Origin of the sequence: Methylomonas sp. MS20, from assembly GCF_050275925.1 — a bacterium.
Taxonomy (GTDB): Bacteria; Pseudomonadota; Gammaproteobacteria; order Methylococcales; family Methylomonadaceae; genus Methylomonas; species Methylomonas koyamae_A.
In genome coordinates this window covers 115,344-226,716 of record NZ_CP189963.1, presented here as the reverse complement: position 1 = coordinate 226,716, position 111,373 = coordinate 115,344, and the positions used below count along the sequence as shown (strand labels likewise).

Annotated in this window: 121 protein-coding genes and 5 pseudogenes (2 of these 126 only partly in view); 78 read left to right on the top strand and 48 right to left on the bottom strand. The window is 52.4% G+C overall.

All coding sequences use genetic code 11. The annotated features are described in order from the left end of the window. The 4 genes from ACQE3D_RS25670 to ACQE3D_RS25655 all read right to left on the bottom strand — a co-directional run. Positions 1-833 carry the start of a VWA domain-containing protein gene (locus ACQE3D_RS25670; protein WP_427551971.1) on the bottom strand. The gene continues 946 nt to the left of window position 1, outside the view, so the window shows 833 of its 1,779 coding nt (coding positions 1-833); the start codon lies at positions 831-833; its stop codon lies off the left edge, out of view. 83 nt (positions 834-916) lie between these two features. After that, the gene (locus tag ACQE3D_RS25665; RefSeq protein ID WP_427551970.1) at positions 917-2,122 is read right to left on the bottom strand and encodes a DUF3150 domain-containing protein; all 1,206 of its coding nucleotides are present in this window, start codon (positions 2,120-2,122) and stop codon (positions 917-919) included. A gap of 111 nt (positions 2,123-2,233) precedes the next feature. Then, complete coding sequence (locus tag ACQE3D_RS25660) at positions 2,234-2,689, bottom strand: hypothetical protein (RefSeq protein WP_427551969.1); 456 nt, start codon at positions 2,687-2,689, stop codon at positions 2,234-2,236. Position 2,690: 1 nt separating this feature from the next. Next, positions 2,691-3,632, bottom strand: coding sequence for an AAA family ATPase (locus ACQE3D_RS25655; RefSeq protein ID WP_427551968.1), 942 nt, complete (start codon positions 3,630-3,632; stop codon positions 2,691-2,693). 132 nt (positions 3,633-3,764) lie between these two features. Between ACQE3D_RS25655 and ACQE3D_RS25650 the strand changes: the two genes are divergently transcribed. Beyond that, on the top strand, positions 3,765-3,974 hold the full coding sequence (locus ACQE3D_RS25650) for a hypothetical protein (protein ID WP_427551967.1): 210 nt from the start codon (positions 3,765-3,767) through the stop codon (positions 3,972-3,974). Here the strand turns inward: ACQE3D_RS25650 and ACQE3D_RS25645 are convergent. Then, positions 3,945-4,235: a hypothetical protein gene (locus tag ACQE3D_RS25645; protein WP_427551966.1), complete on the bottom strand. Its 291-nt coding sequence runs from the start codon at positions 4,233-4,235 to the stop codon at positions 3,945-3,947. The genes ACQE3D_RS25650 and ACQE3D_RS25645 overlap by 30 nt on opposite strands. Before the next feature lie 114 nt (positions 4,236-4,349). On the opposite strand from ACQE3D_RS25645, the gene ACQE3D_RS25640 reads away from it, so the two are divergent. Next, positions 4,350-4,586 carry a hypothetical protein gene (locus ACQE3D_RS25640; RefSeq protein ID WP_281023465.1) on the top strand — a complete coding sequence of 79 codons (237 nt, stop codon included), beginning with the start codon at positions 4,350-4,352 and terminating at the stop codon, positions 4,584-4,586. Here ACQE3D_RS25640 and ACQE3D_RS25635 read toward each other — a convergent pair. From ACQE3D_RS25635 to bet, 4 genes are all read right to left on the bottom strand, one after another. After that, complete coding sequence (locus ACQE3D_RS25635; protein WP_281020282.1) at positions 4,583-4,798, bottom strand: hypothetical protein; 216 nt, start codon at positions 4,796-4,798, stop codon at positions 4,583-4,585. The genes ACQE3D_RS25640 and ACQE3D_RS25635 overlap by 4 nt on opposite strands. 305 nt (positions 4,799-5,103) lie before the next feature. Further along, positions 5,104-6,102 carry a YqaJ viral recombinase family protein gene (locus tag ACQE3D_RS25630; protein ID WP_427551965.1) on the bottom strand — a complete coding sequence of 333 codons (999 nt, stop codon included), beginning with the start codon at positions 6,100-6,102 and terminating at the stop codon, positions 5,104-5,106. After that, complete coding sequence (locus tag ACQE3D_RS25625) at positions 6,099-6,446, bottom strand: hypothetical protein (protein ID WP_427551964.1); 348 nt, start codon at positions 6,444-6,446, stop codon at positions 6,099-6,101. The genes ACQE3D_RS25630 and ACQE3D_RS25625 overlap by 4 nt, the downstream gene beginning before the upstream one ends. Positions 6,447-6,545: 99 nt before the next feature. Beyond that, positions 6,546-7,556 (bottom strand): phage recombination protein Bet, encoded by a 1,011-nt coding sequence (bet, locus tag ACQE3D_RS25620; RefSeq protein WP_427551963.1) that lies wholly within the window; start codon positions 7,554-7,556, stop codon positions 6,546-6,548. A gap of 630 nt (positions 7,557-8,186) precedes the next feature. Here bet and ACQE3D_RS25615 point away from each other — a divergent pair. The 10 genes from ACQE3D_RS25615 to ACQE3D_RS25570 all read left to right on the top strand — a co-directional run bounded on the left by ACQE3D_RS25615 (position 8,187) and on the right by ACQE3D_RS25570 (position 20,682). Beyond that, the gene (locus ACQE3D_RS25615; RefSeq protein WP_427551962.1) at positions 8,187-8,615 is read left to right on the top strand and encodes a MerR family transcriptional regulator; all 429 of its coding nucleotides are present in this window, start codon (positions 8,187-8,189) and stop codon (positions 8,613-8,615) included. A 68-nt stretch (positions 8,616-8,683) separates the two neighbouring features. Further along, positions 8,684-9,394, top strand: coding sequence for a MerT/CopZ fusion-like heavy metal transport selenoprotein (locus tag ACQE3D_RS25610; protein ID WP_427551961.1), 711 nt, complete (start codon positions 8,684-8,686; stop codon positions 9,392-9,394). Positions 9,395-9,411: 17 nt separating this feature from the next. Further along, entirely contained in the window at positions 9,412-9,846 is a 435-nt protein-coding gene (locus ACQE3D_RS25605) for a putative iron-sulfur cluster-binding metallochaperone (RefSeq protein WP_256603877.1), read from the top strand. Between the two features lie 313 nt (positions 9,847-10,159). After that, positions 10,160-10,576: a hypothetical protein gene (locus tag ACQE3D_RS25600; RefSeq protein WP_427551960.1), complete on the top strand. Its 417-nt coding sequence runs from the start codon at positions 10,160-10,162 to the stop codon at positions 10,574-10,576. Positions 10,577-10,666: 90 nt separating this feature from the next. Beyond that, positions 10,667-12,028, top strand: a complete 1,362-nt coding sequence (locus tag ACQE3D_RS25595; protein WP_427551959.1) for a TolC family protein — start codon at positions 10,667-10,669, stop codon at positions 12,026-12,028. Continuing rightward, positions 12,025-13,572: an efflux RND transporter periplasmic adaptor subunit gene (locus ACQE3D_RS25590; protein ID WP_427551958.1), complete on the top strand. Its 1,548-nt coding sequence runs from the start codon at positions 12,025-12,027 to the stop codon at positions 13,570-13,572. The genes ACQE3D_RS25595 and ACQE3D_RS25590 overlap by 4 nt, the downstream gene beginning before the upstream one ends. 18 nt (positions 13,573-13,590) lie before the next feature. After that, the gene (locus ACQE3D_RS25585; protein ID WP_427551957.1) at positions 13,591-16,773 is read left to right on the top strand and encodes a CusA/CzcA family heavy metal efflux RND transporter; all 3,183 of its coding nucleotides are present in this window, start codon (positions 13,591-13,593) and stop codon (positions 16,771-16,773) included. Between the two features lie 3 nt (positions 16,774-16,776). Then, the gene (locus ACQE3D_RS25580; RefSeq protein WP_427551956.1) at positions 16,777-19,098 is read left to right on the top strand and encodes a heavy metal translocating P-type ATPase; all 2,322 of its coding nucleotides are present in this window, start codon (positions 16,777-16,779) and stop codon (positions 19,096-19,098) included. A gap of 82 nt (positions 19,099-19,180) precedes the next feature. After that, positions 19,181-19,504 carry a hypothetical protein gene (locus ACQE3D_RS25575; RefSeq protein WP_427551955.1) on the top strand — a complete coding sequence of 108 codons (324 nt, stop codon included), beginning with the start codon at positions 19,181-19,183 and terminating at the stop codon, positions 19,502-19,504. A 266-nt stretch (positions 19,505-19,770) separates the two neighbouring features. After that, positions 19,771-20,682, top strand: a complete 912-nt coding sequence (locus tag ACQE3D_RS25570) for a DNA-binding protein (RefSeq protein ID WP_427551954.1) — start codon at positions 19,771-19,773, stop codon at positions 20,680-20,682. 148 nt (positions 20,683-20,830) lie between these two features. On the opposite strand, the gene ACQE3D_RS25565 is transcribed toward ACQE3D_RS25570, so the two are convergent. Beyond that, on the bottom strand, positions 20,831-21,418 hold the full coding sequence (locus ACQE3D_RS25565) for a cohesin domain-containing protein (protein WP_427551953.1): 588 nt from the start codon (positions 21,416-21,418) through the stop codon (positions 20,831-20,833). A 33-nt stretch (positions 21,419-21,451) separates the two neighbouring features. After that, positions 21,452-24,415, bottom strand: a complete 2,964-nt coding sequence (locus tag ACQE3D_RS25560) for a dockerin type I domain-containing protein (RefSeq protein ID WP_427551952.1) — start codon at positions 24,413-24,415, stop codon at positions 21,452-21,454. A 24-nt stretch (positions 24,416-24,439) separates the two neighbouring features. Between ACQE3D_RS25560 and ACQE3D_RS25555 the strand changes: the two genes are divergently transcribed. After that, positions 24,440-24,781, top strand: a complete 342-nt coding sequence (locus ACQE3D_RS25555) for a hypothetical protein (RefSeq protein WP_427551951.1) — start codon at positions 24,440-24,442, stop codon at positions 24,779-24,781. Positions 24,782-24,915: 134 nt separating this feature from the next. On the opposite strand, the gene ACQE3D_RS25550 is transcribed toward ACQE3D_RS25555, so the two are convergent. Next, entirely contained in the window at positions 24,916-25,833 is a 918-nt protein-coding gene (locus tag ACQE3D_RS25550; RefSeq protein WP_427551950.1) for a DNA-binding protein, read from the bottom strand. A gap of 169 nt (positions 25,834-26,002) precedes the next feature. Between ACQE3D_RS25550 and ACQE3D_RS25545 the strand changes: the two genes are divergently transcribed. From ACQE3D_RS25545 to ACQE3D_RS25440, 22 genes are all read left to right on the top strand, one after another. Then, on the top strand, positions 26,003-26,644 hold the full coding sequence (locus tag ACQE3D_RS25545; RefSeq protein WP_427551949.1) for a hypothetical protein: 642 nt from the start codon (positions 26,003-26,005) through the stop codon (positions 26,642-26,644). Between the two features lie 257 nt (positions 26,645-26,901). Then, positions 26,902-27,210 (top strand): hypothetical protein, encoded by a 309-nt coding sequence (locus ACQE3D_RS25540; RefSeq protein ID WP_281023446.1) that lies wholly within the window; start codon positions 26,902-26,904, stop codon positions 27,208-27,210. A 63-nt stretch (positions 27,211-27,273) separates the two neighbouring features. Continuing rightward, complete coding sequence (locus ACQE3D_RS25535; protein ID WP_427551948.1) at positions 27,274-27,474, top strand: hypothetical protein; 201 nt, start codon at positions 27,274-27,276, stop codon at positions 27,472-27,474. Continuing rightward, on the top strand, positions 27,471-28,655 hold the full coding sequence (locus tag ACQE3D_RS25530) for a DUF1173 family protein (protein ID WP_427551947.1): 1,185 nt from the start codon (positions 27,471-27,473) through the stop codon (positions 28,653-28,655). Before ACQE3D_RS25535 ends, ACQE3D_RS25530 begins: the two co-directional genes overlap by 4 nt. After that, positions 28,652-29,011 carry a hypothetical protein gene (locus ACQE3D_RS25525; protein ID WP_427551946.1) on the top strand — a complete coding sequence of 120 codons (360 nt, stop codon included), beginning with the start codon at positions 28,652-28,654 and terminating at the stop codon, positions 29,009-29,011. The genes ACQE3D_RS25530 and ACQE3D_RS25525 overlap by 4 nt, the downstream gene beginning before the upstream one ends. A 53-nt stretch (positions 29,012-29,064) precedes the next feature. Continuing rightward, positions 29,065-29,211 carry a hypothetical protein gene (locus ACQE3D_RS25520; protein WP_427551945.1) on the top strand — a complete coding sequence of 49 codons (147 nt, stop codon included), beginning with the start codon at positions 29,065-29,067 and terminating at the stop codon, positions 29,209-29,211. Between the two features lie 631 nt (positions 29,212-29,842). After that, positions 29,843-30,502, top strand: coding sequence for a hypothetical protein (locus ACQE3D_RS25515; RefSeq protein WP_427551944.1), 660 nt, complete (start codon positions 29,843-29,845; stop codon positions 30,500-30,502). Between the two features lie 2 nt (positions 30,503-30,504). After that, positions 30,505-30,882: a hypothetical protein gene (locus tag ACQE3D_RS25510; protein ID WP_427551943.1), complete on the top strand. Its 378-nt coding sequence runs from the start codon at positions 30,505-30,507 to the stop codon at positions 30,880-30,882. A gap of 17 nt (positions 30,883-30,899) precedes the next feature. Beyond that, a complete protein-coding gene (locus ACQE3D_RS25505) occupies positions 30,900-31,151 on the top strand; it encodes a hypothetical protein (protein ID WP_427551942.1) in 252 nt (83 codons plus the stop codon). A 43-nt stretch (positions 31,152-31,194) separates the two neighbouring features. Then, positions 31,195-31,908: a hypothetical protein gene (locus ACQE3D_RS25500; protein ID WP_427551941.1), complete on the top strand. Its 714-nt coding sequence runs from the start codon at positions 31,195-31,197 to the stop codon at positions 31,906-31,908. Between the two features lies 1 nt (position 31,909). Further along, on the top strand, positions 31,910-32,446 hold the full coding sequence (locus ACQE3D_RS25495; protein WP_427551940.1) for a hypothetical protein: 537 nt from the start codon (positions 31,910-31,912) through the stop codon (positions 32,444-32,446). Beyond that, the gene (locus ACQE3D_RS25490; RefSeq protein ID WP_427551939.1) at positions 32,443-32,661 is read left to right on the top strand and encodes a helix-turn-helix domain-containing protein; all 219 of its coding nucleotides are present in this window, start codon (positions 32,443-32,445) and stop codon (positions 32,659-32,661) included. The genes ACQE3D_RS25495 and ACQE3D_RS25490 overlap by 4 nt, the downstream gene beginning before the upstream one ends. Positions 32,662-33,085: 424 nt before the next feature. Next, positions 33,086-35,020, top strand: a complete 1,935-nt coding sequence (locus ACQE3D_RS25485; RefSeq protein WP_427551938.1) for a PRTRC system ParB family protein — start codon at positions 33,086-33,088, stop codon at positions 35,018-35,020. Between the two features lie 2 nt (positions 35,021-35,022). Beyond that, positions 35,023-35,454, top strand: coding sequence for a hypothetical protein (locus tag ACQE3D_RS25480; RefSeq protein WP_427551937.1), 432 nt, complete (start codon positions 35,023-35,025; stop codon positions 35,452-35,454). 11 nt (positions 35,455-35,465) lie between these two features. Next, positions 35,466-35,681, top strand: a complete 216-nt coding sequence (locus tag ACQE3D_RS25475; RefSeq protein WP_427551936.1) for a PRTRC system protein C — start codon at positions 35,466-35,468, stop codon at positions 35,679-35,681. Between the two features lie 174 nt (positions 35,682-35,855). Then, on the top strand, positions 35,856-36,974 hold the full coding sequence (locus ACQE3D_RS25470; RefSeq protein WP_427551935.1) for a hypothetical protein: 1,119 nt from the start codon (positions 35,856-35,858) through the stop codon (positions 36,972-36,974). Then, positions 36,967-37,737 (top strand): PRTRC system protein B, encoded by a 771-nt coding sequence (locus ACQE3D_RS25465; protein WP_427551934.1) that lies wholly within the window; start codon positions 36,967-36,969, stop codon positions 37,735-37,737. The genes ACQE3D_RS25470 and ACQE3D_RS25465 overlap by 8 nt, the downstream gene beginning before the upstream one ends. Positions 37,738-37,747: 10 nt before the next feature. Beyond that, positions 37,748-38,377 carry a PRTRC system protein A gene (locus tag ACQE3D_RS25460; protein ID WP_427551933.1) on the top strand — a complete coding sequence of 210 codons (630 nt, stop codon included), beginning with the start codon at positions 37,748-37,750 and terminating at the stop codon, positions 38,375-38,377. 48 nt (positions 38,378-38,425) lie between these two features. Further along, positions 38,426-39,163: a PRTRC system ThiF family protein gene (locus ACQE3D_RS25455; protein ID WP_427551932.1), complete on the top strand. Its 738-nt coding sequence runs from the start codon at positions 38,426-38,428 to the stop codon at positions 39,161-39,163. A 93-nt stretch (positions 39,164-39,256) separates the two neighbouring features. After that, the gene (locus tag ACQE3D_RS25450; RefSeq protein ID WP_427551931.1) at positions 39,257-39,484 is read left to right on the top strand and encodes a WGR domain-containing protein; all 228 of its coding nucleotides are present in this window, start codon (positions 39,257-39,259) and stop codon (positions 39,482-39,484) included. 74 nt (positions 39,485-39,558) lie between these two features. Continuing rightward, complete coding sequence (locus ACQE3D_RS25445) at positions 39,559-39,882, top strand: H-NS family nucleoid-associated regulatory protein (RefSeq protein ID WP_427551930.1); 324 nt, start codon at positions 39,559-39,561, stop codon at positions 39,880-39,882. A gap of 54 nt (positions 39,883-39,936) precedes the next feature. After that, a complete protein-coding gene (locus tag ACQE3D_RS25440; protein ID WP_427551929.1) occupies positions 39,937-40,575 on the top strand; it encodes a hypothetical protein in 639 nt (212 codons plus the stop codon). A 217-nt stretch (positions 40,576-40,792) separates the two neighbouring features. On the opposite strand, the gene ACQE3D_RS25435 is transcribed toward ACQE3D_RS25440, so the two are convergent. Both ACQE3D_RS25435 and ACQE3D_RS25430 read right to left on the bottom strand, forming a co-directional pair. Continuing rightward, positions 40,793-41,044, bottom strand: a complete 252-nt coding sequence (locus ACQE3D_RS25435; protein WP_427551928.1) for a hypothetical protein — start codon at positions 41,042-41,044, stop codon at positions 40,793-40,795. A 7-nt stretch (positions 41,045-41,051) separates the two neighbouring features. Then, positions 41,052-42,656 (bottom strand): helicase-related protein, encoded by a 1,605-nt coding sequence (locus tag ACQE3D_RS25430; RefSeq protein WP_427551927.1) that lies wholly within the window; start codon positions 42,654-42,656, stop codon positions 41,052-41,054. 357 nt (positions 42,657-43,013) lie between these two features. Here ACQE3D_RS25430 and ACQE3D_RS25425 point away from each other — a divergent pair, with 357 nt between their 5' ends. From ACQE3D_RS25425 to ACQE3D_RS25405, 5 genes are all read left to right on the top strand, one after another. Next, positions 43,014-43,997 (top strand): hypothetical protein, encoded by a 984-nt coding sequence (locus ACQE3D_RS25425; protein ID WP_427551926.1) that lies wholly within the window; start codon positions 43,014-43,016, stop codon positions 43,995-43,997. Positions 43,998-44,164: 167 nt separating this feature from the next. Further along, a complete protein-coding gene (locus ACQE3D_RS25420; RefSeq protein ID WP_427551925.1) occupies positions 44,165-44,743 on the top strand; it encodes a hypothetical protein in 579 nt (192 codons plus the stop codon). Between the two features lie 73 nt (positions 44,744-44,816). Then, positions 44,817-45,599 carry a hypothetical protein gene (locus ACQE3D_RS25415; RefSeq protein WP_427551924.1) on the top strand — a complete coding sequence of 261 codons (783 nt, stop codon included), beginning with the start codon at positions 44,817-44,819 and terminating at the stop codon, positions 45,597-45,599. 184 nt (positions 45,600-45,783) lie between these two features. Then, positions 45,784-46,281 (top strand): hypothetical protein, encoded by a 498-nt coding sequence (locus tag ACQE3D_RS25410; RefSeq protein ID WP_427551923.1) that lies wholly within the window; start codon positions 45,784-45,786, stop codon positions 46,279-46,281. Positions 46,282-46,518: 237 nt separating this feature from the next. Beyond that, positions 46,519-47,049: a hypothetical protein gene (locus ACQE3D_RS25405; protein WP_427551922.1), complete on the top strand. Its 531-nt coding sequence runs from the start codon at positions 46,519-46,521 to the stop codon at positions 47,047-47,049. 53 nt (positions 47,050-47,102) lie between these two features. Here ACQE3D_RS25405 and ACQE3D_RS25400 read toward each other — a convergent pair whose 3' ends face one another. Beyond that, the gene (locus tag ACQE3D_RS25400) at positions 47,103-47,300 is read right to left on the bottom strand and encodes a flagellar protein FlhE (protein ID WP_427551921.1); all 198 of its coding nucleotides are present in this window, start codon (positions 47,298-47,300) and stop codon (positions 47,103-47,105) included. Between the two features lie 133 nt (positions 47,301-47,433). Here ACQE3D_RS25400 and ACQE3D_RS25395 point away from each other — a divergent pair, with 133 nt between their 5' ends. Together ACQE3D_RS25395 and istB are read left to right on the top strand one after the other, a co-directional pair. Further along, positions 47,434-47,814, top strand: coding sequence for a hypothetical protein (locus ACQE3D_RS25395; RefSeq protein ID WP_427551920.1), 381 nt, complete (start codon positions 47,434-47,436; stop codon positions 47,812-47,814). Next, positions 47,811-48,557: an IS21-like element helper ATPase IstB gene (istB, locus tag ACQE3D_RS25390; protein WP_427551919.1), complete on the top strand. Its 747-nt coding sequence runs from the start codon at positions 47,811-47,813 to the stop codon at positions 48,555-48,557. The genes ACQE3D_RS25395 and istB overlap by 4 nt, the downstream gene beginning before the upstream one ends. Positions 48,558-48,586: 29 nt before the next feature. Here the strand turns inward: istB and ACQE3D_RS25385 are convergent, their stop codons facing one another. Beyond that, positions 48,587-49,090, bottom strand: a complete 504-nt coding sequence (locus ACQE3D_RS25385) for a hypothetical protein (RefSeq protein ID WP_427551918.1) — start codon at positions 49,088-49,090, stop codon at positions 48,587-48,589. A 131-nt stretch (positions 49,091-49,221) separates the two neighbouring features. On the opposite strand from ACQE3D_RS25385, the gene ACQE3D_RS25380 reads away from it, so the two are divergent. The 12 genes from ACQE3D_RS25380 to ACQE3D_RS25325 all read left to right on the top strand — a co-directional run bounded on the left by ACQE3D_RS25380 (position 49,222) and on the right by ACQE3D_RS25325 (position 58,276). Beyond that, complete coding sequence (locus ACQE3D_RS25380) at positions 49,222-49,524, top strand: hypothetical protein (protein WP_427551917.1); 303 nt, start codon at positions 49,222-49,224, stop codon at positions 49,522-49,524. A gap of 68 nt (positions 49,525-49,592) precedes the next feature. After that, positions 49,593-50,471, top strand: coding sequence for a hypothetical protein (locus ACQE3D_RS25375; protein WP_427551916.1), 879 nt, complete (start codon positions 49,593-49,595; stop codon positions 50,469-50,471). Further along, the gene (locus tag ACQE3D_RS25370) at positions 50,468-53,578 is read left to right on the top strand and encodes an SNF2-related protein (RefSeq protein ID WP_427551915.1); all 3,111 of its coding nucleotides are present in this window, start codon (positions 50,468-50,470) and stop codon (positions 53,576-53,578) included. The genes ACQE3D_RS25375 and ACQE3D_RS25370 overlap by 4 nt, the downstream gene beginning before the upstream one ends. Positions 53,579-53,667: 89 nt before the next feature. Beyond that, positions 53,668-54,003 carry a hypothetical protein gene (locus tag ACQE3D_RS25365; RefSeq protein WP_427551914.1) on the top strand — a complete coding sequence of 112 codons (336 nt, stop codon included), beginning with the start codon at positions 53,668-53,670 and terminating at the stop codon, positions 54,001-54,003. 8 nt (positions 54,004-54,011) lie between these two features. Beyond that, on the top strand, positions 54,012-54,320 hold the full coding sequence (locus ACQE3D_RS25360) for a hypothetical protein (RefSeq protein WP_427551913.1): 309 nt from the start codon (positions 54,012-54,014) through the stop codon (positions 54,318-54,320). A gap of 4 nt (positions 54,321-54,324) precedes the next feature. Continuing rightward, entirely contained in the window at positions 54,325-54,543 is a 219-nt protein-coding gene (locus ACQE3D_RS25355; protein ID WP_427551912.1) for a hypothetical protein, read from the top strand. A 41-nt stretch (positions 54,544-54,584) separates the two neighbouring features. Beyond that, positions 54,585-55,586, top strand: a complete 1,002-nt coding sequence (locus tag ACQE3D_RS25350; protein ID WP_427551911.1) for a hypothetical protein — start codon at positions 54,585-54,587, stop codon at positions 55,584-55,586. 108 nt (positions 55,587-55,694) lie between these two features. Then, positions 55,695-55,874: a hypothetical protein gene (locus ACQE3D_RS25345; protein WP_427501755.1), complete on the top strand. Its 180-nt coding sequence runs from the start codon at positions 55,695-55,697 to the stop codon at positions 55,872-55,874. 155 nt (positions 55,875-56,029) lie between these two features. Beyond that, a complete protein-coding gene (locus ACQE3D_RS25340; protein ID WP_427551910.1) occupies positions 56,030-56,239 on the top strand; it encodes a hypothetical protein in 210 nt (69 codons plus the stop codon). A gap of 13 nt (positions 56,240-56,252) precedes the next feature. Continuing rightward, positions 56,253-56,612 carry a hypothetical protein gene (locus ACQE3D_RS25335; RefSeq protein WP_427551909.1) on the top strand — a complete coding sequence of 120 codons (360 nt, stop codon included), beginning with the start codon at positions 56,253-56,255 and terminating at the stop codon, positions 56,610-56,612. Between the two features lie 43 nt (positions 56,613-56,655). Beyond that, a complete protein-coding gene (locus ACQE3D_RS25330; protein ID WP_427551908.1) occupies positions 56,656-57,300 on the top strand; it encodes a hypothetical protein in 645 nt (214 codons plus the stop codon). A 127-nt stretch (positions 57,301-57,427) separates the two neighbouring features. Next, positions 57,428-58,276, top strand: a complete 849-nt coding sequence (locus ACQE3D_RS25325; protein ID WP_427551907.1) for an AcrVA2 family anti-CRISPR protein — start codon at positions 57,428-57,430, stop codon at positions 58,274-58,276. Between the two features lie 107 nt (positions 58,277-58,383). Here the strand turns inward: ACQE3D_RS25325 and ACQE3D_RS25320 are convergent, their stop codons facing one another. The 5 genes from ACQE3D_RS25320 to ACQE3D_RS25300 form a co-directional block, all read right to left on the bottom strand. Next, complete coding sequence (locus tag ACQE3D_RS25320) at positions 58,384-59,310, bottom strand: DNA/RNA non-specific endonuclease (protein ID WP_427551906.1); 927 nt, start codon at positions 59,308-59,310, stop codon at positions 58,384-58,386. Between the two features lie 21 nt (positions 59,311-59,331). Beyond that, positions 59,332-60,372 carry a Y-family DNA polymerase gene (locus ACQE3D_RS25315; protein ID WP_427551978.1) on the bottom strand — a complete coding sequence of 347 codons (1,041 nt, stop codon included), beginning with the start codon at positions 60,370-60,372 and terminating at the stop codon, positions 59,332-59,334. A 362-nt stretch (positions 60,373-60,734) separates the two neighbouring features. Continuing rightward, entirely contained in the window at positions 60,735-61,628 is an 894-nt protein-coding gene (locus ACQE3D_RS25310; RefSeq protein ID WP_256612427.1) for an alpha/beta hydrolase family esterase, read from the bottom strand. 45 nt (positions 61,629-61,673) lie between these two features. Next, positions 61,674-62,276: a hypothetical protein gene (locus ACQE3D_RS25305; protein WP_427501746.1), complete on the bottom strand. Its 603-nt coding sequence runs from the start codon at positions 62,274-62,276 to the stop codon at positions 61,674-61,676. Positions 62,277-62,318: 42 nt separating this feature from the next. Further along, a complete protein-coding gene (locus tag ACQE3D_RS25300; protein ID WP_096876911.1) occupies positions 62,319-62,645 on the bottom strand; it encodes an EthD family reductase in 327 nt (108 codons plus the stop codon). Between the two features lie 119 nt (positions 62,646-62,764). On the opposite strand from ACQE3D_RS25300, the gene ACQE3D_RS25295 reads away from it, so the two are divergent. Then, entirely contained in the window at positions 62,765-63,640 is an 876-nt protein-coding gene (locus ACQE3D_RS25295; RefSeq protein WP_427501745.1) for a LysR family transcriptional regulator, read from the top strand. 279 nt (positions 63,641-63,919) lie between these two features. Here the strand turns inward: ACQE3D_RS25295 and ACQE3D_RS25290 are convergent, their stop codons facing one another. The 6 genes and pseudogenes from ACQE3D_RS25290 to ACQE3D_RS25265 all read right to left on the bottom strand — a co-directional run bounded on the left by ACQE3D_RS25290 (position 63,920) and on the right by ACQE3D_RS25265 (position 70,267). Then, positions 63,920-64,498 (bottom strand): TMEM175 family protein, encoded by a 579-nt coding sequence (locus ACQE3D_RS25290; protein ID WP_256612423.1) that lies wholly within the window; start codon positions 64,496-64,498, stop codon positions 63,920-63,922. A 438-nt stretch (positions 64,499-64,936) separates the two neighbouring features. After that, entirely contained in the window at positions 64,937-66,247 is a 1,311-nt protein-coding gene (locus ACQE3D_RS25285) for a Y-family DNA polymerase (protein WP_064029224.1), read from the bottom strand. A gap of 50 nt (positions 66,248-66,297) precedes the next feature. Continuing rightward, complete coding sequence (locus tag ACQE3D_RS25280; protein ID WP_064029222.1) at positions 66,298-68,481, bottom strand: tyrosine-type recombinase/integrase; 2,184 nt, start codon at positions 68,479-68,481, stop codon at positions 66,298-66,300. 6 nt (positions 68,482-68,487) lie between these two features. Continuing rightward, positions 68,488-69,516 carry a tyrosine-type recombinase/integrase gene (locus ACQE3D_RS25275; RefSeq protein WP_427501738.1) on the bottom strand — a complete coding sequence of 343 codons (1,029 nt, stop codon included), beginning with the start codon at positions 69,514-69,516 and terminating at the stop codon, positions 68,488-68,490. Positions 69,517-69,594: 78 nt separating this feature from the next. Next, positions 69,595-69,846 (bottom strand): annotated as a pseudogene (locus ACQE3D_RS25270) (DNA polymerase V subunit UmuC); the annotation flags it as partial. Position 69,847: 1 nt separating this feature from the next. Further along, entirely contained in the window at positions 69,848-70,267 is a 420-nt protein-coding gene (locus tag ACQE3D_RS25265) for a LexA family protein (protein ID WP_427551905.1), read from the bottom strand. Between the two features lie 407 nt (positions 70,268-70,674). On the opposite strand from ACQE3D_RS25265, the gene ACQE3D_RS25260 reads away from it, so the two are divergent. Next, positions 70,675-71,205, top strand: a complete 531-nt coding sequence (locus ACQE3D_RS25260) for a hypothetical protein (protein WP_427501739.1) — start codon at positions 70,675-70,677, stop codon at positions 71,203-71,205. Between the two features lie 53 nt (positions 71,206-71,258). Here the strand turns inward: ACQE3D_RS25260 and ACQE3D_RS25255 are convergent, their stop codons facing one another. The 3 genes from ACQE3D_RS25255 to ACQE3D_RS25245 all read right to left on the bottom strand — a co-directional run bounded on the left by ACQE3D_RS25255 (position 71,259) and on the right by ACQE3D_RS25245 (position 72,911). After that, positions 71,259-71,441, bottom strand: coding sequence for a flagellar protein FlhE (locus tag ACQE3D_RS25255; protein ID WP_427551904.1), 183 nt, complete (start codon positions 71,439-71,441; stop codon positions 71,259-71,261). Then, entirely contained in the window at positions 71,417-71,800 is a 384-nt protein-coding gene (locus ACQE3D_RS25250; protein ID WP_427551980.1) for a hypothetical protein, read from the bottom strand. The genes ACQE3D_RS25255 and ACQE3D_RS25250 overlap by 25 nt, the downstream gene beginning before the upstream one ends. A gap of 139 nt (positions 71,801-71,939) precedes the next feature. Next, the gene (locus ACQE3D_RS25245) at positions 71,940-72,911 is read right to left on the bottom strand and encodes a hypothetical protein (protein ID WP_427501741.1); all 972 of its coding nucleotides are present in this window, start codon (positions 72,909-72,911) and stop codon (positions 71,940-71,942) included. Between the two features lie 197 nt (positions 72,912-73,108). On the opposite strand from ACQE3D_RS25245, the gene ACQE3D_RS25240 reads away from it, so the two are divergent. From ACQE3D_RS25240 to ACQE3D_RS25230, 3 genes are all read left to right on the top strand, one after another. Further along, entirely contained in the window at positions 73,109-73,405 is a 297-nt protein-coding gene (locus ACQE3D_RS25240) for a hypothetical protein (RefSeq protein ID WP_064029161.1), read from the top strand. A 210-nt stretch (positions 73,406-73,615) separates the two neighbouring features. Beyond that, positions 73,616-75,160 carry an IS21 family transposase gene (istA, locus tag ACQE3D_RS25235; protein WP_427501742.1) on the top strand — a complete coding sequence of 515 codons (1,545 nt, stop codon included), beginning with the start codon at positions 73,616-73,618 and terminating at the stop codon, positions 75,158-75,160. After that, positions 75,160-75,564 carry an ATP-binding protein gene (locus tag ACQE3D_RS25230; RefSeq protein WP_427551903.1) on the top strand — a complete coding sequence of 135 codons (405 nt, stop codon included), beginning with the start codon at positions 75,160-75,162 and terminating at the stop codon, positions 75,562-75,564. The genes istA and ACQE3D_RS25230 overlap by 1 nt, the downstream gene beginning before the upstream one ends. Positions 75,565-76,024: 460 nt before the next feature. Here the strand turns inward: ACQE3D_RS25230 and ACQE3D_RS25225 are convergent, their stop codons facing one another. Next, on the bottom strand, positions 76,025-77,572 hold the full coding sequence (locus ACQE3D_RS25225; protein WP_427551977.1) for a DHA2 family efflux MFS transporter permease subunit: 1,548 nt from the start codon (positions 77,570-77,572) through the stop codon (positions 76,025-76,027). A gap of 58 nt (positions 77,573-77,630) precedes the next feature. Further along, on the bottom strand, positions 77,631-78,629 hold the full coding sequence (locus tag ACQE3D_RS25220; RefSeq protein ID WP_319960956.1) for an HlyD family secretion protein: 999 nt from the start codon (positions 78,627-78,629) through the stop codon (positions 77,631-77,633). A gap of 114 nt (positions 78,630-78,743) precedes the next feature. On the opposite strand from ACQE3D_RS25220, the gene ACQE3D_RS25215 reads away from it, so the two are divergent. The 7 genes from ACQE3D_RS25215 to ACQE3D_RS25185 all read left to right on the top strand — a co-directional run bounded on the left by ACQE3D_RS25215 (position 78,744) and on the right by ACQE3D_RS25185 (position 86,729). Then, positions 78,744-79,370 (top strand): TetR/AcrR family transcriptional regulator, encoded by a 627-nt coding sequence (locus tag ACQE3D_RS25215; protein ID WP_427551902.1) that lies wholly within the window; start codon positions 78,744-78,746, stop codon positions 79,368-79,370. Further along, on the top strand, positions 79,367-80,908 hold the full coding sequence (locus ACQE3D_RS25210) for an efflux transporter outer membrane subunit (protein WP_319960958.1): 1,542 nt from the start codon (positions 79,367-79,369) through the stop codon (positions 80,906-80,908). The genes ACQE3D_RS25215 and ACQE3D_RS25210 overlap by 4 nt, the downstream gene beginning before the upstream one ends. Positions 80,909-80,910: 2 nt before the next feature. Continuing rightward, positions 80,911-81,384 carry a PaaI family thioesterase gene (locus tag ACQE3D_RS25205; protein ID WP_319960959.1) on the top strand — a complete coding sequence of 158 codons (474 nt, stop codon included), beginning with the start codon at positions 80,911-80,913 and terminating at the stop codon, positions 81,382-81,384. An 82-nt stretch (positions 81,385-81,466) separates the two neighbouring features. Continuing rightward, positions 81,467-82,561: an HlyD family secretion protein gene (locus tag ACQE3D_RS25200; protein ID WP_427551901.1), complete on the top strand. Its 1,095-nt coding sequence runs from the start codon at positions 81,467-81,469 to the stop codon at positions 82,559-82,561. A gap of 1 nt (position 82,562) precedes the next feature. Next, a complete protein-coding gene (locus tag ACQE3D_RS25195) occupies positions 82,563-84,494 on the top strand; it encodes an ATP-binding cassette domain-containing protein (RefSeq protein WP_427551900.1) in 1,932 nt (643 codons plus the stop codon). Beyond that, a complete protein-coding gene (locus tag ACQE3D_RS25190) occupies positions 84,487-85,614 on the top strand; it encodes an ABC transporter permease (RefSeq protein ID WP_319960962.1) in 1,128 nt (375 codons plus the stop codon). Before ACQE3D_RS25195 ends, ACQE3D_RS25190 begins: the two co-directional genes overlap by 8 nt. 2 nt (positions 85,615-85,616) lie before the next feature. After that, entirely contained in the window at positions 85,617-86,729 is a 1,113-nt protein-coding gene (locus tag ACQE3D_RS25185) for an ABC transporter permease (RefSeq protein ID WP_427551899.1), read from the top strand. A 191-nt stretch (positions 86,730-86,920) separates the two neighbouring features. On the opposite strand, the gene ACQE3D_RS25180 is transcribed toward ACQE3D_RS25185, so the two are convergent. After that, complete coding sequence (locus tag ACQE3D_RS25180; protein ID WP_427551898.1) at positions 86,921-87,247, bottom strand: helix-turn-helix domain-containing protein; 327 nt, start codon at positions 87,245-87,247, stop codon at positions 86,921-86,923. Positions 87,248-87,606: 359 nt separating this feature from the next. On the opposite strand from ACQE3D_RS25180, the gene ACQE3D_RS25175 reads away from it, so the two are divergent. Both ACQE3D_RS25175 and ACQE3D_RS25170 read left to right on the top strand, forming a co-directional pair. Then, positions 87,607-88,437, top strand: a complete 831-nt coding sequence (locus ACQE3D_RS25175; protein ID WP_427551897.1) for a hypothetical protein — start codon at positions 87,607-87,609, stop codon at positions 88,435-88,437. Next, on the top strand, positions 88,434-88,556 hold the full coding sequence (locus ACQE3D_RS25170; protein WP_423682383.1) for a hypothetical protein: 123 nt from the start codon (positions 88,434-88,436) through the stop codon (positions 88,554-88,556). The genes ACQE3D_RS25175 and ACQE3D_RS25170 overlap by 4 nt, the downstream gene beginning before the upstream one ends. Here the strand turns inward: ACQE3D_RS25170 and ACQE3D_RS25165 are convergent. The 4 genes and pseudogenes from ACQE3D_RS25165 to ACQE3D_RS25150 form a co-directional block, all read right to left on the bottom strand. Next, positions 88,533-88,919, bottom strand: a pseudogene (locus ACQE3D_RS25165) (ABC transporter ATP-binding protein); the annotation flags it as partial. The gene ACQE3D_RS25170 and the pseudogene ACQE3D_RS25165 sit on opposite strands and share 24 nt — an antisense overlap. 78 nt (positions 88,920-88,997) lie before the next feature. Next, the gene (locus ACQE3D_RS25160) at positions 88,998-89,555 is read right to left on the bottom strand and encodes a recombinase family protein (protein WP_423680257.1); all 558 of its coding nucleotides are present in this window, start codon (positions 89,553-89,555) and stop codon (positions 88,998-89,000) included. Then, positions 89,549-89,941, bottom strand: a complete 393-nt coding sequence (locus tag ACQE3D_RS25155) for a DUF86 domain-containing protein (protein WP_423680256.1) — start codon at positions 89,939-89,941, stop codon at positions 89,549-89,551. The genes ACQE3D_RS25160 and ACQE3D_RS25155 overlap by 7 nt, the downstream gene beginning before the upstream one ends. Further along, positions 89,938-90,228 carry a nucleotidyltransferase family protein gene (locus tag ACQE3D_RS25150; RefSeq protein ID WP_423682362.1) on the bottom strand — a complete coding sequence of 97 codons (291 nt, stop codon included), beginning with the start codon at positions 90,226-90,228 and terminating at the stop codon, positions 89,938-89,940. Before ACQE3D_RS25150 ends, ACQE3D_RS25155 begins: the two co-directional genes overlap by 4 nt. 160 nt (positions 90,229-90,388) lie before the next feature. Here ACQE3D_RS25150 and ACQE3D_RS25145 point away from each other — a divergent pair, with 160 nt between their 5' ends. Further along, a complete protein-coding gene (locus ACQE3D_RS25145) occupies positions 90,389-93,355 on the top strand; it encodes a Tn3 family transposase (protein WP_427551896.1) in 2,967 nt (988 codons plus the stop codon). Here ACQE3D_RS25145 and ACQE3D_RS25140 read toward each other — a convergent pair. Genes ACQE3D_RS25140 through ACQE3D_RS25125 form a run of 4 tightly spaced genes read right to left on the bottom strand, consistent with a single transcriptional unit; the run spans position 93,324 to position 95,426 of the window. Further along, on the bottom strand, positions 93,324-93,749 hold the full coding sequence (locus ACQE3D_RS25140) for a hypothetical protein (protein ID WP_427551890.1): 426 nt from the start codon (positions 93,747-93,749) through the stop codon (positions 93,324-93,326). The two genes, ACQE3D_RS25145 and ACQE3D_RS25140, sit on opposite strands and share 32 nt — an antisense overlap. Beyond that, entirely contained in the window at positions 93,746-94,228 is a 483-nt protein-coding gene (locus ACQE3D_RS25135; RefSeq protein ID WP_427551889.1) for a hypothetical protein, read from the bottom strand. The genes ACQE3D_RS25140 and ACQE3D_RS25135 overlap by 4 nt, the downstream gene beginning before the upstream one ends. After that, positions 94,225-95,055 carry a hypothetical protein gene (locus ACQE3D_RS25130; protein ID WP_200158754.1) on the bottom strand — a complete coding sequence of 277 codons (831 nt, stop codon included), beginning with the start codon at positions 95,053-95,055 and terminating at the stop codon, positions 94,225-94,227. The genes ACQE3D_RS25135 and ACQE3D_RS25130 overlap by 4 nt, the downstream gene beginning before the upstream one ends. 35 nt (positions 95,056-95,090) lie before the next feature. After that, on the bottom strand, positions 95,091-95,426 hold the full coding sequence (locus ACQE3D_RS25125) for a type II toxin-antitoxin system RelE/ParE family toxin (protein ID WP_427551888.1): 336 nt from the start codon (positions 95,424-95,426) through the stop codon (positions 95,091-95,093). A gap of 286 nt (positions 95,427-95,712) precedes the next feature. Between ACQE3D_RS25125 and ACQE3D_RS25120 the strand changes: the two genes are divergently transcribed. The 6 genes from ACQE3D_RS25120 (at position 95,713) to ACQE3D_RS25095 (ending at position 100,763) form a co-directional block, all read left to right on the top strand. Further along, a complete protein-coding gene (locus ACQE3D_RS25120; RefSeq protein ID WP_319960966.1) occupies positions 95,713-96,342 on the top strand; it encodes a recombinase family protein in 630 nt (209 codons plus the stop codon). After that, entirely contained in the window at positions 96,332-98,002 is a 1,671-nt protein-coding gene (locus ACQE3D_RS25115; RefSeq protein ID WP_427551887.1) for an IS481 family transposase, read from the top strand. Before ACQE3D_RS25120 ends, ACQE3D_RS25115 begins: the two co-directional genes overlap by 11 nt. Next, a complete protein-coding gene (locus ACQE3D_RS25110; protein ID WP_427551886.1) occupies positions 98,002-98,970 on the top strand; it encodes an ExeA family protein in 969 nt (322 codons plus the stop codon). Before ACQE3D_RS25115 ends, ACQE3D_RS25110 begins: the two co-directional genes overlap by 1 nt. A 222-nt stretch (positions 98,971-99,192) precedes the next feature. Further along, positions 99,193-99,537, top strand: a complete 345-nt coding sequence (locus ACQE3D_RS25105) for an ATP-binding protein (RefSeq protein WP_427551885.1) — start codon at positions 99,193-99,195, stop codon at positions 99,535-99,537. A gap of 170 nt (positions 99,538-99,707) precedes the next feature. Further along, entirely contained in the window at positions 99,708-100,388 is a 681-nt protein-coding gene (locus tag ACQE3D_RS25100) for an SOS response-associated peptidase (protein ID WP_427551884.1), read from the top strand. 51 nt (positions 100,389-100,439) lie between these two features. Next, positions 100,440-100,763 (top strand): HU family DNA-binding protein, encoded by a 324-nt coding sequence (locus ACQE3D_RS25095; protein ID WP_427501822.1) that lies wholly within the window; start codon positions 100,440-100,442, stop codon positions 100,761-100,763. Positions 100,764-101,125: 362 nt separating this feature from the next. Here the strand turns inward: ACQE3D_RS25095 and ACQE3D_RS25090 are convergent, their stop codons facing one another. From ACQE3D_RS25090 to ACQE3D_RS25060, 7 genes and pseudogenes are all read right to left on the bottom strand, one after another. After that, on the bottom strand, positions 101,126-103,570 hold the full coding sequence (locus tag ACQE3D_RS25090; RefSeq protein ID WP_427551895.1) for an effector-associated domain EAD1-containing protein: 2,445 nt from the start codon (positions 103,568-103,570) through the stop codon (positions 101,126-101,128). After that, a complete protein-coding gene (locus tag ACQE3D_RS25085; protein WP_427551894.1) occupies positions 103,567-104,403 on the bottom strand; it encodes a hypothetical protein in 837 nt (278 codons plus the stop codon). The genes ACQE3D_RS25090 and ACQE3D_RS25085 overlap by 4 nt, the downstream gene beginning before the upstream one ends. Continuing rightward, a complete protein-coding gene (locus ACQE3D_RS25080; protein WP_427551893.1) occupies positions 104,390-105,355 on the bottom strand; it encodes a TRAFAC clade GTPase domain-containing protein in 966 nt (321 codons plus the stop codon). Before ACQE3D_RS25080 ends, ACQE3D_RS25085 begins: the two co-directional genes overlap by 14 nt. Then, positions 105,348-106,661 carry a GTPase-associated system all-helical protein GASH gene (locus tag ACQE3D_RS25075; protein WP_427551892.1) on the bottom strand — a complete coding sequence of 438 codons (1,314 nt, stop codon included), beginning with the start codon at positions 106,659-106,661 and terminating at the stop codon, positions 105,348-105,350. Before ACQE3D_RS25075 ends, ACQE3D_RS25080 begins: the two co-directional genes overlap by 8 nt. 21 nt (positions 106,662-106,682) lie before the next feature. Beyond that, entirely contained in the window at positions 106,683-108,029 is a 1,347-nt protein-coding gene (locus ACQE3D_RS25070; protein ID WP_427551891.1) for an effector-associated domain EAD1-containing protein, read from the bottom strand. 717 nt (positions 108,030-108,746) lie between these two features. After that, positions 108,747-109,244 (bottom strand): annotated as a pseudogene (locus ACQE3D_RS25065) (tyrosine-type recombinase/integrase); the annotation flags it as partial. 100 nt (positions 109,245-109,344) lie between these two features. Continuing rightward, positions 109,345-109,470 carry a KfrB domain-containing protein gene (locus tag ACQE3D_RS25060; protein WP_427551976.1) on the bottom strand — a complete coding sequence of 42 codons (126 nt, stop codon included), beginning with the start codon at positions 109,468-109,470 and terminating at the stop codon, positions 109,345-109,347. A gap of 66 nt (positions 109,471-109,536) precedes the next feature. Between ACQE3D_RS25060 and ACQE3D_RS25055 the strand changes: the two genes are divergently transcribed. The 3 genes and pseudogenes from ACQE3D_RS25055 to ACQE3D_RS25045 form a co-directional block, all read left to right on the top strand. After that, the gene (locus ACQE3D_RS25055; protein WP_427551883.1) at positions 109,537-110,115 is read left to right on the top strand and encodes an N-acetyltransferase family protein; all 579 of its coding nucleotides are present in this window, start codon (positions 109,537-109,539) and stop codon (positions 110,113-110,115) included. Between the two features lie 446 nt (positions 110,116-110,561). Further along, a pseudogene (locus ACQE3D_RS25050) lies at positions 110,562-110,672 on the top strand (hypothetical protein); the annotation flags it as partial. Between the two features lie 34 nt (positions 110,673-110,706). Next, a pseudogene (locus ACQE3D_RS25045) lies at positions 110,707-111,373 on the top strand (Tn3 family transposase) (its annotated part continues 474 nt past the right edge of the window); the annotation flags it as partial.

Below are 111,373 nucleotides of genomic sequence, written 5' to 3'. Positions count from 1 at the left end.
CCCGCCGAATCGTTTCCAGGCTCGTCGTCCTGATCGGACGGGGCCGGGTCTTCGGGATCAGTCAGGCTTTCGGCGCCGTCTGCGTCTGAACCGGACGATGACGAATCCTCGTGCTCGGTGTCCGTGTCGGATGGATCGTTATCATCCTCGGCGGCGGCGTTGTCAGCATCCTCCGAGTCCGAATCACCGCTAGCCGACGTGTCCGTCGGTTCGGTACATTCCTGTTCGATCATCGCCAAAATCCGATCGGTCAGGTCCAGACAGTCCCGTTCGCAGGTTAAGGCGTTAGGCACTTCGGATAACAGACCTTCCAAACGAATCAGCGCGCCGCGCGGAAAACAATCGCGTAACGCCTCTCGGGTGGCATCGACCAAGGGGGTGAGTACCGCTTGACCCAACACCGTTGCTCTGAGCCGTTTCAGAATGTAGCCGTACAACACGTTGCCGGGATGGTCGTGTGTCGTCATCGCGACGAACCGGCCTTCGAAGATCATTTTTTCGATCACTTTGGCCAAGGTTAGCCGGGTGCCGGGATAGGTCTTGGCCAGTTCATGCTCGATCCGCACGTCTTCGATCGCACCGCAGATGCGCCGGCGCAACACCGAATCGCCGTAGTCGATCTCAAAATCCGAAAACCGAAGATGGGCGGCTTCATGGGCCAAATAGCCCCAGGCGACCGTCTGATAATCCGGATCGGTGCCGTCATAGCCCGGCAGCTGGATCGAATGGCCGTCGGTATACGCGTTCGCGCCGCCGACCGAGACCGGAATGCCAAAGCGGTTGCCGATGGCGGCCGCCACGATGGGAAATGCACGTTCTAAAGTGGAATTCATGGCTTGCTCCTTAAAAAAACCGGGGCAAGCCACAGGCCCGAAGGGGCGTGTCGCATTGCCCCGATAGGGTGGATAAAAAACGCTTAAAACCAGAAATCGGCAACCACTTTCGCCGATGGCTCGGGGACAGCATTGCCTTGGGTTTGAGGTTCGTCTTCTGGATCCGCTTTGGGCGCTTGCGCGGCCAAGGCGGGTGATTCAAGCTTGCCGTCCGAAACGGAAACCAGATTGGCAAACGACGAATCGTTCGCTTCTTGATAGCCGTCACCGGTCAGCAAGTCGTCGAACAAGTCGCCAAACAGCGCTTCCGGATCGATCGCGGGTGTCTCCTCGGTCGGTTCGAGCAAGCTGAATTGAAGCGGATCGGTCGCGGGTGTCGACGCTGGCACTTCCTCGTCGCCCAAGGGCGCCAAGGCCTCCGTATCGTCGTCGTCCGTCACCGCCGGCTGCATCGTCAACAAGCCTTCGCCGTGGCGGCGAAGCTGGTCGGGATTGGCCAACAGCAGGGTCATCGCCAGGATTTCCTGCAGCAAGGCTCCCTCGATCGCACCGCGACTGGGGATGGTTTGCAACAAGGTATCGATCCAGCGGACGATGGGCGCTACGCGATGATCCAGAAAGCCCAAGCCATCCAGTTTGTCGCGAATCCGTTTGATCGGCCGCAAGGCATTGCGAGTGACTTGCTCTTTTCCGATCAATGACTGTTCCAGCAACAACTGGGCATCGACAGCCACTTCGTGAAACAACTGGCCGCCGATCGAATCGATTTGCTGTTCCAGCCGCGCGACATCGCCCGGACTGGCGGCTTCCGGTTGCCGGATAGCGACCACCATAAAGTCGAAACCCAACTTCGTGGCCACGTAGGGCATGGGATCGATCGCCTTTTCGATGATGCCGGCGAAGCTTGGGTGTTTAGCGATCCAGTCGCGCACCGCATCGTCGTAGCCCGCCAGGAAACTCGCTTTTTTCGTGGCGAATGCCAAAGCGATTTTTTCAAGTTCCGCCACGATATCGGCCGTGTGTTCGACCGGCACCACAAATCCGCCCATAAAGCGGGTACCGACCCGTAGACAGTGGCGTTCACCCGCCTTTTTCAGGCGATTGAAATCCGCCAATTCATCGGGGTCGAGCAAGCGCTTGGAGCCTAAACTGGCCAAGTCCTCGGGTGGTAATTCGCTGCCGTCGGCCAGCACCAGATCTTCTTTGCGCAATTTTTTCCGCGCGCCGTAGATGTTGGCGTCGATTTTGACCAGGACCACGCGGTCCAGGATTTGATTACACTGCGTCATAGTGCCTCCTTAAAAGAGGCCTACGACAGCCCCGAAAGGCAGTGTAAGCCCCTTCCGGGTTGATAAAGCCTGGTGAACAGGCTGGATTAAAAAAGTAAAGACCGTGACCGGTTAAAACCAGGCACTGTCGGTGTCGCCCAGCGCGTCGAGCAGATCCAAGGCCGGCAACAGCAAGCCCAAGGCTTGCGCCACAGGCCGGATTTGCGCCAGGTCGGTACCGAATAGCTGCAACACCTCGGATTCCTGGTGTAAGTTGGTCGAGGTTTCGCGAGACGCATCGGTCACGATGCCCACGTCGATATCGGCAAAGCCGGCTTTTTTCAACGCCGTCAGCCAGAGCCACGGGGTAATGCCGTGTTCTGGATGAATTTGGCCGCTGGTGTCGAAGCTGCATCCGGCTGCGCTCAGTTGCAACAACGACTCCCAATTCGGCCAAGGTGACCCGCTCAGTCCTAGGCCTTGCTGCCATTGGTCGATGCAAGATCGCCAGTGGTGCAAGGCGTGGTTCATGGCGAGCACGACCGGTTGGGGCGCTCGGCATTCGACCTGCCAATACAGCACCGTCATCTCACACCACCCAATCGCTACCGAACACGTCTTGCGCCATCCGGTGGATGGCTTCGCGTTCGGCCATATCGCCGCGCAGAACCAGCGCCCGATCCAAGGCATAGGCCAGGGCATTCGGGGCGCCTTTGTAGTTGGCGCTGAGTAGGGCCCAACGCAACAAACCGCGGGTCGACATGGTGATCGACAGCAGTCCGGATGAATCGCCGCCGCCGATAAAGACCTTGCGGATCTCGTTGGCGAGTTGAATCATCCGTTCCCGAATACTGACGGGCATGGTCGGTACCGCTTGTTCGAGCATCGTCATTTCGTCGGCCGGTTCCGGATAACCCACTTCCATTAAGCGAAAGCGGTCCATGAAGGCCAGGCTTTGACGATTCACGCCTTGGTACAAACCCGAATGATCGCCGGCGCCGGCACTATTACCGGTCGCGACCAGCCGAAACTTCGGATGGGGTTTAACCACTTCGTCGGTAGCGGCGATCAGCAACGGCTTGCCTTCGACGATATCGTTCAAGCCGAGCAGTTCGGCCGGGTCGGTGGCGTCGATCTCGTTGATCAACAGCACCTGGCCGTGCCGCACCGCGCTGGTCAAGGGTCCATCGATCCATTTCATGGTGCCGTTGCCGGTCAGGATGAATTGGCCGAGCAGATCGTTGAACTCGAGTCGACCGTGACCGGCGACTGCCTGCAAGCCCCAGTGTAAGCGGGCGGCGACTTGCTCGATCAGCGAGGTTTTACCGGATCCGGTGGGGCCGGTGATATACAAGCCGTCGCCGTTCGGATTGCCGAAAAACGCCAGCGCGTCGCGGAGCGGCTCGCGCCGGAACAGATACGGTTTTTCGACCGGGACAAACGGATTGCTGGAAGGCGTAAAGCCCTCGACTTTCATGGATGCCGGTGCGGGTATGCCGAAGGTCTCGGCGATAGGGTATTGTTGGTACATACTGCCTCCTGATTCAGGGTGAAACCCGAAAAAGAGGCGGACGCCCTCCCCGGTGGGGAAGCGAGCCTCCCTGTCGGGGTTGATGAATACGTCATCGCGGTTATGATGGTCTAAACCATTGAGGACACCGCGATGATTCGATTAGGACAAAAACTGCGTTTAAGCGACCGGGAACGCCACGCCTTTCGGGTGATGACCGATCGAGCCACACCGCCAAAGACGGTCGTGGCGTACAATACGGCCTTGAGCGTCGCGGCCGAGGACTTGCGGGATAAGGACACGAGTGCCGAATCCCGCTTGCTGCAAGCCGTGTTACTCGGCGAATGCCTCCAGGAGGAGTAATTCCGCCAATAACTCGGCTTTGGCTTCGCCGATTGCCTTACTGGCCAGCAGTTGGCGCAAGGTGTCGGTTTGACCGCGATCGATCAGCGACAGCACCAAGGTGGTGGCGATCGCCGGGTTGAGGTCCCGAAATTCACCGGGATGGTTCAATAAAGCGCCCGCGACCGAGGCCGGTTTTAACGCGGCCAGTTCGAGCAGCTTGTCCGCCGTGGACATGAACGCTTCGCGGCGTGGAAATTTAAAAAGGGATTTTAAGTTCATGGTCGTATCTCCTAAAAAATTAAAGGGAGACACGCCTCCAGCGGGAGAGGTCTCCCTGTTGGGGTGGGTATAGTCATCAAACGATGTCAAACATCAACACCGATCGAGGTTTGCATGATCGAACATGCGGGTAAAGTCCGATTGACCCAAGCGGAATTTCGCCGCTTACAACGTCACAACGCCCAGCGCGGGTACGCGGTCAATACGATTAAAACGACAGCGGAATACGATGTCGCCTTGGTTCAGGCCTGTGCACCCGCCTTTCTCGCCGATTTACTTCAGGCGTTGGAAACGGGAACCAGCCCCCTGGTACGCGGTGAAGTCACCTACGAGCAGTTGCTGAAGGATTAACGCTCCGCGATGCGGGTTAACGCCATCGCATGGAGGCGTTTGAGCAGATCGGTTTCGGAATCGTCTTGAAACTGCCAGCCATCAGGTAGCGCTTCGACAAACGCTACCACCGCTTCCGGATTCGACTTGGCCAGTTCTTCTAACCGTTTAGCGGTTTCCCGCCGATGTTTCAGATCGGTTAAAAACGTCCAAACCGCTTGTTGATGAGTCATGGTGCACCTCCAAAAAACGGGGGCACCGATGGCCCGATAGGGCGCGATGCCCCCTTCGGGTTTTGAGAAAATGCCGTTGATAGCAACGGCCGACATAAACCGGGTTTGACGCACCCGGTACCACCAAGGACATCCCTTGATCGCCGCCTGAAGACGGAACGCCTGCACTGCAGGATTTTCAGCGTATCGATGACGATAGCGCTAGAAAAGTCGGTTGAGGGCTTGACTTACACCTTAAAACAAGCCCTGAAGCGACTTAAAGAAACGAACACGACGGAAGTCGTGTTCGTTCGTTGCTAACGTATTTAAAACCAACTGCTTTCCGTCACGGCCAAGGACGCCGGATCAAACGCCACTTGCGCGTTTTTACCATTGTCGTCTCGGCACGTCACGCGCACCCGCGAGGCCGGAGCCTTTCGGTACGGCGCCAGCTCCGCCTCAGTCAGTTGCGGGAGCAGGGCCGTTAAAGCCGCCCTGTAATCGATACCTCCCTGGCTGACGCTTCGACAGACCCGCACGCCGGAATGTTCGGCGATCACGTAGTCGGCCATTTGCGCCACCCATTCAGCTTCGGTCTTGGCTTGCAGTTCGGCCAGTTGTATGGCTTCGGCTTTCAATGCCTCCAGTTTCTTCTGCCGAGCACGGTATTCGGCCGCCAGTTGACGCCACTGGGTTTCGGCGTCGCCTTGCGGCAAATACAAATCCCGCTGCAGATCCTTCGGCGGTTCTTTTTTGGTCATCACCCAACCGTAAAACGTGATCGTCGCGTTGATTAACGCTACCAAAAAGGCGTCATCGCGCGCGATATCGAACACCTTGACATGCTGGTCGTCGAGATAGAAGCACAGATAGCCTCTTTTGGCATCGGCGACCAACAACTGTTGCTGGACTTGCACCCAATACAATTGGTAGGCGGCCGATTGCTCGCGTTCCCGCACCACCGTTTGGTAGGTACTGGGGTGCGGGCATTTGATTTCGACGGGTTCGCCGTTTCCAGTCATGCCGTCGAACGAGGCACGGATCAGCGGGTACTGATCGCACTCGCCGCACAGGGGTAACAACAGTTCGTCAAGGGTGGTTTCGAACCACTGTGCCGCCTGCGATTCCAGTTCGCGGCCGCGACGGACCAAGGGATGGTGGTCGAGGTTGGCTTCCAGGACGATGCCGACCCGTTCGGCCCACAAGCGCCAAGGCGTCTTGTAAGGCGACCGGTTCAGAATGATTGCCGCTTCGCTGGCGGTCACGCCTTGCGATCGCCATCGTCGCCACGCATCGCTGCGTTGGGCGATATCGACGATCTTCATTCGAACTCTCCGTCGATCCGGATATCGCAGCCGTGCAGCACACCGTCCAGTCGGCGTTGTTTCAATACCGCATGGCAACGCTGTGCGCAGCGGGCATGGTCGAATAGCAATAACGTGTAACCGTCCGTCAGCGTGCACAGGCCGCCGAAGGTTTCGGCGAGGCTCTCCAAATCGGCGTAGGAATGCCGGCGTTGAAACAGTCGGGTTTCCGTGTCCGGATCGAGCGTTCTATCCAGATATCCAGGCCCATACCGGCGCAGGACAGTGGGTGAATCGTATCGGCTCCAGTCGATAAAGCTGGGGATCCGGTTGAGGGAGCGATCGAAGGGGGTGATTTCAGTCATGACGTTTCTCCAAGAGAAGAGCGTCACGAATAGCCCACCGGGCGAATCATGACGCCCTGGATGGGTAAAAAAATGAAAAACCGAACGGTGTGGGTCGGCTTAGTGGCTAAAGGTTTGACGGGCCTGCGCTAGCGCCCGGTCTTTCGCTGAAAGTGGCGGCAGGGTCATGCCTTCCGTGTGTTCCAACGCGGGTTTCGGTTTGGCTTTTTCCAATTCCGCACGGGCATAGATCAAGTCGAGTCCTTTGAAGCGCTCATTGACGAATGCGTCAGCCGCGGCCCAGGCGTTCGCCTTGGTTGTCCGCTTAATCAAGGTTTCAACCGCCTTGATCAAATTTGGATCGAGCTTTGAGACATCGATTTCCTCCGGCTTGACTTCAGCGTGAGGTGGTTGCTCGTTATCGGTGACCGTCGCAGCGTTCGCTGGATCGATATCGATCACGTTGGCACCATCAATATCGATGATTTTGCCGTCCATTTCCTCGGCGGCATAACCGCATTCTTCCGGAAAGGCCGCCCGCAAAGACGCCGCTTTACCGCATTTGGCCAACTGACCTTTCGGTCGTTTGATCCACATCGCGGTGGGCACTTGCGAGTTCTTACCGCCGGCGGTGCTGTAGGCTTCGAGCCAATAGACTTCCTCGGTAAACGCACAACGTTTGCCGCCGACGATCCGGTAGACCGTGACCGCCACCCATTCGGGAAACGTCAGGGTAGTGCTGGATTCTTGCCATTGATCGTTATCGTCCTTGTAACGGCCGGTAAAGGTACGGGTGATATCGGGGCCCCAGACAGGCCGATCGATACCCGCCCAAACACCGGTTCGGGAGGCAGTGGTCTGGATTTCCATGATGGACGGCCAGACGGTTTCGACATTGCGGCCTAGAGCGGCACTCCACATCGGCACGATATGCACCGGCTTTTTGAAGATGTCGAGTTTGCGGGTCTTGCAATAATCCAGGGCCATCAAGATGGCTTCGGGAGTTTTGGCCGTGGGAAAGGTGACTTCGGTCAGGACTTTCCAGGATTGCTCCGTCAGGCCGTATTGCTGCGCGGTCGCCGGCATGGGCAAGTCGCGGGTTTTATCGGGGTTGCGTTGGGGTTGAGCCATGATCGTTCTCCTAAAAAAAAGGGGAACGACATTGCCCCACGGGGAATGTGTTCCCCGGTGGGTGAATGGTTGCGCCTGAAAGACGCTGGATTTGAAGACTGAGCTTAACGCACTCAGTACGGAAACGTCAGTTCCCGCCGCCTAAAGACGGAACGCCTGCGATGCAGGATTTTCAGCGTGCAATTACGCTAAAAACTAGGACCAAGTTATAACAAAAAAAATCGATCGGTGGAAGTGGTATTGGGGCGCTGGAGAGTACCCGGTCGAAAAGCGCTTGTACATTACTTTCTTACTTACTTACTTTATTTCTTATTATATGCCAAACTAGGGCCGTCGCTAACGATGGGGGTACTGTCGAGTGACACAAAAAGTGAAATGCGTGCCAAATTAGTGAAAAACCAGTGACACAACTATTGAAAAAATCCGAGAGGATTTGGTTCTTAGAACCTAAAGGAGAGGCATGTTTGCAACTGTGCTGGCGTCATCGACTAGCCAGTTGCACATTACCTCATAGGCAGACATCTGAGAATTTAGTCGCCATTCAAAATAATATTCATAGTAATTTGTTAATAGCTGATAAGTGGAAAAACTGAGGGACAATAAAATCCCTTTCACATTTGGTTCAATGAAATGTCGCCTTTAACCATCGGCAAACTTGCCAAACAAACCGAAGTCACCATTGAAACCATTCGTCACTATCAACGTATTGGTCTTCTGACAGAGCCAGCGAAACCCGATGGCGGTTATCGAGTTTATTCAGATGATGCGATTGCCCGAATACGTTTTATCAAACGCGCTCAACAGGCTGGATTTACCTTGAAAGAAATTGCCACCTTGCTATCGCTTGATGGGGCACACTGTGCTGATGTTCGACAAGTCGCCGAGCAAAAATGCCAGCAGATCGATCAACAAATCAGGGATTTAACCGCTCTCCGTCAGGTATTGGAAAGCCTGGTCAACGACTGTCAGCAGACAGCTCCAACCGCTCATTGCGCTATTCTCGATGCATTTAGCGATGATGCATCTGATCCCAACCTTGATTCTATATCACGCACTTGACTCTGTTCTAAGCAACAGGGTTTAGACTCCTTGCCAACATTGACCATGGTTTGGCTTAGGAGATTGCTATGAATACAGACTCAGAACCCCCCACTAACACCCCGTCATGGTTGGGTATCGGCGCCCTTTTGGCCGCTGTAGGGGCTTCGGCCTGTTGTGTTGGGCCATTTTTGCTGCTGTCGTTGGGTATTGGTGGTGCATGGATCAGCACGTTGACGGCGCTGGAACCGGTCCGGCCATTTTTCATTGTCATGACCCTGATTTTTATAGTACTCGGCTATCGAAAGCTCTATCTAACGTCTGATCGCTGTGCGGTAGGTGAAATCTGCTCCACATCCGACAACCAACGCCGGCAGCGCCTACTGTTTTGGCTAGGTTCCGCATTCATTTTGATATTGCTGGCTTTTCCCTGGTTAGCGCCTTTTTTTATGGCTTGAGAGGATTCCGATATGACCATTAAATCCGGATTATTACTGATAAGCTTGGTGTTACCGGCCACTTTGTGGATGCCAGCGGCCTTTGCTGAAACCACAGAGGCACAGCAAAACCAACAACAATCGGTGACACTGAAGTTAGAGAATATGACCTGCGCCATGTGTACCGTCACCATCAAAAAAGCCTTACAGAAAATCGACGGCGTGCAAAAAGTGGCTGTCGATTACGATGCAAAAACGGCCATGGTTACTTTCTACAGTCACAAAACCAATAGCACAGCCTTGATCAAAGCTACGACGGACGCCGGTTATCCGGGCTCTCTGGTCACACCTATTAGCCAATAAGACCGAGGATAGCGTCTATGTCTGATTGTTGCTGCCCCACCAAGTCATCCGCAAAAACCCAACAGATTTGTCCTGAATGCGGTTCCGCGTGCAAAAGCGTCGGCATGCCTACGTTGTACCATCAGGTACGGTTTCCCGAAAATCAGTCAATCGTCATTGACAGCTATTATTTTTGTCCGGCAAAAACATGTTCGATTGCTTACTTTGCCAACGCCGGCAGCACCATTCCCAAACAGCATTTACGAAGCTATCAAGCGATTCAGAACGACGCGCTTTGTTACTGCTTTGACATAGACTCCGAGCAGTATTTATCGGCGTTAAAAGATCGACGGGCAGAACCGATCAAGGGTTTCGTCATGCAACGTACCAAAGCCGGCGAATGCGCCTGCGAAATCAGGAATCCGTCAGGCCAGTGCTGTTTGGCCAACTTCAAGCGTTTTGAAAATGAGTGACGTATGGTTGTCGAATTATTACTGGAAACCTTCCGTTCGAACTCTGGGTATTTTTTCCGGCTTTCGCAGCCGCGAAATATTTCACCATTAGTGGCAAAAAAGTCGGAAGATTTCACTATTTGTGTCAAACCTCCAACTAGCATGTGACATGAATAATGAAATAATCCGACAGAGCTGCCAGGCTAAAGCAATCAGGGAGCCTTCAGGGTCACGCTCGCTGGTGTTTGTACCTAAATGCTTGAATTATTTTGGATGGCGAGTATTCTTTTGAGGGATGGTTTCCTTACTCCGCTTTAAAACATGGCTCTCTATCGTGCTGATATTCGCTGTGCTCGGTCATTTTGGCCTGGGCCATCGAGATGTGTCGGCCTTTGTGCTATGTTTTGGTGCTGATGGCCATGTCGCTGTAGAGAAGAATGGAAAAGACCAATCCGTAAGTTTGACTGTTGTCACTCGTTTCAACGACGAGACAAATGCTCTTACGAGCGATCACAGCGATCCCTGCTCGTCGCCTTGCACTGACATTCCTATCGATGGTGATGATCACATCCCCCTACAATTGACGAATTTATTAAAAATAGCGATTGATATTGGGCTTTTGCCGGTATTTTTCCTGATCTCACTGCTAGTCCTTTATGCCAAAGTCGTTATTCGGCAGCCGGCATTTTTCGACCCGCCCTTTACCGATTCCCGCCTACTCGCCCTGCGCAGTACCGTTTTACTGATTTAGCCACTTCTCCTAGCTGCAACTCACAAGCCGAAGGCGCAGGTTCATCTGTGTCCGTGTTGACGTTCCCTCTATGCTACGGAGAAATTTTCCATGTTCTCGAATTATGTGCGGCCACTTGGCGTTGCACTGTGTTTATTGATTACTGCCGGCTCGGTCGATGCGAGTCCGGCAGACAACACGCTATTGCCGGCACAATCAGGCGATCTGGGTGCAAACGGTTCCAGTCGGCAAGCCATTGAGGAGCCGACCGGTTCCCTGGTTTTGTCTCAAGCGCTTGCCCTAGCGCTAACCCAGAACCCCGAGCTATCCGCTTTTTCCTGGGAGAGCCGAGCACAGGAAGCCGCCACCCTCCAAGCGGGTTTGTTTCCCAATCCCACTTTCAATGCCAATGCGGCGAATTTTGGGAATCAGGTGATCAAGGGCTTCGACGGCGATGTCGTCACCTTGGAGCTGAGTCAATTGATCGAATTGGGCGGTAAGCGCACCGCTCGCATGGAAGCGGCATCGCTAACCAAACAATTAGCCGATTGGGATTACGAAACCAAGCGAGCCGATGTACTCACTCAAGTTACGCAGGCATTTATTGACGTGTTGGCCGCCCAACAGCGCTTGACGCTAACACAGCAAATTCATGAATTGGCCAATCAGACAACGGTCACGACCTCTGCGCGAGTGCAGGCAGGCAAGGTATCGCCCGTTGAAGAAACCAAGGCTAAAGTTGCTCGCGCTTCGGTGCAAATTGAGCTGATGCGAGCCCAGAAAGAACTGGAAGCCGCCCGCAAGCGCTTAGCCGCCGGCTGGGGCAGCACGACACCGCGTTTTGAGACGGTAAACGGTCATTTGGAAAGTATACAAGCACCGGCTTCCCTGGACTCATTGGCGCAACGCCTCTCCAAAAATCCCGATTTAGCCCGTTGGGCCACCGAAATCACCCAACGTCAGGCGCTCATCACGATGGAAAAATCCAAGGCCATCCCGGATGTCACCGCGACTGTCGGTGCCAGTAAATTTCTGATGCCGGGTGATTACGCTTTAGTGGTCGGTTTTTCGGTGCCATTGCCGGTTTTCGACCGCAATCAAGGCCGTATTCAAGAAGCCGAGCATCGTTTGACCAAAGCGGAAGACGAATTGCGCAGCACCCAGATTCGTATTGCCACGGCATTGAACACCGCCTATCAAGCCCTGGATACCGCTCATTCCGAAATCATCACCTTGCAGCAAGATATTTTACCTGGCGCCCAAAGTGCTTATGACGCCGCCTGCGAAGGTTATCGTTTGGGTAAGTTTGGTTTTCTCGACGTACTGGATGCACAGCGCACGCTGTTTAGCGCCAAAAATCAGTATTTACTGGCCTTGGCCGAATATCACAAGTCCGTGGCCAACGTGGAACGTTTGGTCGGCAGCAATATGAACGAAACAGTGGCGGACAGCCAACCCGAGGTATCACCATGAACACCATTAACAAAAAACAATGGACCGCTATCGCCGCGATTATTGTGGTCGGCCTATTGTTCAGCCTATTTATTCTGAGCATCGACAAATCGATGCCGGAAGGTGAGGAACACGGCGAAGAAAGCCAGGCAGCGGCTAAAGTCGATAGCACCGAAGGCGATAATGGCCATGAACATGCCGATGAAGCCAAGCAGACTCAAGGCCCGCACGGCGGTGACGTTTACAGCGACGGTGACTTTAAGCTGGAAATCCTGCTCAGCGAGGAAGGCGGTGAGCCGCGCTTACGGGTTTATCCGTTCAATCAGGATAAACCGCTTCAGCCAGTTGCCGATCAACTCTCCGTGCAACTGAAGCGCCCGAGCGGCGAGCAACAGCGCATCGAGTTTAAGCCTGAAAAAGCGTATTGGCAGAGTAGTCAGGCTATCGACGAGCCCCATGTCTTTGAAGCGAACGTGACGGCCAAGCATGATGGTCAGACGTTTCAGTTTGCTTTCAGTAAAGAAGAAGGCAAAGTAGCCTTGAGCGATCAGCAAATCGCCGAAACTGGTATCTCGATTCAGAGCGCAGGTGCAGCGCACATCATAAGCTCTGTCACCCTACCGGGTGAAATTCGCTTCAATGAAGATAAGACTTCTCATGTGGTACCGCGTTTGGCCGGTGTGGTGGAGAACATTTCCGCGAACCTGGGCCAGCAAGTCAAAAAAGGCCAGGTCATCGCCGTGATTGCCAGTACGGCGTTGTCCGAGCAGCGTAGTGAATTGTTGTCGGCACAAAGGCGACTGGAGTTAGCCCGCTCTACCTTTGCGCGGGAAAAGCACTTATGGGAGGACAAAATCTCGGCGGAGCAGGACTACCTGCAAGCCCAGCAGGCGATGCGGGAAATGGAAATCGCCGTCCATAATGCCCAACAAAAATTGATAGCGTTAGGCGCAAGTCCCACAGTATCGGCCAGCAGCGGCGCACTCAACCGCTACGAAATTCGCGCACCGTTCGACGGCATGGTGGTCGAGAAACACATCGCCATGGGAGAAGCGGTCAAGGAAGATGCCAGTATCTTCACCATTACTGATTTATCCTCCGTCTGGGCCGAAATTATCGTATCGGCGAAGGATCTCAATGTCGTGCAGGTCGGTAAACAGGTCAACATCAAGGCCACGGCGTTCGATTCTTCGGCGACCGGTACGCTGTCTTATGTGGGCTCATTGATGGGTGAACTAACCCGCACCGCTACGGCACGCGTGACACTAGACAATCCGCAGATGGCCTGGCGACCTGGATTGTTTATCACGGTCGAACTGCCTACCAAGGAAAGTGAAGTGCCGGTCGCGGTTGCAGCCGATGCCATCCAGATGATCAAAAACAAGCCGACGATTTTTATTCGCGTACCCGGCGGCTTTATTGCTCAACCGGTCTCCACCGGACTATCGGATGGCAAAGTTACCGAGATCGTGGCAGGACTCATGCCCGGTACTGAATACGCTGTCAATGGCAGCTTCGTTATTAAATCCGAGCAAGGCAAAAGCAGTGCCGAGCACTCGCATTGATCCCCAGGAGTTCGCATCATGTTTGAACGACTCATTCGTTTAGCGATCGAGCATCGCTGGCTGGTTATTCTGGCCGTACTCGGTATGGCAGGACTCGGTATCTTCAATTACTCGATTCTGCCCATCGACGCCGTGCCGGACATCACTAACGTTCAGGTACAAATTAATACCACGGCACCGGGTTACTCGCCTTTAGAAACCGAACAGCGGATTACTTATCCCATCGAAACCGTCATGGCGGGTTTGCCGCATCTGGAACAAACCCGGTCGCTTTCGCGTTACGGCTTGTCGCAGGTCACGGTGATTTTCCAGGACGGCACCGATGTCTATTTCGCCCGGCAATTGGTGAATCAACGTATTCAGGAAGCCAAGGATAAACTGCCCGCCGGCATCACGCCGGCGATGGGTCCCATTTCCACCGGTCTTGGGGAAATCTATCTCTGGATAGTCGAAGCCCAAGAGGGGGCCAAAAAACCGGACGGTTCGCCTTACACCGCCACCGATCTGCGTGAAATCCAGGACTGGATTATCAAACCGCAGCTGCGCAACGTGCCGGGTGTCACCGAAATCAATTCCATTGGCGGCTACGCCAAACAATATCAGGTGGCACCGATTCCGGAAAAACTCGCGTCCTACGGCCTGACTTTGCAAGATATTGTCACCGCGCTGGATCGCAATAACAATAATGTCGGTGCCGGTTACATCGAAAAGCGGGGCGAACAATATCTGATTCGTGCGCCGGGCCAAGTGCATTCGATGGAGGATATTCGCAACATCATTCTCGGCAATGTCCAGGGCGTGCCCATTCGCATTCGCGATGTCGGCGAAGTCGAAATCGGTCGGGAACTGCGCACCGGCGCTGCGACCGAAAATGGCCGAGAGATGGTATTGGGCACGGTCTTTATGCTGATCGGTCAGAATAGCCGTGCCGTCTCGCAAGCGGTCGATAAAAAGATGACGGAAATCAACCGCACGCTGCCCGAAGGGGTGCAGGCCGTGACGGTCTATGACCGAACAGTATTGGTCGATAAAGCCATCAATACGGTCAAGAAGAACTTAACCGAAGGGGCGATTCTGGTCATCGTGATTCTGTTTCTGTTCCTCGGTAATATTCGTGCGGCCATCATTACTGCAATGGTCATACCGTTATCAATGTTGTTCACCTTCACCGGCATGGTGACGTATCAGGTCAGTGCCAACTTGATGAGTCTGGGGGCGCTCGACTTTGGTGTGATTATCGACGGTGCGGTGGTGATTGTCGAAAACTGTGTGCGAAGGCTGGCCCATGCCCAGGAACAGCAGGGACGTTCGCTATCACGTAGTGAACGTTTTCATGAAGTGTTTACGGCATCGAAAGAAGCGCGGCGAGCGCTGTTATTTGGCCAGTTGATTATCATGGTCGTGTATTTGCCCATCTTTGCGCTGACGGGGGTGGAAGGCAAAATGTTTCATCCGATGGCGTTCACGGTGGTCATTGCCTTGGTGGGAGCCATGATACTGTCGGTGACCTTTATTCCGGCGGCTGTGGCGCTGTTTATCGGCGATAAAGTCGCCGAAAAGGAAAATGTGGTGATGCTGAGTGCCAAGCGTATCTATGCGCCGGTACTGGATAGCGTCATGAGCAACAAGCCGGTGATACTTACTCTGGCGGTGGTCGCGGTGATTCTGTCGGGCCTGTTGGCGACGCGGATGGGCAGCGAGTTTGTGCCGAGCTTGAATGAAGGCGATTTCGCCATTCAGGCAATGCGTATTCCGGGTACCAGCTTGTCGCAATCGGTCGCCATGCAACAACAGATTGAACAAGCTCTCAAGCAGCAGTTTCCCGAAATCGAACGGATATTTGCACGAACCGGTACCGCCGAAATCGCATCCGACCCGATGCCGCCGAATATCTCGGATGGTTACATCATGCTCAAACCACGCGAGCAATGGCCTGAACCCGATAAATCACGAGACGACTTGCTGGCTGCGATACAAGCGGCGGCCAACAAACTGCCCGGCAACCTCTACGAGTTTTCCCAGCCTATCCAGTTGCGCTTCAATGAGCTGATTTCAGGGGTGCGTAGCGACGTTGCGGTTAAAGTGTTCGGCGATGATATGGATGTATTGAATGATACCGCGACTGAAATTTCAGCGGTCATGGCAGCGATTCCCGGTGCATCCGAAGTGAAAGTCGAGCAAACCACCGGCTTGCCGATGCTGACGCTTAATATCGACCGGGATAAAACCTCGCGCTACGGCTTAAACGTGGGCGATGTGCAGGATGCGGTGGCGACCGCGATTGGTGGCACCGAAGCCGGCACCTTGTTCGAGGGCGACCGGCGTTTCGACATTATCGTGCGTCTGCCGGAGAACCTGCGCAGCAATCTGGATGCCATCAACCGCTTGCCGATCTCATTGCCGCGCGGGCAAAACCGAGACGGACGAACCAGCTATATTCCACTGGCTGAAGTGGCCAGCCTGGAAATGGCACCTGGTCCCAATCAAATCAGCCGTGAGAACGGCAAGCGCCGAATCGTCATCAGTGCCAACGTGCGCGGCCGTGACATTGGCTCCTTTGTCGCCGAGGCCGAACAAAAGCTGCAACAAAAAGTCAAAATTCCATCCGGTTATTGGACAAGTTGGGGCGGACAGTTCGAGCAGTTGCAATCGGCTGCCCATCGCTTACAGATTGTAGTGCCTGTGGCGCTAATCCTGGTTTTCACACTCCTGTTCATGATGTTTGGCAACGCCAAAGACGGTTTGCTGGTATTCAGCGGCATCCCCTTTGCTTTGACGGGTGGCTTGGTCGCGCTCTGGTTGCGCGATATTCCGATGTCGATTTCAGCAGCGGTGGGTTTCATCGCGTTGTCGGGTGTGGCAGTACTGAACGGCCTGGTGATGATCGCTTTTATCCGCAGCCTCCGCGACGAAGGCATGTCGCTGGATAAGGCGATTGTAGAGGGTGCTCTGACACGCCTTAGGCCAGTGCTGATGACCGCATTGGTGGCCTCGTTCGGTTTCGTGCCGATGGCCATTGCGACGGGTACCGGTGCAGAAGTACAGCGCCCGCTGGCCACCGTGGTGATTGGCGGCATTCTGTCGTCAACGATGCTGACTTTGTTGGTATTACCGATTCTATACTGGCTCGCGCATCACAAAGACCAATCAGTAAATCCCATGATACCGGGAATTCCGCAGATTGATTCCAATGAGGATTAAACGATGAGTACCTGCAAGCAATCAGAAAAAACCTGTTGTTGTCCTGGCGAGAAACCGGATAACCACCCGCCAACGGCATCAAACTTGTCGAGTGGCATGACGTTCAAAATCGAGGGACTGGATTGCGCCGAAGAGGTCGCCACGTTGAAAAGCGCGATAGGCCCGCTAGTGGGGGGCAGTGACAAACTGGCCTTTGATGTTTTAAACGGGCGCATGACACTGTTGTCTGATGCCGAGCCCGTGACTGAAAAAACCATCATCAAAGCCGTTGCGGCAACGGGTATGACGGCCGCTCGCTGGCAAGCAGGTCAGGCCGATGCTGATGCCAAGCAACTGCACCGTTCGAAGACCGTTTATACCGTGCTTAGCGGGTTGTTTATCGTGGCCGGCATGCTGATTCATATCGCCATAGCCGGCGGCTTTGTGGATATTCAAACCGTTTTCAGCTCGGCAAAAAACGGAACGCTGCAATGGGAGGTGGTCACTCACTATCTGTATAGCTTACTGAATGCCCATGCTCAGCAGGCGATGCCCTTGCCTGAAAAAATAGCCTTTGGTTTAGCGGTGACTTGCGGTGCTCGGCATGTGATTGTTAAGGCGTTTTATGCCTTGAAACGCTTACGGGCGGATATGAATTTGCTGATGACGATTGCGGTTATCGGTGCGATGTTCATTGATGAATGGTTTGAAGCGGCAACGGTCAGTTTTCTATTTGCCCTGTCTCTGGCGATTGAGAGCTGGAGTATTGGCCGTGCCCGGCATGCCGTTGAAGCCTTGCTGGATTTAGCCCCCTCGACGGTGACGATCAAGGATGAAACCGGCCAGGAATGCGTGGTACCAGCGGCAGAAGTCAGTATAGGTACCCGTTTCATATTAGCACCTGGCGCTAAAATCCCCCTGGATGGCAACGTAATTGCCGGTTTCAGTTCAGTCAATCAGGCACCGATTACCGGTGAAAGCATGCCGGTTGCCAAGCAAGTGAGTGATGAGGTATTTGCCGGAAGCATTAATGTTGAAGGCACATTGGAAATCCGGTCCACCAAGCTGGTTTCGGATACCACCCTGGCACAGATTACCCGTCTGGTAGGCGAAGCCCACGGTAAACGAGCCGAGGTCGAGCAATGGGTGGAGAAATTTGCGCGTATTTATACCCCGGCTGTGATGCTGGTGGCGTTGGCCATGTGCATCATTCCACCGTTATTTTTCGAAGGGGGCTGGAACGAATGGTTTTACCACGCCTTGGTGTTGTTGGTCATTGCCTGCCCCTGTGCATTAGTCATTTCGACACCGGTCAGTATTGTCGCGGCCTTAGCGTGTGCAGCCCGACAAGGCATTCTGATCAAAGGTGGTATTTATATTGAAACACCCGCCCATCTTAATGCGATTGCCTTTGATAAAACCGGCACGCTGACCTCTGGTGAGCCCATCGTCACGGGTATTTATCCTTTTAATGGTCATAGTAAAGAAGAACTGTTAAGCCGCGCCGCCGCACTGGAAGCGCGAAGCAATCATCCGTTGGCAAAAGCCATTTTACGCCACACGGAAAAACTCGGTATCAACGTGGCCAGCGCAGACGATGTGAAGGTTCTACCGGGTAAAGGTGTAACCGGATTATTTAATGGCACGGATTTCTGGCTGGGATCGCGTCGTTATCTATTGGAACGTAGCCAAGAAATCCCGGAAATCAGTGAAAAAGCGATTGCCCTTGAACAAACAGGGCAAACTGTGATTGCGATTGGCAATGATCGGCATATTTGTGGCCTCATTGCCGTTGCCGATCAGCCTCGCGCTGAAATCAAATCGATTTTGCAAGCTCTGAGACAAAATGGAATCCGACATTTAGCCATGTTGACCGGTGACAATCAGGTGACGGCCAATAACATCGCGGCCCAAATTGGCATCGATGAGGTTCACGCCGAATTATTGCCCGCCGATAAAGTGGAGATCGTCAGTCAAATGGTCGAGAAATATGGACAGGTAGCGATGATCGGTGATGGTGTTAACGACGCCCCTGCGCTGGGAAGGGCCAACCTGGGGATTGCCATGGGTGTGTTAGGGTCGGATGCGGCCATCGAAATAGCCGATATTGCTCTGATGGGCGATGACCTTTCCAAACTGCCTTGGCTGATCGGGCATTCCAAAAGAACACTGGCGATTATTCGACAAAATATTGCTTTTGCGCTGACGATCAAAGCCGCGTTCGCCGTCTTGGCCTTTGCCGGTGTGGCGACCTTATGGGAAGCCATAGCTGCTGACATGGGCGCTTCCTTATTGGTCGTAGCCAACGGATTGAGATTACTTCATCCCAAAAATACGGCCTTTTAAGTGGCCTGAATTCTTTAAAGGGCGCTTTAACATCGTCAAAGCACCTAGACATTACCATTTCAAGATACCTTTGGAGATTACCATGACATTAAAATCACTGATTGTTTTAGTTTTAGCTGAATCCTTATTATCTGCTTGTAGCTTCATGGAGCCTCACGCCATGGATACTGACCTGGCTATACAGCATGAGGCGTTAGCCAAACACTTCGAAGACGAGGCCAACGAATTACAGACCAAGATTGAGGAACATAAAGAATATCTCAGCCAATTTGAGTCGCAGCGTTACGTTTATGGTAGACACGCAAATGATCTTAAAGCGCACAGCCAAGAAGTGATTGATCTTTACCAGCAGGCCGTCACTGCAAACCGGGACATGGCAGAAATGTTGCGGGAAGCGGATCATTAGTTGTAGCGCTTCGCGTTCCACTGTATCCGTTCTTGAACTGACAAACCAATAGTTTTCGGATAAATACTTGGAAACCGGTCGTCCGAAATCTAACCACTGTTTCCAGATTCTTATAGACGGGAAATTTTTCAATATTAGTGGCACAAAATCCGGAATATTTCATTTTTGGTGTCGCAAGTGGGTGTGATGTGTGACATAAATAATGAAAAATCACTTCAAAATCAATCGACCGTTTTTCACCTTTTGTGTCACCCGACAGGTACACCATGCAAGAAGAAATCTTAGAGTTAAACGCCAACTTGGGCCGCCCGGCCAATATCGACAACGATCAGATTCTCGACGCCGGTAGGATGCTCACCAAGGCCAATCGCAATGTGACAGGATTTGCTTTACGGAAAATAATAGGTGGTGGCGATCCCAAAAGGCTCAAGGAAGTCTGGGACAGGCACAATGCCGCTCAAGCGGTGACGAATGCAGAGCCGGTGGCCGAGTTACCGGTGGAAGTCGCTGAAACCTTGTCCGCGTTGACCAAAGCCCTGGTCGACAAAGTTAACGCATTAGCGCTGGAATTAAACGACAAAGCTGTCAAAACCCAAGAGCGACGAGTGGGAGAGGTGTTAAGGGCGGCTAACGAGCAGCAAGCCCAGGCGGAACGCGAACTGGCCGATGCCTCGCAAGCCGTGGATGAACTGGAAGCCATGCTGGCGGACGAACAGGCCAGGACGGAAGCGTTGACCAAACGGCTGGCCGATTCGCAGGCGGAGAACCAAGCCCAGGCGGTCGAGCTGGCCACTTTGCGCGAACGATTGGAGGCGGCCGAGAAAAACGCGAAGGCGGCGACCGAACAGCATGAAGCCGAGCAAGCCAAACTGCGGCAACAATTGACGGGTCAAAAACAAGCCGCCCAAGCCATCGCGGCCGAACGGGATCAATTGAAAACGGAATTGGTGAAAGTGCAGACCAAGGCGGATGCCGCCGAGGAGTCCCGTAAGGACGAAAGGAAACGAGCGGCGGCGGAACTTCAACGAACCGCCGATAAACTGATCAAGCTCGAAGCGGAGACGGACAACGCTAAACGAGAAGCGGGGAGTGCTCGAGAGCAGGTCGCCCAACTAACAGGCCAATTAACGGCCATGACAACACAGGTCGAACAGTTAATGAAAGCTATTGGAAATTAGTTAATTGCGCTGAACTGGAGGCCTGAAAAGCCGCCGTTGGCGACCTCAACCAACCGGCCAATTTCGGACGACCAGATCCTTGCTTGTAACGTCGGCAATATGGTGGGGAACTGCCCCTGAACTATCTATCCTGAATTCTTAGAAGAGATCAGACAATCGCATTTCTACGCATCGTTCCAAAATAAACAACACCAATCGCTGTGACGAAGAACCACACTGCGGAAGGTAGAGGAACTGCGGTAATTTCAGCTTCTCCCGATATGAATGTCGCGGTTAGCGGGATTCCGTCCGCATCAGACAAGGCATTGAGCTTCAAGTTGAGTGGAGTTAATCCGGATGATAAAGCCGTGAAGGTCAAACTCGCCAAATTAAAGGCGCTTTGTTGAAGGCTCGATAAATCAGCGACCGAATCCAGGGAGATTTCGTAAATGTGAACGGTGTTGGCGGTAGGCGTTTCCGTGCTTTGGATAGAGCCGAGGCCCAACACATCTAATTGCTTGCCGAAGCTGGCCGATTGGAAACTTAGCAATGTTGGATCGTAGGTCAGGGTTATATCCCATGACCCTAGAGCGCCGGTTGCCGCGTCATTCAATCCGGAAACGGCAAGATCGAACTGCGCCGAAGAGCCGACCACCACTATTTGCGATTCTGGAGTGACGGCGATAACGGCGGAGGCTTGCGTTTGTGGAGCCATAGCAAGTAACACCAACCAAATCAGAGCGATAAGATTTTTCATAAAGGTTAAAAGGTGGTAATTAAAAAGTATCGTTTATTTGGCACAACGCGGCTTCGTGCAAAGGTTAACTAGCAACCTCGCATCGACGGCGTCTATCCTGCTGTCTCCATTCAAATCATAGTGGGCGCTGTAACTGTCTGGAAATGTATTTAATTTAGCTCTCACTAAATTTAGATCGTCAATATCAATGCTACCATCAAGACTAATATCCCCTTGCGCGTATACGTTGATAGTAATTTCATCGGCAGACTTTCCACTTACCATAACTTTCGCTTCGATAATTTTTGCTCCAGCAGATTTACTCCTGGTTACCGTTATCGGAAACTCAGCAACTTCTCCTGCATCAAGCTCAATAGTATCTGGGATTTGACTAAAGTCCACGTAGGGCATGTTTGCAGAAGTTATTATTGAAAATTCATCAAGATTAAGGCCTTCATTTTCTATTGCGAAATAGACAGTCTTGTATCCACCAGTCGATAACGAGAAATCGCTATTTCTATTAATTACTATCTCATAATCTGATTTTATATTATCTAGAAGCGTGGTAGTCGCTTCATCAAAAGGCAATAAATATTGTTTATTTTGATTGCTATCGCCTACAGAGCCAGCTCCTATTTCACCGCTTCCATCGTAAATTAGCCTGTCCCAATCGTTATAACTTACTAGATTGGTCAAATGATCATTTCCTTCAAAAATATCTGCGCCTGGCCAAGGTCCGTTAATATCTTCAGAGACAGAGGTTTCATATTCGCATGGAGAGAGGCTTAAAATAGAACAACTACCATTCCAATCAATTGGTTCATTAGTTTTAACTATTTTAAAACAATCCTCTCCAGGTAAAGCCATTTGTTCACAAATAGTTGCGCGCCACCGAATATAATACCTGGTTTTTAAATTCATAGTCGCAGCCCCCCCATTAACTCCAATTTTCTCATTTAGAGATATTTCGCTTAAGGTAGGTATATTAGAAAACCTAGAATAATCCGGATAGCCTATTCCATCGCTCCGCAATATCCCACCTTTTTGAAAAGCATAATTCATAACGCTTAAATAATTGGGTTTGAAACTGATATGATCAACTCCTCCATGGTGCAGACCGAGATTGTGTCCAAGTTCATGCATGAATGTTCCAGCCTGTTGTGAAAAAGTACCGATTTTACTTTTAGTTGTTCCTAAGGTTACGATGAACGTAGACGATGCCCGCACTGGCAACAATGAATAACCGGTCGCACGCTCAATGGTGCCAGAAATAAATTCGTGAGCGAATAAAGAATAATGAAAAACATGTTTCCTATTCCTTGTCTTTTCATTATTAGCAAAATAATTATCCCTGATATTTTTAATATCAGCTTCTAGCTTTTCTTTCTCGGTAGATGAGCCTAAAACTTTGTATTTGTCTTCAAGAATGGCCTGGGAGGCTGAAGTTTCACCCCACAAATCTCCATTTTGGGGATTCATCACGCACTCTCTTCCACAGTCAACATGTAGTGTAATCCCAGTTTTTCCATCAGGGTTGCTAACGGGAGCTTTCGCAAAGGCTTCAACTATCAAATCGATTGCCCCTTTTTCCGGTTTGTGAGAATGGTCGTTAGCAACAAGGTAGTCAACCTCAACAAAAATATCTTTGTGCTTTGGATTAGCACCCATCGCTTTTAGATTTAGAACTACCCCGCTCTCAGTTCTGACGCCGTCAGTTTCCCAATCATCACAGAGTGCGTCACCATCCTCATCGTTACAAGGCGGATGTTGCGTCAACAGCAATGCGTGTTCGCAAGCAAACTCGCTATTGGTTTTCGCCTTCATCGGATTGTAGCCGTTTGCCGCAATTTGCCCTTTGTCGTTAATTCCGACCGCATCGGTGATGATCCAGCCGTTGGCAGGATCGATTAACTTGTTAAGATCGTCCAAGCGAGTAATTTTTTTGCTTTCGTCCTTTTCGTCAGGATTCCATGCGCCTAAAAAAGCGCGGCCGCCGTTCGACGTCGTATAGTGACCGACAAATTGATCCAGATTGTTGATATTGTTAGCACGGCTCGAATAACCGCCTAGAGTGCCTATATCGGTGAGCTTGGTGTCGCCGCTATTGGTGATAAACGCATGTTCGGGATCGCCGAAATTCGTATTGCCTATGCTGCCGTAACCGACAATTGTGCCTTTATCGTTGATGGCAAGCGCCTTGGTGCCTCGGTGAGCGGCGGGGATAGACGAGCCGAGCGACCCCAGGCATGTAACACCTTTCCCATCGTTTCCGGTGACGAACGCACCGCATTCGATCATCTCTTGATATGCGCTTGGGAGGCAAAGCGTATCGGGATTTTGATTTTTACATTGAGATGCCGATCCGCCGACAAGCTGTCCAGCATTGTTGATGCCGAAGGCTCGTCTTTCGTCTAAGTCCGGAAGCAAAGTGCCGCCGACGTTCCGATACAATGTCCCCAGATTTTTCAATGCTCCGTCATTGGGATCAGTAACGAAAAGATTCTCGAAATAGTCATTGTAGTTATTGGGCAGCGTTGCACCCAGATAACCGGCAATCTGGCCAGAATTGTTAAGTGCTCTCGCGTAAGGAATGAGGAATGCGCCTGAGTCGGTATTTTCTATATTCGGATAGGCTAGAACAGGATTTTGACCGTTTTGGCCCGTGATATAAGCGCCGACGCCATCAGACGATCCGAGCACTTGTCCAGAATCGTTAATCGCGATAGCGGAATTGAAGTGATTATCCCCAACAGCCCTAATATTCGCGCCATCCGCGTCTGTCATGAATGCCGTGGGAACGATGTTGATGCCGACATAGCTTCGCCCGACAACTTGACCAAGAATGTTCAATCCATAAGCCGTGCTGCCACACGATGTGTAGATGCCGTTAGCGTCTTTCTCGGCGAGCGTTTTGATATCGACGATATCGTATTCATAACCATAGGCCATGCGACCAACAGAAATTAATAAAAATAGCCACCAGCGGTATATCCCAGACGCTCTGTAATAGTTGAACATGGTTGTTACCCTATTAAATCAATTATGAGTTTAACGCCTACTCCAAGTGGGGATACTAATGCAACAGATTTGAATCGTAAACAAAATAAAATTTACAGAAATATGAAGTTTCGGCAAACTGATCCAATGACGGGGAGCGAACCAAATTCGCTGGGAATGACAGAACGTCAGCAATATCAGCGAAAGCTGACAAACTCTTATATTGTCCGGCTGGCCGGTTTGGGTCGAAAGCGCCGGCCAGATCTTCTTTTTCATCGCCCGAAAGCGGTCTTTCTCGATAAAACACCCGCCAAGCAATGCCCAATGAACGTAAATCGAGGTGGTGGCGGCGATGATTTTGTGACTGTGATTAACCGATCGGTTTGAGCTGCCGATCCCGCAAATGGGCATTGATTTCGCCTATCAGTCGCTGGGCGATCGGGACTTGGCGTTGCGCCTTGCCTTTTCCGACTACGTTTAAGCCTTGGATCCAGCCCGTACCAGCGCCAGTTCCGTTGGGTTCATCCGGCAGCCTTGTCCGGCGCTGACGAGACCGGACGGCGTTGCTTCTTGACCAGCTCTTGTAGCTTGCGGGTTTTGTCTTTTTCGGCTTGAAGTTCCGCCTCTCGCAAGGCCAATTGCTCGCGTAACTGGGCGAGATCGGCCTCCCATTTGAGTTGATGGGCGTGGCGTTCGCCGAGTTGTTGCATCAACTGGGTAATCCGGGCCTGAGCGGTGGCTCGTTCTAATCTGGACTCTTCCGCCGCGCGCTCGAGCGTCGCAATGGTCCTGGCGTGTTCCTGACGGGCGGCGTCTTTTTCCTGCTCGATGCGGTTCAAGTGCCAACCGTGCTGTTGTTCGAAGCGATCCGACCAGGAGGCTTCTTGCGCCTGAAGCGCCGCATTGGCTGCCGTTAAGCTGCCTTCCGCTCGGGACAAGGCCTCACGAGTCGTCGCCAGTTCGGCAGTTGTCTGGCTGATGGATAGCCGTGCATCGGCCAGCGAGGTCGATAATTCGGTATTGGCTTGCCGTAGTTCGGCGTTGTGTTGGTTCAGTTGCGCGCGCTCCGCCGCCCATTGAGCTTGCTGCGCGGCCAATTGTTGTTGCAGTTCGGCGACCAGTGCCCGATCGCTGGCAGCGTTTTGTTCGAATGCTTGGCGCTGTTCGTCGAAGGTTTTATCGGCTTCCTTCAAGGCCAGTTGCCACAGCGAGGTGGCGGCATCCACCAACACCGCAGGCATATCCGGCCGCTCGAAGGCTTGCCGGTGCTTGTCGACAAAATGCACGGTCCAGTCTTTGATCGCCCGGCTGATCACGGTCGGACTATTCACGCCGATTCGATCGCGAATCGCTTCAATGGTCGGAAAGCGGCCATCTTCCATCAAGACGATATCGCAGCATTCGTACGCCTGGGCATAGGTATCGGATTGTTTACGCATTGGCGGAGCCATGATTTAGGAAATAGGGGCCATCTTCGCATGATATTCAGGACATGCAACCCAACGACCCGCTGGGAAGATGCGTTTTAAACGCATCTAGCCAGCGGGTTGAAAAAATCAAATGCGTTAGCATGGCAGACTCTCAATTCCTGTTAGGTAGGTGAATGTCATGGCTGAAACGCAACCCGAAACCACGCTCTATAGTCGCCCCAGTTTTACCCAGACCTTGGTGCTCAATAGCGAATACACCAAGCGTGTTCATCAACGCTACTTCAGATCGGTGGTCACCGCGCTGTACATGCTCGACACGATTTTGTACGTCATCGGCGAGAAGGAGCATATCGATCAGGTGCAAGCGGCGGTGTCCCAGCTGATCGAAGCCTGCACCAGCGATTTGGGCAGGGAAATCGAGCGTTTGGAGAAACTGAGAGACGAAAACGGTATTTCCGGAACGCCCAAGTACAGCAATCCCGGCAGCTACGAGATCGAAATAGTCTCGCCGCAAGTGTCGCAATTCGTAGCGTTGATGCTGAAAATGGACGACGTCATGAAGTTGGTCGATACCTTGTGGCTGAGCAATATGATTGCGAACGAAAAACGCGCGGACACCGAACATCAATGGCAATTACGGATTCAGAAACTGGCCCGTCGCATCATCAGTTTGCGCACCGCAGCCTATCGGGAAGCCCGAACACGCGGCAAGACCGACGAAGTGGCCTCCGCCCGGCAGGTATTGATTGATAAAGGCATCGACTTGGATGACGACGAGAAGGACGATGCGGATGCGGAGCTCGAAGCGGCGGCGTCATAGCGAAATGCGCGCGATTTGGGGGGGGCATGCCCTGCGGTTTGGAAAAAACCCGCTGGGAAGATGCGTTTTAAAAGCATCTAGCCAGCGGGTTTGAAATGCGATTTTTGCTATAACGGTTCTCGCTAACGTTCAAGGAAGTCGCTGGCTTCTTAAAAAAATCAGCATATCTAACCGACGCCCGGCAACGGGCCGTCCATTTCAACCCTAAACGGGGGAATCCTCCGTTTAGGGGTTCCTCCGTGTTTTAGGAGGAGCTTATGCAAAAGCGTACAGCCACTGCCAGGCGGGTGTATCCCGGCGTGGAGCAGTTCGATATCTTCGTCATTGATTGGGACAAACTGCCCCAATTCACGGAACAGGAATTCAGCGAGTTGCGGTATCGCTTGCTGTTGATGATGTTAGGTTCGCTCAATGACGGACGGGTTTCGGCCAAAGAAAAGTCGGAATCTCGGGAATGGTTAATGAGCGAGGACCTGACGCCGTTTTCGTTTCGCGCTTGTTGCGAATCGGAAGGGGTCGATTACCTGGAAATGCGTGATCTGATTTTGGATCACTTGAAAATGTAACTTACCAACGCATCCCATGTTTCATGGGATGCACTTCTATCGACGGCCTCGAGGAACGGTTCGATGAGCCCAATGGAACATGCTAAACAGCCTGGCGCCGAGACCGAATCGGCCGGCGAGACCCCGCCCTTCAAGATCCGTCGAGTCAAACCCCCTTTTTGCGATCCCGGTTACCACCATCCGGATGTTGCTTGCCCGGTGTGCGGTACCGGCCACTACGCCGATGACGCTGCCGACCGTTCGATCATTGAGGAAGTACCATGAGTCATTATCGCGTCGGAACGATCGAATTCACCGAGGACCACGGCCGCCTCCAGACGATCTTGAAACAGGCCTACGCCAACCAACAACGGCCGTTGTGTTTATGTACCGCTCAGGGTGTCGAGCTGTATATTGCCTTTGCTTACGACCGCTATTGGCTGAAACGGATGCCCAATTCCGGCGAGCGGCATCATCCGGGTTGTGATTCTTACGAACCGCCGGCGGAATTATCCGGTCTGGGCCAGGTATACGGATCGGCCATTAAGGAAAATCTCGATACGGGCATCACCCAATTGAAATTCGATTTTCGTTTGGCGCCAGGTAAAAGCCGAACGCCGGTCGCGCCTGTCGAGGGCGAGGAAGTGACCAAGCCGACTAGCATCAAGGCGTCCGAGGCCAAGCTCGGCCTGCGCGGTTTGCTGCATTATCTGTGGGAACAAAGCGGTTGGCAGCGCTGGACGCCGGCGGCGGATTCCCGGCGCAATTGGTATGGGCTGCGCAAAGCTCTACTCGAGGCCTGTGCAGGCAAAGTCGCCAAAGCGACGGCCTTGGATCGGTTGGTGTTTATCCCGGAAACCTTCAGCCTGGACAAAAAGGACGAGATCAACGCCCGAATCGCCAAGGACTTGGCGTATCCGGACAACCTCAACCGCTTTCGTGTGCTGATCGGCGAACTCAAGGAGGTCAAGCCGGCCCGATTCGGGCAAAAGCTCATCATCAAACATCTGCCGGAGTACCCGTTCTATCTGAACGATCAGACCTACAAGCGCGTACTCAAGCAGTTCGATACGGAATGGTTGTTGTGGCGGGGTAATGAGGCCAGCCGTCTGATGGTCATTGCCACGTTCTCGATTCGTCTGGGTGGCTATCCGGAAATCGACCAGCTCAGTCTGATGAATGTTTCTTCGCAGTGGATTCCGTTCGAGACGGCCGAGGAACTGGCTTTGATTGACTATTTGGTGGCTCACGGCCGTTCATTTTCAAAATGTTTACGCTACAACCTGGCCAGATCAAAACCGCTGGCGGCGGCGGTGCTGGTGGATACCGACACGCCTAGCGCGGTCTACGTGGTCGACACCGCTGCCCATGACGAATCAACCGCCGCGCTGCGTGACATCATCGCCGAGAGCCGAACCCCGTCGCTGATCTGGGATCCACTGCAACCGGCCTTGTGCGAGGTATGAGGACCGACACGATCATCGGCGTGGTAACGCTGCATTCCGCGCCGGACGACGGCGGATGGTTTTGTGTCGGCAACTTCAAACCTGTGCGGGTCACCGCCGGCGTAAAAGCCTGGATCGAAACGACCGACTTAACCGGACTATTGGCGGCGGTGGTGTCTGATCTGTTACCCCTCTCCGCACAGTATCCCTGGCTTAGAATCGAGTTGGTTTACGGCGCCGGACTGGCGCAATGGTCGGTGACCGACGGTGAGGGTCGAGCGGTGATGGAGACCGCCGTGGCGTGCTCTACTCCGAACGTCGGGCGGCGATTGTTCTATTGGGCGGATCGGGTTTTCATGGTGGCCGACGAATATTGAGTCAGCAAATTGAGTCTGGGCTGTAACAGTGTGTAGGCGCGGGAGCACCAATCATGACACATCAAGAAGCAAAACAAATTCTAGAGCAATCGGATGCAAAGATCATTATTGATGAAGATGCAGGAACGGCAACAATCGACGGCGAACTTACTATTGAGGAACTGCACGCTGTTTTGCAACTGCTTGAGTACGGCGCATAAAGTAGAGTGGATATTATCTTTTGAGTGCTGATAACGAGCACTGCTCTCAACCAGATTTTGCACGGAACGTCTTGCTGTGCGCATTGATGATCCAACGATGTTTTTCTCAAAACGACATGGTTTAAAAAATAGGAACCGATCTGATTCCAAACCTTTGAATGCAAATAGCCGTTTATAGTTTTCCCGCGTGGTTTTCTTTATTCGTGAAATTCTATCGAAAACAGTAGTGGATTGTGAGTGGAATCACAGGCCTCGATCCAATTTTGAATTTGAAAATCACACTCGACCTCGTCTTGACAAATAGGAACTATAGTCCTATTCTGTTTCCAACTCTTCGGGACTGGCCCGGTAAGATAATCAGGAGAGCAGTCATGTGCGCAGTAAAAGCTAGAGTTGCATGGGTCCCAGAACCAAACCGCGACGGAGGATACTCAGCGATAGGCGTTGAGGCGGACGGTGGAAATTTTTCATCAGAATGGATTGATGAGGAAAGCGCGAAATCAATTTGCGCTAAGTTAGCGATGGAAACTAACGGCGCGGCCGGCGGGTACGTCGTCGTTTATCAATAGTGAGTCATTTTAACAAGCCACCACGGATGGGCGGCGCAACAACCAGCGAAAGCGAGGTAACCATGAACATCATAGAATTTTTGAAGCAAGCGGCCCCAAATAACGGGATCACTACCATTTCGGTTGAAATGATGAATTTCGATCTCGAAAATAGCTACCTAAAAAAAGAATTGGCAAAGATGTTCGGCGCAAGAATTGCCATGGAAATCGTAGAGGCGGCTCGGCCTGAATTCGAGCGTATCAGAGCAATTATCGCCAGAGTTCAGCCAGGAATTGATTACGGAATGAGCATGGACGCAGTGAACGCGTTCGAAGCCGATCATGCCATTGAAAAAAAATTGCCATACGGTACTACCGGAGAAATCGACGTGTTCGTTAAAAAAGGCCGCCAGGAATTCGCTGTAGACGGAAGCATTGCCTACGACATAACCGAATGTATCACGCATTTTGCGGATGACGACGCGGTGCTGTACCGCTGCCCGTTTAAATTGGGCGGGAAACTGCCGTATTATTTTCCGGACGAAGGCCGTGGAGGCCTGGCGATGGTGACCTGCATCAGTAAACCTGGCAAAAATGCAAGTTTTCATGTTGGGATTTCAAGCTGCGGCTGGATTCACACAGAAGAACTGAGGATGTCGCCAGCTCATATTTCTGAAAATATCGCCAACGAAATCGACGCAGGCCACAACGTTTTAACAACGGCGCCGGCGGGTTGGGCATAGTCATGAAAACATTCAACAAAACAAATTTTCACGGCACCGTATCACTATCAATTTCGGATAGTGATAACGCGGAAATATTCGAGACCCCGAATCACGCAATCCATTGGCTAAAAGCAACTGGATTGGTAGATATTTTTGAGCATCCAATTTTCGATGATGGATTATTTGTTAATGCGTTTAAATCTGCTGAATACGAAAATAAATATACTGACCGTAAAGAATTCACGGTCTATTATATTTTTAATTTCGGGGGAAAGGCCGCTATTTATGTTCGTGATTTTGAGTCTTATAAAAACGAAAATGGCGATTACCTTGCGGCTAATTGTAAGTCAAAAAGATTCTTGACAATACAAGAATCCGATAAATATCAACCCTGTTGATTGATTGGAGAGCAGACATGAATGAAGAATTAATGATTAACGCAATCAATGAGGACGCTGGCTACAAATACATCCCGGATGATCTTATCGATAAGATCACAGCTGAAATAGTGACCACACGCGACTCTATTGATAATTTTAAATCCCATCACAAACACGTCAAATCAAGAATAACTAGCCTTGGCGTTATCGAGGTTTTTGAACACCCAGGAAGCAGGGAGCTACTTGTAATGGATACCGGCGAACATCGTTTGGCATGGATCGATTAATGACAAGACAAATATCACCCTGTTGATTGATTGGAGAGCAGCCATGTTCGAAGAAAAACCGCTGACAGTCGAAGAACAACGCCGCCGCAGCGCCGAATGGTACGGCGATGCGCATCACTCAGACGCCGACTACCGGCCAGAACGTCGCCGCCGGCCCGCAAAGCCTAAAGCCATTGCCAAACCGAGCCGGTTTTCGGTTCCGGTAGCGCCGGTAGTCGCTGAGATCATGCGATTAAAGGCCCAGGATGGTCAAAACTGGCGCGACACCAACTGCCAGATTTGCGCATTGACCGGAAAGCTTCGCAAGATGCTTCGAACCCGTCTTTATGACGGATCGATCACGATGGAAGATTTCGAGGCGGCGGCGCCATTGCTGGCCGGCTGGAAATTTGCGCCACTGGCCGACTGGAAACTTGATGGGTTGATTGCCCATTCGTTTCACATGTATCTTTTCGGCAGGGACAAAGAGATTTGGGAATTTGCTTCTTTGCGCGATGCCGTGCTGTCGCTGATTGAGCGCAAGCACCCAAGTGAATACCCGGCATCGATCGCACATCGCAAAGTCGTGGAAGCGCTCGGCAACGTTCGAGAGCCGAATTGCGCATTTAAGAAAATACTGTGGCGCGAATACTATCCGCCGCTGACTGCGCACGAATATCGAGAATTGATGGACGATGGCTGTGGTGCAACTATTGCGATCGCCGGGACCACTCAATTTTTAATCGCATGCACCGAAACTGGATTGAAGGAATTTTGATATGACGGTTTTCTCACGCGGCCAAATCTACCCGCTCGACTACCCAAAGCAAGACGCCGCCGTGGCGGATTTTCTCCGATCGGGCGGAAACCGCTTGCTGATCGCACTGTCCGGCATGACCAGCGCCGAGGAGCAGTCCTTCCGTGGCGGGATGATCACTGCCGGGTTCAAGTACCTAGACGGCGCATTGTTGTGGCTGTTCCGGTTTTACGGCAAGGACGGCCAGCCATTATTCACATTCGATGCGCCATTCGACGCCCGGCTGATCCCCACCGAAGAGCTACAACTGCACAACATCGACAACGTTGAACAGCGGTTGCTTATCGATCTACACGCCGTCGACGACAATGGCATTCTAAGGGCAATCCGAGCCGTCACGATGTCGCAAGGAATGACGCTGGCGTTCCTGTCGGCGGTTCAAGAGCAGTTGGCGACCACTCCTGGAAAACGGGAAGGTGAATACCGAATGAAAAGATGGATGCAGCAGCAACCAGATGAATTGGCGAATTCAATCAAGATGGAGGCGCTGGGAAGATGACCCCAAATGCCGAAACCCATAACCCAGATCCAGTATACCTGCGCGAACTAATCGCTCGCGCCGGACTAACCCAGCGTAAAACTGCCGAGTTAATAGGCATCAGCGATCGCATGATACGAAAATACCTAGCTAATCGTGAGTCAGCGTCGGCGCTTGAGGCGCCCTATACCGTGCAGTTTTGCCTTGAGTGTTTGGCACAAAAACCATCGGATTAAACGACTAAGTTTAATTCTACTTTTTGTCGTCGCATAATTAGGAAAAAATAGTACGCTAAGATCTTTCAGTTGTACGAAGAGGCAAAAAAGGCCGCAAAATCGGCCTTTTCAACTTATTGCTTATTTATTCTTCGTAACACCCCAGGCACCGTGTCCACTATCTTTAGTGAGAGTCTCTATTTCCCCATGTTCATATGTATACGAACTACCATCGGTGAATGTTAAAACAACAGAAAATTAATATTTAAAGTTATCGTTACCCTGAAGGTGTATCGCTCTGATCTTTCCAACGCGTAGATTCGATGTAGTCCTCGTATCCATAAATTAATACCGGCATTTTGGCTATTGCATATTCAATTATCCGTGCGATGTTTTTTTCGTGAAATGCACTGACCGCCTTAATTCATGCAATAGGAGAAGACCAATGGCAAGCGCAAAATCCAAAGCGACCCAATTACCGAATTTAACCTATTTACCGCTGGATAGTATTTCAATCCAAGAGGGGTTCAATCCCAGAGTTTATTTTTGCGACAAGGAAATGCAGGAATTAATCGCATCGATTAAAGCCGAAGGCGTGTTGCAACCGATGATTGTCAGACCGAAACCGGGCGGGGACACATATTGGGTCGTGGCCGGCGAGCGGCGGTATCGGGCCGCCGTCGCGGCGGGACTGTCCGACATTCCGGCCGTGGTACGCCACCTGGATGACAAGCAGGCACGGCTGCTGGCCACCATTGAAAACACCCAGCGAGCCGATATGAGTCCAGGGGAGGAAGCGATCGCCGCCAGACAGGTGCTGAGCGATTGCGGGGGCGATAGAGCGGAAGCATTACGGTTGTTAGGGTGGTCCGCTCAAAAGTTCGAGGGGAGGTTGCTGCTGTTACACGCCTCCGCAGAGGTCTTGAATGCCCTGACGGCACGGACGATTAAACTGGGCCATGCCGAGCTACTCAGCCAATTGCCTACCGACTTTCAAAATGCCACCTTGGCGAAATTGCTCGAGCATCACTATTCGGTGGCCGAACTGAAAGTGCGACTTAGCCAATTTGCCAGACCGTTGGCCAGCGCGATTTTCGATACCGCCGACTGTGCGGCCTGTCATCACAATTCGCGTTTGCAAGCGACGTTGTTCGATGAGCATGTTGAAGAAGGCCGATGCGCCAACCCGGATTGCTTCAACCAAAAAATTCAGGACACGGTTGAAATGGGAAAGCGCGATCTGCAAGACCGGTTCGCGGCCGTGTTCGTCGACACCGAAAAGCCGGCCCACAGCTTCACGGTCGTCATGCAATTGGGCCAAACCGGGGTCGGCAAAACACAGTTGGAAACCGGTTGCCGCCAATGCCAACATTTCGGGGCGTTGCTGTCGACCAACCCCGATTCACCGGGGAAGGTCACCGAAGATTGTTGTTTTGAGCTGGATTGCCACGCTCAAAAAGTTCAGCACTATCAGAAAAGCCTGTTACCGCCGACTTCCTCCAAGGCCGTGGCAGGCGCTCAGGCGGCCAGAAACGTAGCGACCGGGGCGGGTCACCCGGACCCAAACGATCCGGCTAAAAAGCCAGCCACCGCAACCAGCGCCGCTCCGCCGGGTAAAGTGCTCGAATACATCGAAGGTTTCTTCCGCGATACCGGCGCCCAGCACATCGGCCAACATCGGCATGCAAAGTTGTTGGTCAACAGTTTTGCCTTGTACCGACTGATACAAAGCACCTTTCCCAAGGAGGCCTTGCCGGCCGTTCCCGCAACGACGCAAGCGAGTTGGCCAATGTTCGGCAACCTACGCGACTTCATCGACGCCTTCGGTGGTCTGAGCGTTGAAGAAGCGATGGCTTTCAACGAGCGAATGCTGATGCACTTGCTGGGACAGCATGAGCGGACGAATACCACAATGAGCAAAGGGTGGGCGATGGGTTCGGCCGGGGTATGCCGGTTTATGGGAATTGCGCTCCAGGAGGCCTTTATCGTGACCCGCGAGTTTCTCAGTGGCTTTACCAAAGCGGGGATGGAGGGCTTGCTACGGGAAGCGGTCAATGGCAACGGGGTGGGGTTTGTCCGATATTACGAAGGCCTCAACGAGAAAAACACCTTCGCCAATCTGATGAAACAGAAAAATGGCGAGATATTGGATGAGGTATTCAGTTGCGGCTATGACTTTGCCGGATTCGTCCCGGCTTGCGTTATCCAATTCCTGGGAGAGGATAAATCCGTCGCCGTTACCAACGCCACGCACGCGGTCACGACAACCATTGATGCTTTAGGGTTGCAGGCGACCAACGATACCACTGAGCTGGACTGGTTCGATGACGAGCGCATCGCCCATCCTGGCTACACATTCGACCCTGAATTAGAGGTTTAACCATGTTTGCACAGTTCGAAGCAATTTTGGGCGATGGGGAACGCGTCGACTTCTCTATCCGCCGGCAAGGCGATCGTTTGATGGTATTAATTCAACCCTGTTTCAAGGGACCGGAACCCGCGATCGACGACCCGCAATTGGAACAGGTCAGAGCCGCACTGTCGATGCCGCTATGCGTCACCGATACCGCCGCGAATCTGGACCGGGAGTTTCCGTCCTCTTTGTTGCAATACGTGGGCGGGGTATCGGACGGCAAAACAGCGTTGAGTCAGGCGCTATCCCGGATCAAAGAAGCCGGGAAAACGGCAACAACGTTGGCGGCGCCGAGCACGGCTGGGGAGGCCCAGTCCACCGAAGCCACCGCCGAGACGCGCGAAAACGGCACGGCGGCGGTCGGTGCCCATTCTTCAACCGCTAGCAAAAGCTTATTCTGAGGTAAACCGACATGACCGATGCCATCGTTATCAGGCCGACCCGCGTCTTTAAAATGGGCGCTATCCGACTGGCGGACCCCGACCCGACGTTAGCGCCCGCCGAGGCGGTCAAGCTTTATGAAAAAGCCTATCCGCATCTGGCCCATGCCGAGCTGGGCGACCCGCAACTGATCGGTGAGGAATTGCACTTTCCCATCAAGACCCATGACGTTAAGACCAAAGGCTAAGGCGGATCACCTCGCCACGTTGCGCCAGTGGGCCAGCGAAGCGGCAACGACCGACGACAACCCGACACCGGAGGCGATGCCATGCTTTTTATTCCAACTTCGGAAAAAGCACCGTGGGAAGCGCTCGGCGCTGACCCAGGTCGACGCGCGAACCTTGCCCCTGATTTGAACCCGATGTTCAGGGAAATCCGTTTGGACTTCGATTTACCCGCGCTGGCCGGCGAGATGGTCGAACAGCAATCGATCGCGTTATTCCGGCAAAACAGAGCGGTGTACAGCACGGCAATCCTATTGGCGCACGAAATGGGGGTGGTTTCGCTCGACGAGATTGACACCGGTTTTGCCGGCGGACCGTCGGCCATCACCGAGTTATACCGGGAAAGCTTGCAGCGGATCGATGGGCAGCTTAACGCGCTCGCTCAAGCCGTGGTCGGCGAGGATGACGAGGCGTTCGAAACGATCGGCTTCGAATTCCGGGATCGCTCCCTGAGTGACGGGCGTCACCATCAGCAGGTCGATCTGGTATTGGCGGTCAATCCGCGTTTCACACCGTTGAATTTGGTCGAGATAGCGCTGGATTGGGCGAAGGTGGTGATTGGCTGTCTTCGCTATATCCAACAAGCCGGCGGAATCGGCCTCTGTACCAGCGACATTCAGCGGACCGGCGTGGGATTCTATCTCGACGAGGAACTGACCGCACTGCAAAACGCGTTCAATGCCGGCGAGGCCGGCAGCGATCGGGAGCTGGCCGAGCGGTTTCTCGAAGAAGGTCGGCCGCCGTTCAACGAAATCACCGATGAAGTCGATTATTTGGAAGAGCGTATCGGCTTGCTACGGCAGATCATCGAACACAACCCCGAACAGGCCTTCGGCGACATACCCGATTTGAAAGGGATACGCCGGTTTTTTAAAGCCCATAAAACGCAAGCCGCCTATGTCGACCACCCCTGGTGGCCGTTCATTGCCGAAACCCTGGCTTTTAGTCGGTTTGTCGAAAACATTAAGCGGCGCCATCCGCCCGAGTTTTCGATCTTCGAGGCTGATTTCTTTTATAGCGATTGCGGGATTGGCATCAGTCATGCGGTGGGTTTTGGCTTCGACTGGGAGGAAGAACTCGTCGCTCAGCTGTACGAAGATATTGCCAATGCCGGCGAAACGCCGATGAGTCACATGGTGGTAGACCCGCTTGCATTAAACGCGACCGTTGAGAAACTCAGGATACTGGCTAAAGCGCGAGGTTTACTGCGGTTGGCCGAAATCATTGAACTCACACAGCAAGATTACGATGACTGAATTTTTTGCACACTGCGTCGAACCGTCCGCCTGGATTCAACCGTGGACCGCCATCGTCATTCACGAGTTGAAACACCAGGGGGCAGACCCCTATAGCAACGGCACAAGCCAACTGATCGCCTCTGCGCACGATTTTTTTAACGATGGCGACGGCCAGCCGACCGTGGGCGCCGGCCAGTTAATGGGCCGTAACGACCTGGAAAATTTGCTTCGGGAAATCCTGAATCGAACGGCCAGGAAGGCGGAATTATTGCCCGCGTCGGTGGTATCGGTCAGCCATACCCATATCGCCTGGACCACGCCGGCGGCGGTGCGGCCCATGTTGTTTAAGCCGGTAGGCTTGTCGCCGCAAACGCTGAGGGTGCCTTGGCCGCGCTTGCTGATGGTGGCGAACAGTCATGGACAGCTCTCGGTCGCTGCGCTCGCCAGTCGCCGGCCGGTCGCCGCCGGCTCGAAGCTTTACCATGCACCACTGATGAATGTCGACCAACAGGGTAGGGTGTGTACCGGTAATGCGCCGTTGCCGGGCTATTGCGATGGCGGTAGCTTACCGGCCTGGGAAGCGGTGATGTTCGAATCGGCCTTCACCCACGTTAATCATCCGCACAGTCTGAAAACAGGGCAGCCAAAGCGGGTGGTCGAAACCAAGGACGCCTTTGGATTCTGGTCGGACTTGGCCCGGCAACCGGCGGAGCGATTCCCGAACCGCGTCTTAAATCCGCTCAAGCTGTCCGTCACGGACTTCATCAGCCGACACGCCTAGATCGCCAACGATGACAACGGATACCTATTTAACCGATCCGCGCGACCGGATTTTATTTGGCGAAACGCCGACCTATCTGCAACCGCTGTTCGGTGACAAGCTGCCGGCGCCGGCGCTGGGCAAGCACCGCTTTGTGATGGGCCAGGAAGGCGTGGTGCTGGAAGCGGTGAACGAGGCGCTCGAAGTCAGGCTCCCGGTGGCCCGCTCGATCATCCCATTGCCCTACGGTGCGCTGGGTGAACGAGGGATTCGGCTTCGAAACGGGCCATTACCCAGACCGATATTGGAAACCATCGAGTACAAGGCCGCATCGGCGTGCCCCAACGAATGGGCGGGCTGGGTGATTTGGGATGTTGTTCAGCAGCGCTACGTGTTGTTCGAGCCGGCGATCCTCAGCGTGGGATCGGGGCATGTGTCGTATCGCAATCGGATACCCCGCCACGCCGTGCTCGTTATGGACGTGCATTCGCACGGACTCCATCCCGCGTACTTCTCCGAAACCGACGATCTATCCGACCAACAAGGCTTTTACGTGGCCGGCGTGATCGGCCACTGCCAGGGGCCAAAAAGCTACGCCTCCCGAATGAACGTGAACGGTCATTTCTTCGATGGCGTGGATTTCAGATCGCTGTTCCAATGACAAAGGCGATGGCTTTGACCATTCGCAGGACGATTTTATGGGGTCACTATGAGTCAAACGCATTTTAATTTTTATACGCCGACGGACTGGTTGGATAAGCGCGTGAAAATCGCGTTGATCGGTATCGGCGGCACCGGATCGGAAGTGCTGACCAGTTTAGCTCGCATCGATTATGCGATTCGCGAATTAGGCCATGAAGGTTTCCATGTCACCGCGTGGGACGGCGATCGGGTCGAGCGGCCCAATATCGGCCGGCAAGCGTTCTACCCGGCCGATTTGGGCCATAACAAGGCGGTATTAACCATCCAGCGGATTAATTTTTTGTACGGCCAGGATTGGGTCGGTATCCCGGACATGTTTGGTATCGGACACGATAAGCCGGAAGCCTTCGATCTAGTAATTACCTGCGTGGACGTGGCGCAATTTAGAGCCGATTTGAGCCAAGCGTGCCGTTCGAAATATTGTCGAACGCTTTGGTTGGATACCGGGAATGGGTCGCATACTGGGCAAGTGATATTAGGTCGTTTATCGCATCACACCGAGAATCCCATCACGTTGCCATCCGTATTCGATTTTCACCCGGAATTGGAGGGCATGGAGGATCACAATACGCCGTCTTGCAGTATGGAAGAAGCATTAGCCAGCCAAGAATTACCGATTAACCGGGCGATCGCCAATGTGGCGATGCAATTGATTTGGGGCTTGGTCAGACAAGGTGGATTAAACTGGCAAGGAGCTTATCTTGATATTACAAAAGGCTCGCAGATACCGATTAATATCGTGTAAATCCTTTCGAGACAAATGACTATTGGTTTGTTTTGTCGTATATTATGAATCCCATTTTTTGTATCATTGAGACTTCTAATGTGCGATATTTACATGGAACGCCACGATGAGGAATCAAACATTCATCGATTCTATGCCTTGACGGTTTCGCCCGGTATTTTTGACAATTGGTCGTTGGTGCGCGAGTGGGGCCGGGTGGGATCGCCTGGCACCGTGCGCTCTAACTGGTATCGTTCGGAAGAGGAAGCGGTCACGGCTAAAAATGAGTTACTCAGCGCAAAACAAAAAAGAGGCTATTTATTAGTGGGAATATTTTGCTAGGCTTTTTCCGCTTTGAAAGGATTGTGGCAACATGCAATCTGTTTTTTTAACTGTTATCGATCTAAGGAAATGTAATGTCTGTGTCTGAACTTGAAAGTAAATCGGAAGCTGAATTAACCCGTCTTATTCAAAACGCGAATCAAGAACTCCAGGCGAGAATCAGCGAGAAGCGCAAGGATGTGATTCGTCAAATCCGCGCGTTGGCCGATTCAATTAACGTCACCGTGGAATTGATCGAGATTTCCGGCAAGGGTTCGATCGCCAGCAACAGTAAGGTCGCGGCCAAATACCGTAACCCGGCCAATGCCGCTCAAACCTGGACCGGTCGCGGCGTGGCGCCAAAATGGATGCAGGCATTGCTGGAGGCCGGGCGGGACAAAGCAGAGTTTGCGATATGAGATATCCGGTCAATGCGCGGTGCAATGGGTCCCGATACGCGTAAAGACCGAGGTATGATCAGGCGCCGCACGTTCTTGGTGTCGATCGGCGTGATCGTCTGGCTGGGTCTAAACGGTTGCGCGTCGCATATTACGCTAAAACCCGATGCCGACGATAAGGCAAAGAATTACGCGGCCTGCCGGGAACGAGCCGATAGCCTGTATGCGGTGACCCCCCGATATCCGACCCATAGCCGCTATCCTTGGCGGACTTATTCGCCGTATACGCCGGGGTTTCGGTTCAATATGGGGGATTACCTGGACGACGGCGATCTGGATGTGGCCGCCGTTGGGAAATTGCCCTGTTTTCGGCAGTCGCCGCCCGCCGGTGTCGTACTCGACGAACGCATCTGGGGGCAGATTCTGAGAGAACGCGAGTTTTTGACGACCGGCGAATATTTTCAAATGCGCGCTCTGTGCGGCGATCGGTACCAGTTTCTCGATGAATGTCCGGAATATCAAATCCGGGCTGATTTGTGCCAAGAAAAAGGCCGCAATTGCAAGCTTGACATGACCGATCTAACCGACGAAAACCGGAAAATTGCGATGAATGCCTATTTGCGGAGCTTGCTCATTAGAACCTTGCGCCAGGAAGGGCGCATCGATGATAAAGGCCACATCATTCGTGGTAATAGGCCAAATTACCTTCAATGAATAGAGAGAAGGACTGATGAATCAGAATACAATTTCTAAACTGAAAAGAGTCGCGCCGATTTCTTTGATAGTTGCCATATTGTTCGCCATGCGCTATGGCTGGACGTTATTTCCCACCATAACCTTGATGCTATCGGTATTTGTATTGAGCCTAGGTAACTAGCAGGCTGGCGATTTTGATGCACGCCTTATGCTGTCCTCGATAATCCTTGCTGCCTCAGAAGCTATCTTTCCGTTTTAAAAATTCGGTACACGTCGGCTGTCCGTCACTGCCAATTTGCCATTGTGCAGGATAATCATCCTCCTCGATTTGATACAGGGCAGTCTTGCCTGGAATTGTGCAATGCGTTTCCAATTGACACCGCCAACAATATTCCGACATGAATAGATCCCCTTCCATCCCGTTGCTGGGACGGTATTTCTGGCCTGCATCTTCTTTTAGTATTTCAGCTTGATAGTCCGGAAACATCGATACCTCACGTTGACCAACGGTTTAACACCCAGTGAATTTCTTTGAAATTAATCTTGTGGCCAGGAATGAAGCTTTCAGTCTGCCCCGACTGCGCCAGGCCGGACGAACCAATGTCGCCAATGCCTTGTAATCGCATGTTTTCTCGAGCAACGTCGAAGCCATCGGTATAGCGCACCAGAATCTCCAGGCGCTTTAACGAGTCCGGCTCAAGGTCCTTGGGTAAATACAAATCGCAGCGGCCGAACCCGCCGGCCCTGGCCACCCGGCCGCGAATTTGATGCAAGGTATTGAGGCCAAGCCGTTCCGGATGCACGATGACCACGTGGCGTAGTCGTGGTAAATCGATACCGGTCTCGATCGCCGTGGTGCTGATAAGCAGGTCGGCGTCGTTGTCCCGCATCGCCTGCACGGCATTCAGTTTGTCTTGATCCGACAAACGGCCGTGGATATAGCGCACGCGGCCTGGAAAAACCGCATCCCATAGCGCAAAGGCCCCCTCGGCCGATTTACGGTCTTTGGCCAACTGCGCGGACGACTCCGCCAAGGGGTAGACGACCAGGGCTTGATGGCCAGTCTGGATAGTACGCTTAAGTGATTCGAACAGCGGTATGCGGTGCGCTTTGGTTAGTAATCGGGTTTTAACGGTTTTATCGACATGGGGTTTGGTTAAGCAGGAAACGGCCATGCCGGCAAAGGCCACTAACGCCGCCGTTCGCGGAATACAGGTCGCCGTGCAGTTAAGAAAATGGGTGTGCTCGCCGATTAGTGACCGAATTTGAGCGAGCCCGAACTTCTGCGATTCGTCGCAAACCAGAAAATTGATTTGCTTATTTGGCGGCAGACGGTGTAAGAGTGCCGTGGTACCCACCATAAAGCGCGCTGTGCAGGGCGTTTGCGCTTGGTTGCCGAGGATCAAGGCCGGTTCGAGATCCGGCCACCACCCAGCAATGGCTTGTTGCGTTTGCACGGCGAGCGGCTGATTCGGGCATAACCAGGCTACCGTGCCGCCGGATCGAAAAACCGCGGCCGCAGCGGCGGCAGCCACATAGGTTTTTCCGAAGCCCACGTCGGCGGACAACAAGCGGTTCATCGGGGTGTTCGAACGCAAGTCTCGGCAAATATCCTCGACCACTGCTTGCTGCTCCGGGGTGGGCGTTAGGGCGGCTTCCGAGAACAATTTAGCGGGCAACGCCGGGGCGATCGGTATGGCCGCATGCCCATTCACTGGCCGTTGTGCCTCACGTTTCGCACGACTCAATACATGGCCTGTCGCCACCAGCTTGAGCAATTGAATCGCTTTGCCGCCTAATTCCACCGTCTCCGGCTGATGGATGGCAGTTAACAAGGCGGAAAGCCTACTATCCCCATTGCCGTTGAGTACCAAGCCGATTTTTTCCGATTCTTCGGCCACGCTCCAATTAAGATCCTCCAACAGCTTTTGAGCACAGGCCGGTATCGCCTCCGGCAACAGGGTTTGCATCGTCTCGAATACCCTAGCGGAATGGATGACGCGAGGTTTTCCTGGATAAACCGGTATCACCCGGCCCAATTGGGTTTCATCCACCCATTCGGGATTTTTGAGTTGCGGTCGACCCGAAAAAAAACTCATCGTTCCGGTCATGGCCACGGTGCTATGTTGCTTGTTGCGAAAAAACCTTCCACTTGCACACCCTTGGCAGCATTAGTTGCACGATTACAATGCTATAAGTTGCACACCAACTGCGCCAACTTGCACACCCTGCTGACCCACTGCGTCAGGAAAATGCCAATACGCCTGTCAATAGTCTTATGTCGACGATACCCCGCAACAGCAAACTCAAGAACCGACTCCGTTACGGTCAATTATCATTATTAATTTGTGTACAGGCGATGCGTATTTTTTGCGTATCGCCTTTGTTGACGTATTTAAAAAAAGAACCTGTTGCCGCTAAACTATGTAGTTAGAGTTTTTCTCGAAATTGGAGAAATGTATATGACCAGCATTAATGTATCGAACACTGCAGCATCTCCTTCGGCCATTTCGCAGAAACGAAGTGCTTCGCAACCGACTGAAAAACAAGGCAACAACAGTTCGGCTTCATCCAAAAGCACCACTGACACGGCGACTTTTAGCGGGCATGCAATGCTTTTGTCGAGGTTATTCCACACTAGTGATCCGAACGCCACCCCCGAGGTCGCGACGGTGTTTACGACCAATAACCTGAGCGGTAATTCCGCCAGTTTCCTTACGCAGTCGGACAGAAAGCTGATGGAACGCGCCTACGAGTATGCGCAGTCCAGCGGCATGGATTTGGAACAAGTCGATAATTTTGCGTTTGATTTGGCAAACTACCGCTTCCTACAGGCGACGGGTAATAACACCGGGGAGATCGCCGGCCAATCAGGTATCTATGACGCGGAAGGTAATCCTTGGGTAGGCAAATACAATCCTCAAGACGCTGAGCAGGTCAAACGGATATTGACCAATCCCTCAATAGAATCCACCGACATCGACAAAGGTTTTTTGGCCTATTTGCTGAACCCGCAAATCAGTGGTTTGACGCACGCCGTTAGCTTTGAAGCATTGGAAAAATTCATTCCCGCGCTGACCTCGCAAAATAGCCAATCGACCGATAAAGCGAGGCAATCGTTTATCCCGTCCGACCCAGGCTTGGTTCAAGCCTTGTACCGTATCGATCATCCCTATCAAGGCGCCAAATGGGACGCCGGGGCCAACGTCCCAAACAATGCCTCCGATCAACCGTGGCAGCATCTGAGTAAAACCGAGCGCAAACAAATCATGGCAGCCTATCAACTGGCATTACTGCATTCGGCCGACGCTAGTCTTAACCTCATCGAGCAGATGTCGCGCTTATCCGGAATCGCTAAGATGCAGCAAAATCCGGCTATCGAACCTTCCGAGGTAGCAAAATTGCTTGCCGAAACGATGGCTATCGACACGCGGGTTTAGTTTAAGCTGCCGCCCAGATGTTTTAACGCGGCTTCCGGCAAATTCTTGCCGTTTTTTAGTTTCTCGGGCATTGGGAATCTCGCTGTGCGCCGGTAATCATGGCGAACACTAGATGGCATGGGCATTGCATCACGTTTGAGCAAGCCGATTTGTCACAGGAGACGCCCATGACATCTACCATTCAAGCCTTAGCCAACCATTTTTCGTTCAATTACACCTCATTCAACGCCCAGCGGACCGTGCAAACGCATAATGGCCCGCGAAGCCAAACCGCTACGCAAGACACTGTCAGCATCAGCGACGCCGGCCGGCGAGCGTTGACAGCCAACACCGACACTCAAGCAAACGCCACGTTCCAGCAACTCATGACAGAAAAAACCGCCGGACAAAACTTTCTGCGCAACGCCGCTTTGGCGAATCCCCATTCCAGCGACTTCGAACAATTTGCCTACGCTCTGGCACACGAACCGCTATTGGACGGGCAAGGCGGTGGTGGTTTGATTAGCTTGGGGGCCTCGCCGAACGATCCGCTGCATTACACCAGTGGTGAACTGGTCACCGAAGAAAGCAAAGCCTACTTCACAGAGCAGGCCAGCCAATACCGGCAAGCGGCGGTTAAGTTGTACGATTCAGCCAAGGCGACTGGCGTTAGCGCCGGTGAAATCGTCAATCGCTTGTACGACTTGCAAGCGCAACAGCCGGCCCGATTCCGGGCCATGATGATGTGGCCGGCAGCAGCCGGCTGACTTGCGCTTTCCCAGTTTATTCAAACGCCACCGCCCATTTTTATAGCAGTCTGCCATCTGCAAGGAATAAGCCATGAATATTCAAATCGTCAATAACACCATGCCAAACGCCATCCAACAGCGCCATTTGATTCAAAGTCCGGACGCGAATTTTTTCACCGACTTTAAAGCTGCCTATGCGCGATACCAATCCGCCCCGCCAACCGGCTCGTCGTCGGACGCCGCTACACAAAACGCAACCACCACCATGGCGGATGTCATGGGCTTGACTTACACCGAAATGGCTGCAGTGCGCGGCACCAGTGCCAACGATCAGACCGCTTACGCCGCCATTTTAAATCGCGCCTATAGCCAAGGCGGCATGGAAAATCCGGTCGCGTTTTTGCAAAGCCTGACGCCGCAAGAACAAGGCGTGGTACAGCGCGCGCATTGTCTGGCCGAGCCCTTCGACGCCTCAACGATGAGTAAGGAAGGCGCTTACAATCTGTTGCTGCCGGAAGGTTATCAGGTCGATTTCAATCACGATGGCATTCAGGAATTCGGCGCGGGTAAAACCATCACCTTTCCGCCGCTCGACGCGCCGGAACAAGTCAAGCAAGCGTGGTTAACGGCGACGCAAAACATGGATGAAGGCGACATGATGACATATCAGCTTCAGATGCATATCATGCTGTATGGGATCAACGTCAACGACCAAACCAGCAAAGCCTTGGCTCCTACTGATCAAATCGACAGCTACCGCGAGGGCGTTGATAAATTTCTGGCCTGGCTGGAATACGCCAAAGCCTCGACACCCTCCGATCAATATGCACGTGACAAGGCATTTTTTAGCGATATGAAAAGGTTGCTGGCGTAAGCACATTAAGGCAAAGCAACCCCACAACCGACAAGAATTTGCAGCCACGAGGCATCCAGGCCAGGCTAACGGATCAGCCAATTATTTTTACTCAAATATTCTTCACTCCGGCCGACAACTGTTCAGACGGCAGAAGGTTTCCTAAGCGTTGTGCTCAAACCTCAAACCGGTTTAAGGAGTGTAAATGCAGATTGGTCCAAATTCATCCCAACATCACTATCGTTTCTTGGAAAAAGTCGATCCCATGCCTTGGCAAAATCGATTCAAAACCGCTGATAGCACGCCAATCGGCCAGCGGTTTGACGTCATACAAATAGCCTTGAAACCGGATGAACTGAAACAAAAACTGGCGAACGTGGATTTGCACAATATTTCGCCGCATGACCTCGCCGTGTTGGGCGGTTATTTGAATTTCAACGGCGAGATTTCCGACAATGCCACCGGGGAATTTCTGGTATTGACGGTCAACGATGACCAATACGATTTGAATCCTGATAAGCCGATCGATGCCATCAAAGAATACGAAAGGCGCTATGCCCTCGTTAACCGCGCGATCGACAGTGGCGAACAAGGCTGGGACGACGCCAGGCGCTTTTTAGGCAATGTGCTTCACACACTCTACAATCTGGACAATGCCATAACGTCGTTAAGAGTTGGCTCACAGATCGACGCCAACGCGTGAAATTTGGCAATTGACGAAGCTCGGAATGTTAAAAATTTAGAGCCCGAAAGTCGGGCCGGCAATACGGCAAAACATTGCCGCTTAATATTGATGCTAGCCTTAACTGGCGGCAAGCCGATGCCGAAAACAGCCATCAGAACGCCATAAAACTGTCAAAATTCGCTGGCACAAATCATGCTGCTAATTTAAAAACTGATTTTGAATGTTTGAATTACAGGTTTAATAAGGAGATAGAGCATGTTTGTAAACACGACATCGAATACGCACCCGACTTACGGCACCTCATCCGTTGCCCGCAATTATCAATCTAACTCGGCCAACAATATCGTCGCTGGTAATACTGCGAGTAGCGGTGATAGCGTGCAAATAAGTGGCTCCGCATATAAGGCTTTAAACGACTCAAATGCCACAACATCAGATGGCGTTAAGCTTATCTTTGATCGAGTAAATAGTGACCCAGAATTTGCAAAGGAGATGGCTAGCGTATATACATACTCTAGAGATTTTGAGCTTGTAGATTTAAATGATTTGCCTAGCCTAAGTGACACATCGGCCATGTCCGCATATACTCAACACGTCAAGAGCTTTGAAAATGAAGCAGATAAAATTAGGGACCAGCGAATTCAGATTTATACTGAAATGAAAGGCAGTGGAGCTAGTGACGCAGATATATTTAACAAGATTATGCAGTTTAATAAAAATTTGCCGGAAGATTACCAATTAAAAACGGGCCTTGATAAATATAGCCAATATTTAAAATTTACATGATGATTCTAAAAACCGCCTTTATATTTAAAAATATAAAGGCGGTTATGTCATACTTAATATTCGTAGTTCACAATGACCTGATCGACTTGACCATAAGCAGGCGGAGATACCGAGCCAGAACCTGCGACTCCGAACGCATAAATCATTTTTTTGTTCGCAAGACGTCCATTGAAGCTTGAAGTAGAGCCACTTCCAGTACTGGTTACATTTATACAAGCACTTGTTGTATCGTGGCACAGGTAGACTATCAAGCCGGTCGGATAGCGGGATACCTACGCCCATCAACACGTCGATATTCGGGCCAACGACGAGTTTGTTCACGTCTACTACCAACGCCAGCTAGTAGCATCGCATATCCGCCAAATTGGCCCAGGCCGAACCACCTTGGACGAGCATATGCCGCCCAACCATCGTTTGTTTCGCGAAGGGACACTGGAAGGATTACAAACCTGGGCGCAATCCCTCGGCCCGTCTACCGTGACGTTTCTGCAACGTAGCTTGGAAGACAAGCGCCACTTTGCCAGCCGTCTGAAAGCCGCGCAATTACTAAGGCGAGAAGCCCAGAAAGACAACTGGCAGGGGCGCATTGAGTCAGCTTGTACCCATGCACTACGGTTGAATTGCCTGGGTTTTGACCGGCTAAGGGGGATTATTCGTACCAATGCCGATAGTCGCTTGTCCACGGTGACAACCGTAAAGGTGATTGAGCATGAGAACTTACGTGGCGCCGATTATTTCACCACCACACCGGAGGCACCGCTATGATCATCGCTGGAACCATACCTCATAAACTCGCTCAGCTTGGTCTGCACGGCATGGCTGCGGCCTTGGACAAGCAGCAGTCCGAACCAAAATATACAGCCATGCCTTTTGAGCAACGTCTGGGTCTATTGATCGAGCAGGAGCTATTCAGTAAAGACGCCCGCAAGATCGAACGACTATTGAAAAACGCCAAGCTCCGCTATCCCCAGGCGGTACTCGAAGACATCGATTACCGCAATCAACGTAGTCTGGACCCTTTGCAAATACAAACCTTGGCGACCGGTGAATGGATGCGGCAAAAGCAAAACCTGATTCTGACCGGTACGACCGGCACCGGCAAAAGCTGGATCGCGTGTGCCTTTGGTCAACAAGCCTGCCGGCGAGGGTTAAGTACGCTCTATATGACCGCAACCCGCTTATTTGAGAATTTAACCGTGGGAATGGCCGACGGCAGTTTGCCCAAACTGCGACGTCAATTAATCAGCGCATCGTTGTTAATCATCGACGATGTCGGCATTGGCGGCGTACCCGCTCAATTAGGGCCGATACTTTTAGAAATCCTGGATCAGCAATCGATGGTCGGCTCCTTGATTCTTACCAGTCAATATCCGACTAATAAATGGTACGAATTGTTCGAAGACGCCACTGTTGCCGACGCGATTCTGGATCGGATCGTCCATCGAGCCCATCCGATAGAACTCAAGGGCGAATCGATGCGGAAGCTGAGAGGTAAAAACACGGCGTAACGGCCTAAACCCCATTACTTGCGCACCCATCAGGCCGAGGGTGTGCAAGTGATGCACTTAGGTGTGCAGATGGCGTGCACTTGGGTGTGCAAGTTCGTGCAATTATGCAGCTTGTCAGCCAAAATGGGTAGTAGGTCTTTCGTCCGACCGAAAAAGGTGGCTTGTACCGTTAAGCCTGATGTGTCGACCAAGGTAACAATCATGCGATTCGGAACGCTGTCCCGCACGACGCGATACTCCGTTAATACGCCACGAACCACACAAAACCGCCCTTCTAACCAGACGCGAAATTGTTCGACAATGGCTGAATCGCGCAGATCGATATAGTGTTTAGGCAGTAATAATGGTAATTGCCAAAACTCCAAAATACCGAGCGTATTTAATTTACCGAGTGGTGTCGCGTTCATAGAGAATAATGCCCTGCTAAAACATAGCTCAATCTTCTCACGACTTAGCAAGATTGCAACGGCTAGTTTTTGATGTTCCCTTTTTACGTGACGGACAAAAACTTTGTAGTGAACGTTCAGAATCATTAACCATACCGATCCTTGTTTTTATTCTCTATTGCCTATTGCATATTCACAGAACGCTATTAATTTAATCGCAAAACTGGCGTAGTCGTAGTCAGTTGATTCAATCCCTTTATCTTTTTAGCGAGCGTGCCATGACTTCAAACAATCCGTTGGTCGAAGAAAAACACTTTCCATTTCATTCAGGGCCAGGCGTGGCTTTTATCACTCTGTCGACGAACGATCTGTGCTTTCAAATCCTGTATTGCCCCTACATGCTAACGAATCACCCCGTGACCACGGGCTACCATCCTTTGCAAATTCGATTAGTGAAATGTTTTATTGGCGAAGTGAACGCTAGCGAACCGATTGCTGAGTTTGTCTCATTATTGGATGGATTTGAAGGGGCGAAATCCATCGTGCATTCCTTGATAAACAGCCGGCGGATATCCCCATAATACGCGGTTGCATTATTGAGATGCCGTATTAGATTGACTTTATCATTTAGAAAACTAAGGATAATTAAATGACTTCGCCTTCAAGCCTTGAAAAAACGATGACCGATCGATTGAATGAAATGGTCGAATCGCGTTTCGAGTTGATTAAACACGCGCAATTTTTGTCTATTTTAGGCATTGATAATAAAACAACATCACCTTATTACATTGGTCATTGTATAGAGTCTGTCGCTGAACAAGCGATTAATGAGCTATGCCAGAAACTCACGCGGCAACACGCCAAAGGAACCCCCGCGAGAATTCATGTTGAGACTGGCCTCTACAAAGTGATTTCCGATCGATATAGCGATCATTCAATCCGTGAATATTACATTCGTCATTCGGAAGGCAGTTTGGATGACGACAAACAGTTAGTTTCGGTCTACTTGTCTCACGTCGATTTTGCCGGTATTACCCGATCCATCGAGGAGCAGGTTAAGCATTTGGAGAGCGCGGGATTGTCGATGTTGGCAACGAGCCTGGTCGATGAATTCGGCTTGCGTTATTTGGATCGACATCATTCCTTTTATGCCAAAAACGGCTTGTTCATTTGCCAAACCTATGCGCCGAATTGGAATCATAGCTTCGATAGTCAATGCCAAACCCGCTACAGCAACATTCTCAGTGCGTTTCGATGGATACGGGAAGATGCCGGCATTGATTTAGAGCCCAGTTTCTCGAATTACGTCGACGCGGTAAAGGGATTAACCTATTCCAATGCTCGAATCGAATCGCGAACCGTGTTCGGTAAAGGCTCCTCGCTACAAATCGTCTGTTTTAAAGATAAGATCGAGTATCGCTTCACCCGCAGCGCATTTGAAGCGTTAGTGGCTTTTTTAATGCTCAATGGGTTCGAGCCGCAAGCGATGGCTATTCTGAACAGAATGAATACCTTGCAGGCGGCATGATGGCGACGGTGCATTTACCCGCTGAGTTAGGGCGGCTGGTTTCCAGGGGTAGCCAGGCAGAGAAACCCGGCTCGCTGGCCGGTTTACATGCGACTCGCAAAGAAACGTTGTCTCAGTTTTTTACGCCGGCCTGGCTTGCTCGTTACCTGTGGGAGGCCATCCAGCCGGCGTTCGATGCCGAAGAACGTTACCGCTTGCTCGACAACAGTCTCGGCAACGCCGGACTATTTCGGTTTGCCGATCCCAAGCGCTTTCATTTATGTGGCCTGGATGTCGACGAGACGTTGTTAAACGAAGTCATTCGAATCGTCGACACCACCGACTTCGAAACCGATTTCATCGCTGCCGGCATGGAGGCTGTCGAACTGGACCGATTTAGCGCGGCGCTGATTAATCCGCCGTTCTCGATCACGCTATCCAGCCCGCATATGCACGCTTACGAAGGAATCACGCATTACGGGAAACACGGCCCCAACACCTCGGCTTTATCCCATGAATACGCACTCGCTCAAGCCCTAGCCCATTGCGATATCGTCGCGGCCGTGGTGCCGGCCTCAGTCATGGCCTTAGTCGAATCGATCCCGGCCTACCGTGCCCGGCTCCGAGCGGTATTCGTTCTGCCCAGCGATACGTTTCAGGCTGAAAATGTCGAATCGGTGAACACAGTATTACTGATTCTCGGCTCGGAAGACCATCGCAATCCGGCACATGGTCATCGCATTGTTCGGGAAACCATCACACCCGAATCGATACCGCCTCATTTGGAAAATTTGTCCTGCCGTACGCGTGAAGAGTTAGGGAAATCGACCTTCCCGATTCGTCTCGTGTTGGTGGAAAGCAGCAAAGCAGTCGTGATGACGCCGCTCAGTGACGACAAAACGGTGATCCTCGATCGTGCGGGACGCTGGATTAAGCTCAAATTTTGTGACGGCGCCACCGAAGGCCGGGTCATGAATGCCTTGTATCGTAGCCGTCTGTATTCGACAGAAATCCATCGATACCCACGGTCGACCCGCTATGCTGGTCAATTTCAACTCAATTTGGATGTGATTAGCCTACAGTCGGATCCTTTTCTGGCTTTGCGCCAGGTCGCGGAAACCATCCGCGCCGCCGGCGGGAAACCGGTTATTTCACAACAGCTCATCGGCGGCCTAAAAGCGATTCTGCGCGAAAACGCCAAAATGCAAATCCCGTTCGGCCGCACGGCATACCGGAAAGGTGCTCCCCAATTTAGGGCCGTGGCTGGCAAAATGGGTTTCATCAACCCCACTGAACCGGCGTCGGTGGTTCGTAAAGGCGATACAGTTCAGGCAACGAGAGAATCATCCGGGTTTGTGGTGACCACATCGCGCGGCGCCTTTACCTGCGACGAAGTGCGGTTTTTCGATTACTTTGTGCCGCAAAGCGAGGTAATCGACGCCGGTTACTGGGAAACGATTTATCCTCCGATCGCGCAGAGCTTTCCCCGCGATATCGACCGGTTAAAAGTCAAGGCCCAGGCATTAGGGATTGATCGCTGGTTAACCTGGGATTTTCAGCTAGAGGACTTATGCGAATTGGCGTTTAAGCCTCGCGGGGCGATCTGTGCTTGGCAAATGGCGCTTGGTAAATCTCGGCTGGCCATTTCATTGGCCTTATTACTGGAGGGAAGATCACTCATCGTGCTGAAATCGCGCTTAGTGGCCGAAATGGAAAATGAACTTCAAACACTGGGATTCAACGATTACACGATCATTCGGGAGCGTTCCGATCTTTCCGCACTTAACAAACTTAATGTCATCAGCTATGAACGCCTAAAGCGCCCTTTTGACCCACGCTATCCGAAATTAACCCTGGCTAAAGCCCTGCGAAAACGGATTAAGAACGTGATTTGCGACGAAGGCGGGCTGCTGGCCAATCAATTTTCGCAGCAAAGCCAAGCGGTGTGGTGCTTGGGCGCCAAACGTCGCTATCTATTCGATGGCACGCCGTTTCCTAACTATGTCAGAGAATCGCAAAGCCTGGCGGCCTTCACCGCCGGCCAGGAGCGAGCCTATCAGCCTTTTTCATTGAAGGGCGGCTTCCTGGAGCGGCGATTGTTCACCAGCGCGGAATTTCAACCCACCGGCCGGGATGAATTCGCCAAACGCTATGTGACGCTGGAATGGGCCACCAACGAATTTAAGGACACTCACGAGCGCGGCGCCAAGCGTGAAATACCGAAAATTAACCCGGCCTATCTGGACGATTATCGGGCGTGGGTCGCTCCCTTGGTCAAACGCCGCGTGCAACAAGAGCCGGACGTGGCCAAGCATGTGCGCTTTCCGGAGCCGATACTGCACCCGCCCATTAGGGTCGAGTGGGCAATCGATCATTTAGTGCTGTACATCAAAACCGCCGAGGAATTCGCTAGCTGGTACCGGCAATACGCCAAGGCGCAGCAGGATAGGCAAAAAGCCCTCAATTTGACGATGATCCTCGCGCGGCTGGAGGCCTGTTTCAAGGCGGCCAATACGCCGAGCATCGTCTCGGGCTACGGTCGCGGTTTCGCCGATCTGACCACCAAAGAACGGGCGTGTATTGAACTGGTGAAACAGCAAGTCGAACAAGACTTGAGGCCGATTGTATTCGCGCGCAATCCCTTGGTGCTGCGCAGACTGTCTAAAGCGTTAGACCAATCCGGGATCAGCCAATTGGTGTTTTCCGGGGAGGAAACCATCGACAAGCGAATTAGCCGGCTAAACGACCGCATCCGCAACGGCACCGATCAGGTCATGCTGGCCAGCTTGGGCGTCACACAAGACGGATTGAATTTGCCGATGCTCAACAGTGTCATCTTCTACAACCGCAGTTATAAGGCGAGAGAAGAAAGCCAAGCCATTTACCGATTAATTCGGCCCCAACAAAAACATCCAGTGAATTGTTATTTCCTGGAATTGGCCGGCAGCATCGACGAGTATATGAGTCAATTGGTCTCGTGGAAGAAAGTCGCCAGCGAAGCCGGCTTGGATTACGGCGATCAGGTCGACGGCGCCGATTTTGTGCATTTCGACGCCTTCATTTACCGCTTCATTAACTCGATTCCGGAACTAAGAGAAACCTTGGCTTGCATTAAACGGGCGGCGTGAGAGGATAACTAAAAAGCCGATCTATTTATCAGAATTATTAAAACCGCTGGTTATGCGGTTGTTAACTTGTACATACGGAGGTATGAATTATGGTTTCAGTTAGTTATTATTTCCAACCTGACACTCGTCTATCAGACTATGAGATGAATAGCGCACACCCTCATAGAATATTGAATGGCGGCGGTTCTGGTGGTGCGAACGATTATCCAGACGAGTTGTGGGCGTGCGCAAAACAGCGTCATGCGGAGATGTTGGCCTTTGCAGAACAGTGCGTAAATAAACCGACAGTCCGGTTTGAATGGAAAAAGGGCTGGCCGGCTGGATATGCTGTTTGTGAAGGTTCGTTTTGCTCCCTTGATGGTCACCCCGAGGAAATATCAATGGCGGTAATACCGGACAACGAAACACCAAGAGTCCGTATATAAATTGAATAATGAACGCACTCAAATCATACAAAACCATTAAAGAAATTCAGATAGTTCCTGATGAACATGGGCTCCCTGAAACCGTCTATATTCGGCTTTTTGGATTTTCTAAGGCGATCACGGCTAAATGCCTTGAGCTTAGAACGGATAAAAAAGATAATATTAACTACCTTTTGTTAGATAGGCTGATTCATAGCTGTTCTGATGTTGGATTTGAATTAATAAAACCGAATCATGAACGTGTTTTATATTCTGTGAGTGGATGCTACATTAGTGAGCTATCTAAAACTGATTATATTGACATAGTAAATCATTGATCTTATGAAAATCGCAAAAAACACTTTACTCGGTAAAAGCTATATTGCACACGTTGACGACGAGCGTGATATCGACAACGGAATTATAGTTACGCTAGCAAAAAACTGGTATTTCTGTGCCGATCCTGGGTGCGGCGTTAGAGGCTTTGATAATTGGCCAGACGCATTAAATGGTTGCAAAAAATCAGAAGTTTACAAGAAAGTTGCAAGCCCGGCCAAATAGCCGGGCGCTTATCATCCGGCCATTCGCCGGTAGGAGAAAAAATGAAGAGACACGTTCACAGTGGCCGCGAGCTGCGTAGCAAGTTCCGCATCAAAACCGAAAATTACCAAGGCCAACGAGTGACCTGGGTTAAATTTGACGATACGCTCCGTCTCGGCAGTATCGTCAACAATCAATACGTGCCGCGCACCACGCCGCAAACTATGGCATGGCTGGCAGAGGCAGGTAATGCCGCCGAACTTGACGATTGGCTGACGACGAAACTCGCAACGCCGCCTGACGTAGCGTGGCCGCCAATGGTGCCTATGCAGCCAGTGCCACGAATAGCCGTAGCCTATGCGCCGCCCGGAGCCGACCCTGTCGCCGGTTGGCACTACTGGAGCATCATACCCAACTGGGACACCGAACCTCTTTTGCCGCATCCACAAGCTGGATGGACGGTCTACCGCGCAGCAGATACGACAGAACTTGATTTGCCAACCGGTTGGACATGGGCTGATCCGCTGGACACATCGGCCGACGATATTGCCGCCGTCGAATCATTCCGCAAGACTAAGGCGGAAGAGAATCGCCGAAAAATCGACGCCGGTGAGATCTCAGATGACGACGCCGTAGATTTGGAGATCACTTATCGCTCTGGGTTGATCACGCCGGATACAGTGAGGGCCTGGCGTGGAGACCCGTATCTCGACGAGAATTTATTGCATGCTGCTTTGGCTTGCCATGCTGGCCAAGCCAGCATGGCCGCTGCGGAGCATTTCGACAGTCGTCACAGCAATATCGTTATTCGCGCGTACGGCGACAAGGATAAGCAGCGCTGGACTGCGCATACCGGAATTGGAGGTTTTATGACAATTTGCCCTGGAGCACCGTCTTACGCGACCAAATCGGAAGCGATAACAGCCGGTATCGCCTGGTGGCGTGCAGGCGTTGTCCACCGAATTTCTGAGATTGCCAAGATGCGCGGAGGCACTTGCGCATGGGGCTGGCGGTTGAATGTGCGGCAATCTCCAGAGATTAGTGTTTACGATTGGAATGGCTAGATCATCGAGGAAAGCGACTAAGACTAAATTAGTCGTTTAAATTTCTGTCGGTTCTTCAATGAGGCCTTGATGATCCCGAGGCCAACTATATAGCAAAGTGGTGACAAAATGGAATCTGATGAAATAAAAAAACTGGCCGAAGCGCTGTTCTCGGCATTAACTGACTCTCAGGACGCGCTTGACGTGCCTGAAACGGAAGTAAACCTGTTGCACGCGCTTGGGGATTATCTTAACAAGCCAGGCTATCGAGGTGCGGACGGATGCAGGCTGGTCGCCGTATGGGAATGATTACACCGGCAAAGGCCGCATACATTGGGCCGGACGAAGACGGTAACGGCGCAACATACTCAGCGTGGTGCGTCGATGCTGAACAAGTGTATGACCATAGCGCATACGTTATCGCCGAGGAAAACTACTCCTAAATCAATAATAGGATAGCGACAATGAACACAGCACAAAAAGCGATTAAAGCCTTCGAAGAAAGCGTGGACTTCGACAATGTTGCCGCCATATTCGAGGCCGAATCTTTCGGAACAAGTGGGCTATACAATTACGCCGTTTTCGCCGACGGATCAGCGATAAAAATCTGTTCCGACTACGACATTGAAGAATGCGGCAACGCCGAAGCCATTGACGCTATTGAACAACAATAACAGGAGAATAGCCATGACAGACCAAGTTGACAATTTACAACAAGCGGTTTTAAACCAAAAACAAATCATTCAAAATCAAATAACTGAAGCCGCTGGCGACTATCGCATAAAGGTTAAAGATCATGTTGGGGCTATCCAATTCAAAAAATACGCAAAATCAGTTGAATGGATTGGTCACGAGTTCAAAATTCAGTTTGAAGATTCGATGAATGTTTCGGTAAATCTGTCAGACTTTATCGAATATCAGTTGTACTACACCGATTATGCGCTGTCATTAGAATCTCAATTTTCTGACCAGATTAACGACCTTAGAGATCTACAGGGCGACATCAAAGATGAGTTTCTTGAAAAGCTCTTAGCCTCGGTAGATTAATAACCCAAGCAGCCTTTAAATCTCGATTAGATAGGAGATAGTCATGAAAAAAACCATAGGCCGCGCAGGCCACACCCAATTAGCACTTGAAAAGCCGTTGATTGACGGCGGCATCTGGCTTCCGGTAGCCGTTGAAAACGGCTATGTAGAAGAGGACGGTTTATCGTTTTCATTGCCCGTCGATGACGGCCCCTATTCATTTGTAACCTATGAGCGCGCGGTAGGTGTGCTGGCAGACGACACGTATTCGATGCTGTGCGATGCCGGGCGGCGGCCAAAAATGATTTCTCTATCAAATTACGTGTCATTCCGCACAATCGAAAACTGGAATGACGGTTTGCCGCCGCTGACCGAGGACGAGGTCGAAACCGGATTTTGGGGATGGCCGCAAGAATGGCGTGACCGCTATGAGCAAATACACGAAAGACATGGGGTCGAAGATCGTAACAAACCCATTTTTACGTTTAACGGTAGCGAACTGTATAGCGACGAAAGCGGTTTTTACGCCAGATTAATCGGCTGGCATTATGACCGGGTTGTGCCGGTCGATTTCGACGAAGGCATGGATTTTGAGATATTACAAGATGTTTTTGAAACAAAACGCATTGAAATAGCAGCATATAACCAGCGTAGCCAACTGATTAAAGAAAATCTGAAGGTGTTGGCGGCGATATTCAATGGCGAGTAAATTACGCCCATCTGAACACCTAGCCGCAGCAATGCGGCTATACCCATCGACTGGAAAACTGGTAGACGAGTTTAGGCGCGACCGTGGCCGCGATCTGCCAGACTGGCCAGCCTGGTGTTTTATGCCGATGGCCGGTTGGTATGCGGTGGTCAGTCAGGACAATTTTAACCAATTGCTGCCTGGCCGGCGCTTGCCTTTGCATTTGGCCGGCGACGTGGGACGACTGGCAGCGATAGGCACTTGGCGCTATAGCCAGGGCGTTTACCAGTTCGACGCCGAATTCATGTCAGCGCTGGCCGATACGCTGGTAGTCGGAGATATGCCGAGCGAGGTGTTGTATCGGCTGCCGGAATGGTGCATTTACATCGAAACACCGGGGCGACAATGGCTGGGCGGCGAATTGCACGGCTACTGGGTGCATTTGGAATACGATGTTAATACGCACCGTAGCGAGTTGCGGCTGCTGCTCGACACTGCCGACGCGTTGATCCCGGTGCCTGTTCACCTGGGACCGTGGACCGTGACCGAGGCCGTTGACCGTGCAACAGCTGAAGCGGCGCGGCAGACCGCCGCGGCAGGCATCGCCTTTGCGCCAGGCATGGATCACGTGCAACAGATCGCCGCGAGTATCAATCCGCTAATCTCATTGTTGCTGTACATTTGCAGCGATGCGCCGGAGATCGACGACGACCGCGAGCCAGGCACGTCGCCGAAGCGGCCGGCGCCGACTAAAACGAAGCGCGGCTGGCGGTTATTCCCGGCCGAAAAACCGCGCGTGTGGACAGTGGGCCGCCAGATCGGCGATCAGTTGCGGGCGGTTAATCATTCCGTCAACGACAGCGGCCGGTCTGTTAAAGCTCATTTACGCAAAGGCCACTGGCACGGGTTTTGGAGCGGGCCTCGCGACGGCGAGCGGCGATTTAGCTATAAATGGTTGATGCCGATGGTAGTTGGTGGTGGTGATGTAGGAGAGTAACACTCCTTGTAAATAGAAGCAGCACTGATTCGTAATGAGGGTGATAGCAACACGCACGGTGCCGATAAAGCTGCGCTTGGCGCCGTGCGAAGTTTTAGGAAATCCCTCTACCCTTTTCTGCACCCGTGCGGAATATGCCAAGATGAGGTCGGCTTGTCGTTTTTGGCGTAAGCGGCAACCGGGAGGGTTTCACCTATGAGCTGTTCTAAATTGCCGACCGAAATCAAGTATCGATCCAAGTTGCTCTTGGTAGCCGATGGGCTGTTCGGCACCACCCAAGCAATGGCTCGTTGATCCTGACCGGTGCCACGAATCACGACTTTCCAAAAGGCGTCCGGCGTTTTGACGCCGTGTGATCTCAAAAAATAGTCGTCGGCGGGGTTATTCCCCCAAATCACGCCGCCAATGACGTGCAGGTCTTCGAGGTCGCGGTAACACTCGATGATTTCCTCGGTTCGCTCCCAGGCTCCCCGGTTCATCTGCGCCACTTGGGGCAAGATATTGGTCATGTAGTTCGATTGCCGGAGGGCCTCTTCGGAACCGTCAAGATGGTTGGCCGGCACTTGGTGGCCCCGGTCGAAGCCGTGACCATACGCTGAGGTGCTGAACTGCTGGCATTCTTTGGGGACAGCCGGATCGAGCGTAAAGTCTTTCGCGCGCGGTAGATCACCGCTGTCTTTGCTCGCGATGTACTCGAAGCGAACCGGGCCGCGCTGCTGGCAGTCGAGCCAGACCGTAAAACCCTGATAGTCAAGCTTCAACAGGTCGCGGGCGATCGTGGGCGCTTCGGTCGGACTGACGGCGCTGGATTCGGCAGGACTGGATGCCGATGGCGACAAGATCGGTTCGCTGACCGCCGGTGCCGGTGCGGTGGCGGGCTTGGCCCGCTCAGGATGGCAATGATATTCGCCGGTCTTGCGCTCGGTGTGGCAGCCTTCGGCGTTGACTTTGCCGGGGTGGGCCTTGCCGGACATAGGGAGCGCCGCGAGTATTGCCAGCAGAAGTAAAGCGTGGGCGGTAGGTCGTTGGGTCATGGCGGCAGTTCCTGGTCTCAGTTATCGGCAATGAACAATCGGCAGTTCCCGCCAAGACGTGGTGTATCGTGGCGACAAGCAGTGTGCTCTAGGTTTCCAGTTCTGGTCGATCCAGGCGGCGGCCACCGCAATGCCTTTAGGGTAGCGCCGATTGATGGCGTCGACGGTTTGCATCACGCGTCCATCGGCCTTGCCCGCGCCGGCCCGATCGTCAAACAGGTCCAATTGATTTGGCGCTAACGCGGGTGAAATGTCGCCGAGTTGCACGCCGCACTTGTAGTAGCCAAAACCTGAATGGTAGACGCTGGACAGCAAGCTTTCAACCGTAGCCAGTATCACCCGAGTGTCGCTAGCGGGAAAGACCAGGCAGCGGCTGGCCTGACGTTGATACTGCGGTTCGTGCAGGGCAAAGCCGTTGGTGCGGATAAACACCGACACTTGACCAGCAACCGTTTGTTGTTGGCGCAGTTTCTCACAGGCTCGGCTAGTGAACTCGGCCATCGCAGCGTGCAACTCGGCATAAGAAGTCAACCGCCTGCCGAAGGTGCGTGAGCAAACAATTTGCTGCTTGGCGGGCGCCACAGTCTCCAGATCCAGACAACTGATACCATTCAATTCCATAATGGTTCTGGCCATGACGATGCTGAAACGTTGCTGCATTTTCTGCGGCGATTGCATGGCCAAATCCCAAACCGTCCGAATGCCTAGACCATTGAGTTGCTGGGCGAGCTGCCGACCGATGCCCCACACCTCATCGACCGGCACGATCTTCATCAGCTTTTCGCGTCGGTCCGGATCGGACAGATTCACGACGCCACCGGTTTTCGGCCATTTCTTCGCGGCGAAATTGGCCAACTTGGCCAGGGTCTTGGTCGGCCCCAGTCCGACACAGACTGGAATGCCGACCTGACGCTGTACCGAGCGCTTGATCAGGTGGGCGTAAGCGATCAGGTCATGACGGCCGGGATACAGGTCGGTGAAGTCCAGAAAGGCCTCATCAATCGAATACACTTCCAGTGTCGGCGAGTAGGTTTCCAGCACCGACATCACCCGCGCTGACAGATCGGCGTTTATGTGGAATTAAAAAGCAAGCTATTTTTGAAAACAAACAGTTATCATTTTGACGAACGGCAAAATTGGTTAAAATTTTAACAAAACCGACTTTTCAACAGAATCGGCCAAAACCCGCCGCTCGGAGTAGCTATCCCATTTTAATAATTAAGGCACCATGTAACCCAATCGGCTGTCCGGTATTCGGCTTCGTTTTGGGTCGTCGTTTGATGGCTCTAGGCTCAATACGTCCAGGTCGGTTGTCAACCAACTGTTCAGCCACTAAAAGGAGCAGGCAGACCCGAGAGGAATCTGGGTGACCGTTTGCTTTCGGGTTTACCTTTGCACCCATTACGATTCATATAGAGCCAATTTCACTTTGCCAGTGGGCTAACTTGAGTCGCTGACACAAAAAACTCGACAATATCCTGACTTCGCTCGGGCCAATGTGAATGGATTTGATCACCTTCACAGTACAACGTTTTTACGCCCCCGGCACACCCTGAATAAGAGGAGCAACCATTTGCGATTTTATCCGGAATAGGATCACATTTATTACAAGCTGCCCACCAACCCACCGCTTGCTGACCATAACCAGGAAACAGGCGATCCTTGCTGCTGTGCATGATCATAACCGGCAAGGGCTCGGGGCATTTGCGGTCGCGTAAATCATCATACGCAACCCCTGCTGCGCTCGGCGCAATTGCACGTGGGATGTGTCGTGTGCCAGTCATAAACGCTAATGCCATTGCCGAAGTCCCTCCATCGGAATGTCCCGTAACATAGACCTGTTTTTCATCAATACACCACTTTTTGGCCATTAAACTGGGAATGGTGCCTAATTCTACGGTAGTGCTGGGCGATAATTCCGGGTGATCCGCATAGGCCACGATGAAACCGGCTTGGGTAGCAGGAAAAGTGAACCCAGTTGTTTTTTCGGTTTTAGCCCGATTCGATCCGGCCGGAGAAAATACCAGTAATAGTGGGTGGGCAACGGATGCATCATAATTGGCTGGTGTGCGGACATTGTATTTGATGCCATTTTCGGTTTCTTCACCATAAGTCTCTCCAGCGTCTCCACTGAGTTGATCAGCTTTGCAAAGACGTTTCAGCATCTCAGGTCGATACACGGCCTGCCCCAATTCTACCGAGTCGCCGCTATGATCCATCAAAAGCATGACAACCATTACTAATATCGGTAACCCGAATAGCACTTTCTGCCAAGAATTGGTTCTTAAAAGATAAACCTTTAATTGAGTCATATTCATAGTCATATTCCCCCTAAGTACGTTTGACTCGCCTGTACCATTCGATCATGCCTCAGGTGAGTGATTGGGCGCTTCCTTATTCGCTAACTTCATTACAATATAAGCCAGCAACAACAAGCTTCCGATTATCACAATCTGCAGCATATAGCTTTTTCCCGGAACCGATTCCAGGCCAACAGAGAACGGAATATGAGTGTCAAGACGCTTATCCTTGTCGACAATAGCGATGTGAGCCAAATAATTACCAGCACCATATTGACTAAAATCGACCATACTATCGAAAGTGCCGTTTTTAACTTTTTTCGGCTGCTGATAAAAAACCCTTTGCCCTTCAGGTTCTTTGGTGATTTCGAATTCCACGCTGACATTGCGCAGACTTTTACCTTCGTAGTCGAACACCAAATTAGTTGGGCCGATTTCGGGAATGATGCTGCAATATTCCCGATCCCCTGACAGAGTCGGGGTATAGGCCGTGAAATGGACTCGTTCAAAACCAACTCTCGTAACGCAAGCATCGGCCTCGTCAGGCGCACCGCGATGCGCTTGGGCAATAGTTGGCATTAATCCAACCAAAAAGACAACAGGCAGCAGACCCAGCCACCTAATGCGCTTATAAGCCACCTTTTTTAGTTTGATAGAGTTAGACATTGATTTGCCTCCACTGTGATTATGTTAAATCCGATGGTCGGATTAGAAATCAAAGGTTTCCACCTCGGAGATCAGAAACAACGGATCACCACCGCTAGAAATCTCAACGGCATGCTGAGCTGTTTCTTGGCCGCCTGGTGAATTCAGACAAGCCTCTAATTCGGCGAGGGATGGAAAATAAACCTCGGCAATCCGATGAAACTGCGCTGCAGATTTGTCTGCATTGGAAAGAATCAATGAGGCGACAAATCGTGTTTTGCCGGCCAGCTTTTCGACCGCCATCGGCACATGCTCATCAGCATAACGACGTTCAAAAGTTTTTAAATCTGTTGGTGTAGGGTACATTACGATTAATTTTGCTGTTTTCATAGGAATATTGAATATTTAGGTGACTTGGTGTTTATATTAAATAATGAGTTATGTTAATTGTAAAATACCAATTTTCTATGAAATAATAGGTTTTTCCTATTCAAGAAAGGAGACAAGCTGTGGAAATGCAACAAATTCGCTATTTTCTGGCCGTCTGCGATAAAGGCTCATTCACTCGCGCTGCACAAGCAACCTATGTGGCCCAACCCTCCCTGACGCAAGCAATTAAGAAATTGGAAGATGAACTTGGCGGTGAGCTATTTAGCCGAGACCGCGGCGGATGTAGGTTGACGGCCTTAGGACGTTTGGTTGAACCTTCTATACGTGAAATAGTGCGCAAGACGCAAGCTGTCAAAGCTGAGGCTGTGCGTTTCAGCCGCTTAAATACTGTGCCACTTCGCATCGGCGTGATGACGACAATTGCCGCACACCATTTAAGTCCATTCTTCACTGACTTTCAGCAAGAACGACCCCATGTAGAACTGGAATTAGTCGTCGACAGTGAATGCAATCTATTGAATCAACTTGATGAAGATAGCCTGGATTTAGTTATCAGTGCACCAACATCCTTACCGGTAGGGCATTACCAGTCTTTAAAGCTTTACGAAGAACGCTATGTTGTTGTCTTCAACGACAAACACCGTTTCAATCAAATGCAACAAATTGATTTAGCGACCATACAAGCTGAACCTTACTTGGATCGCCTGAACTGTGAATTGCGTGAAACACTGAGGAATGTGTGCCAGGGGCGGCAGGTCAATCTTTATGCTGCCTATAGAAGTAATAGCGAAGAGTGGATACTGAGTATGGTACGCGCCGGAATCGGCGTTGCGCTAATGCCGGAATTCACCATCACCAAAAATGCAGATAAGATTCAAGTTCGTTATCTGTCAGATCCGGAAATTCGTCGCACCATCTGCGCTATATTCCCGCCCACATCGGCCGCAAAACCCGAAGTGGCAGAAGTATTGAAAAGTCTGCGGATAGGTTTTTAAAAAATCACAGGTTAGGCAAAACTAAATCAAAAGTCCGATTATGGCGTTTAAAGGGGTTAGGAAACCTCTGATTATTGCAGTTTTTCAAGAAAAATTGACGCGCAAGCCATTGCTTTAATTGGTGCTGAACCAATCTGCCAGAAAGCCGCCATACATGTTTCTCAATAGCTGACCTTCAAATAGGCTTGAGCAGACCTTCACCAACTCAGTTTATTGTTGAAGGTTACAATGAAAAGCCCAGTTTTATTTGGTCATTTGCTTGGCAAATCAAAAATCCTTTTAATATTCAGACATCACGTTCTCAATACGTCGATCTGGCACTAACCATAGCAATGCGACCAGCACATAAAGCCCTTGAGCTAACCATGGCGACCAAAACGTGCTTAGTGTCGCTATTAAGTAAATCAATGGTGAGGATTTACCCTTCCAGTCGCTACCGACAGATCTTTTTAATAGCGAATTTGTCCCTTGTGAAACGATGATGAGGTATTGTAATAATATATAAGCGATTGCTGCCATCAATAGAACCACTCCGTAAGCCATCGTTGGTATAGCCGCAAAGTGATTTTCCCCCATCCAGGCAGTTGTGAACGGAAATAACGATAACCAGAACAATAAATGCAGGTTTGCCCACAGTATCGAACCAGTGACTTTTTGGCATGTTTGCAGTAAATGGTGATGGTTATTCCAGTAAATGCCTACATAGACGAAGCTCAACACATAGCTTAAAAGCACAGGAATCAAAGGAATCAGCGCATTGATGTCCGCAGTATGGGGTACTTTCAATTCCAATACCATGATGGTGATAATGATGGCCAGTACCCCATCACTGAATGCCTCCAGCCGACCTTTACCCATGTCTTACCTCGTTAACGTACTGTAGTGATGGGTAGCTATTATTACAGCCTATGGTTACGCACAGTTTTTTAAAATACAAAATTCAATTGGGTTCTTACATAATCGCTATCATGTCCACCTTCAGTAATCACTTGTCCCGCAAAAAATGGCTGTAAGTAAAACCGAGTGAAAGGTGTTTATTGATTTCTCACTCTGTGTTTGCCGAAATGGCGAGGGCTCGATATTGGCAGGCACCCTCTATATGTGGATGTCGCAAAATTGGCCGTTGGATGCGGTCGCCAATGGCCGCTTTGTAGATCTCCAGTTCCCAGGCGCTGGATTTAGCTGACTGACTGGTTTGGAGAAGTGCGACCGTCAAGTTTGGGTCGTTGCTTGCCTTTCACTACCCATCCAGTAAGCACATCAGGTATCTTTTTGCCCACTCTGAGTAATGATTAGCTAGCTGCATTTTACAATCGCCAACTCATCCCACTGGGTTGTATAGCGTTTTGACATGCGTTCGGGCTGGAACTGCCAGCTTTTGTTTAATCCTGTGGCGGCTATAGATATGGACTTAGGAAACCGATGGTTGATTTTATCGAAGCAGGCCATTAACTCTCGCTCCTTTGAAGATTTTGGGTTGGCAAACAAATCCGTCTGACCAGGCATGGTATTGGGGTAAAGGCCACTTAATTGGATTCCGCATTTCTGGTAACGGTAACCCTCCTTGTAAATACCCTGCAACAACTGCTTGGCAACATTGATCAACCTGCGTGTATCTTGCGTGCCTATTGCCAATTTCAAAGTTGCTGAACGTTGATATTGAGGTTCTTGTGGATTAAACGGGTTAGTCCTGATAAACACGGTTAAACGATCTGCTGTCGAATCCTGTGCTCTGAGCTTTTCCGCTGCCCGGCTGCAGAACTCGGCTAAAGCTTCCGATAATTCCTTCAAATTTTCTAAAGGCCGCTTAAAACTTCGGGAACACATGATTTCTTGTTTGTCCTGCGCTATTTCTGCAAGCTCCAGGCAGGAAATGCCATTTAATTCCATGATCGTTCGAGCCAAAACAACACTAAACTGCGACTGCATTCGTTGAACGGGCTGCTGCGCCAAAGTCCAGACGGTGTGAATGCCGAGTTGCGAGAGCTGCTGGCTTAGGCTTGAACCGATACCCCAGACTTCATTGACCGGTAACAGGCGCATTAACCGCTCCCGCCGTTGAGGGCAGGACAAATCCACAACACCGTTGGTTTTAGGCCATTTTTTTGCGGCAAAATTTGCCAGTTTCGCCAACGTTTTAGTCGGCCCCATTCCGACGCAAACTGGGATGCCGGTATTTTTCTGGATCGATTGTTTAATAGTGAGACCATAACCGATAGGGTCTTGCTGACAAATCCCGGTCAAATCTAAGAATGCCTCGTCAATCGAATAAATTTCGGTGCTCGGTGAAAATGTCTCTAATAATGACATCACTCTGGATGACATGTCGCCATACAACGCGAAATTTGATGAAAATAGATGGACATCATGTTTTTTAACCAAGTCGGCCACTTGATAAAGCGGCACCCCCATTTTGACACCGAGGGATTTTAAAGCCTTGTTCCTAGCGATAAAGCAACCATCGTTATTGCTGAGTACGCCTACCGGCTTATCCCATAAATCCGGACGGAATACGCACTCGCAACTGACATAAAATGAGTTGCAGTCCACTAAGGCAATCAGGGGTCGCGGCGGCAGTGCAGAAAGGGAATTGCGTAGGTCGGACATATGAATAAGCTTTTTAAGTGGCGCCAAAGTATACTTTTTGTTCTAATTTATTAGGGAACTTCATTCCCATGAATTTGCTGCGGCGTTCTGCCATCCAGGGTTGGAACATTTTTTAGCTTGTCCAGCATGGCTTCCAGCTTCTGAAGGTCACCCTTGACGATCTGTTGTTCCTCGGGCGTTAATGGCACCTCCTCAAGATAACGGTGCAAAAACGCTTTGGCCGCCAGTGCTTCACCCTTGACCGAATCCTTGGGTATATTGAAGTCGCAGCCAGCGCAGGCCATACGGTGTGGGCAGGTACTCCAGAAGGGGTTCGAGCAATAAGAGGAGCCTAAATCATAATATCGGTAAGGCTCACCCTTGGCTGCGGCTCCACTGACCACGGCTGTATGGTCGATAAGTACTTCGATTAGGTGTGACATCTGATCAGCTTTCGCAAAAGCGCCGGCTAACTGCGTAGGTTTCGTGCGAATATAGTACAAAGTAGATTTTGGACTGCGATGGCCTGACCATCGCATCAAATCAAATAGGGACATCCCTTGAGGTACGCTAGCTAAGGCAGTGACAGCCGAGGCGCGTCCCCTGTGGCTGCTGATTTTGCCTCTGCTGTCCTCTACAGGCAATCCGGCTTTGGCGCATAACATCGGGATGATCGTATCATTGATTGCCGAGTGTCCAATCGTCTTGCCACGGTACTGAAACAAAAACCGTACGCGTTCACCTGTCTTGGGATCGATTAAGAAACCTTGTTCAGGCCGAATTGCTTCCCATTCAGTGATAAACTGCCGGACGATTGCACTCACCGGTTTTGCGAAGGCGGTGAAGGTTTTGCCGGCCGGCACATCTAAATAGCATAATGTACCGGCGGCAATTGTTGTGCCGGTCGTTTCATCAATAATGGGATCATTTTGGGCTCGCGCACAGCCGACGCGAAGGCGGATGATTTCGTTCTGGCGCAGTCCGGCATGAGTCCATACGACGCTGATCGCCCGCAACATTTCTAAGGGATACCAAATCTCACTCAGTTTATCGTTCGCCTCAAGATTGAGGCTGGCCCATACCAATTTGAGCCAAAAATTGTCGTCTATGGCTCGCGGATTGGGGCCGCATAATCTCAAGATTGAATTCGGTGTGGCCAAATGATAATACGGATTAAACTTCAGCCGGACCCAGCCCCAATGTTGAATGTCACGGAAGAAACGCCGCATGGCATACAGTACCGAGCGTTTGGAATTAGCGCCAAGCGGCGTTCCTAGATTAACTCGCCCAGTATAGTCGAACGAATGAAGCTGCCATTCGCCAACCTTGAGCCGATTTAGGGCTGCGAGAAAATCAGCACAGGTTTCGACCGTCCAATCCGCCGGACTGGTGATTTCTGGATGAATTTGGGCTAGCCACAGGCCTGCACGCAGAATATAGCTGTAGTTAGACTCCCGTGTTTTAGGTTGCAAGGTCGATGTTTCCCGCCATCGCCGGCAATAATCGACCCATTGCGGCGCAATACCACCACCGCTTTTTTCCTTCCATGAGACATAATTGCGCATCCGGAGTGGCTCGGGCAGGATTCCCAGTGCGGCCAACCCGTGGGAGAGCTTGCCGATACCGTGAGCTTGGGCGCTGTACTTTTCACGGGTGCGTTCCAAGAGTTCGGTATCGAAACTTTCTAGGTAGGGGTTGCGGTTTTCCAGCATTACCGCTGCCAGGATGGATGGAAAATTCTGTTGCAGATTAACTTTGCCATACCCAATTTTCTGTAAAGCCTGATGTAAACGCCCACATTCGCGTTCGAAAAGTTCTTCTCCGAAAATCAATCGCCCAAGACCGGATAAATAAAATATAGGGCCAATGCAATGGACGAGGCGGAAATCGCAAAGAAGATAAGCATTCGCGGTGATGAAAAGTCGTGCGCTTGAGTGGATTAATGGGTGGCGGACTAAATCAATCCAGGCCTGCTGACTCCAAGCCCAGTAGGGCTGCTGAGTTCGCTGAATCTCTTGCAGGATGGCGGTCTGAGCTTTGGCGTGCCTTTCTAGCAGGCTTTGCTTCGAACTCAAAGCCGCCACATCCCGTAGCGGCAAATAAAGCCTTGGCACAGCAGCTCTAACCCTCATGGTATTACTCCAACTGACCAATGCACATTCTTCAGTTTCCGATAGATATGGACTTCGATCATACTGAGCCAAATCAAGAGGCCATTGCCAATTCTTCGCACTTACAGAATCTAATTGAGCCATAGGGCATTACTCCATCTTCGCAAATAAAGCCGCGTCGATTTTGGCATCGGCATAACGGATGGCCTCAGTCATCCGGTTTAGTAGGTCTGCGCCGGAAAGATGAAGGTACATCAATGTCGTTTGCGGGTTGCGGTGTCCCGCATAGGCACTCAGCTCATGCAGTTTCCAGCCAGCTTGTGCGAGGTGAGTCAAACGCAGATGGCGCAAGCTATGCGTACTAAAGCCCTCGACACCGGCCTGTTTTGCCAAGCCTTCGACAATCTTGCTCCAGGTCCATTTCGAAATTGGCTGACCAGCGTTGCGGCGTGATTCGGAGAAAAATACTAATCCGGCTTGCTGATTGATCCGATGACGATAAACCAAATATTCGCTCAATGCATTTCCAGCAGTAGCGGCATAACAGACTGTTCGAGGTGTACTGCTCTTTGTGGTTTCGGGTCGAATACGAATGAGGCGATGAGCAAAATCGAAATCGGTGACACGCAAGTTCACCAATTCTTCACGCCGCAAAGCGCCATAATAAGCTAGCGCGAACATCAATCTATTTCGAAGAGATTCCTGAGTAACCGCTTCGATGAGTTTTTTCCAATCCTCTTCCGAGGGAATAGCAGGTAGTAGTTTAAGTCGCCGAATCAAGCCGTGCGCAAATCCAGGATGGTAGTCGCTATTTCGATTCAGATAAGTGCCACGAGGGACTGGATTAAAGTCCCGAATATCTTGGTAAACCAAATGGTCATACCACAGGCGAACTGCCGTAAGGTACTGCTGCATCGTAGCATTCGAGTGGCGGTATGACGTTTTTCCATCCTGAGCATCGCCACCCAGATACCGAACATAAAGGGAGACGTGCTCCAGCGTGGCTTTTTCGGCTTCCACTCCCAAGCCTTGGCAAAAACGAAAGTAATTGCTGAGTGCGCGCGCATAGGCGTCGAGCGTTGCGTCGGCACGTCCCAAGTTACCCAGCAGAACCAGCCATGATCTACCGTTCGGGTTTTCAGAAAGAAAGGGGTAACGTTCCCAAACGAGATTAGCCATGAACGTGTAACTCCACTCGGAACTAAATCTGTTCACCAGATTATGGCACCAATAATTTTGATTCCAAATAACTTACTACAGGCTGTAATTGGAAGAACACAGTTGAATCCGATGCCGATTAATCAGTTCGCGCACTTGAAACACCGGCACGCCCATCTTGATACCCAGGGCTTTGACTTCATGGCTGCGCGCGACAATGCAGCCGTCGTTATTGCTGAGCACCGCCACCGGCCGTCCGATCAAGTCGGGCCGAAATACCCGCTCACAGGAGACATAGAAATTATTGCAATCGACCAGGGCGATCAGTTTGGAGTGGTTCGCCGCCGTCATCTCAAACCGGATGAATGGCGCTGGTGACTACTCCCCAAATCACCAGCTCCAGTTCGTCCGACAGGATCAAATCGGGGTAATCCGGATTCTCGGCGCGCAATCGCCAGTGTTCTTGTTCGAAAACCAGACGTTTAACCGTCAGTTCGCCGTTCAACGCGCAGATCACAATCTTACCCGACACCGGTTCCACGGAGCGGTCCACCACCAGAATGTCATTGGGATGAATGCCGGCACCGAGCATCGAGTCGCCTTGAGCCCGCACAAAGAAGGTCGCCGCCGGTTTTTGGATCAGCAACTCGTTCAGATCGAGGGTTTTATCGACGTAATCGGCCGCCGGAGACGGGAAGCCCGCCGATACCTTGCCGGCGAACAGCGGCAAGCGTAGTGCCGACAACCATCGCTTGGGTCGAAAGAATCCCAACGGAGCCGCCGAGACTGGATCAGCGGCGATAGCGGGCTTGAATGGAACAGACGGATGGGACATCATGGCAAGTTGACGGAGACCAGGGGCGGATAGTCTACTGCGAAAAAACCTTCCACTTGCACACCCAAGGTCATGTGAGTTGCGCGGCTTGTGTGTTACGTGCTGCACACTAATTGAACCAACTTGCACATAAGAATCTGGAGAAATCAGCCACTTAAAGCTGTACGTAACGGCGGCAAAATATTGCCGCTTATTATTGGTGCTAGCTTCGAGTAGCGGCAAGCCGATACCGAAAAGGCCATCAGAACGCCATAAAACTGTCAAAATTCGCTGGCACAAATTATGCTTACAATTTAAAAACTGATTTTGAATGTTTGAATTACCGTTTAATAAGGAGATAGAGCATGTTTGTAAATACGACATCGAATACGCACCCGACTTACGGCACCTCATCCGTTGCCCGCAATTATCAATCTAACTCAGCCAACAATATCATCGCTGGTAATACTGCGAGTAGCGGTGATAGCGTACAAATAAGTGGCTCCGCATATAAGGCTTTAAACGACTCAAATGCCACAACATCAGATGGCGTTAAGCTCATCTTTGATCGAGTAAATAGTGACCCAGAATTTGCAAAGGAGATGGCTAACGTATATACATACTCTAGAGATTTTGAGCTTGTAGATTTAAATGATTTGCCTAGCCTAAGTGACACATCGGCCATGTCCGCATATGCTCAACACGTCAAGAGCTTTGAAAATGAAGCAGATAAAATTAGGGGCCAGCGAATTCAGATTTATACTGAAATGAAAGGCAGTGGAGCTAGTGACGCGGATATATTTAACAAGATTATGCAGTTTAATAAAAATTTGCCGGAAGATTACCAATTAAAAACGGGCCTTGATAAATATAGCCAATATTTAAAATTTACATGATGATTCTAAAAACCGCCTTTATATTTAAAAATATAAAGGCGGCTATATCATACTTAATATTCGTAGTTCACAATGACCTGATCGACTTGACCATAAGCAGGCGGAGATACCGAGCCAGAACCTGCGACTCCGAACGCATAAATCATTTTTTTGTTCGCAAGACGTCCATTGAAGCTTGAAGTAGAGCCACTTCCAGTACTGGTTACATTTATCAAGCACTTGTTGTATCGTGGCACAGGTAGACTATCAAGCCGGTCGGATAGCGGGATAGCCCCCAAGACCAAACCACGGATGTAATGGTAGCTGTAGCAGGAATACTACCAACTGGATTCAGTTGAAGATAGTAATAGATCCCTTTGCTATATAGCGTCGGACCTCCGGCGCTATTTGCCCAAGCGCCACCGGTGGCAAGTGGGACAATACCTAAACTTTCAACAGGGTCAGATGGTGCTCCCATTGGAGCTGACATAATTTCTGATGCCGGTATAAGCTGAACGGTGGCCGCCACAGACCCTGTCTGAGCCACTACAGGCTGCATCAGTGCCATTAAGCCTAAACTGAGAAGAATTTTCCTGCCAATTGATTTTGTAAGCATACCATTACACTCCTAAAAAATAACTCCAAAATGTACTTCAGTTTGCGGGCAACGAGCTTAGCCCGCGACGGAGTATAGTTTACGACCTAACATCTGAACTGCGTCATATCGTCACAGGCGCAGTCCAACCGTTAGTCGGTCATCGCCCACTCTGAATTTCCTTCTCCAACGCCTTCCAAAGCCAATCCTCACCATAGGAGCTTTTGGTTTCTTGGCACAGATGTATCCAACCCCATTGCCATTTCATGAAATCCGATTGCCAGGTTTTCCATTGTTGTTCGGTCGGTGGTCCGTATTGCCAATTGGGTGCGAGTACTACACCCAAGCCAAGCGGCACGTCAAACCCGTATTGGCCTTGCAACAATAGGTACATAGCTCGGCGACGATTGGCCCACGAGGCGAAAGGTTTTAATGCCGGCACTTGATAGAGGGCGGTATTCAGCAATTCGATAGCCCAAAGGTAATGAACGGAGTTGACCAAGAACCGCCTATCTCCCCAATCGGTTTGGCAAAAGATTTGCGCCACAAACACCACATACAATTCTTCTCCAATCCGGCGTGATAGGAAACTCCTCCCCATCATCAGTAACATTCGGTAAATGTCTTGGGCTAGCTGGCGGTTGTGGACATGATCGTCCTGTTGCTTGGACTCACGCCAATACAGCACTAAGGCCGACAACGTATCGAGGCTCGCCAATTTGAGCAACCGGCGACTTACTGACGACGAGTAAGGTTGGCGGCGCTTAGCGGCGCAAATACCGCCGTCTTTCGCGGATCGATACACAATCGCTTGCACCTGCGGCTCCAACTTTTCCAGCCAATGATCGATTTTCGGTAGCACCCGATTGCCCAGACGTAGCACTTCCCAGAGCGGATGATTGATGTCTCGGGCGGAGCCCGGTGCCTTGGCATCCACCAAGGCAATCAACGCGGCGCCGGGCTTGTGTTTACCGGCTTGGTATTTACTCCACTTGTTTTTTGCAGGTAACGGTATGCCATCCTTGGTCTTATCCTGGGGCTCGAAGTGCTTTTCCAGTTGGTAGGCGGTGGCTAATTGGGCTTTCTGCTGAAGACCGATATACCAATACTGCGTTCTCAGACGGTTGATCAAACGACGATTGTAGGGATTATCGGCAATTGGTTGAAGTATCGCTTTTTTCGCGTCGTCGAGGCGAAAATTGATACATGATTGTTTTAATTGACTTATTGTTGCCATTTTAGGGTAAAAGTTTGCTCAATCTCTCCTGTTTCGCGGATAGCGTACATCAGTTACCCTATGGCACATCAAAAATTGCTACCGAACGTGACATGACACAACCCGAGCCAATCGAGCCTTTAGTACAGGAATTGCAGGACACATTGACTCGTCTGTACGGCCCGCTGTTGGCGAGTCGAGACCTGTGGAAGCTGTTGGGATTTACCAACCCGGCGGCATACCGCCAAGCCAGGTTACGGCAGCGGATACCGGTGGTGGAGTTTGAAATTGAAGGCCGGCGCGGCCGTTTTGCGTTGACGCAGGATGTCGCCCGTTGGCTGGCCGAGCAGCGCTTATCGATCCCGCAAACAAATAAAGACCTGGAGACATCAAATGACGTAACTGACTAGTCGCATTAAATTCGCAGACTTAGAACGAAAAAAGCCCAAGGCGGCAACCTCGGGCTTTTCAAGAAACCGTCAAGAAATTCAACCACTCATGACGATTTCATTGTCGATCTAATCCAGGCCGGCGTCAAGTCGGCTGTCTGTTCCTATGCCTTTTTTTAAATACATCGCGACGGGCGAAGGATTTCGTGCGCCCCGTCGCTAGGAAAGACAATGAAAATATCCATAACCACTTTACGCCAAGTGATTCGGCTCTTGGCGGACCCAGACCTCTCGTTGCGAACCATTGGGCGCACCTGCCACATTGCTCCCAATACCGCTAAAGCGGTTCACGCCCAATTGGTCAACAAACAATTGAGTTGGGCGGATCTCCAGGCCCTGGATGATGGCAAACTTTACCAAACGCTGTTCGGCGATAAAAAGCCAGGCGATTCTCGAAAACCTGTACCGGACTGGATTCAGGTACATTCCGAATTATACAAACGGGATATGACCTTGCAATTGCTTTGGGAGGAATATCGTCAACGCAATACCGATGGATTGTCTTATGAGCAATATTGCCGCCGTTACCGAACCTGGAAACGCAGTTGCAAGATCAGTCTGCGGCAAATCTATTTTCCAGGCGAATATATTTTCGTCGACTTTTGCGGACGTACCATGCCGATTCGTGACGCCACAACCGGGGACATTTGGTTCGCCCAGGTATTTGTTGGGGCACTGGGCGCTTCCGGATATTTGTTCGCCACAGCCATCGCGTCTCAGAAAATCGCCGACTGGCTTAAGGCTCACGCCTTGATGTTGGAACACATCGGCGGTGTTCCGCGTTACATCGTACCGGACAATCTAAAATCTGCCGTGCTGAAGAACAATAAGCAGGGATTATTGCTGAATTCGGCGTACCAGGAATTTGCCGAACATTACGATTTCATCATAAGACCGGCTAGACCGCGCAAACCTAAGGATAAATCACTGGGCGAAATCGGCGTGCAAATCGTGCAGCGTTGGGTGTTGGCCCGGTTGCGCGATCAAGTGTTCTTCAGTCTGGACGACTTGAATACTACGATTCGTTACTGGATGGAAAAGCTCAACGAACGTACCACCCGGACGTATCCGAATAGCCGTTTTCAGCGCTTTTTCGATTTGGATGCGCCGGTCTTACAAGGGCTACGCCATGATCCTTATCCTTACAGTCAATGGCGCTATCAGGTCAGAGTGGACGAAAGCTATCACGTTGAATACGAGCAACACCACTATTCGGTGTTGTATACCTATGCTCACCAACAGGTTGATATTCGAGCCAACGACGAGTTTCTCCATGTCTACTACCAACGCCGATTAATTGCATCGCACACACGAAAACTCGGTCCCGGTCGAACCACCTTGGATGAGCATATGCCGCCCAACCACCGATTGTTTCGCGAAGGGACGCTGGAAGGATTGCAGACCTGGGCGCAATCGGTCGGCCCGTCCACCGTGACGTTTTTACAACGCAGTCTTGAAGACAAACGCCACTTTGCCAGCCGTCTGAAAGCCGCCCAATTACTACGCCGAGACGCCCAGAAAGAAAACTGGCAGGGGCGCATTGAGTCGGCATGTACGCATGCGCTATTGCTGAACTGCGTGGGTTTTGATCGGTTAAGAGGCATTATTCGCACCCATGCCGACAATCGCTTGTCCACAGTGGCGACCGTAAAGGTGATTGAACACGAGAACTTACGTGGTGCCGATTATTTCACCACCACACCGGAGGCACCATAATGATCATCGCAGGAACCATACCCCATAAACTCGCTCAACTCGGTCTGCACGGCATGGCGGCGGCCTTGGAACAACAGCAGTCCGAACCGAAATACATCGCCATGCCGTTTGAGCAACGTCTGGGGTTGTTGATCGAGCGGGAGCTGTTGAGTAAAGATGCCCGTAAGATCGAACGACTACTAAAAAGCGCCAAACTCCGTTATCCGCAGGCGGTACTTGAAGACATCGATTACCGGAATCAACGTAGCCTGGACCCCTTGCAAATCCAGACATTGGCGACGGGTGAATGGATGCGGCAAAAGCAAAACCTGATTCTGACCGGTACGACCGGCACCGGCAAAAGTTGGATCGCCTGTGCCTTTGGTCAACAAGCTTGCCGACGAGGGTTAGGTGTAGTTTCTTGATTTCATAACCGGCTTTTCTTGCACTTATCCGGCATTTTCATCTCAAATTAACTGACTCTATAAAATCACTTTTTCTCACATTAATTGCACAGGGCGGTTTTCTTTCTCGCATTAAATGATTTTATCGAGTTGGATTTCTCGCTTTATTTGACTCTATCCTACGCCCATAAACGATAAATTGAAGGCGCGAGCTTTATAAAATCCCCAGCTTATGGATTTCCTTGTTAAAATCCTCAGCCCGTGCTGCTGGCAATTGTCCGTTGAAATACGCCTTGATTTCGCCCCGCCTGGCATTCAGATGTTCGCACAAAGCCGTAGTGTTATACCCATGCCGGGCCAGTTTGGGTTCCAGCGTGTTTAAGTCGGGCGATAATACGGTTTCGACAATCTCCTCATTGATGTATTACCACCACCATACTACCGGCTCAACCCTTCTTACAGACCTCGTTGCTTCCTGGGTTTAATGTCCAGCATCCGCTCCGGCGGAAGCGGCCGAGACTTTTTTGACCAAAGGCATAAACAGCAGGGCCAAAAAAAACGTCAGGCTCAAGGTATGAAACAGGGTATTGAGGGTCAGCACCTCGGCCTCGCGCATCACCAGGCCGTAGAGTTCCTTGAGCGCGGCCAGCTCGCCATCCGGCAAAGCGGAGCGCGCGAGGCGTTCCTGCAAGCCGGCCAGCAAGGATTGCGCCTCGGGAGAACCGGGCGTGACCGCCTCGCGCAACACGGCGTAATGCTGCTTGTTCAGCTGGATCATCAGCGTGTTGCTGACCGCCAGGCCGATGGCACCGCCCAGATTGCGCATCAGGTTGTAAAGGCCGCTGGCGTTTTTCACTTCGTCCGGAGGCAGGGTGCCCAAGGCCAGCGAATTGATTGGGAGAAAAGCGAACATTAGCGCGAAGCCCCGAAGCGCCTGCGGCCAGAAGAACTCCCAATAGCCGGCCTCATGGGTGAGATTGCCGTTCATCCACGCCCCCAGGCCATAGAGAAACAGCCCCAGGGCCAGCATCAGGCGCGAGTCCAGGACTTTGGCGAGGGGGCCGGCCACGAAGGCCGAGAGAAACTGAAACATCCCGGTTACCATGACGTACTGGCCGATCTGCAGGCTGTTCAGGCCCTTGACGCTGGCGAGGTAGACGGGCATCAGGTAGATGATGGTATAAAGCCCGATGCCAAGCACGAAACTGAACAGACAACCGACCGCGAAATTACGGTTACGGAAGGCCCACAGGTCGACGATCGGGTGCTCGATGGTCAGTTCTCGGTAGAACATGGCGATGCCGGCCACGGCGGCGAGAAGGCTGAAGAACACGATCTCACGGCTTTCGAACCATTCCTCCCGCACCCCTTCCTCCAGCACGAACTGCAGACTGCCGAGAAAGACGACGATGTAGAGGATGCCACGGAAATCGATCTGCTTGAGCAAACCCCAGTCGGGTTCGTCCACCCGCACGAACAGCCAGGTCGAGAGACAAACCAGCAGTCCCGGCACGACATTGATGAGAAACAAGAGCTTCCATGAGACCGCTTCGGTCAGATAGCCGCCAAGCACGGGGCCTGCCGTGGGGGCGACGGTCACCACCAGGCCGACGACGATGACCATGGCCGGCTGCAGGCGCGGCGGAAACAGGGTGTAGATAACCGCGAACACGGTAGGGATCATGGCGCCGCCGAACACGCCCTGGAGCGCGCGGAACACCACCATGGACGGCAGATTCCAGGACAGCGCGACCAAGAGGCTCATCAGCGTAAAGCCGCCGCAGGACAGCACGAACAGGTATCGCGTCGAAAGCGCGCGGGACAGCCAGCCGGATAACGGAATGATGACTACTTCCGCCACGAGGTAAGCCGTCTGCACCCAGGTAATTTCGTCGCGGGTGGCCGACAAGCCGGCCTGAATCTGTTCCAGCGAGCTAGCCACAATCTGGATGTCCAAAATCGCCATGAAAATGCCGAATACCATGCCGATGAAGCCCAGCCATTGTTCTGGGCTGAGCGGCTTGTTCATCGTTACCGGCTTACCGTCGGCCGTGGTTACCGATGTGGAAATCTGATTGGTCGGCATCTCAACGCACCCTTACCTTGGCCAAAGCCGACATGCCAGGCTTCAAGCCGTTCAGGTTCGCGTCGGAGTGGAACGCGATTTTCACCGGTATGCGCCGCACGATCTTGGTGAAATTGCCGGTGGCGTTTTCCGGCGGCAGCAGGCTGAATTCGGCGCCTGACGCCGGCGCAAAGCTATCGACTTTTCCCTCGAATACCTGGTCTGGGTAAGCGTCGACACGGATGTCCACCGTCTGGCCGTGCTTCATGCGTTCGATTTGCGTCTCCTTGAAATTCGCTTCCACGAACAAGCCATCGTCCGGGATCAAATGCGCCAACGCGCTACCCGGCTTGACCAACTGTCCGACTTGCACGCTAAGATGGCCGATCGTGCCGGCGATCGGCGCCGTAATCCGGGTATTGGCCAAATCGATACGGGCCAGATCCAACGCCGCTTCGGCGACTTGCAAGCGGGCGCGAGCTTCGTTGATCTGCGCTTCGATGGACGCCAACTGGCTGACAGCTTCCTGACGCGCGGAACGGTATTTTTCCCGTTGCGCCGTCGCTTGCTTGTGGCCGGCCTCGGCCGCATCGCGGGTTTGCGCCGAAATGGCGCCGTCTTCCGCCAAGTGTTCAAAGCGTTTCAAATCCTTTGCCGCCCGTTCCAGGTCGGCTTCCGTTGCGGCGATATTAGCCTCTTCCTGACGGATTTTGGCACTCTGCGTGGTTTTGTCGGTTTCCAGGGTCTGGATGCGCGCCTTTTCCACGTTTACTTGCGCCTCGGCCTGATCGACGCGGGCCTTGAAATCGTGATCGTCGATGACGACCAGCAGATCGCCCGGCCTGACCTTCTGATTGTCGGTGAACAGCACTTCCTTGACATAGCCGGTTTCCTTCGGGCTGATCAAGGTGATGTGCGCCTTGAGATAAGTATTGTCGGTGCTTTCGTAAGGATGGATGGCTTGATGCCAATACATAAAGCCAGCGGCCGCCACGCTTGCCAGCACAATAAGAATCAACACGGATTTCGGAAGTTTGGAATGGATCATAGTCTTGGTTGAAATACTGAACAGTGTAGTTTAGTATAATGCCATCATCGATTCCGTTTCAAGGCCGTTCACTGTTTCCGTAAACTTATGAATACACCTCCCAATCCAAAACGCCAGGCCATTCTGGCCGCAGCCAAGCGGCTTTTCGTGGCTCAAGGCTACAGCGCAGTCAGTATGGACGCCATTGCCGAGGCGGCGCCGGTGTCCAAGCCGACGCTCTACAATCATTTCCAAGGTAAACAGGAGTTGTTCGCCGCGGTGATCGAGTGCCAGTGTCAGGCGTTTTTCGATACGCTGAGCAGTGCTCGGATGATACCGGGCGCCACTGAAGCGGCGCTACGGCAGATCGCGATGTCGTTCGCGGACCTGATTTATTCGACGGAGTCACTGGGCTTGTTGCGTTTGATCATTGCCGAACACCCAAGCTTTCCGGAATTGAGTCAACAGGTGCATCGCAGAGGCATACAACCGGTGTTCGACCGTCTGACGCGCTTTCTCGTCGGGCTTCACGAAGATGACGAATCCATTCAGATTCCGGATCAAGAGCGCGCCGCCAAACTGCTGCTGGGCATGATACAAGGCAATGACCACATGCGTTGCCTGATGGGACTGCGTTCGCCGCCTGATGCAAATGAAAAAAAAATTATCGTCGACAGCGCCGTCAACCTGTTTCTGCGCGGACATCGGCGTAGCGGACCAAAGGTGGAACTATGACGAGACGTTATTTACCCGGTTTGCTGATGGTCGGTTTGACCGCCTGTACGGTTGGCCCGGATTACCGGCCGGTTGCCCCTCCCGCGCCGGCGCGTTGGCAGGCCGCCCCGGTTGACACGGCCGGCTTGACGCCCATGGACGCCGAAGCCTTGAAAAGCTGGTGGAAACACTTCGGCGACGCCGAACTCGACCGGCTGATGGAAAAGGCGCTGTCAGGCAATCTGGACGTCAAAATAGCCTTGACCCGCATCGATCAGGCCCGCGCCGAGCGGCGTATCGTGCGCTCGGCGCTATTGCCATCCGTGAATGCCTCAGCCGGCGCGCGGCGCGAAGAAAATCCCTTCCCCGGCTTCGCCCCCGGCATTCGCTTCAATCTGTTCGAGCTGGGTTTCGATGCATTATGGGAAATCGATCTATTCGGCGGCCAACGGCGCAAGCTGGAAGCAGCCAGTGCCGATCTGGAAGCCGCCAGCGAACAGCATGCTGAAGCGCTGGTCACGTTGACGGCCGATTTGGCGCGCGACTACGCCGAATACCGGGGGCTGCAAAATCAACTCAAAATCACCCGGGCCAATCTGGACGCCCAGCGGCGCACGCTGCAACTGACGGAAAAACTGTTTGCCGAAGGCGTCGGCACCCGCCACGACGTGGTGCGGGCGCGGGCGCAAACCGAGGCCACCGAGGCGCGGATTCCGGCCTTGGAAAGCGAACTGAACGCGGCATTGCATCGATTGGAAGTCCTGACTGCTCAGCAGCCCGGCGCCCTGGCTGTCGAGCTGGGCGAGACCGCCGCGATTCCTGTGGCGCCTGGCCGGGAACTTTTAATCTCCCCGGCGGAAACGCTCGCTCGCCGTCCGGACCTGCGCGCCGCCGAGCGCCGGCTCGCCGCCGCCACTGCCATGCAGGGCGCGGCCACCGCCGAGTTGTTTCCGAAAATCTCGATCGCCGCCTTCCTGGGGCTGCGCAACACCGACATCGAAAAATTGTTCCGCTCGGCGGCCTTCTCCTGGAGTACCGGTGCCACGCTGTTGCAACCCTTGCTCAATTTCGGCCGCATTCAAGCCGGTATCGACCTGACCGAGGCGCAACAACGGGAAGCCTACCTGGCTTATGAAAAAGCGGTGTTGGAAGCCTTGCGTGAAACCGAAACCGCCTTGACTCGGTATCTGAAGGAAGAAGTGCGCCGGCAGAGCCTGGACCGCTCGGCGGCCGACTTGCGCGAGTCGGTGCGTCTGGCGCAATTGCGCTACCAGGAAGGCGTATCGTCATTTCTGGATGTACTCGACGCTCAGCGCGCCTTGTTCGCCGCCGAAACCGAGCTGACTCAATCCGAGACCACGGTGTCCACCAACCTGATTGCCGTGTATAAATCCCTGGGTGGAGGCGGCGCGGACCAAACATTGGCCCTGGCTGGCAAAACCGATGCCGAAACAACCCATCGGCCCGAACCCTACCGCCACGACACGGATTGGATCGAGCGCATGTTGAACGCGGTCGGCATCGACCCCGGGCGCAATCATGATGTGGCTGCGGAATGACGATGAATCTGCGTCAATTTATTTGGGAGACCGCCTTATTACCGGATGCCAAAAAACTCGAATACCTGCCTTTTTTCTGGCTGATGCGGATCAAAGTACTCGCGTTATCACCGGACTGGCGTTTTATGAGAATACGTTTGCCGCAGAGTTGGATTGCAACCAATCCGGGCGGTGGTTTGTTTGGCGGTTTTCAGGCCTGTCTGGCCGATCCTGTTGCGGCCATGGCGTGTCAGAAACGATTTCCCGACTACCGAAGCTTGACAAGCTCGTTGCAACTTGACTTCATACGCCCTGGATTGACGGATTTGGAACTGGTTTTTGACTTTCCACCGGAAACGGAACAACAAATTCGCGGCGATCTGGCCAGAAAAGGCCGAAGTACACCGGTATTCGAGTACGGATTTTACCAAACGGATGGTCGTATATGTACGCGAGTCAAGGCGGAAATCGCGATTCGCCCCAACGGTAAACAGTAAACCATGGGGATGCCGCACGAGGTTTTAAGCATTCGGCGCAAGCCTAGGCGTTTCCATCAACAGAGCATTGGGAACACACACTATGTCGAATAAAAAGCTATGGCCATGGCTCGCTGCCGCGACATTGATACTGGCCCTTGGATGGGCCATCCGTTCAGGGTGGTTTGCCGGTCGGGACAATGGCCTCCTGACCGCCAATGGCCGCATCGAGGGGCGCATTACCACGGTGACGCCGGAAGCTTTTGGCCGGGTGGACAAACTCGACAAGGACGAAGGTCAGACGGCGGCGCTGGGCGAAGTACTGCTGGTACTGGACGACCCGGCGCTACGCGAGCGCATTCGGAGTCATGCGGCCCGCCGCGACGCCCTCGCCGAACAACTGCGTGCGGTGGAGGTGCAACTGGAACTGCTGCGCCGGCAAGTACCGCTGGAAATCGCCCAAGCGCTGGCCGCCGTGACCGAAGCCCGCGCCCAGGTGGAGCGGACGGTGGCTCGCGCCGAACAAGCCCGGCGCGACGCCGAACGTTACGCCAATCTGGCGGCGGCCGACGCCGCCTCGCGACTGCAGGCGGAAAACATGCGGCTTTCCGTGGTGGTGGAAGACAAGGCCCTGGTGGCGGCGCGTGAGACTCAGGCGCGGGCGGAAAAACAACTGGCCCTGGCCAAACTGGGCGAGCAACGCATCGCCGTTCAGTCCGCCGAGCGCGACGCCATGGCCGCCCAGTTGAAACAGGCCGTAGCGCAGCTGGCCGAACAGCAAGGCATCTTCGAGCGGTTTTCGCTCAGGAGTCCGCTGGCTGGCACGATACTGACCCGCACCGTCGAACTGGGTGAATGGGTCAATGTCGGCATGCCGCTGTTCACTCTGGTGGACCTGAATCAACTTTACCTCAAGGTCTATATCCCGGAACCCCAGATCGGTAAGGTGGCCTTGGGCCAGGAGGCGCAAATCTATGTAGACGCCTACCCCGACCGGGCGTTTTCGGCCCGGGTCAGCAAAGTGGCGCAACAGGCGGAGTTCACCCCCAAGAACGTCGAGACCAAGGAGGAACGGGTCAAACTGGTGTTCGCAGTCGAGCTGAGGCTGAAAGAAAATCCTGGCGGCATACTCAAACCCGGTATGCCCGCCGATGGCGTGATCCGTTGGCGGGAAGGCGCGCCTTGGGTGAGGCCGTGACGTGAACGCATCGGCTATCATCGATGTCGACAGCCTGAGCAAGCGTTACGGCCGCAAGGGGCCACTGGCGGTGGATGGCGTGTCTTTCTCGGTGCGCCGAGGCCAGGTGTTTGGTCTGATCGGCCCGGACGGGGCCGGCAAAACCAGCGTGATCCAGGTGTTGGCGGGGGTGCTTTCCGCCGATGGCGGCGATGCCAGGGTGGAAGGCATATCCGCCATCGGCGATCCCGAAGCGGTCAAATCCCGTCTCGGTTACATGCCCCAGGGCCTAGGCCAGAATCTCTACGATACCTTGACGGTGGCGGAAAATATCGAATTCTTCCGCGACCTCCGACTGATTCCGGAAGGACAGTTCTGGGAAAATCGCGACCGCCTGCTGGCCATGACTCGTCTCGCGCCTTTTCTGGATCGTCCCGCCGGCAAGCTTTCCGGCGGCATGCGCCAGAAACTGGCCCTGATCTGTACCCTACTGCACCTGCCCGACGTGCTGCTGCTGGATGAGCCGACCACCGGCGTCGATCCCTTGTCGCGGCGGGACTTTTGGACCATCATCCACGAACTGGTCGCCGAACGCGGCGTCACGGTGCTGTTGACCACCTCCTATATGGACGAGGCGGAGCGCTGCCACGATGTGGCGATGATGCACCGGGGGCGCATCATCGCCGCCGGCACGCCGGATGAACTGGCGCGCAGCCTGCCCGGTACGTTGGTTGCCGTTTCCGGCGCACCGGTGAAGGCAATCCGCGCCGCCTTGGCGGACTGGAATGGCTCGGCCTCGGTCGCTTTGTTCGGCGCGGAAGTGCATGTACTGCTGACGGTCGAAACAGCCGATTTGCATGCGCAACTCGCCCGCCAGGGTTTGCAGGGCGTGTCGGTTCGCCTCATCACCGGTAACTTGGAGGATGTATTCGTTCATCGTGTCACCCAACGGGAGTCGGCGCAAAGCGAAGCCCTTGAACTGGCCGTGGCCCCGCTTCGTCCCGCCGACGGAGCGAGCAAGCACGCGATCGAGACCCGCAGTTTGACTTGCCGCTTCGGCGATTTCACCGCAGTCAACCGGGTGAATCTCGCCATCAGTACCGGCGAAATCTTCGGTCTCCTGGGACCCAATGGCGCGGGCAAGACCACCTTGATCAAGATGCTGTGCGGCCTGCAAAAGCCCGGCGCGGGCCAGGGCCGCGTGGCCGGTCTCGACGTGGATAAACAGCGCTTCGCATTGCGCGAGCACATCGGCTACATGTCGCAGCGCTTTTCCCTGTACCGGGATTTGACCGTGGCCGCCAACCTGGTGCTGTATGCCGGCCTCTACGGCCTGACAACGGCGCAACGGCGACCGCGCATCGATAGCCTGTTGGCTAGCCTGGGACTCGGCGAATACGCCAGTCGTCTGACTGACTCGTTGCCCATGGGCTTGCGCCAACGCCTTGGTTTGGCCTGCGCGCTGTTGCACGAACCGCCGGTGGTATTCCTCGACGAACCCACCTCCGGCGTCGATCCGGTCGCCCGCCGCCAGTTCTGGGACATCGTGCATCTTTTGGCCGAGCAAAGCGGTGTCACGGTGCTAGTGTCCACCCATTATATGGACGAGGCCGAGCATTGCCATCGGCTGGGCCTGATGCAAGCTGGCCAGTTGATCGCCTTGGGTACGCCGTCCGAATTGAAGCAAACGGCGAAAACCCGCGCCGGCACCTTACTGGCGGTGCAAACCGGCGAGTTCGCCCCGGCCTTTAAGTTGCTGCACGCCATTTTTCCCAAGGCCATGCTGTACGGCCGACGCATTCAATGGCAAAGCCTTACCCCCGAGGCGGATCGAGATCAGGCATCCACAGCCCTCAATCGTGCCGGAATATCGGCGGAAATCGCGGTTCAAGGCTTGTCGATGGAGGAAACCTTCGCCAGCTTTCTGGAGAGTACTGGAGTGAGAGATGTTTGAACGCACCCGCGCCATTTTACTGAAGGAAACCCGGGAACTGCTGCGCGATCCGGTGTATCTCGGTCTGGCCTTCATCGTCCCGATTGCCTTGATGTTGCTGTTCGGCTATGGGATGTCCGCCGACGTCACGCATATGCCCATTCTGTTCGTGGATCACGACCGCTCCTTTTTCAGCCGCGACTACATGGACGGCTACACCCATTCCGACTACTTCGACCTGGTGGGCGTGACCAACGATACCGGCGAAGTGGAACATTGGCTGCGTTCCGGCAAGGCGCGTGTCATCGTCGACATCCCGCCGGATTTTTCCCGCAAGATCACCGGGGGAGAACCGGTTTCCCTGGGCGTCACCGTGGACGGCTCCTTCGCCGAAAGAGCGGAGGTGATGGTGGGCTATGTCTCCGCGATCAACGGCCTTTACAACCAGCGCCTCTTCGAGCGGGCCATGAGCCGGAGTGGCCTGCCTCCGCCGCAGCCGGTGCAGATGGCGGTCTCGGTCTGGTATAACCCGGCGCTGGAAAGCAAGAACTTCATCGTGCCCGGCATGATGGTCATCATCCTGATGCTCTATCCGGCCATTTTGGGCGCGCTGCTGGTGGTGCGGGAGAAGGAGGCCGGGACCATCTTCAACTACTACGCCTCGCCCGCCCGGCGCTGGGAAATCATCGCCGGCAAGGCGCTGCCTTATGTTGGGGTGATCTTTCTCGATTACCTGATTCTGTTCGCCATGAGCATAGTGCTGTTCGGGGTGCGCTTCATCGGCAGTTTCTGGCTGCTTTCCGCCGGCGCCCTATTGTACTCGGCCTGCACCATCGGTATCGGTCTCTTGGTTTCGGTGCTGACGCGCACTCAGATCGCCGCCATGCTGGTCACTTTCCTCGCCACCGTGACGCCCTCCTTCAACTATTCCGGTTTCATGGCACCGGTGGCCAGCCAGGACCGGATCGGCCAGTTCGTGGCCTATCTGCTCCCCGCCACCCATTTCATGGACATGGTGCGCGGCGCCTATCTCAAAGGACTGGGTTTCGCCTTCTATTGGCCCAACCTCTTGGCGCTGACGGTCTACAGTGTGCTGTTGTACGGCCTCGCCTGGATGTTCCTGAACAAGCGGATCGGCTGACGATGGGACGATTCATCGCCATGCTGCGCAAGGAGTTCGCCCAGTTGCTGGGGGATATACCCATCTTGTTCATTCTGTTCTGGGCCTTCAGCGGCAATATTTACGTCATGGGCCATGCCATCACCTCGGAGCTTAGGAATTATCCCGTGGCGGTGCTCGATCTGGCGCGAAGCCCGGCCAGCCGGGAACTGGTTTCTCGGCTGCGTGCGCCCCATTTCAAGCTCGTCGGCTCTGTGAGCAGTGACGCGGAACTGGTCCATGCGCTGGATGCCGGCAAGGCCGGCGTGGGACTGGTCATCCCGCCCGATTTCGATCGCGCCATCGCCGAGGGAAAGGCCAGCTTCCAGGTGATTTCGGACGGCACCCTGTCGCGCACGGCGACGATCGCCGGCAGCCATCTCGCCCGCATCGCCCAGGACTTCAATCGGGACATCCTGCAAACCCGGGGTCTCATCGTTGCGGGAATTCCCCAGGTGGATGCGCGCCTGCGCGTGGCCTACAACCCCAATATTTCCAACCCATGGTTTTCCAGTCTGTTGGAAATGATGAACGTGATTACCATGGTGTCCATGCTGCTCACCGCCGCGGCCATGGTGCGGGAGAAAACCTACGGCACCCTGGAGCAGCTGTTGGTGAGCCCTTTGCGCCCGGCCGAGCTGTTCGCTGCGAAAATCATCCCCACCGTCGTCCTGGTGCTCGTGTTCTCCCTCATGGCCTTGTTCGGTGTAGTGCAAGGCGTGTTCGGCACGCCCATCCGCGGCAGTCTCCTCCTCTTCTACAGCGTCACCGTCTTGTATACGGCCTGCGTCGCCAGCTTGGGGCTCGTCATCGCCATGCTGGCCCGTAACATTGCCCAGGTCATGATGCTGCTCCTGCTCATCATGTACCCCATGCTGATGCTGTCGGGCGCCATCACCCCGCCGGAAAGCATGGCGCCCTGGGTGCAGTACCTAAGCCTTCTCTCGCCCCTGCGCTATTACTTCGATTTCAGCTACCAGGTCTTGTTCAAGGGCAACGGCCTGGCCTACGTCTGGCACGACATCTTCGGCATCGTCGTTCTCGGCGCACTCATGTTCGGCTTCGCGGTGCGGCGATTTAAGCGCCTCTTCGCCTAAAGCGGTCAGTGGAACCGATGCTGGATATCGGCTTCTGGTCAGTTGCTGATATTGGAGTGATGCATTACCCAATGATATGTGGCAGCAGTAGGCTGCAATCCTAACAAAGAAAATTCAAAACAGTTGAGTCCCGCCTTTTGGAACCATTTGATGCCGTTCCATGCCTGGCACGAAGGCGCTTTTGATGGCTGTTATACAAGGCGAGGATCGATCCCACTTGCGTGGTGCGGGCGGACAGTCACCCTCACGTCAACATCCTGATCGAGACGTTTAAGGATTGTCATCAGGCGGTCAATAGTGAAGCGGTTGAGCTTTACCTTGCGGATGCGCGAAAAGTCGGCGGCGGCAATGCCGGTTTGGTCTTCAGCGTTACGCACCGTCAGCGCACGGTCATCCAGGACACCGATTATTTCGGCGGCCAGCAATGCTTTCAGTTGTTCAACTTCCGCATTAGGGTGGCCGAAATCGGCAAAGACGTTTCCGCTACCCCGGACAATATCAAACGGTTCGTCATTCATCGCAGCACCTCCTTCAATCGTTTTAGGCGTTCATGCACAAGGTCAATTTCATATTTTGGCGTTTTAATGCCTTCCTTCGATTTTTTCTGGAAAGCATGGATCACCCATAAATCTTCGTCAATTTGGGGTCGTCTCAGAAAACGGAAAAAATCGTACGCTAAGCATGCGCGGAGGCTGGTATCCAGCGTTATAAGATCGGAATGGACACGCCGAGGTTTTTGGCCACGTCCTTGGGCAGAACTCCGCTGGGCAGCAGGGAGTTTCGATGCACTGAATTGACGCCTAAAAATCCGTCGTCATTTATGGCGTTATGATATTATCGGTCTGGATTGCTAGATCCTAGGCTCACGGAGGCAGTTATGATCGGCTCAATTAGTTCGTATTCCACAGCCCAGATAGGCAACGCGGCAGCATTCAAGGCGGCTTCGGCAACCGACCCGATTTCCGACGCTACGGAAAGTTCGGGCACATCGGGCACCCAAGGTGGCTCACAGACGATTTCCACACTGGCCCGACAACTGGCAGCGAGCGCCAGCCGTGCCGAAGAGCGGGATAAGACACTCACCCGTTCGGAATTGGCGGACAAGGCAAAAACCGCTTTGAGCCAGATACAGGGTGATGCTTACTTCGCCAACAAGGCCAAACACGACAGTGAAGTGCCTAAGACGAGCGACCCAGAATTATTGGCCAGAGCCAAGCAGGCGACGGAGTACGTTAATAGTGCGGCTAGAGGCGGAACCTCTGAGAAAAATCCATTTGCCGGTTTATCACGAGAGCAATTGGCGAACATCATTTATGACGATAGCGGGACTTATACAGTCAATGAACGAAGAGCGGCCTCCTATGAAGCCGATCGTCAAGAAGAAGAATGGCGTGTAAAGGTCACAACCCAAGCCATGGCCGAATACAACAGCACGGGAAAACTGACCAATTTCTTCAAATCCGTACTTGACCACTTCAAGGAACTGCCTGCCATCGAGCAGGCGCAATATCCCAAAGATTATGCCAGCGACCTACAGTCCAAGATCGATCTGGACTTTAACTACCGCACCCACCAGGCAGAAGGTAGAGGCAAAGACCCCATGAGCTTGATCGAGATGCTATTCGAGCAAAGCCCGCAACAAGCCAATGAACTCCACCAAAAATCAGAAAACACTACTAACTCACCAACCGTAAGGAGTAATCCATGAAATTGTTGCCGAAACTGCTCGCCGCCACCTCCATCTTCGCCGCCACAGCAGCAATTGCTGGGCCGCCCGGGCCGGTGCGCAGCATGGCCTGCCAGACCTACTCGCCGCATTTGGTCTAGTGCATACGCATGTGCCTCGTGACGCAACATTCCACGATATGTTAACGGCAAGGCCACATTGTCCAATGCGGTAAGGTGCGGCAACAAATTGAATGACTGGAAAACAAACCCGATCTCGCGATTGCGAATCGTAGCCAGTTCATCCACGCTTGCAGTAAGCATGTCCTGGCCGGCGAACTGGAATCGACCGGATAGCGGTCGATCAAGCAGCCCCAGAATATTAAGCAGCGTGCTCTTGCCCGACCCTGACGCACCGAGTAGGGCGCATGTTTTACCCCGCCAGAGAGTTAAGGAGATATTTCTTAAAATGGGAATTATTCGATCCCCAATACGGTAAGTCTGGCTGACGCCTTCCAGCGTCATCAGGGCTTGCGCTTGACATTCTGGTGAACTGTTCATTGGGGAATTCCAGGTCGTCTCGAAAAACAGATCACAACTGCATTACGCACGCATCGAGGCCGGAATCCAGCGGTACAGGGTCGGCACCGACACCCCCAGGTTTTTGGCTACATCCCGAGGCGGGATGCCGCTGGCCAGCAATTTCTTGGCCGACTCGATCTTGCTGTCGGTCATTTGGCGTTTGCGACCACCCTTGCGGCCAAGCTGGCGGGCAAGCTCCAGCCCGGCGCGGGTGCGCTCTACCGTCAATTCCCGTTCCATTTCAGCCAGGCTGGCCATGACATGGAAGAAAAACCGGCCGGATGGCGTGCCGGTGTCGATGGCATCGGTGAGACTTTTGAACTGGACACCTTGCCGGTGCAGTTCGCTAATCAGATCGACTAGGTTTTTGACGCTGCGGCCCAAGCGATCCAGCTTCCAGACAACGAGGGTGTCGCCCTCGCGCAGCATTTCCAGCGCTTTGGTGAGTCCGGGTCGCTCGGCTCGGCTACCGCTGATCTTGTCGTCGAAGACCTTCTTGCAGCCCGCTTTGGTCAAGGCTTCGAGTTGAAGATCAAGGTTCTGATCCTGAGTCGAGACCCGTGCATAGCCGATCAGCATGGCGCGCCCGGTGCAGGATCGCTTGGGGCGTCGTCGGCTGCGTCCCCGCGCACTGCGGGCAGTTGCTTCAGTAGCGCCGGCAATGCCGTTTGCACCGTCTCCCACACCACGTCGAGGTTGATGTCGAAATAGCCGTGGGCGATGCGGTTGCGCATGCCGCGCATGCTGCGCCATGGCACATCGGGGTGTGCCTGCGCGAACTCGGCGTAGCCGTCCATCACCTTCGTGGCCGCCTCGCCGATAATGATGAGACTCATGATGACGGCCTGCTGGGTGCGCCTGTCCTCAAGGAAATCGTTTTTATCCAGGCCCTCCACGAAATTGCACGCATCGGTGGTGGCCTGCTGCATGTGGTCGAGGTAGTCGGGCAGTCGGTTCTCGCTCATACCGGCTGTGCCTCCGCGAGCACCTTGGCCCGGAACTTCGGCGGCAGATCGGCAGGCGTTAATAAATCGACGTGGACGCCAAGCAGCGCTTCCAGCTCGTCTTGCAGGCCACCGAGATCAAACAGGGTCGCGCCGGGTAGCGCATCGACCAACAGATCAAGGTCGCTACCGTCCAGGTCGGTGCCGCGAAGCACCGATCCGAAGACGCGTGGGTTCGCCACCCGAAAGCGGCTTGCCGCTTCGCGCACTGCGCTTCGTTTCATCTCAAGCACAACGGACGGTCGCATGGAGCACCTTTTCTTATCGAAACTCGTTGAAATGATATGCGGATAAGAATAGAGTTTCAAGAACTATTTTCGAGAATTGCAACACCTTGATTTCCCGTGCCGCGCCGGTTGCCTTGGTGGGCTTGTCACAAACGAACGTTTTCAAGAAGAAGGAAACCGCATGCCCCGCCGTTCAATCCTCTCCGCTGCCGAGCGCGACAGCCTCTTGGGGTTGCCCGATACCCAAGACGAACTCATCCGGCAATACACGTTCAGCGAGCCAGACCTATCACTGATCCGCCAGCGGCGCGGTGATGCCAACCGCCTGGGTGTCGCAGTGCAGTTGTGCTTACTGCGCTTCCCCGGTCAGGGGCTACTGCCCGACGCTGCCGTGCCGATGCCCCTGCTGCAATGGATCGGACGGCAACTGCGGCTCGACCCGGCATGTTGGCCGCAGTATGCCGAGCGGGAGGAAACCCGGCGCGAACACCTGCTCGAACTGCGGGCGTACCTGAGCATGGAGCCGTTCGGCCTGACGCACTATCGGCAGGCTGTCCATTCCGCAACCGAGTTGGCCTTGCAAACCGACAAGGGCATCGTGCTGGCCAGCAGCATCCTCGACTCCCTGCGGCACCGACACATCATCTTGCCGACGCTGGACGTTGTCGAGCGCGTCTGCGCCGAGGCGATCACCCGCGCCAACCGGCATATCTACAACGCCTTGGCTGAGCCGCTGTCGGACGTGCATCGTCGCCGCCTCGACGATCTGCTCAAGCGCCGTGACAACGGCAAGACGACCTGGTTGGCTTGGCTGCGCCAGTCACCGGCCAAGCCGAATTCGCGGCACATGCTCGAACACATCGAACGCCTCAAAGCCTGGCAGGCGCTCGCCCTGCCTTCCGGCATCGAGCGGCTGATTCACCAGAACCGGCTGCTCAAGATCGCCCGCGAGGGCGGCCAGATGACACCGGCTGACCTGGCCAAGTTCGAAGCGCAGCGTCGATACGCCACCCTGGTGGCGCTCGCCATCGAGGGCACGGCCACCGTCACCGACGAAATCATTGACCTGCATGATCGTATCCTGGGCAAACTGTTCAACGCCGCCAAGAACAAGCATCAGCAGCAGTTCCAGGCGTCCGGCAAGGCGATCAACGCCAAGGTGCGGCTGTTCGGGCGTATCGGGCAGGCACTGATTGAGGCCAAGCAATTGGGCCGCGATCCGTTCGCCGCCATCGAGGCCGTCATGTCCTGGGACGCCTTCGCCGAAAGCGTCACCGAAGCGCAACGGCTCGCGCAACCCGAGGACTTCGATTTCCTGCACCGTATCGGCGAGAGCTACGCCACGCTGCGCCGCTACGCGCCTGAATTCCTCGCCGTGCTCAAGCTGCGTGCCGCGCCCGCAGCCAAGGACGTGCTCGACGCCATCGAAGTGCTGCGCGGCATGAACAGCGACAACGCCCGCAAGGTGCCCGCCGACGCGCCGACCGATTTCATCAAGCCGCGCTGGCAGAAGCTGGTCATGACCGACACGGGCATCGACCGGCGTTACTACGAACTGTGTGCGTTGTCGGAGATGAAGAACGCGCTGCGTTCCGGCGACATCTGGGTGCAGGGTTCGCGCCAGTTCAAGGACTTCGAGGACTATCTGGTGACACCCGCGAAATTCGCCAGCCTCAAGCAGGCCAGCGAATTGCCGCTGGCCGTGGCCACCGACTGCGACCAGTACCTGCATGAGCGGCTGACGCTGCTGGAAACGCAGCTCGCCACCATCAACCGCATGGCGCTGGCCAATGAGCTGCCGGACGCCATCATCACGGAGTCGGGCCTGAAGATCACGCCGCTCGATGCGGCAGTGCCCGATACCGCTCAAGCGTTGATTAACCAGACGGCCATAATCCTGCCGCACGTCAAGATCACCGAACTGCTGCTGGAGGTGGACGAATGGACGGGCTTCACCCGGCACTTCGCACACCTGAAATCGGGCGACCTGGCCAAGGACAAGAACCTGCTGCTGACCACGATCCTGGCCGACGCCATCAACTTGGGCCTGACCAAGATGGCGGAGTCCTGCCCCGGAACGACCTATGCCAAGCTGGCGTGGCTGCAAGCCTGGCATATCCGCGACGAAACCTACTCGACGGCGCTGGCCGAGCTGGTCAATGCGCAGTTCCGGCATCCCTTCGCCGAGCACTGGGGCGACGGCACCACGTCATCGTCGGATGGCCAGAACTTCCGCACCGGCAGCAAGGCCGAGAGCACCGGCCACATCAACCCCAAATACGGTAGCAGCCCAGGGCGGACGTTCTACACCCACATCTCCGACCAGTACGCGCCGTTCCACACCAAGGTCGTGAACGTCGGCGTGCGCGATTCGACCTACGTGCTCGACGGCCTGCTGTACCACGAATCCGACCTGCGCATCGAAGAGCATTACACCGACACGGCGGGTTTCACTGATCACGTCTTCGCCTTGATGCACCTCTTGGGCTTCCGCTTCGCGCCGCGCATCCGCGACCTGGGCGACACCAAGCTCTACATCCCGAAGGGCGATGCCGCCCACGACGGGCTGAAGCCGATGATCGGCGGCACGCTCAACATCAAGCACGTGCGCGCCCATTGGGACGAAATCCTGCGGCTGGCCACCTCGATCAAGCAGGGCACCGTCACGGCCTCCCTGATGCTGCGCAAACTCGGCAGTTACCCACGCCAGAACGGCCTGGCCGTCGCGCTGCGCGAGCTGGGCCGCATCGAGCGCACACTGTTCATTCTAGATTGGCTGCAAAGCGTCGAGCTGCGCCGCCGCGTCCATGCCGGGCTGAACAAGGGCGAGGCGCGCAACGCGCTGGCCCGCGCCGTGTTCTTCAACCGCCTGGGCGAAATCCGTGACCGCAGTTTTGAGCAGCAGCGCTACCGGGCCAGCGGCCTCAACCTGGTGACGGCCGCCATCGTGCTGTGGAACACGGTCTATCTGGAGCGTGCCGCGAATGCCCTGCGTGGTAACGGCCACGCTGTCGATGATGCGCTGTTGCAGTACTTGTCACCGCTGGGTTGGGAGCATATCAACCTGACCGGCGATTACCTTTGGCGCAGCAGCGCCAAGATCGGTGCGGGCAAGTTCAGGCCGCTACGACCGCTGCAACCGGCTTAGCGTACGATTTTTTCCGTTTTCTGAGACGGCCCCTATTCACAAACTCTGTGGCTTGCTTGGCTCTAGCTAACAAAACAGGGTCGCTAGTATTGGGAACTTCGTCGTCGTGCTTTTTCTTGTTAACTTGGTAAGAATCTCCCGATATTTGACTCAAGGCGGTCTTTGCCTTGTCAGCCAATTCCGAACGAGAGAGGGTATTGTCCCGTTCTTCGGCACGGCTGGCACTCGCGGCCAATTGTCGGGCCAGTGTGGAAATCGTCTGTGTGCCGCCTTGCATACCTGACGCCCCCTGATTTTCCAAGGCGTCAGAAACCCGCTCGGTCGCCGAAGCCGCTTTGAAAGCCGCCGCGCCGCCTGCCTGGGTTGTGGAATACGAGCCAATCGAGCCGATCATGATAATCCTTCCTCGTACTTGGAACCTGCATATCGAGCCCGGTTATGTGCGAAAAACGAGCTCGTCATAATTGGCAAGTTGGTCGAGGTAATGGTGGCAGTGCAGATCGCTCCGCCGCTACCCGTTGCGGTCTTGGTCCATTTCGGGATCTTGTAGCCACCGGGTTGCAGCGCGTTGACGAAGGTTGTGCCGAACACGCATTCCTTGGAGCCGATTTTATAGCGGACGTTTGCATAGTTGACGTCCGGGCTGATCAGGCTCGTCACGGCATAAGAGTTGGAACCCAACTTCGAAACAGTTGTAGCCGGTTTTGGGGAAGCGTTGGCATATGTACTGGATTCGTTGGTTGTAACGATCCTGTAGGTCGCATCTGTTGTTGTGTTGTTGTTTTTTAAGGTGACAGTTACTGGCGGGCCTGCAATCGCGGCTGTGGCGGCGAAAATGGAGGTGGCGGCGAGCAGTTTTTGCAACAATTTCATGGATTACTCCTTACAGTTGGTGAGTCAGTGGTGTTTTTCGGCTCTTGGGGCAATTCATTGGTTTGTTGTGGGCTTTGCTCGAATAGCATCTCGATCAAGCTCATGGGGTCTTTGTCTTTACCCTCTGCCTTGTGTGTACGGTAGTTAAAATCCAGATCAATCTTGGACTGTAGATCGCTGGCATAATCTTTTGGATATTGCGCTTGCTCGATTGCAGGCAGTTCCTTGAAATGGTCCAGCACGGAACTGAAGAAATTCGTCAGTTTCCCCGTGCTGTTGTATTCGGCCATGGCTTGGGCTGCCACTTTCTCTCGCCACGCTTCTTCCTGATCGTAAGACTCTCGCCAAGCAGCATGACGCTCATTCACCGTATACGTACCGCTCTCGTCGTAAATAATGTTTGACAACTGTTCTCGCGATAGGCCGGAAAATGGGTTTTTTATCGAGTGGCCGCCTCTAGATGCATCATTAACGAATGCCGTTGCCTGTTTGGCTCTAGACAGTAATTCCGGGTCACTGGTATTGGGAATCTCGCTGTCGTGCAGTGTTTTATTTGCATAGTATGAATCACCAACTACGTGATTCATAATGCTTTTCGCCTTGTCAGCTAATTCCGAGCGTGTGAGGGTCTTGTCTCGTTCTTCGGCACGGCTGGCGCTTGCGGCCAGCTGTCGGGCCAGCGTGGAAATCGTCTGTGTGCCGCCTTGCGTACCTGACGCGCCCTGATTTTCTGAAGCGTCAGAAACCCGCTCGGTCGCCGAAGCCGCTTTGAAAGCCGCCGCGCCGCCTGCCTGGGTTGTGGAATACGAACCAATCGAGCCGATCATGGCTACCCCCTTTTGTGAGCTTGGAGCCTGCACGCTCAAGCCAGTTTTAGCAAAATACCATAAATGACGAAGTGTTTCACAATCGCATCTCTGGTAGCCAGCCGCTCACTTAGCGTACGATTTTTTCCGAATTCTGAGACGACCCCAATTTGCACGGCATAAACAACGCGGAAAGCATCCCCACGGTGGCGCAGAACAATTTCCATAATACCGCTGTCGAAGCCCTTCAACGGTTTCACATTGTCGGCCTTACGCCCTTCCGCCGCGACAGTCAGTGCGCGGTTGGCTTCTAGCTGCACCGGCATGGGAAAATCTTCAAAATCCTTCCGGGCCGCCTTGATCCATGAAATCGGCCTTGTCTTTTCTGTCATACGCGCTCCTTGCTCCGATTATTGTAGTCAGATATGACAACATAATGCAAATTATCCATCAGGAAACTGAAAGCCGATAGCTGGTTTATTGGGTTGGTGTTTGCCAACTGCATTTGAATTTTTTGGGGGTTATGATGGCAATAAACATCATTAAAAACGAACGTTTTTGCTATCCGCTTTAGTTAAAGAAAAGCACTGTGTTTTCAATCCATTTTTGGTTATTATAAAACCTGTTTTTAGGGTTTTCATTACCTTTGATGATTTTATAGGCATTTTAGGCAAATTGATGGCACAAACGATCGGTTATTTACGGGTATCGACCGCAGACCAGGACTTGGAGAAAAACAAGGCAGATATTTTGGTGCTGGCCAATCACCACAATCTGGGTCAGGTCAAATTCACTGAAGAAAAAGCCTCCGGCAAAATCTCCTGGCGCAAACGCAAGATTGCCCAAGTCATCGAAGACCTTCAAACGGGAGATAATTTAGTGGTCAGCGAAATGTCCCGCTTGGGGCGAAGTATGTTGGAGTGCATGGAAATTTTGTCGATTGCGATGGAACGCGGTGTCCATGTCTATTCGGTGAAAGGCAATTGGCGGCTTGACCAAAGCATCCAAAGCAAGATCGTCGCAATGGCGTTTTCCATGGCTGCCGAAATTGAACGCGATTTGATCTCGCAGCGCACAACAGAAGCCTTGCGTGCCAAAAAAGCCGCCGGTATGACGTTAGGCCGCCCCAAAGGGCCGGGCAAGAGCAAGCTCGACCCGTTCCGCCCTGAAATTGAAGCTTTGCTTGCAAATGGCGCAACCCTATTTTTTATTGCCGGTCGATATGGCACCACTTCCGCCAATTTGCGCAACTGGATGAGCAAGCACGGCATCAGTCGGCCTAAACGGGACAGGGTTCGTGCCGCGTAAACGCCTCCCTTTTGAGGTACTGATAGCACTTCAAAACCAACTGGATGCGCTGTCCCCAAGGGATACCCAACGCAAAGACCTTGTTGAGGCAACCTGCGAAGCATTTGGGATTTCGGCATCCACTGTCCGGCGACAATTACGCACGCATCAACTGCCATATTTGACCCACCGCAGCGATTACAATACATCAAGAAGCCTGCCCGCGGTAGACATGCGCCGTTACTGCGAATTGATTGCGGCGCTGAAACTTCGGACGACCAGCAAAAAAGGACGGCGCTTATCGACCAAGGCTTGTATTGGAATCCTCGAAAAGTCGGGCATTGAAACGGCGGAGGGATTGGTTAAAGTCGAATCCGGCCTGCTCAAGCTCAGCACGGTCAGCCGTTATCTGAAACAATGGGGATACGACAACCGCACCCTGACCATAGAGCCACCCTGGACGCCCTTCCAGGCAACCTTTAGCAATGAGTGCTGGCAATTTGATTTCTCGCCGTCAGACTTGAAAAAGCCGGAATTTTTCGGCAAAACGCTAAAAGAGGGTTCGGAATATCTGGCTTTGGCCGGTGTTACCGATGACCGGAGCGGGGTTTGTTACCAGGAATACCATTTGGTAAAAGGCGAAGACGTGATAACCGCGCTATTGTTCCTGTTTAATGCGATGTCCGCCAAGAAGGACAAGAACAACCCATTCCAGGGCATCCCTTCGGTCATTTATATGGATGCCGGCCCGGTGTCTAAAAGCCGGGTGTTCTTGTGGGTTATGAAGCAACTGGGCATCGAAGTGCGGGTACATATGCCAAGGGGCAGCGATGGAAGGCGCACCACCTCACGATCCAAGGGCAAAGTGGAACGTTCTTTCCTGACCATCAAATCTTCCTTGGAAACCCTTTACCATCTCCAGCAGCCGGAAACGCTGGAAGAAGCTAATGCCTGGTTACACAGGTATTTAGAGGAATATAACGCGATGGATCACCGCTATGAAGACCATTCCCGTATGGCGGATTGGCTACAAAATCTGCCGTCGCAAGGGTTTAGGGAAATGTGTTCGTGGGATCGCTTCCGCACTTTCGCCCGTGAACCGGAACAGCGCAAGGCGGACAGCAACGCCTGCGTCGGTATTGACGGCATCCGCTATCAATTAAGCCATGACATGGCGGGGCAAGACATCACCTTGCTTTGGGGGATTTTTGATAACGAACTCTATGTTGAGTTCAATGACGAGAAACAAGGGCCTTTCTATCCTGAAGAGGGGCCGATCCCGTTCGGCAAGTTCCGGAAACACAAAAAGAGCTGCGTTGAGCTAAAAGCGGATCGGATCGGGGAATTGGCAAAAACGCTCAGCTTGCCACGTTCCGCATTGTCCGGCATTAACGGCAGCGACCAAGCCCTGTTGGCCCAAGCCAATATCGTCCAGATGGAAAAACCCAAATCGATGCCATTCGATGACAGCCCATTCCTGCAACCTACCATATTCAAAAACAAGTTGGATGCCAAGACTGCCATTGCAGATTATCTCGGCAAACCCTTGTCCCGGTTGACCGACCTGCAAATAGCCGCCATCAATACGATCCTCGATGAGACATTGGACAAGAAGACGGTGCTGGACAAAATTCGCGCGTATTTTACTTTAAGCTCGGCCGGGCATTCGGGAGGTGACTGATGTACGGTGAAATGATGCAATACTATGGCTTGGCCAAGGATTTGGATAAAGCCGACTACTTTGAGACTGAAGCCTTTAAAAGTGTTTTGCATAGCCTTGAAGCCGCCGTCATGTCAGGCGGCATCATTACCTTGACCGGCATCGTCGGCGTTGGCAAGACTCGGGTTATCCGGCATTTTCAGGATGGCTTAAAGAAAAACAACCAGGTGGTTGTCGCCAAGTCGTTGGCGACCGACAAGCGCCGCGTCAACATTAACACCTTATATGCCGCGCTATTCGCCGATTTGCCCACCCCAAAGGATTTTAAGGTGCCTACCCAAGCCGAGATCAGGGAAAGGAAACTCCAAGAACTGATCCGTAAAATCAACAAGCCTATCGCGTTCTTCATCGATGGCGCCCATGATCTCCATTGGCGCACCTTGATTGCGCTAAAACAATTGATTGAAACCATTGAGGATGCCAAAGGCATCTTGACCATTATCATGGTCGGCCACCCAAAACTGGGCAATGACCTCAACAAGCCGACCATGGAAGAAATCGGTGCGCGGGCTAAATTGTTTAGCTTGGACAGTTGGGGGCAACAGAAACAGAAGTATATCGAATGGGTGTTGACGCATTGCAGCAAACCGAAAACAGCCGTCCATGACATCGTGACCCCCGACGCGATCAATCTCTTGGCGGAACGGCTGATCACGCCGTTGCAAATCTGCCATTACCTGACGCTCGCCTTGATCAAGGGTGCCACCACAGGCACAAAACCGGTCGATGTGGAGATTGTCGAAACCGTATTATCGCCCGACTTAAACACGCTGGAACCCAAACTGGCCCGGCATGGGTATAACACTACGGCTTTGTGCGAACATCTGAATGCCAGGCGGGGCGAAATCAAGGCGTATTTCAACGGACAATTGCCAGCAGCACGGGCTGAGGATTTTAACAAGGAAATCCATAAGCTGGGGATTTTATAAAGCTCGCGCCTTCAATTTATCGTTTATGGGCGTAGGATAGAATCAAATAAAGCGAGAAATCCAACTCGATAAAATCATTTAATGCGAGAAAGAAAACCGCCCTGTGCAATTAATGTGAGAAAAAGTGATTTTATAGAGTCAGTTAATTTGAGATGAAAATGCCGGATAAGTGCAAGAAAAGCCGGTTATGAAATCAAGAAACTACAGTTAGGTACGCTTTATATGACCGCAACGCGTTTGTTTGAAAACTTGACCGTGGGGCTGGCCGACGGCAGCTTGCCGAAACTACGTCGTCAACTGGTTAGTGCATCGTTATTGATCATTGACGATGTTGGTATTGGCGGCGTACCCGCTCAATTAGGGCCAATACTTTTAGAAATCCTGGATCAGCAGTCGATGGTTGGTTCCTTAATCCTCACCAGTCAATATCCAACCAATAAATGGTATGAATTGTTCGAAGACGCCACGGTCGCCGACGCAATTTTGGACCGGATCGTCCATCGGGCGCATCCGATAGAACTCAAAGGAGAATCAATGCGGAAGTTGAAAGGTAAAAACACAGCCTAGAGGCCTAAACCCATTGCTTGCGCATCCTTCAGGCCAAGGGTGTGCAAGTGATGCACCTAGGTGTGCAGATGCTCTGCACTTGGGTGTGCAAGTAAATGCAATTACGCAGTCTACCGTCGAAACCGGAATTGTTCTATATTTGTTCTAATCATGTTGCGGAGCCTATACCCATGTGTGGCCGTTACAGCTTGACCGCAACCAGCGAAGCACTGGCCGAGCATTTCCAGGTGCTGAAGTCGATTCGCATGCAACCCCGTTACAACATTCCGCCCGGCCAGAAAATTCTGAATATCGTCGAGCGCGCCGACGGGACGCGCAAAGCCGTGAATTTGTGGTGGGGCTTGGTACCGCCTTGGGCCAAGGATCGCAAGATCGGCTGGAAATTGAGCAACGCCCGCCGGGAGACCCTTACCGAAAAGCCGGCCTTTCGGGAAGCCGTAAAACACCAACGGTGTTTGATTCCCACCGACGGCTATTTTGAATGGCAAAAGCGCGCGGACGGCAAACAGGCTTTTCACATACACCGCGCCGATCGAGGCTTGTTCGCCTTTGCCGGTCTGTGGGAGCAGTGGAAATCAGGTCAGGAGGCTTTGTATTCCTGCACCATCATTACCACCGCCGCCAACGTCCGGATGCAAACCGTTCACGAACGCATGCCGGTGATTATTCCGCCCGATCAATATCATGCTTGGTTGGACAAAGCCGCCGGAGCCGACACGGTATTGTCGTTACTCGAAAACGATGCTTATGCCGACATCACCCTGACAGCGGTCAGCGATTGGGTCAATAAACCCCAGCATGATGATGCAAAATGTATTGAACCTTCTGCCGAACAAAATGCGCACCATTAGCCTGGAAGTAATCACTGAATTTTCTGACTACAATAATCTCGCGCAATCTCAATCAGGCTAGCAAATTCGTCACTCAACTGCCTTCATCGTCAGGAGCAAACCGATATGAATAAATCTGAACTCATTGATGCCATCGCCAGCCACGCCAAACTGACCAAAGCAGACGCAGGCCGCGCTTTGGATGGGCTTATCCAATCCATTCAATCCGCATTGAAAGCCGGTGACTCCGTCTCACTTATGGGCTTCGGTTCCTTTGAGGCGAAAGACCGCGCCGAACGTAGCGGCCGCAATCCACAAACCGGCGAAGTAATCACCATAGCAGCCGCTAAATTGCCCTCGTTCAAAGCCGGCAAAGGTCTAAAAAACCTTCTTTGAAATTAGCAGTCAGTCGACGAGCAGGATCGACTGACAGTAGATGGCCGGTATAGTGAGCTAGCGACTCCTGTTGCTAACGTTTAAACTTCTTGAAGGCAAGGTACAGACCGAAGCAATAGAACCGCCCATTTTTTCCACTCGTGTTTCTCCAAAGCGGCCAGTAAGCCAAATCGAGGTGTCTAACCGGAAGTCTACATAGCCGCCGTTGGCGATCTCACCCAATCGGCCAAAACCAGACGGTTAGAAGGTTGAAAGACGAGTCACTCGAGTGTCGACTTCACTCAGAAAGCTGCCATTCAACCTACACAAAGCTCATGCCAAACAATCGAACAGAAATACTTATTTGCTTACTACCGTCATAATTAACGATTTTTCATTTCGGAAATGATACCCGCTAACTCTTTTAGCTCTGGATTATGCGGATGTGTATTTTGCAGTTCATTTACTAACGCCAATAATCCATTCTTTAGCTTGCCGTTTTCAGCCAATTTAGCCGCTGATTGCCATCTAATTGCGGGCGTAACGCCTGTTTTTAAATCCTTTCGTTTCCCGCCGGCACGCTCCCATATATCATCAAGCTCTTCAGGTGCGAGATCACCACCTAAATCAGCAACTCGAGATACAAGATTATCCTCATCAACAGAAGAGATACCACGATTTCCAGTTTTTATACCGAACTTTAAACGCTGAAGCCAGGTAAATAACTCTAGGCTAGTTTCCACAACTGATTGCAGTTCTGGTATTGCTCCCGACATAAACCGATCATAGGATTTTTCTGCCGCCTTCTTCCACCTTCTTTCAGACACCGCTTTCCCGATTATTTTGGTTATTCCTGGCTGCCAGTCTGTTCGCGTTGATGATGAGATGCACTGAATTAAATCCTGCTCGTCTGGAGACACACTCGATGAAAAGAGCACGACAAAAACCTTGATTGAATGACCGATTGTTCGGGTTCGCTTGAGAACTTCCTGAGCCAGTTGAGGTTCAGGGCTGGAAACAACCTGCCCAGCATTGCAGGTTTGTATCAAGACTTCTGCAACCAAGGGAAGCAAGGCGGAACAACTATTAGGGTTTAACTGGTTCCATAGCTTCGGCCTGTCAGGATAATTAAATACAATTTCCGACAAGTCTTTAGCAAGTAATGCGATCAGCCCCGATGACTCTTTTTCGCCCATCGTGACAGCATCAAGTAGCTTTAAACCTTGGATTTCGCGGTTAACGTTCGGTGGCCAACAAACGCCACCAGCAGCGATATGTGCAGCCCATAAATCACGCCAAACAGCCTTACCCGCATTCAAGTCTTTCAACAATTGCGGTTCCCGTACTGTGCGCTGGACAACAAGTTGAACTAATTGACTGTCAGGCGTACTTATCACTTCATTGATAATATCGCCACCTGACAAATGCGCGACTAGATATTTCAAACCATCAACCGCATTACCCGGAAATTTCCGCTGTAGTTGAAATGCCTTCGATGGTGAATATAAATTAATCACTACCCAAGCGTGCAAGCGAGACCATAGACGTGATTCCGCTTGCGTTTCAATTTGTCTTAAAGCAGTCTCGGAAAGACTTATCTCATCAACGACATCGAGCAAACAGGTTTCAACTATTTCGCTAGAAGGAAGAATTGCTTTGAGTATCATCGTGCAATCAGGGAATCCGAGCCAATTAAGAGCACTCTTGGCCCAATGTTTATCAGGATTAGCGAAACCTTTAAGCAGTGCTTGACGCACTGACATCTGCCACCACGCTTCAGCTTTATTCTCTTCTAAGCTTGTAAGAAGCTGCCGTGCTTCATCTGGCGTTAAATAGGGTGACTGACTATGAACCCATCTGGTGAGCGAATCTGGAAGCGAAGCATCACTTGCTAAAAACACGAGGGAAAAGTTTCTAAGTTTTAGTACGAACTCAAGTTTCTCCCCCTTCAAATCAATAACCAGCGCCTTTAATGCTTCGGTTTTCAAATTTATTGCCTCGTCATGCGACGAAGCAAGAACCGATAAGGTGCGCAAAAACTCGAGTGCACTATTGGGTGTTGGATATTCGCGCAATTTATCCAAGCGATCCGCAGCGCGGGCTACCGTATCAAGTGCTTTAAGTTCACCAGAACAGAAATGGCATGAGTCCAATATTTCTTTAAAAGTAGAATCGCCTTCGCCTATCAGCCAGCTGGCCGCACGATTTATTGAAGGTGAATCCGAACTAAAGCGGATCACCGGAAAGTTGGCCCATGCAGGCAAGCTTTGCCGTGTTACGCAATAAAGTAGGGGCGGCGCACTCGACTCGCCTCCTTGGGGAGGAATCACAGCAACCCGCGCAGAAAAATTACGCCGCGCTTCTGGCCACAATCGCGACCAAATGTCAGCAAGAATTCCCGGCCAAGCATCCAAATCTGAGAATACAGGAGATCGCTCGACTTCTGATGACAGCAAGGCCTCTGCCACTGAATGCAACTGCTCCGGCAACGACGAGGGGATTGCTTTAATTCCTGAAAGAGACGCTAGCACAGGACGTAAATCATCGACGGCTCCAATTTCGCCCGATCGCCATAAAGCAACCTCGCTACTCACCATGCCAGCACGGTAAGCCGATTCATCAGGCATCGTCCACCATAGTGCCCACCAATCGCCAACGGTTCCACAACCTAAAGACGGCCACCAACGCTCACCAGGAACGAGATGACCGGGCGGTTTGTCCGTCAAGCCTAGCAATTCAGAAGGTAAGGTGGTTGGTTCGCCTTGCCATTCCAGCAATCCGTGGCTGTTATTCTTTACACCATACCGTGCCCTGAGAGGCTGAATCACTCGACACCCAACAACCATGCAAGCGGGCGACTTAGATCAGCGTCCTTATGCCCATCTGGGTTAACAACCCAGCCCTGATGTTCAGGCCCTTGGTTAATGAAGTTTTCGTTATCACTATTCTTCTCTAATAGACAGCCTAATGCTGAAAGCCCCCAGATACTGATGGCAGAAGGTTTCCATATGCTATCGATAAATGCGGAGACCAAAGGTAGGTTTTTAGCTAACACTTGGCTAGGTAGTAGGTCGTCTACCGCCAACTCATCGTAGCAAGAAAGCAGCACCGCAAGGCGTGGTTGTTCGAGGTGTGCTACTGTGCTCTGGCCAGCTACATGCAACAAAATTTGCAACAGCTCAACCCAGCGAGCGTTTCCATCCCAATTGCCTGCCCGTGCTGTGGTGCCATTACCATCTGAGGATCGATTTGCCAGTTCTTTTAGCGCATCAGGATAAGTTGTTTCTTTTTTCAATCGTATTAGAAGCAGCCAGCCATCGGCTAAACGTAGTTGAGATCGCCACGCTTCTGTCACTTGACGTTCGGTAAATATCGTAAGTAACTGTTCACCGCCGTAATCGGGCCAGCGCAAATCCAACTCGTTGCCATGATTATCCCTGAGAGGTAATAAAACATCAGTCCAAGTGCCTGCCGATGTGTGCTCCGCAGCATGACCGTTTTCCAGGCAATGTAACACTTCTTCCAGCGCAGTAAGGTCGGCTGGTGTATCACGAAGCTCAAGCAATCCCGGATTCCGTTTCAAGCGCCCGTAAAGTTGACCCGCAAAGTGTGTTTTTCCGCTATCCGGCCCGCCGAGCAACAGGATTTCAGGCGTATGCATGACAACCTCTAAACGCAGAAAATGGCTGGTGATGGAGAACAGGCTCAACTTGGTAAGTGGCCAGCACCGGTGACCAAGCGTGACAAAGAGCCGTTTCCATTACATTCGTCAATGTGGCAGGCTGGTTAGTGCTGGAGCTAACCTCTATCACATGAGGAATTTGCCTTGCCAGTGTTTGCTGTATGGAAGAGCGGATATCCGCGCTAGGTTCAATATCATCTTTTGCCCAGACCAAAGTAGTGGGACGATTGCCCACATGATTTCCAAGTCGCTCCAAAAGCTGGCGTAATTCATTTCGTGCCGTACCACGTTTCTGGTTTGACGCGGCTAGCCGATTGCAGTCTGCAAACACCAAAAACGCATCCGCATTACGCACAACCCACCTAGCGCCTTCCGCCTCCGGTGCATCTTCCTTGATGGCCCAACGAGTAAACCATTCCCCAGGCGCATCAGTTAGCAGCACATCTCTAAACTCGCCTTTGGTATTACGCAACGCCAAATGAAGTAGACCCGGTACGCGACTAATACCTCGGGGCGTATGGGGTGGAAATGTAGCGGGACGTGCCGCATCGTCAAATCTTGTCCATGCAGCTAAAGCTTCCCATGCTCCCAAAGTACGAGATCCAGCAAACTGCGCATTTGCCAGTGACTGTCCTCGCAACAACTGCAAATAGTTGCCGGTTAACAGCGTTGTTTTGCCTGCATCATGTGCACCCAGAACGCCAATCAAAATGGTGCGACCACGTGGGTTCAAATTTGCCATATCTGCCAAACCTAATGCACTGCCAGACCAAGGCACACGGAAAGTTGTTGTAGGAGTGCTTATCTCTTCGGATTCATCATCAGTTATCGTTGCACACCACGAAGCACACTGAGCTAAATCTGTTTCTCCAAGGGCACAAGACTCACCTTTATGAGCAAAACAACTTTTGTCTGCGCAAGGCTTATACATGCGAGGCCCCTGCCAATTGCACCGCTTGTTCTTGTCTGAAGAAAGTATGCGCAAATTGGGGCAAACTCATTTCATAATCGCCGTCTGCCCCCATGCGCTTCAATGTCGATAAAACATCTTGTGCTTTGTGGGTTAAAACTAAGGCGACTCCATCACGCAAGCTTAAACGGCCGGTCTCAGGTGGAGCATTGAGCGTTTTCAGCCGTTCATTGTCGAGGTGGTCGCGCAATTGGCCTAGTGTTTCAAGTAATGCCTGCAATGTTAGCTTTTTACTAAAATCAGCATCAGGCAACCGGTTGACAGCTTCGGCAAGTAAGTAACCGACGCTGGCGGTTGTAGGCTGGACAACTTCGTTAAGCAGGTCTACCGCCATCACTACGGTCGCAATTACAGGATCGAGTTCACGATAGCTGCAACGCAATGTAGTTGAGTAAAGCGCCTCTGACCACCACAGCGAATTTAAGCGAATTTGTTCAGCTTGCCTGGCCTCTTGGACATTACGCTGCTGGGCAACCAGAGACTCATTCACCGCTTTAGTAAACTTGTTCAAATAAGTCTGCACTTCTTTAATTTCAACAAGCTGAGACTGATTGAATTTATCAGCCAATGAATCTAATTCATCAGCAAGCAACTTTTGCATCCGTGGTGCAAAATCATAAGACCACTGTGGCGCTGAATTAGTCCAATTGGGATTAGGATTAGGTGCTGCTTTACTCTGATTATTGTGAGGTCCCGCCGCACCTTCTATTTTCGTTAACAATGCCACCCGATCTACTTTCGGTGATTCAAGCAAGTTAGTCTTTGGGAATTTCAAGTCCACACCAAAATTCTGATCGGTATCATCAGCAGTTAGAGCATGCCCCACCAGCGCATTTTCTTCAGCACACTTAAACCACGTTTCCAGCATCTGGCGAACGATAGCTTCTTCTCTGCCCAACCGTAATAAGGGCAAAGTATCCGCCGCTGTTAACCACAAGATAGCTGCATAATTTTCTTCCTCGGCCACTTGATTGCAGGCATCCAGCAAAATGGCTCTGAGAATATTGATGGGCCTATCAGGAAAAACCGAACGCACGGCTTTCCATTCCGCAACCAAAGCTTGTTCAGCTTTAACAATAATGGGATCGTCTTCATCTATGTCGGGATCAAGCCCCGCCAAAATAGCCCGAATTAGCTGTGGCGGCTGTTCACGAAGTTCTTGCGCAATAGTTATGGCCGCTTGTTCGATTTTTGAAAAACGTCCATCGTCACCGTCAAGTTTTTCAATAAGCCCGGCATTTAACAATTCGGTTAGTAAGTTGGTCATCCATAGCCCCTTATAGGCAAATTAAATTTTGGTTGATTCGTTCAACATGGCAAGGTATTGGTGTAATGCAGCATTGTCAGGCAAGTCCTCCAATGCTGATTGCAGTAACTTTTCGGGCCGCGCCGACGCACCTTGCACACTGCGTTGCCAAAGTCGTTGCCATAGATCGCGGGGTCTGGCTAAATTTTCGACATCACTCGCTCTGCCACCGGCTCGCTGCCATAAAGCGCGGGCTTGTTGAACATCGGGATATTCTTCCGCGAGTACGTTAATAAGATCGGTTGGTATGTTATTTACAGATGATGGCGATGAAAGATTGGCAGAGGCTAAACCAGTTGGCGTATTTTGCTTTGGTAGCAAGTCTGCCGCATTCCGTAGACATGCGATCAATAATTCTGCGGAAGCTCGGGCAGAAAATTCACGGTAGCGGTCATCCTTAAACGAGTCACCATAATCTGACACACCTTTTGCGACAACTACAGGTATGTCGTGGACTTCGCCAAACGCACCCAGCGCGCTTGCCTCCATTTCTATACCAAGTACCTTGCGCATAGAATCAGCAAGACGCGGAAAAATTCCAGCATCTTCAGTTACAGCGGCTCCAGTCGCCATAGGCGCGACATGAATCATAAAATCAGATGGTGTTGGCAGTCTATCAGGATGGAGTAAAATTAATTCTTCAGCATGTTGTCTTCCGGTGTCTGTCAACTTCAATGGTTTTTCCACCCATTCTCGTTTCCAAAGACGCTGCAAAACGTCATTCCAGTTCGGACATTCTGAATTGAAATCGGGGTGTTGACTTGGCTCTTCATTGGCATAAAGACGAAGTAAAACCCACTCTTCTTGATATTCTAATGGCAGCTTAGGTCGCGAACTTAGCCAAGATGTGTTTGATGAAGGGCTGGGTACATGTTGCATACGCTGCACCCATACTTTTGACGGATTATATTGGATAGGATCGCCTTGAAATTTTGTTGCGCCATCCTCAACAGTTATCTTCCCGGCATCGTATGACCAGAGTCGTTCCGCAAATATCACATCGCCAAGGGATACCTTGCGTTGCCGCCCAGCGCAGATCCCGCTCATTGCAATACACCTTGTAGGCTGCTCAGAAATAAGTTTACTTACGACGGCTTGAACCTGCTCTCTCCCCATGTGACTGGCATGTGTCGCCCTAATTCGAAGTATGCCATCAGTTCCAGTCGCAAAATCAGCGTCCGCTACAATCCAGCCGCTAGCAATCGGATGCTCATTCCAACCCGAACTCTGAAGACCATCAGTGACTTTAAGGACTTGGTCGTATTCATCTTTAAGTGCGCATATCAGTAATACATCAATGGTAAACCCAGGGGTTTGAAGGTATTGCATAATCGGTAACTTATGACCAAACGATATTAAGTAGAATCATGCAAGTTTAAACAATCGACAGGGACACTGCATGGAATTTGAGCTCATGCGCTTTTTAGTTGCTGGCACAATTGTTCGTCACACTAAGATTGGGTAATTTCGCTGCTGATTGGATTTGATGGGTATTTACGGAGTGCTAGGGTGTTGGTTATCCAATGACCAGCCACTCCTAACGGCCGCTGTAATTTGTTAACCGGTCTCTCGAGCGGTGATAGTGCGAAGGTCAAGAAAGGGTCGAGTCCAGCCGAAGACTACTTTCAATGGCTTGCCCAATAACGGCCCTTCGTTGAGGTCATGGGCGGAAAAAGTCACCGGTATCGCCTAGAACCGGTTTGGCAGGCTGACACCGATCATTTGGGTATTTCGACCAGCGGCTATGGGAGTGACCGCTAGGCCCAAAGGTCCACCAGCGGAATACGCGGCCCGATATGCAGCGATTCAGTGGCCAAGTCCTTGTTTTCATTATAAATACGCTCCGGGAAATTTATGGATTTAACATAATTAATGTTATGCGAATACGCACCAATAGTTAGTGCCAGAGCGTCATGTGCCGTTTTCGCAACGTTGCCCTGTTAACCTTGTCGCGCGAAGCGAGCTGTCAACCGGCATCACGCCGACGGGGCGATCTGGCTCCAATCTCATCCCGAGATGGCTACCGCGTCAAAGACCTGGTCAATGGTAAATTAAGGTCGCTTTTGTCCGTCTCATGGTATGTGTGCCATAAGCAGCGGGATCAAGACCAATAGAGGTCACCCAATGTTCAACTATTCGAGCATATTGCCGCGTCGAAAGGTGTGGCGAATGATGAATTCGACTTGGGAAAAGGTACTGATCGGATTTTAGTTGCGCCTGACTAATCCAATTGGCCAAAGAGTCTCTGGTTTGTTCCGTTATCTCAAATTGAACTGGTCGATGCGTTTTCTGCTGCATTATCATTGCGCGTGATGATACCCGGCCACCTTGGGCAACGTCGCAAACTTTAAGCTTGACCAAATCGCATCCCCGAAGCTTGCTATCAATAGCGAGGTTGAAGAGCGCCAGTTCGCGGGTATTTTTGGCCATCTGCAAACGAATACGTATGGCCCAAATTTCCTTTAATTTTAGTGGTGACTTCTGGCCAATCAACTTGCCTTTGTTCCAAGGATCATGTTGCGCGTTTTGATTTACTGGGTTCATGACAGTCTCCAAACAGTGGTTTTAGGAGATTATTGTCATACTACCGTGACTAACCCTTTGGAACGGGGCTGATCGGGCCTGACTTGCACCGGCTCAGTTGTCAACGTCCTCGACGGTAACTAATCGGGTTTTTTTCGCCTAGTGCCCGCACAGTGCTAAGCAAGCTTTGCTCATGCCGGATAATGGTTTTGCCGTGGGCTTGAAGCACATAAGGTTGATCGACGATTGACCGAACCGGTTAGGCGTCCTTTATAGTGTTGCTATTAAAGATAATTTCCATCCAGATCGTAAAATGAATGACCAGTATCTTAGCAGTATCGACAACTTCAAAGAATTTACCCTGCCAATGCGGGATGGTGAACTGGTCGATTTTAGGCCTGTCCGGCCTGACGACAAAGAAACTATACAACAAGGCATGCTGGCTTTATCCTTGAAATCGCGCTACTTCCGTTTCTTTTCCCCCATCGCGAAACTATCCGATATCCAGTTGCATCATTTTACAGAAATCGATCAACACGATCATATTGCGTGGATTGCACACGCACATAATGAGCCTGAACATCAGGGCGTTGGGATTGCTCGGTTTATCCGTATTCAGGATCAGCCCACGATAGCCGAGTTTGCTCTGGTAGTCATCGATAGTTATCAACATCGGGGGCTTGGAACTGTTCTACTGGCAATGCTCGATCGGATCGCCAGTAAAAAAGGCATAGAGATATTAAGAGGTTTTGTTCTTGCCGATAACTCAGTCATGTTTAGTTGGCTAAGCAGGCTAGGCGCCAGTGGGGTATGTGAAATTGACCGTTATCGAATGGATTTAACCGTTAATGGGGACTTATTTTCTTTAACGGATTGGATCGAATCGGGGTGACAGGACCGCACCCATAACCGCTACCACATTAGCGATCAGGCGTTTTCCGCAACCAGCGCCCGGAACCAACGGCTTCCCCCCTCAGGGCTTGCCCTCTGCAAATACTTCCTACATTTATATACGCCATCGCTTGGTTTGCCAACTGCAGCGTAAGCTTGGGTTCCTCATTCTCCAGATGTTTCCAGCCACTAAGGAAATAGCTGGAGCGATTTCAGCTTGAAGACATGTAGAGCGTTCACTCCGCCAAAAAATTGCATCGGTGACCGGTCGAAGCTCCTCATATTGCGGACATCCGGTGTATTCCTTTTTCTACAAAGCTCCCTCTAACCTGTAAATCGCATTGATGTGATCAAATGCCCGTTTCTCAAAACTACTAAGCCAGCTTGAGATTGTTTGCTTGACAAAACATAACTACGATTACTAAGATAACACCGTTAAGTAAATAAATGGTGTTTATGAGCATATCCGAACGGCGTGAGCGGGATCGCCTGAAAGTCCGCAACAAAATTCTCGATGCGGCGCGCTGGTTGTTTGCCAGCGAAGGTTACGACGCAGTGACGATGCGCCGCGTTGCCGAGGAAATTGAATATTCTCCCACCACCGATCCTGGCCGACGCCATCAACTTGGGCCTGACCAAGATGGCGGAGTCCTGCCCCGGAACGACCTATGCCAAGCTGGCGTGGCTGCAAGCCTGGCATATCCGCGACGAAACCTACTCGACGGCGCTGGCCGAGCTGGTCAATGCGCAGTTCCGGCATCCCTTCGCCGAGCACTGGGGCGACGGCACCACGTCATCGTCGGATGGCCAGAACTTCCGCACCGGCAGCAAGGCCGAGAGCACCGGCCACATCAACCCCAAATACGGTAGCAGCCCAGGGCGGACGTTCTACACCCACATCTCCGACCAGTACGCGCCGTTCCACACCAAGGTCGTGAACGTCGGCGTGCGCGATTCGACCTACGTGCTCGACGGCCTGCTGTACCACGAATCCGACCTGCGCATCGAAGAGCATTACACCGACACGGCGGGTTTCACTGATCACGTCTTCGCCTTGATGCACCTCTTGGGGCTTCCGCTTCGCGCCGCGCATCCGCGACCTGGGCGACACCAAGCTCTACATCCCGAAGGGCGATGCCGCCCACGACGGGCTGAAGCCGATGATCGGCGGCACGCTCAACATCAAGCACGTGCGCGCCCATTGGGACGAAATCCTGCGGCTGGCCACCTCGATCAAGCAGGGCACCGTCACGGCCTCC

What these genes read in the sequence shown, in the direction of transcription:
- ACQE3D_RS25665 (WP_427551970.1), bottom strand. Translation starts at nt 2,122, where the DNA reads ATGACGCAGTGTAATCAAATCCTGGACCGCGTGGTCCTGGTCAAAATC.
- ACQE3D_RS25660 (WP_427551969.1), bottom strand. Translation starts at nt 2,689, where the DNA reads ATGACGGTGCTGTATTGGCAGGTCGAATGCCGAGCGCCCCAACCGGTC.
- ACQE3D_RS25655 (WP_427551968.1), bottom strand. Translation starts at nt 3,632, where the DNA reads ATGTACCAACAATACCCTATCGCCGAGACCTTCGGCATACCCGCACCG.
- ACQE3D_RS25650 (WP_427551967.1), top strand. Translation starts at nt 3,765, where the DNA reads ATGATTCGATTAGGACAAAAACTGCGTTTAAGCGACCGGGAACGCCAC.
- ACQE3D_RS25645 (WP_427551966.1), bottom strand. Translation starts at nt 4,235, where the DNA reads ATGAACTTAAAATCCCTTTTTAAATTTCCACGCCGCGAAGCGTTCATG.
- ACQE3D_RS25640 (WP_281023465.1), top strand. Translation starts at nt 4,350, where the DNA reads ATGATCGAACATGCGGGTAAAGTCCGATTGACCCAAGCGGAATTTCGC.
- ACQE3D_RS25635 (WP_281020282.1), bottom strand. Translation starts at nt 4,798, where the DNA reads ATGACTCATCAACAAGCGGTTTGGACGTTTTTAACCGATCTGAAACAT.
- ACQE3D_RS25630 (WP_427551965.1), bottom strand. Translation starts at nt 6,102, where the DNA reads ATGAAGATCGTCGATATCGCCCAACGCAGCGATGCGTGGCGACGATGG.
- ACQE3D_RS25625 (WP_427551964.1), bottom strand. Translation starts at nt 6,446, where the DNA reads ATGACTGAAATCACCCCCTTCGATCGCTCCCTCAACCGGATCCCCAGC.
- bet (WP_427551963.1), bottom strand. Translation starts at nt 7,556, where the DNA reads ATGGCTCAACCCCAACGCAACCCCGATAAAACCCGCGACTTGCCCATG.
- ACQE3D_RS25615 (WP_427551962.1), top strand. Translation starts at nt 8,187, where the DNA reads ATGTCGCCTTTAACCATCGGCAAACTTGCCAAACAAACCGAAGTCACC.
- ACQE3D_RS25605 (WP_256603877.1), top strand. Translation starts at nt 9,412, where the DNA reads ATGTCTGATTGTTGCTGCCCCACCAAGTCATCCGCAAAAACCCAACAG.
- ACQE3D_RS25595 (WP_427551959.1), top strand. Translation starts at nt 10,667, where the DNA reads ATGTTCTCGAATTATGTGCGGCCACTTGGCGTTGCACTGTGTTTATTG.
- ACQE3D_RS25590 (WP_427551958.1), top strand. Translation starts at nt 12,025, where the DNA reads ATGAACACCATTAACAAAAAACAATGGACCGCTATCGCCGCGATTATT.
- ACQE3D_RS25585 (WP_427551957.1), top strand. Translation starts at nt 13,591, where the DNA reads ATGTTTGAACGACTCATTCGTTTAGCGATCGAGCATCGCTGGCTGGTT.
- ACQE3D_RS25580 (WP_427551956.1), top strand. Translation starts at nt 16,777, where the DNA reads ATGAGTACCTGCAAGCAATCAGAAAAAACCTGTTGTTGTCCTGGCGAG.
- ACQE3D_RS25575 (WP_427551955.1), top strand. Translation starts at nt 19,181, where the DNA reads ATGACATTAAAATCACTGATTGTTTTAGTTTTAGCTGAATCCTTATTA.
- ACQE3D_RS25570 (WP_427551954.1), top strand. Translation starts at nt 19,771, where the DNA reads ATGCAAGAAGAAATCTTAGAGTTAAACGCCAACTTGGGCCGCCCGGCC.
- ACQE3D_RS25565 (WP_427551953.1), bottom strand. Translation starts at nt 21,418, where the DNA reads ATGAAAAATCTTATCGCTCTGATTTGGTTGGTGTTACTTGCTATGGCT.
- ACQE3D_RS25560 (WP_427551952.1), bottom strand. Translation starts at nt 24,415, where the DNA reads ATGTTCAACTATTACAGAGCGTCTGGGATATACCGCTGGTGGCTATTT.
- ACQE3D_RS25555 (WP_427551951.1), top strand. Translation starts at nt 24,440, where the DNA reads ATGAGTTTAACGCCTACTCCAAGTGGGGATACTAATGCAACAGATTTG.
- ACQE3D_RS25550 (WP_427551950.1), bottom strand. Translation starts at nt 25,833, where the DNA reads ATGCGTAAACAATCCGATACCTATGCCCAGGCGTACGAATGCTGCGAT.
- ACQE3D_RS25545 (WP_427551949.1), top strand. Translation starts at nt 26,003, where the DNA reads ATGGCTGAAACGCAACCCGAAACCACGCTCTATAGTCGCCCCAGTTTT.
- ACQE3D_RS25540 (WP_281023446.1), top strand. Translation starts at nt 26,902, where the DNA reads ATGCAAAAGCGTACAGCCACTGCCAGGCGGGTGTATCCCGGCGTGGAG.
- ACQE3D_RS25535 (WP_427551948.1), top strand. Translation starts at nt 27,274, where the DNA reads ATGAGCCCAATGGAACATGCTAAACAGCCTGGCGCCGAGACCGAATCG.
- ACQE3D_RS25530 (WP_427551947.1), top strand. Translation starts at nt 27,471, where the DNA reads ATGAGTCATTATCGCGTCGGAACGATCGAATTCACCGAGGACCACGGC.
- ACQE3D_RS25525 (WP_427551946.1), top strand. Translation starts at nt 28,652, where the DNA reads ATGAGGACCGACACGATCATCGGCGTGGTAACGCTGCATTCCGCGCCG.
- ACQE3D_RS25520 (WP_427551945.1), top strand. Translation starts at nt 29,065, where the DNA reads ATGACACATCAAGAAGCAAAACAAATTCTAGAGCAATCGGATGCAAAG.
- ACQE3D_RS25515 (WP_427551944.1), top strand. Translation starts at nt 29,843, where the DNA reads ATGAACATCATAGAATTTTTGAAGCAAGCGGCCCCAAATAACGGGATC.
- ACQE3D_RS25510 (WP_427551943.1), top strand. Translation starts at nt 30,505, where the DNA reads ATGAAAACATTCAACAAAACAAATTTTCACGGCACCGTATCACTATCA.
- ACQE3D_RS25505 (WP_427551942.1), top strand. Translation starts at nt 30,900, where the DNA reads ATGAATGAAGAATTAATGATTAACGCAATCAATGAGGACGCTGGCTAC.
- ACQE3D_RS25500 (WP_427551941.1), top strand. Translation starts at nt 31,195, where the DNA reads ATGTTCGAAGAAAAACCGCTGACAGTCGAAGAACAACGCCGCCGCAGC.
- ACQE3D_RS25495 (WP_427551940.1), top strand. Translation starts at nt 31,910, where the DNA reads ATGACGGTTTTCTCACGCGGCCAAATCTACCCGCTCGACTACCCAAAG.
- ACQE3D_RS25490 (WP_427551939.1), top strand. Translation starts at nt 32,443, where the DNA reads ATGACCCCAAATGCCGAAACCCATAACCCAGATCCAGTATACCTGCGC.
- ACQE3D_RS25485 (WP_427551938.1), top strand. Translation starts at nt 33,086, where the DNA reads ATGGCAAGCGCAAAATCCAAAGCGACCCAATTACCGAATTTAACCTAT.
- ACQE3D_RS25480 (WP_427551937.1), top strand. Translation starts at nt 35,023, where the DNA reads ATGTTTGCACAGTTCGAAGCAATTTTGGGCGATGGGGAACGCGTCGAC.
- ACQE3D_RS25475 (WP_427551936.1), top strand. Translation starts at nt 35,466, where the DNA reads ATGACCGATGCCATCGTTATCAGGCCGACCCGCGTCTTTAAAATGGGC.
- ACQE3D_RS25470 (WP_427551935.1), top strand. Translation starts at nt 35,856, where the DNA reads ATGTTCAGGGAAATCCGTTTGGACTTCGATTTACCCGCGCTGGCCGGC.
- ACQE3D_RS25465 (WP_427551934.1), top strand. Translation starts at nt 36,967, where the DNA reads ATGACTGAATTTTTTGCACACTGCGTCGAACCGTCCGCCTGGATTCAA.
- ACQE3D_RS25460 (WP_427551933.1), top strand. Translation starts at nt 37,748, where the DNA reads ATGACAACGGATACCTATTTAACCGATCCGCGCGACCGGATTTTATTT.
- ACQE3D_RS25455 (WP_427551932.1), top strand. Translation starts at nt 38,426, where the DNA reads ATGAGTCAAACGCATTTTAATTTTTATACGCCGACGGACTGGTTGGAT.
- ACQE3D_RS25450 (WP_427551931.1), top strand. Translation starts at nt 39,257, where the DNA reads ATGGAACGCCACGATGAGGAATCAAACATTCATCGATTCTATGCCTTG.
- ACQE3D_RS25445 (WP_427551930.1), top strand. Translation starts at nt 39,559, where the DNA reads ATGTCTGTGTCTGAACTTGAAAGTAAATCGGAAGCTGAATTAACCCGT.
- ACQE3D_RS25440 (WP_427551929.1), top strand. Translation starts at nt 39,937, where the DNA reads ATGATCAGGCGCCGCACGTTCTTGGTGTCGATCGGCGTGATCGTCTGG.
- ACQE3D_RS25435 (WP_427551928.1), bottom strand. Translation starts at nt 41,044, where the DNA reads ATGTTTCCGGACTATCAAGCTGAAATACTAAAAGAAGATGCAGGCCAG.
- ACQE3D_RS25430 (WP_427551927.1), bottom strand. Translation starts at nt 42,656, where the DNA reads ATGAGTTTTTTTTCGGGTCGACCGCAACTCAAAAATCCCGAATGGGTG.
- ACQE3D_RS25425 (WP_427551926.1), top strand. Translation starts at nt 43,014, where the DNA reads ATGTATATGACCAGCATTAATGTATCGAACACTGCAGCATCTCCTTCG.
- ACQE3D_RS25420 (WP_427551925.1), top strand. Translation starts at nt 44,165, where the DNA reads ATGACATCTACCATTCAAGCCTTAGCCAACCATTTTTCGTTCAATTAC.
- ACQE3D_RS25415 (WP_427551924.1), top strand. Translation starts at nt 44,817, where the DNA reads ATGAATATTCAAATCGTCAATAACACCATGCCAAACGCCATCCAACAG.
- ACQE3D_RS25410 (WP_427551923.1), top strand. Translation starts at nt 45,784, where the DNA reads ATGCAGATTGGTCCAAATTCATCCCAACATCACTATCGTTTCTTGGAA.
- ACQE3D_RS25405 (WP_427551922.1), top strand. Translation starts at nt 46,519, where the DNA reads ATGTTTGTAAACACGACATCGAATACGCACCCGACTTACGGCACCTCA.
- istB (WP_427551919.1), top strand. Translation starts at nt 47,811, where the DNA reads ATGATCATCGCTGGAACCATACCTCATAAACTCGCTCAGCTTGGTCTG.
- ACQE3D_RS25385 (WP_427551918.1), bottom strand. Translation starts at nt 49,090, where the DNA reads ATGATTCTGAACGTTCACTACAAAGTTTTTGTCCGTCACGTAAAAAGG.
- ACQE3D_RS25380 (WP_427551917.1), top strand. Translation starts at nt 49,222, where the DNA reads ATGACTTCAAACAATCCGTTGGTCGAAGAAAAACACTTTCCATTTCAT.
- ACQE3D_RS25375 (WP_427551916.1), top strand. Translation starts at nt 49,593, where the DNA reads ATGACTTCGCCTTCAAGCCTTGAAAAAACGATGACCGATCGATTGAAT.
- ACQE3D_RS25370 (WP_427551915.1), top strand. Translation starts at nt 50,468, where the DNA reads ATGATGGCGACGGTGCATTTACCCGCTGAGTTAGGGCGGCTGGTTTCC.
- ACQE3D_RS25365 (WP_427551914.1), top strand. Translation starts at nt 53,668, where the DNA reads ATGGTTTCAGTTAGTTATTATTTCCAACCTGACACTCGTCTATCAGAC.
- ACQE3D_RS25360 (WP_427551913.1), top strand. Translation starts at nt 54,012, where the DNA reads ATGAACGCACTCAAATCATACAAAACCATTAAAGAAATTCAGATAGTT.
- ACQE3D_RS25355 (WP_427551912.1), top strand. Translation starts at nt 54,325, where the DNA reads ATGAAAATCGCAAAAAACACTTTACTCGGTAAAAGCTATATTGCACAC.
- ACQE3D_RS25350 (WP_427551911.1), top strand. Translation starts at nt 54,585, where the DNA reads ATGAAGAGACACGTTCACAGTGGCCGCGAGCTGCGTAGCAAGTTCCGC.
- ACQE3D_RS25345 (WP_427501755.1), top strand. Translation starts at nt 55,695, where the DNA reads ATGGAATCTGATGAAATAAAAAAACTGGCCGAAGCGCTGTTCTCGGCA.
- ACQE3D_RS25340 (WP_427551910.1), top strand. Translation starts at nt 56,030, where the DNA reads ATGAACACAGCACAAAAAGCGATTAAAGCCTTCGAAGAAAGCGTGGAC.
- ACQE3D_RS25335 (WP_427551909.1), top strand. Translation starts at nt 56,253, where the DNA reads ATGACAGACCAAGTTGACAATTTACAACAAGCGGTTTTAAACCAAAAA.
- ACQE3D_RS25330 (WP_427551908.1), top strand. Translation starts at nt 56,656, where the DNA reads ATGAAAAAAACCATAGGCCGCGCAGGCCACACCCAATTAGCACTTGAA.
- ACQE3D_RS25325 (WP_427551907.1), top strand. Translation starts at nt 57,428, where the DNA reads ATGGCCGGTTGGTATGCGGTGGTCAGTCAGGACAATTTTAACCAATTG.
- ACQE3D_RS25320 (WP_427551906.1), bottom strand. Translation starts at nt 59,310, where the DNA reads ATGACCCAACGACCTACCGCCCACGCTTTACTTCTGCTGGCAATACTC.
- ACQE3D_RS25310 (WP_256612427.1), bottom strand. Translation starts at nt 61,628, where the DNA reads ATGAATATGACTCAATTAAAGGTTTATCTTTTAAGAACCAATTCTTGG.
- ACQE3D_RS25305 (WP_427501746.1), bottom strand. Translation starts at nt 62,276, where the DNA reads ATGTCTAACTCTATCAAACTAAAAAAGGTGGCTTATAAGCGCATTAGG.
- ACQE3D_RS25300 (WP_096876911.1), bottom strand. Translation starts at nt 62,645, where the DNA reads ATGAAAACAGCAAAATTAATCGTAATGTACCCTACACCAACAGATTTA.
- ACQE3D_RS25290 (WP_256612423.1), bottom strand. Translation starts at nt 64,498, where the DNA reads ATGGGTAAAGGTCGGCTGGAGGCATTCAGTGATGGGGTACTGGCCATC.
- ACQE3D_RS25285 (WP_064029224.1), bottom strand. Translation starts at nt 66,247, where the DNA reads ATGTCCGACCTACGCAATTCCCTTTCTGCACTGCCGCCGCGACCCCTG.
- ACQE3D_RS25280 (WP_064029222.1), bottom strand. Translation starts at nt 68,481, where the DNA reads ATGGCTCAATTAGATTCTGTAAGTGCGAAGAATTGGCAATGGCCTCTT.
- ACQE3D_RS25275 (WP_427501738.1), bottom strand. Translation starts at nt 69,516, where the DNA reads ATGGCTAATCTCGTTTGGGAACGTTACCCCTTTCTTTCTGAAAACCCG.
- ACQE3D_RS25260 (WP_427501739.1), top strand. Translation starts at nt 70,675, where the DNA reads ATGTTTGTAAATACGACATCGAATACGCACCCGACTTACGGCACCTCA.
- ACQE3D_RS25250 (WP_427551980.1), bottom strand. Translation starts at nt 71,800, where the DNA reads ATGCTTACAAAATCAATTGGCAGGAAAATTCTTCTCAGTTTAGGCTTA.
- ACQE3D_RS25240 (WP_064029161.1), top strand. Translation starts at nt 73,109, where the DNA reads ATGACACAACCCGAGCCAATCGAGCCTTTAGTACAGGAATTGCAGGAC.
- istA (WP_427501742.1), top strand. Translation starts at nt 73,616, where the DNA reads ATGAAAATATCCATAACCACTTTACGCCAAGTGATTCGGCTCTTGGCG.
- ACQE3D_RS25230 (WP_427551903.1), top strand. Translation starts at nt 75,160, where the DNA reads ATGATCATCGCAGGAACCATACCCCATAAACTCGCTCAACTCGGTCTG.
- ACQE3D_RS25225 (WP_427551977.1), bottom strand. Translation starts at nt 77,572, where the DNA reads ATGAACAAGCCGCTCAGCCCAGAACAATGGCTGGGCTTCATCGGCATG.
- ACQE3D_RS25215 (WP_427551902.1), top strand. Translation starts at nt 78,744, where the DNA reads ATGAATACACCTCCCAATCCAAAACGCCAGGCCATTCTGGCCGCAGCC.
- ACQE3D_RS25210 (WP_319960958.1), top strand. Translation starts at nt 79,367, where the DNA reads ATGACGAGACGTTATTTACCCGGTTTGCTGATGGTCGGTTTGACCGCC.
- ACQE3D_RS25205 (WP_319960959.1), top strand. Translation starts at nt 80,911, where the DNA reads ATGAATCTGCGTCAATTTATTTGGGAGACCGCCTTATTACCGGATGCC.
- ACQE3D_RS25200 (WP_427551901.1), top strand. Translation starts at nt 81,467, where the DNA reads ATGTCGAATAAAAAGCTATGGCCATGGCTCGCTGCCGCGACATTGATA.
- ACQE3D_RS25190 (WP_319960962.1), top strand. Translation starts at nt 84,487, where the DNA reads ATGTTTGAACGCACCCGCGCCATTTTACTGAAGGAAACCCGGGAACTG.
- ACQE3D_RS25185 (WP_427551899.1), top strand. Translation starts at nt 85,617, where the DNA reads ATGGGACGATTCATCGCCATGCTGCGCAAGGAGTTCGCCCAGTTGCTG.
- ACQE3D_RS25180 (WP_427551898.1), bottom strand. Translation starts at nt 87,247, where the DNA reads ATGAATGACGAACCGTTTGATATTGTCCGGGGTAGCGGAAACGTCTTT.
- ACQE3D_RS25175 (WP_427551897.1), top strand. Translation starts at nt 87,607, where the DNA reads ATGATCGGCTCAATTAGTTCGTATTCCACAGCCCAGATAGGCAACGCG.
- ACQE3D_RS25170 (WP_423682383.1), top strand. Translation starts at nt 88,434, where the DNA reads ATGAAATTGTTGCCGAAACTGCTCGCCGCCACCTCCATCTTCGCCGCC.
- ACQE3D_RS25160 (WP_423680257.1), bottom strand. Translation starts at nt 89,555, where the DNA reads ATGCTGATCGGCTATGCACGGGTCTCGACTCAGGATCAGAACCTTGAT.
- ACQE3D_RS25155 (WP_423680256.1), bottom strand. Translation starts at nt 89,941, where the DNA reads ATGAGCGAGAACCGACTGCCCGACTACCTCGACCACATGCAGCAGGCC.
- ACQE3D_RS25150 (WP_423682362.1), bottom strand. Translation starts at nt 90,228, where the DNA reads ATGCGACCGTCCGTTGTGCTTGAGATGAAACGAAGCGCAGTGCGCGAA.
- ACQE3D_RS25145 (WP_427551896.1), top strand. Translation starts at nt 90,389, where the DNA reads ATGCCCCGCCGTTCAATCCTCTCCGCTGCCGAGCGCGACAGCCTCTTG.
- ACQE3D_RS25140 (WP_427551890.1), bottom strand. Translation starts at nt 93,749, where the DNA reads ATGATCGGCTCGATTGGCTCGTATTCCACAACCCAGGCAGGCGGCGCG.
- ACQE3D_RS25135 (WP_427551889.1), bottom strand. Translation starts at nt 94,228, where the DNA reads ATGAAATTGTTGCAAAAACTGCTCGCCGCCACCTCCATTTTCGCCGCC.
- ACQE3D_RS25130 (WP_200158754.1), bottom strand. Translation starts at nt 95,055, where the DNA reads ATGATCGGCTCGATTGGTTCGTATTCCACAACCCAGGCAGGCGGCGCG.
- ACQE3D_RS25125 (WP_427551888.1), bottom strand. Translation starts at nt 95,426, where the DNA reads ATGACAGAAAAGACAAGGCCGATTTCATGGATCAAGGCGGCCCGGAAG.
- ACQE3D_RS25120 (WP_319960966.1), top strand. Translation starts at nt 95,713, where the DNA reads ATGGCACAAACGATCGGTTATTTACGGGTATCGACCGCAGACCAGGAC.
- ACQE3D_RS25110 (WP_427551886.1), top strand. Translation starts at nt 98,002, where the DNA reads ATGTACGGTGAAATGATGCAATACTATGGCTTGGCCAAGGATTTGGAT.
- ACQE3D_RS25105 (WP_427551885.1), top strand. Translation starts at nt 99,193, where the DNA reads ATGACCGCAACGCGTTTGTTTGAAAACTTGACCGTGGGGCTGGCCGAC.
- ACQE3D_RS25100 (WP_427551884.1), top strand. Translation starts at nt 99,708, where the DNA reads ATGTGTGGCCGTTACAGCTTGACCGCAACCAGCGAAGCACTGGCCGAG.
- ACQE3D_RS25085 (WP_427551894.1), bottom strand. Translation starts at nt 104,403, where the DNA reads ATGCATACGCCTGAAATCCTGTTGCTCGGCGGGCCGGATAGCGGAAAA.
- ACQE3D_RS25080 (WP_427551893.1), bottom strand. Translation starts at nt 105,355, where the DNA reads ATGTATAAGCCTTGCGCAGACAAAAGTTGTTTTGCTCATAAAGGTGAG.
- ACQE3D_RS25075 (WP_427551892.1), bottom strand. Translation starts at nt 106,661, where the DNA reads ATGACCAACTTACTAACCGAATTGTTAAATGCCGGGCTTATTGAAAAA.
- ACQE3D_RS25070 (WP_427551891.1), bottom strand. Translation starts at nt 108,029, where the DNA reads ATGCAATACCTTCAAACCCCTGGGTTTACCATTGATGTATTACTGATA.
- ACQE3D_RS25055 (WP_427551883.1), top strand. Translation starts at nt 109,537, where the DNA reads ATGAATGACCAGTATCTTAGCAGTATCGACAACTTCAAAGAATTTACC.